Here is a 91,362-nt window from a genome sequence, read left to right as displayed (position 1 = left end):
GCGGCGGCCCGCACGGCGGCGGCCCGCACGGCGGAAGCCCGCACGGTGGCGGCCCGCACGGCGGAAGCCCGCACGGCGACGGACCTGACAGCGGCTGGGACCGCCCGCAGCTTCCGAACGCCGGCGAACTCCTCGAGGGGCTGAACCCCCAGCAGGAAGAAGCGGTCAAGCACGCCGGCAGCGCCCTGCTGATTGTCGCCGGCGCCGGGTCGGGCAAGACCCGCGTGCTCAGCAACCGGATCGCCTACCTGATCGCCACGAGGCGGGCGCACCACGGCGAGATCCTGGCCATCACCTTCACCAACAAGGCCGCGGCCGAAATGCGGGAACGGATCGAGGCGCTGGTCGGCGGCCGGGCCAAGACCATGTGGATCTCCACCTTCCACTCCTCCTGCGTCCGGATCCTGCGCCGCGAGGCCAAGAACGTCGGGCTCAACTCCAACTTCTCGATCTACGACTCCGCCGACTCGCTGCGCCTGATCACCCTGGTGGCCAAGAATCTGGATCTTGACCCCAAGCGCTTCGCGCCCAAGGCCATCCAGCACAAGATTTCCGCGCTCAAGAACGAGCTGATCGACGCCGACAGCTATTCCTCGAGCGCCAACTACAACGATCCCTTCGAGCAGGCCGTGGCCGAGGTCTTCAAGGGCTACACCCAGCGCCTGCGCCAGGCCAACGCCATGGACTTCGATGACCTGATCGCCGAGACCGTCTACATGTTCCGGGCCTTCCCGGCGCTCGCCGATTCCTACCGGCGCCGCTTCCGGCACGTCCTCGTGGACGAGTACCAGGACACCAACCACGCCCAGTACGCCCTGGTGCGCGAGATCGTCGGCGAGGGTCCTGACGCCGCCGAGCTCACCGTCGTCGGCGATTCAGACCAGTCCATCTACGCCTTCCGCGGCGCGGACATCCGCAACATCGTGGAGTTCGAGAAGGACTACCCGGACGCCCGCACCATCAAGCTCGAGCAGAACTACCGCTCCACCCAGACCATCCTCAGCGCCGCCAACTCGGTGATCTCCCGCAACCCCAACCGGCCGGAGAAACGGCTCTGGACGGCCGAGGGCGACGGCGAGAAGATCGTCGGCTACGTCGGCGAGAACGAACACGACGAGGCCCAGTTCATCGCCAAGGAAATCGACCGGCTCCAGGACGAGGGCAACCTGCGCCCCGGCGACGTCGCCATTTTCTACCGCACCAACGCCCAGTCCCGCTCGATCGAGGACGTCCTGGTCCGCGTGGGCCTGCCCTACAAGGTGGTCGGCGGCACCCGCTTCTACGAGCGCAAGGAGATCAAGGACGCCCTCGCCTACCTGCGCGTCCTGGTCAACCCGGACGACGACGTCAACCTCCGCCGCATCCTCAACGAACCCAAGCGCGGGATCGGGGACCGTGCCGAGGGTGCCGTCGCCGCCCTGGCAGAGCGTGAGCGCACCTCCTTCATGGCCGCCGCGCGGCGCGCCGATGAAGCCCCGGGCATGGCGACGCGTTCGGTCAACGCCGTGCTGGGCTTCGTGAAACTCCTCGACGACCTCGCCGAGGTCGCTTCCGGCTCCGGCGCCGCCGCGGCTCTCGAAGCCGTGCTCGAACAAACCGGCTACCTGGCCGGGCTGCGTTCCAGCACCGACCCGCAGGACGAGTCCAGGGTGGAGAACCTCGCCGAACTGGTCGCCGTCGTCCGGGAATACGAACGGGACAATCCCGAAGGCTCGCTCGGAGCCTTCCTGGAGCAGGTCTCCCTCGTGGCTGACGCCGACCAGATCCCGGACGCCCCCGGCGGTGACGCCGAAAACCTGGCGGCCGCCGTCGCCGAAGCCAAGCGGCTCGGCGTCGTGACCCTGATGACGCTGCACACCGCGAAGGGCCTGGAATTCCCGGTGGTGTTCCTGACCGGCATGGAGCACGGGCTGTTCCCGCACCAGCGCTCCGCCACCGATCCCAAGGAACTGGCCGAGGAACGCCGGCTGGCCTACGTGGGGCTGACCCGGGCCCGCAAGCGTCTCTACCTGACCAGGTCCGAGGTCCGCAGCATGTGGGGCCAGAGCCAGTACAACCCCGCGAGCCAGTTCATCGAGGAGATCCCGGCCGAGCTCGTCGAGTGGAAGCGCGAAGGCGCCAGCCGCCAGAGCGGAGGCTGGGGGAGCGGTGCCGGGATCGGGTCCAGCCGCTACGGCGGATCGTTCTGGGGTGCCGGGACCGCCCGCGGCGCCGCGGCCAGCCCGGCCGCCGGCTTCAACGCCGATGTTCCCGCCGCGGTGGCCAAGAACAGGGTCCAGCCGCAGAAGGAAGTCGTCGCCGTCAGCGTGGGGGACAAGGTCAACCACACCAGCTTCGGCAACGGCACCGTCCTGGCGGTGGAGGGCGCCGGGGACAAGACGGTCGCCAAGGTCAAGTTCGACGTCGGCGAGAAGCGGCTGCTGCTGCGCTACGCGCCGCTGACCAAGCTGGACGCCTGACTGACCGCGTAACTGGACGTTTGTTGAAGACCCGGCGGGAGTCCGGAGACCGGTCCGCCGGCACCCCGTGCAGCCGCTGGCACGGGCGTTCGCCGTACATTACGGACGCGGGTCCGGCACGGCCGCGCCGGCCTTCGGAGCGCCGTCAGACACCCCAAAAACCCCGTAATCTAGCGGTTTTTCTACGCTCCATAGAATAGTGTCCTTACTCACATAACCGGTACTCTGGAACGGGCTGGTCCGATCGAAGGACTAGAGTTCCCAAAGGAGCATTGCGCCGTGTGGCTCGTTTCCAAGCTTGTCGCAGGGTGCGTTTATTCCGCAGCCCGGTAACCGCGAGTACGTGGGGTCCGGCTGTACAGAAACTACTTCGACGTAGAAGGACACTAAACCGTGGACCTGTTTGAATATCAGGCGCGCGATATGTTCGAGGCGCACGGTGTACCCGTGCTTGCTGGCATCGTGGCGCACACCCCTGAAGAAGCAAAGGCAGCTGCCGAGAAAATCGGCGGCGTAACTGTCGTAAAGGCGCAGGTCAAGGCCGGAGGCCGCGGCAAGGCCGGCGGCGTCAAGGTCGCGAAGACCGCTGACGAAGCGTTTGAACACTCCACCAACATCCTCGGGATGGACATCAAGGGCCACACCGTGCACCGGGTGATGATCGCCCAGGGTGCAGACATCGCCGAGGAATACTACTTCTCCGTCCTTCTGGACCGGGCCAACCGCAACTACCTGGCCATGTGCTCGGTAGAAGGCGGCATGGAAATCGAGCAGCTCGCCGTTGAGCGCCCCGAGGCCCTGGCCAAGATCTCGATCGACCCGGCCGTGGGCATCGACCAGGCCAAGGCCGACGAAATCGTCGCCGCGGCAGGCTTCGCCGAGGAACTGCGTGGCAAGGTCGCCAGCGTAATCCTGAAGCTCTGGGACGTTTTCAAGAAGGAAGACGCCACTCTTGTGGAGGTCAACCCGCTGGTCCTGACCGGCGCCGGCGACATCGTTGCCCTCGACGGCAAGGTCTCCCTCGACGAGAACGCCGACTTCCGCCACCCCAAGCACGCCCACCTTGAAGACAAGGACGCTGCTGACCCGCTCGAGGCCAAGGCCAAGGCGCAGGACCTCAACTACGTCAAGCTGGACGGCGAAGTCGGCATCATCGGTAACGGTGCCGGCCTGGTCATGTCCACCCTCGACGTCGTTGCTTACGCCGGCGAGAACCACGGCAACGTCAAGCCCGCGAACTTCCTGGACATCGGCGGTGGAGCTTCCGCCGAGGTCATGGCAGCAGGCCTCGACGTCATCCTGGGCGACCCGCAGGTCAAGTCCGTCTTCGTCAACGTCTTCGGCGGCATCACCGCCTGTGACGCCGTCGCCAAGGGCATCGTCGGTGCACTGGCCGAGCTGGGCCACTCCGCGAACAAGCCGCTGGTAGTCCGCCTTGACGGCAACAACGTTGAGGAAGGCCGCCGCATCCTGGCCGAGGCCAACCACCCGCTGGTTACCCTGGCCGCCACCATGGACGAGGGCGCCGACAAGGCTGCCGAGCTCGCCAACGCAGCGAAGTAGAGGGACTCGACTATGTCTATTTATCTGAACAAGGACTCCAAGGTCATCGTCCAGGGCATCACCGGCGGCGAAGGCACCAAGCACACCGCCCTGATGCTCAAAGCCGGCACCAACGTTGTGGGCGGCGTCAACGCCCGCAAGGCCGGCACCACGGTCCTGCACGGCGACAACGAGATCACCGTCTTCGGCACCGTCAAGGAAGCCATGGCAGAGACCGGCGCTGACGTTTCCATCGTCTTCGTGCCGCCGGCCTTCACCAAGGACGCCGTCGTTGAAGCCATCGAGGCCGGCATCGGCCTCGTCGTCGTCATCACCGAAGGCGTGCCCGTCCAGGACTCCGCCGAGTTCTGGGCACTGGCCCAGTCCAAGGTGGACGCCAACGGCAAGCAGGTCACCCGCATCATCGGACCGAACTGCCCCGGCATCATCACCCCGGGCGAGGCCCTCGTCGGCATCACCCCGGCCAACATCACGGGCAAGGGCCCCATCGGCCTTGTCTCCAAGTCGGGCACCCTGACTTACCAGATGATGTACGAGCTGCGCGACCTCGGCTTCTCCACCGCCATCGGCATCGGCGGCGACCCGGTCATCGGCACCACCCACATCGATGCCCTCGAAGCCTTCGAGGCTGACCCGGAGACCAAGGCGATCGTCATGATCGGCGAAATCGGTGGCGACGCCGAAGAGCGTGCCGCCGACTACATCAAGGCCCACGTCACGAAGCCGGTTGTTGGCTACGTGGCCGGCTTCACCGCTCCGGAAGGCAAGACCATGGGCCACGCAGGCGCCATCGTCTCGGGTTCCGCGGGCACCGCCCAGGCCAAGAAGGAAGCCCTCGAGGCTGCCGGCGTCAAGGTCGGCAAGACGCCGTCCGAGACCGCCAAGCTCCTGCGCGAGGTCTTCGCGACCCTCTAGGTCCGAAGCGCCGAAGTACCAGCACTACAGCAACGCGGGGTCACTCACGGCCCATTCCACTCGGTGGGATGGGCGCGGAGTGACCCCGCGTTGTTTCTTTAAGTACGACGGCGGCAGGYCACCTGCCCCGGGAGGTGACCTGCCGCCGTCGTACTCTTTAAGTCCCTGAGGTCCTAGACCTTGGCCCCGCTGAGGACTTCCTCGAGCTGTTCGTAGGCTTCTGTCATGCCGCCCTCCATTCCGGACTGCGCCATGCCGTCGCGGGCCTCCATGCTGGGGTAGACCGCGTGGCCGCTGAGCCGCGAACGGCCGCCACCCAGGTCCTCGAAGGTCAGGGACTCAATACTCACCACGTCCGGGTAGCCATCGAATTCGAAGGTCTGGATGGCGAAATCATTCTCGCGGACAGTGTGGAAGACACCGGTGAAGCCATAGGCGCTGCCGTCCGGCGCGGTGTGGGTGTAGCGGTAGCTGCCGCCGGTCCTAAAGTCGTAGTGGTCAACAGCCATAGTCAGCCGCCGTGGGCCAAGCCACTGGGCGACGAGCTCGGGATCCTTGTGCGCCCGGAACACCTCGGACACCGGAAAGTCGAATTCACGCTCGAAATCGATGAACGGCAGACCCTCGGGGACGGTCAATTTCAGTGCGTTGCTCATGATGCATCCTTTGCCTGTGTGCCGCTCTGGGCGGCGCGGATTTCAAGCACGGCGTCAAGGCTGCGGAACTGCCCCTCGCGGACCAGCCGGTACTGGTCGATCCAGGCAGTGAGTGCTTCCAGCCGTGCAGGGTTCAGGTGCACGGGCCGGCGCTGGGCGTCACGGGTGCGCGTGACAAGTTGCGCCTGCTCGAGGACCTGGATGTGTTTCGAGACCGCCTGCTTGGTGATCGCGAAGGGCTCCGCCAGTTCATTGACGGTGGCCGGGCCCCGGCTGAGCCGGGCAATGATGCGGCGGCGGACCGGATCGGCGAGGGCCAGGAAGGCCGCGTCGAGCTCGGCGTCGTCACTCGCTTCCACTCGGTGCTCCACCTCCTCGTCCCGTGGTCAACTGATCAGTAATCAACTTGCTCATTGATCAATCTCTAGGTTGTTAACGCTACGCCGGAGGCATTGTCCGCGCAATACCCAACGCGGGGTCACTGAGGGCCCGTCCTGAGGGGCTGGGACGGGCGCTAAGTGACCCCAAGTTGCTGTGTGCTGTCACGGAATCCTTGCGTAGCTCCGAATTACTTTGTTAGTATGTCAGGACAAACTAGTGAAGGAGATGCGAGTGCCTCTCGTACGAATTGACGTCAACCAGGGCCGCGGCGCGGAGCAGCTCCGCGGACTCAGCCAGGGCATCCACAGCGCGATCGTGGCCGAATTTGGCATTCCGGAGCGGGACTACTTCCACGTGCTGACCGAGCATCCCGTGGGGCAAATTGTTGCCCAGGATGCCGGGCTCGGCTTCGAGCGGACGCCGGACGTGGTGATGATCCAGATCTTCACCCAGGCCGGGCGCAGCCAGTCCGCCAAGCAGTCCCTGTTTGCCGCCATTGCGGACAGGCTGGCCGCCGCGGGGGTCGCCGGCGAGGACGTTTTCATCGGATACGTCGAGAACACCGCGGGGGACTGGTCGTTCGGTTTCGGGCAGGCCCAGTACGTCACCGGCGAACTCGGCATTCCCGCCAGGTAGCCACCGGGGTAATACCGGCGCCTGCTCCGCCGCCGCGGCGCCGCGCGGGGCGTCACTTGAAGTCCCCGTGTCATGTTGTAAATATGTCAGTACAAACCTTTGACAGTACATGGATTCTAAGGCAAAGTAGTGGTTGTGGCCCGGCTCACGCCAGGCCCCAAAGCACCGAATAAGCACCGCAGAAACGCCGAAGCTCAGGCTGCGCAAAGGTATCGAGTCCACACCAGAAAGGTCCACGATCACCGTGACCCACGAACTGCTCACGATCGGGCGCATCAGTGTTGATATCTACCCGAACGACATCGGGGTGGATCTGGAGGATGTCACGTCCTTCGGAAAGTACCTTGGCGGATCCCCATCCAACGTGGCTGTCGCCGCCGCCCGCCATGGCCGCCGCACCGCCGTCATCACCCGCACCGGCGACGACGCCTTCGGCAAGTACCTGCACCGCGAACTGCGCAAATTCAACGTGGACGACTCCTTCGTCACGGCGGTCAAGGAATGGCCCACCGCCGTCACGTTCTGCGCCATCAAGCCGCCGGAGGACTTCCCGCTCTACTTCTATGGACGCTTCCCCGCGGCACCGGACCTGCAGATCAAGGCCGAGGAACTGGACCTGGACGCCATCAGGGACGCCGGGATCTTCTGGTCCACCGTCACCGGACTCTGCCAGGAGCCCAGCCGCACTGCCCAGCTCACGGCCCACGAGGCACGGCCCCGCACCGGGCTCAAGGAAGGCCAGTTCACCATCCTGGACCTCGACTACCGGCCGATGTTCTGGGCTTCCGAGGAGGAAGCCCGGGAACAGGTCGCCAGGATCCTGCCGCACGTCACCGTTGCGATCGGCAACGACAAGGAATGCGCCGTCGCTGTCGGGGAAGGCACCCCGGACGAACAGGCGGACCGGCTGCTCGCGGCCGGCGTCGAAATCGCCGTCGTGAAGCTGGGCCCTGAAGGGGTCATGGCCAAGACCCGCACCGAGCGTGTGGTCTCTGCCCCGGTGCCTGTGGAAACTGTCAACGGCCTCGGCGCCGGCGACTCCTTTGGCGGGGCCTTCTGTCACGGCCTGCTCTCCGGCTGGCCCCTGGCACAGGTCCTCGACTTCGCCAACGCCGCCGGCGCCCTCGTCGCCTCCCGCCTGTCCTGCGCCGACGCGATGCCGACGCCGGACGAAGTCACCGGCCTGCTCGCCGACCGCGGCCGCCTGCTGCCGGGTACCTACGCCACCGAAGGAGCAGCACTGTGAGTGCAAACCCAGCCGTCGCCACCCGTGCGGTGAACGACGATCCCCGCCGCTACGAGCACCTGAGCATTATCCGGCTCGAAGACCCGGAAGCGATTGCCCGCGCCGCCAAGGCCCGGCGCCGCCACCCCGGTGTCAGGGCCCACCGGCAGAACTTCATTGTCGCCGCCGACCACCCTGCCCGCGGCGCGCTCGCCGTCGGAAACGATCCGGTGGCCATGGCCGACCGCCGCCAGCTCCTGGACCGCCTGCAGATCGCCCTGGCCAACCCGGACGTGGACGGTGTCCTCGCCTCGCCGGACATCATGGACGATCTGCTCCTGCTCGGCGCGCTCGAGGGCAAGCTGCTCTTCGGCTCGATGAACCGTGGCGGACTCTCCGGCCTGGTGAACGAATTCGATGACCGCTTTACCGGCCACACCGCGGCCGCGCTCGAGGCCCTGGGCGCCGACGGCGGCAAGATGCTGACCCGCATCTGCCTCGGCGACCCGGACACTGTCGCCACCCTCGAAGCGACCGCGAGGGCCATCGACTCCCTCGCCGAACGCAGGCTGATCGCCATGGTGGAACCGTTCCTCTCCGTCCGCGAAAACGGGAAGGTCCGCAACGACCTCTCCACCAATGCCGTCATCAAGTCAGTCGCCATCGCCGAAGGCCTCGGCGCGAGCAGCGCCTACACCTGGATGAAGCTCCCCGTGGTGGCCGAGATGGAACGCGTCATGGCGTCCACCACGATGCCCACCGTGCTCCTCGGCGGAGACCCGGACGCTGGCCAGGACGAGGTGTTCGCCAGCTGGCAGACTGCCCTCGCCTTGCCCGGCGTTCAGGGCCTCACCGTCGGCCGGACCCTGCTCTACCCGCAGGACGGCGACGTCGCCGGCGCCGTGGCAACCGCGGCCTCGCTGCTGCACCACACCGAATCCACCCGCACCAAAGAAGTATCGGAGTAGCTTCCCATGGGAATGAGCACGGCATCAGGAACACGCAGAATGACGGTCGCGCAGGCCGTCGTTGAATACCTGTCCAAGCAGTACACCGTCGATTCGGCCGGCGGCCAGGACTTCCGGGAACGCCTGATTCCGGGCACGTTCGGCATCTTCGGCCACGGCAACGTCGCCGGCGTCGGCCAGGCCCTCAAGCAGTACCAGCAGCTCGATCCGACGATCATGCCGTACTACCAGGGCCGCAACGAACAGGCCCAGTCCCACCAGGCGGTCGGCTTCGCCCGCCACACCCGCCGCCGCCAGACCTTCGCGATCAGCACCTCGATCGGTCCGGGCTCCTCGAACCTGCTCACCGGCGCGGCGCTGGCCACCACCAACCGGCTGCCGGTCCTGCTGCTGCCGAGTGACACGTTCGCGACCCGCGCCGCCGACCCCGTGCTGCAACAGCTCGAACAGCCCTACGCCTACGACATCACCGTCAATGACGCGTTCCGGCCCCTGTCGAAGTTCTTTGACCGCGTCTCCCGGCCCGAGCAGCTGTTTTCCGCGTTCCACCACGGACTCCGTGTCCTCACCGACCCGGCCGAGACCGGTGCCGTCACCATCTCGCTGCCCCAGGACGTCCAGGCCGAGGCCTTTGACGTGCCCGAGGAATTCCTCGCCGAACGCGAATGGCGGATCCGCCGCCCGGACGCCGACGACGAGGACATCCGCCGCGCCGCCGAGGCGATCCGCGCCGCCAAGCGCCCGCTGATCATCGCCGGCGGCGGTGTGCTCTACGCCTACGCCAACGAGGAACTCGCGAAGTTCGCCGAGCTGACCGGCATCCCGGTCGGCAACACCCAGGCCGGCGTCGGCGTGCTGCCCTGGGACCACAAGTTCTCCCTCGGGGCCATCGGCTCCACCGGCACGACGGCGGCCAACGCCATCGCCGCCGAGGCCGACCTCATCATCGGGATCGGTACCCGTTACGAGGACTTCACCACCGCCTCCCGGACCGCGTTCCAGAACCCGGACGTGAAATTCCTCAACATCAACGTCGCCGCCCTCGACGCCTACAAGCACGGCACCTCACTGCCGATCGTGGCCGACGCCCGAAAGGCCCTGGTCAAACTGAACCAGGCCCTCGGCGGCTACCGCATCGGCGCGGACCTCGAGCAGCGGATCGCGGCCGAGAAGAAACGCTGGGACGCCACCGTGGACGAGGCATTCGACACGCGGTTCACGCCGCTGCCGGCGCAGAACGAGATCATTGGCGCCACGAACCGCGCCATGGACGCCCAGGACGTCGTCATCTGCGCCGCCGGCTCACTCCCCGGTGACCTGCACAAGATGTGGCGCGTCCGGGACCCGTTCGGCTACCACGTCGAATACGCCTACTCCTGCATGGGCTACGAGATCCCGGGCGGCCTCGGGGTCAAGCGCGCCGCCCTGGCCGAAGCCGCCAAGGGCGGCACGCAGCGCGACGTCGTCGTCATGGTGGGGGACGGCTCCTATCTGATGATGCACACCGAACTCGTCACCGCCGTCGCCGAGCGGATCAAGCTGATCGTGGTCCTGATCCAGAACCACGGCTACGCCTCCATCGGTTCGCTTTCCGAATCGCTCGGCTCCCAGCGCTTCGGCACCCAGTACCGGGCGCTGGATGAGGAACACCACAGCTTCGACGACGGCGACCGGCTCCCAGTGGACCTGGCCCTGAACGCCGAAAGCCTCGGCGTGAAGGTGATCCGGATCGAACCGGGGGAGAAGGTCATCGCCGAGCTCGAGCAGGCCGTCCGGGACGCCAAGGCCGCCCCAGAACGTGGCGGCCCGATCGTCATCCACGTTGAATCCGACCCGCTGCTGGATGCCCCCAGCTCCGAGTCGTGGTGGGACGTTCCGGTCTCCCAGGTCTCCGAGCTCGACTCGACGAAACAGGCTTTCCAGACCTACACCGACCACAAGAGCCGCCAGCGCAAGCTGCTCGGCTGACCCCGGCTCCCTGAGCCATCCCAGATTCCAACTCCCAAGGACATTCCCATGACTACCGTCACCGCCACCAAAACCATCCACCACTTCATCAACGGCGCCGAAACCGCCGGTGAGGGTACCCGCACCCAGCCCGTCTACAACCCGGCCACCGGCGCCGTCTCCGCAGAGCTGCGGCTGGCCAACCGGACCGACCTGGACACCACCGTCGCCGCCGCCCGCGCTGCCGCCGATTCCTGGGGCGACATCTCCCTGGCCAAGCGCACCGCGGTGCTGTTCAAGTTCCGCGAACTCGTCGCCTCCCACGTGGACGAGCTCGCCGAACTGATCACCGCCGAACACGGCAAGGTCCTCTCCGACGCCAAGGGCGAGATCGGCCGCGGACTCGAGGTCATCGAGTTCGCCTGCGGCATCCCGCAACTGCTCAAGGGCGACTACTCGGACCAGGTCTCCACCGGCATCGACGTTTTCTCCTTCCGCGAGCCGCTCGGCGTCGTCGCCGGCATCACCCCGTTCAACTTCCCGGTCATGGTCCCGCTGTGGATGGCCCCGATGGCGATTGCCACGGGCAACGCCTTCATCCTCAAGCCCTCCGAGCGCGACCCCTCCGCCTCCATGCTGCTCGCCAAGCTGTGGAAGCAGGCCGGGCTGCCCGACGGCGTCTTCCAGGTCCTGCACGGCGACAAGGAAACGGTCGACGGCCTCCTGACCCACCCGGACGTGGACGGCATCTCCTTCGTCGGTTCCACCCCGATCGCCCGGTACGTCCACGAGACCGCCACCGCCCACGGCAAGCGCGTCCAGGCCCTGGGCGGCGCGAAGAACCACGCGATCATCCTGCCCGACGCCGACCTCGACAACGCTGCCGACCACCTGGCCGCCGCCGCGTTCGGCTCCGCCGGGGAACGCTGCATGGCCATCTCAGTCGCCGTCGCCGTCGGCGACGCCGCCGACCTGCTGGTCAAGAAGGTCGAAGAGCGCGCCCTGGCCGTCAAGGTCAACAACGGCACCGTGCCCGAGGCCGAAATGGGCCCGGTCATCACGCCGGCGTCCAAGGAACGCATCGTGAAGATCGTCACCGAAGCCGAAACAGCCGGCGCCGCGATGGTGGTGGACGGCCGCGACCTCGTGGTCCCCGGCCACGAAGACGGGTTCTGGGTCGGCCCCACCGTCCTGGACCACGTCACGGCCGGGATGACCGCCTACACGGAGGAAATCTTCGGCCCCGTCCTGGTCGTGGTCCGCGTCGAGGACCTCGACGCCGGCATCGCCCTGATCAACTCCAACCCCTACGGCAACGGCACCGCCATCTTCACCTCATCCGGCGCCGCGGCCCGGAAGTTCCAGCGCTCCGTCACCGTGGGCATGATCGGCATCAACGTGCCGCTGCCCGTGCCGGTGGCGTACCACTCCTTCGGCGGCTGGAAGGCTTCGCTGTTCGGCGACAAGCACATCTACGGCCCCGAAGGCGTCGCCTTCTACACCCGCGGCAAGGTGGTCACCTCGCGCTGGCCCGAACCCACGCACGCCTCCGGCGCCTCCTACAACTTCCCGTCCAACTAGTCCCCACCGCCCCCCTCGCCTCGCAAGTCCCCACCGGCTCCCAGCCTTCGCAAGCTCAGGCAGGGGCCCTCGCCGGTGGGGCCCCACGGCCAGGGAACCCTGGCGGCGTGGGCCCATCCACCGCCACCCAACAACCGCGATCGATCGCTCCGCAACCGCCGTTTTGAGCGTCCAAAACGGCACCTGCGGAGCAACCGATGAGAAGGAATGGAAATGACAGAGAACAAGCTGATCATCGGCACCGCGCCGGACTCCTGGGGCGTCTGGTTCCCGGATGACCCCCAGCAGACTCCGTGGGAACGCTTCCTCGACGAGGTCGCCGAATCCGGCTACAAGTGGATCGAGCTCGGCCCCTACGGCTACCTCCCCACCGATCCGGCCCGTCTCGCCGAAGAGCTCAAGCAGCGCGACCTGAAGATCTCGGCCGGCACCGTGTTCACCGCATTCCACCGCGGGGCCCACCAGTACGACGAAGCCTGGGAGCCGGCCCGCAAGGTCGCCGAACTCACGGCAGCCATGGGAGGCGAACACATCGTGGTCATTCCCGCGATGTGGCGCGACGACGTCACCGGCGAGGCCGTCGAGAGCGGCACGCTGACCGGGAAGGCGTGGAGCGACCTGTTCTCCGGCCACAACCGCATGGGCAAGACCCTCTTGGAGGATTTCGGCCTGAAGCAGCAGTTCCACTCGCACGCCGACTCCCACGTCGGCGCGCAGGCGGACATCGAAACCCTGCTCGCGGCCACGGACCCGAAGTACCTCAACCTCTGCCTGGATACCGGCCACGCCGAATACTGCGGGGCCTCCAGCCTCGACCTGATCAAGAACTATCCGGACCGGATCGGCTACCTGCACCTCAAGCAGATCAACCCGGACATCCTCAAAAAGGTCAACGAGGAAAACATGACGTGGGCCGCCGCCAACCTGGCCGGCGTGATGACCGAGCCGCCGAACGGGCTGCCGGACCTGCGCGCCGTCATCGAAGCCGTGGAGGCGCTCCACCGGCCGATCTTTGGCATTGTGGAACAGGACATGTATCCCGTGGCCTTCGACGTCCCGATGCCGATCGCCAAGCGCACCCGGAACTACCTGCTTTCCTGCGGCTCCCGCACCGCCGTCAACTAGAACTGAGGACAAGATCATGACTAAGACCCTCCGCGTAGCTGTCATCGGCGCCGGCCGTATGGGCGCAGACCACATCCAGCGGCTCAACACCCGCATCCACGGCGCCGAAGTTGCCGCCGTCGTCGACGTCGACCTCGCCCGTGCCCAGGCCGCCATCGAAGGCATCCCCGGTGCCGTCGCCCTCGCCGACGCCGAGGAGGCCCTCAACAACGGCGACGTCAACGCCGTACTGATCGCCACCCCCGGTTTCCTGCACGAGGACATCCTGCTCAAGGCGATCGCCAAGGACATCCCGATCCTCTGCGAGAAGCCGCTCACCCCGGATGCCGAATCCTCCTGGAAGATTGTCGAAGCCGAGCAGGAGCTGGGCCACAAGCGCATCCAGGTCGGCTTCATGCGCCGCTTCGACGCCGAATACGCCGCCCTCGGCAAAATCATCCGCGACTCCGAACTCGGTGAGCTGCTCATGCTGCACCACCAGCACCGGAACCCCACCACCCCGGCGGGCTTCACCAACGAGATGCTGATCAACGACTCCGTGGTCCACGAATTCGACGCCATACGCTACTTCACCGGCGAGGAAATCACCTCGGTCCAGGTCCGCCTCGGCAAGGCCACACGGAACGCCCCGGCCGGTCAGCACGACCCGCAGCACGTGCTGATCGAGACCGAGTCCGGTGTCCTGGCCGACGTCGAGATCTACGTCAATGCCAAGTTCGGCTACGAGGTGGCCACCCAGGCCTCCTTCGAAGACGGCATCGTCAGCATCGGCGGTGACAAAGGCCCGTACACCCGCAGCAACGGCCATTGGGGCGGCAACGTCACCCCCGGCTTCGAGGAACGCTTCGGTGCGGCATACGACGTCGAAATCCAGTCCTGGGTGGACGCGGCCCTCCGCGATGAGATCGGCGGCCCGACCGCCTGGGACGGCTACGCCACGGCCGCCTGCTGCGAGGCCGGCGTCGAGGCGCAGAAGAACGGCGAAAAGGTCGCCGTGAAGCTCAACGCCAAGCCCGCCCTGTACCGCTAAAACCCCGCCGGCCGGCGCCTTCTACTGCAAAGAACGCGCCGGCCGGCCGCACGCCCGCCAGATCCACAATGGAGTGTTCACCGTGAAAATCGCCCTAGATCCCACGCCGTTCCACCACAGCCACGGACTCCTCGAGTTCCCGCGCGTGGTGGCCGACCTCGGCTACAAGTACATGCAGATGACCCCGCACGCCGATTTCATCCCCTTCTTCAACCACCCGAAGGCCGACGACGAGCTCGTGGGCAAGCTGAAGGCGGCCTGCAAGGACGCGGGAATCGAAATCGCGTCGGTGCTGCCCGTGCTGCGCTGGTCCGGCCCGGACGAGGACGCGCGCGAGGCGGCCGTCCGCTACTGGAAACGGGCCATCCAGATCACCGTGGACCTGGGCGTTGGCACCATGAACACCGAGTTCAGCGGCCGTCCGGAGAAGGCCGAGGAATCCGAGCGGGCCTTCTACCGCTCCATGGAGGAACTGCTCCCCATCATCGAGCGGGAGGGGATCGACCTGCTGATCGATCCGCATCCGGACGACTTCGTCGAGGAGGGCCTGGCCGCGATCCGGGTGATCCGCGGGCTGAACTCGAAGAATGTTGGCCTGGTCTACGTGGCCTCGCACAGCTTCCACATGAAGAACGCACCGCTGGAGATCATGCGGGCAGCGGGCGACAAGCTGCGCCTGGTCCACGTGGCCGACACGATGGACCACCACGCCTCACACGGCCTGCGTTACATCACCAACCCGCCCGGCAACCCCGTCCGCGTGCACCAGCACCTGAAAATCGGCGACGGCGACGTCAACTGGGACGAGTTCTTCGGCGGCCTGCAGGAGATCGGCTTCCTGGACCGTGAAGACACGGTGATGGTCTCCAGCGTCTTCGCCGAGGACGACAACGCCGCGGACGTCTCCCGGTACCAGCTGGAGACCATGAAGCAGCGGATCGCGAAGGCGAGCCTATGACGGCGCCCGTCGCCGAGGTGACAGGGCCCGCTAACCACAAACGGGCCCTCCGGACCGCGACGATCGTCTCCACTTTCGGCGGACTGCTCTTCGGCTACGACACCGGCGTGATCAACGGCGCTTTGCCGTACATGCAGGTGGACCTGGGCCTCACGCCACTGACCGAAGGGCTCGTGACCTCCTCGCTGCTGTTCGGGGCGGCCTTTGGCGCCCTCTTCGGCGGGCGCCTCGCGGACCGCCACGGCCGGCGCAAAATGATCATGGTGCTGGCCGTGGTGTTCCTCGCCGGCACCCTTGCGTGTACCTTCGCGCCGAACACGGAGGTGATGATCCTGGCACGCCTGATCCTCGGCCTGGCCGTGGGCGGGGCCTCGGTGACGGTGCCGGTGTACCTGGCTGAGGTCTCACCGAGTGCCCGGCGCGGACGGATTGTCACCCAAAACGAGCTGATGATCGTCACGGGCCAGCTGCTGGCCTTCATGTTCAACGCCTACCTCGGCAACAGCTTCGGCGAGGCCGGCGGGATCTGGCGCTGGATGCTGGTCATTGCAACTCTCCCGGCGATCGCGCTCTGGGTCGGCATGAACTTCATGCCCGAAAGCCCGCGCTGGCTGGCCTCGATGGGCAGCTTCGGCGAAACCCTCAGTGTGCTGCGGCGGATCCGCTCCCAGTCCGAGGCCCGGGCTGAATTTGAAGAAGTCAAGGCCATGGCCGTGGAGGACTACAAGGCCAAGATGGGCTCCTGGAAGGACCTCAGTGTTCCGTGGCTCCGGCACATATTCGCGGTGGGGATCGGGCTCGCGGTCATCCAGCAGATCACGGGCGTCAACTCGATCATGTACTACGGCACGCAGATCCTTGCCGAGTCCGGATTCGGCCGCGAGGCGGCCCTCACGGCCAACATCGCCAACGGGGTCATCTCCGTTCTGGCCACGTTTGTGGGCATCTGGCTGCTGGGCAAGGTGGGACGGCGGAGGATGCTCATCACTGGCCAGCTCGGCACCACGACGGCGCTGTTCCTGATCGGCGTCTTCTCTCTCATCCTCCCCGAGGGCCCCTCCCGGGGCTTCGTCATCCTGGCCCTGACCGTGACATTCCTGGCCTTCCAGCAAGGTGCAATCTCACCGGTCACCTGGCTGATGCTCTCAGAGATCTTCCCGCTGAAGATCCGCGGCCTGGGCATGGGCGCTTCGGCCTTCGTGCTGTGGATCGTGAACTTCCTGGTTGGCTTCGGCTTCCCGCAGCTCCTCGCCGCGATCGGACTGTCCAGCACCTTCTTCGTCTTCGCTGTGCTCGGCGTCGGGGCCATCGCCTTTGCCGCGAAGTACATTCCGGAGACCAAGGACAAGAGCCTGGAGGACCTGGAACACTTCTTCAAACAAGCGGCCGCCAGGGAACCGGTCACCGTCTAGCTCCAGTCAAGAAAGCCCTGCACGCACAAGCCCCGCCCGGGATTCGTCCCCGGCGGGGCTTTCCGCGTTTTTTCTGCGTACTCGCGCGAGGCGGTTGCCGCGCTAGGCCGCGGCGTGCAGCCGAGGGAGGGCGTCGACCAGCGGCGCCAGTTCGGGGACTTCCTGGGCCTCGGCCAGCGCCCGCTCCAGCGTGGCGTCGTGGACCGGCCTGCTCTGCTCGAGCAGGGCGATGCCGCTGGGGGTGAGCTCGGTGTAGATTCCGCGGCGGTCATCCGCGCACAGGATCCGGGTCAGCAGCCCGCGGTCCTCGAGCCGGTTGACCAGGCGCGTGGTGGCGCTCGCGCTCAACGCCGTGGCGCGGGCCAGCTGCTGCATCCGCATGTGCCAGCCGTCCTGCCGGCTCAGCGCATCCAGCACGGTGTACTCCACGACGGAGAGCTGCGCCTCGGCCTGCAAGGACCGCTCCAGCTCGGCCTCGATCAGCCCGTGCAGGGCCGCCAGGGTCCGCCAGCCTTGCGCCCGGACCTCGACGGCGTCGTCCTTGATGCCCATCAGGTGTTTCCCTTCAACTCTCGTGCCCGGCGGGGTAGTGACGGGCACATCAAATAATAGTTGCTTGCGCGCTGTATCTGCTTGTGCAAGAATAAATAACGCGTCTGCAACTACTAGCTTACGCGCCATACCCCATCCCGTACAGCTTTGTAAGGAGCACCTCCATGCCTGTTGGCCTGATAGCCCTCGCCCTCGGCGGGTTCGGCATCGGACTCACCGAGTTCGTCATCATGGGCCTGCTGCCGCAAGTGGCCGCAGACTTCCACGTCTCCGAGGCCACCGCGGGCTGGCTCATCTCCGGCTACGCACTCGCCGTCGTGGTCGGGGCGCTGGGTCTCACCGCCGCCGTGACGCGTTTCGAACGCAAGCCCGTGCTGGCTGTGCTGATGGTGCTGTTCATTGCCGGCAACCTCGTCTCGGCGCTCGCGCCGGATTACTCGGTAATGATGATCGGCCGCATCATTGCCGCGCTCTCGCACGGCGCGTTCTTCGGCATCGGCGCCGTGGTGGCCGCGAGCATGGTGGCGCCCACTAAGAAGGCGGGTGCGATCGCGATCATGTTCACCGGCCTGACGGCTGCGAATGTGCTCGGCGTCCCGTTCGGCACCATGCTGGGCCAGGCTGCGGGCTKGCGCTCCACGTTCTGGGCGATCAGCGTGATCGGTGTCCTCGCCCTGGCCGGCATCCTCGCGCTCGTGCCGAAAACCGGCTCCGGCGAACCAGCAGCGGGCGGATTCCGCGGCGAGCTCCGTGCCTTCCGGTCCGGGCAGGTCTGGCTCTCCATCCTCGTGACCATCCTCGGCTACGGCGGCATGTTCGGTGCCTTCACCTACATTGCGTTCACCCTCACCGAGGTCACCGGCTTCACCGCAGCCACGGTCCCGTGGCTGCTGATCCTCTTCGGCGTCGGGCTCTTCATCGGCAACACCCTCGGCGGCAAGGCGGCCGACAAGAACGTGGACCGCACCCTGCTCGTAGTCCTCGCCGCCCTGGTGCTGGTGCTCGTGGCCTTCGCCCTGACAGCCGGCAACCAGCCGGTGACCATCGCCACTATGGTGCTGCTGGGCGGCTTCGGCTTCGCCACGGTTCCGGGACTGCAGATGCGCGTCATGAAGTACGCCAGCAGCGCTCCCACCCTGGCCTCCGGCGCCAACATCGGCGCCTTCAACGTCGGCAACGCCCTGGGCGCCTGGCTGGGCGGCGTCACCATTACCGCCGGCCTCGGCTACACCTCGCCGATCTGGGCCGGCGCCGGGATCACCCTGCTGGGCCTGGCAGTGATGGTATTCGCCGCGGCTCAGGCCAAGCGACTGGCGACGGCCGGCGGTTCAACCGCTCCCGCCGCGGCAGCAGCGCAAACCAGCGCCGACATTCACACTACCGAGGCCGCAGCCGTTGTCCGCTGACCTCCCGAATGCAACCACAGGAGACACCATGACTTCAATTCCCCCCCATCGTCCTCAATAACGGGGTGCGGATGCCGCAGCTGGGCTTCGGCGTCTTTCAGATTCCCGACGCCGAGACCACCGAGGCGGTAGCGGCGGCGCTCGACGCCGGCTACCGGAGCATCGACACGGCCGCCATCTATGGAAACGAAACCGGAACCGGCCGCGCGCTCGCCGAGTCCGGGATCGCGCGGGAAGACCTGTTCATCACCTCCAAGCTGTGGATCGACGACCTCGGCTACGAACCAGCTCTGGCGGCTTTCGACGCGAGCCTGGACAAGCTGGGTCTCGACTACCTGGATCTTTACCTGATTCACTGGCCCGCGCCGGCGTCGGACCGGTACGCCGACTCCTGGCTGGCCCTTGAAAAACTCCATGCCGACGGCCGGGTCAGGGCCATCGGCGTGTCCAATTTCGAGCCGGGGCACCTGCAGCGGCTCATCGACCTGGGCGGCACGGTGCCGGCGGTCAACCAGGTGGAGCTGCACCCGGCGCTCCAGCAGCCAGCGGCCTGACGGCCTAGCGGCCGAACGGCAGTCGCGGGTCCAGGTCCTGGCCCTCCCAGGTCTGGCGGATCCAGCCGTGGTGCGGGTCATCGCTGATGAGCCACTCGCGGACCGGGCCGGGTCCGGCCATGACGTTGAGGTAATACATGTCGTAGCCGGGGGCGGCCATGGCGGGCCCGTGCCAGCCGTAGGGCACCAGGACGACGTCGCCGGTCCGGACCTCGGCCGCGACGTCGATGGGCCGCTCGTCGGAGGCGTAGACGCGCTGGTAGCCGATGGCGTCGTCGGCGCCCGGGCGTTGCGGGGCCCCGGGCGTCACCCGGGTTTCGAAGTAGTAGATCTCCTCGAGGTTGGTCTCGCCGTCTTTTTCCTCATCGTGCTTGTGCGGGGGATAGGAAGACCAGTTGCCGGCCGGCGTGAGGACCTCGCAGACGATGAAGCGGTCCGCCTCCAGCGCGGCGGGAGTCCCGAAATTGTGGACCTGACGGGAGCAGTTGCCCGCCCCGCGCAGTTCCACCGGCGTCTCGGCGGCCGTGATGAGGCGGGTCGGGTAGGCGGCCTTGGCCGGGGCAGTGGCGACTGCCACGCGTCCGCCGTCGGCCGAGGTGATGGCCACCGCCTTGCCGGCTCCCGTGTAGAGCACGTCGCTGGGGCCGCTGAAGACGCTGACCCGGCCGGCCAGGGGATAGTCCTGCCCGTCGACGGCCGCCACGAAAGAGCCGTTGAGCGGGATCACGATGCGTTCCTCCGCCGCGGCGTCGAGTTCGACGGCGGCGCCGGCTGCCAGCGTGGCAACCTTCAGCCCGGTATGCGCCCAGCCGTCCACCTCCAGTTTGGAGTCGGACGTCCCGATGGAGATGTCCCACGTGTCTTCGGCGGCGGTGCCGAGCGGATAGACCCAGTTGGCCATGGAAGCTGCCCTTTCGTTGTCGCGCCGGAGGCAGGCGCGTGTGTGTGCGGGGTTGGAGCCGGTTGCGCCCGTCGCTGGCGCCTAACTCTGGACGCTTACCTCTGGACCAGTGTCATTTCAAAGCTGTAGGAATCCGCCCGGTAGACGTGGTGGCCGGTTTCCACCATGCGTCCGGTGTCGTCCACCGCGGTCCGCTCCATGGTCACCAGGGCGGAGCCGGGGGTGGTCTCGAGCAGTGGCGCCTGGTAGTCATTGGCGATCATGGCACCGATCCGCTGTGAGGCCAGGCGGAAGTTCACGCCGCCGTTGCGCAGAATGGCGTAGAGGCCCTGCGCGCCCAGGGAAGCCTCGTCGAGGGCGGTGATGTCATCCCGCACCCAGTTCTCCATCAGGGCCAGCGGCTTGCCGCCCACCTTCCGGAGCCTGGTGAAGTGGTAGACCTTGGCGCCGGCCGGAAGCTGCAGAGCTGTCCGGATCGCGCCGTCCGCCTCCTCATGCGAGAAGCTGAGCACGTCGGTGGTGGGCTTGCTGCCGTTGTTGCTCAGGTCGTCGTAGAGGCTGGAGAGTTCCAGCGGGCGGCGGACCTGGCTGGACACCACCTGGGTGCCGACGCCGCGCTTGCGGACCAGGAGGCCCGAGCGGACCAGCTCGTCCATGGCTTTTCTCATCGTGGGCCGGGACAGGTTCAGCTGGGCGGCCAGGTCGATCTCGTTTTCCAGCCTGCTGCCGGGTTCCAGCAGCCCCGTGTGGATCGCTGCCTCGATGCCCTGCACCACTTGGTGGTACAGCGGCACCGGGGAAGAGCGGTCGATCCGCAGATTCAGTTGATTCGCCACTGGACATGCTCCCTTGTGCTCCGCGGCGGCCGTTGTGCCGGCCTGTCCGCGTATGTCAGGCTATGTTCGCTTGATAGGACATACTGCCTTTTTCTGATAGTAGCAGGGCTGCCAAGAGGTGCCAAGGGCTGCTGTGACGGGCTTTGTTTGCGGGGGTCGGGCTGTCGGCGCTGGCCCGGCAAGCTCTGCGAATGCGACATTCCGACCCCACTTCGTTACGTCCAAACATCCTAATGTCAGGACAAACTATTGACAACTGTGATTGGAGTCACCATGATCGGTTGTAGATGGCTCATGGACCGACGCGATGAAGCGGCCGGCGTGGCCCGGAATCAAAGGAGATTGATCGTGACCAAGTTCTCGTGGCGGAAGGCGACCCTCGTGGCGGCCGTTGTACCCATGCTGGCCCTGAGCGCGTGTTCCAGCACCGGCGGCAAGCCCGCAGACTCAGGCAATGCGGCTGGCGGAGGCCAGGCAGCCAGCACCTCCCGCATCAAGGTCGCCCTTATCACGCACGCCGCAGCCGGTGACACCTTCTGGGATATTGTTCGCAAAGGCGCCGAGGAGGCATCGGCAAAGGACAACGTTGAGCTCCTCTATACGTCCGATCCCGAAGCCGGGCGCCAGGCCCAGCTCATTCAGCAGGCCATCGACCAGAAGGTCGACGGCATCGCGGTCACGCTCGCCAAGCCCGAAGCCCTCAAGGACGTCCTGAAGAAGGCCTCCGACGCCGGCATACCGATTGTGAGCCTCAACGCCGGCGAATCGGTCTCCTCCCAGCTCGGAGCATTCACCCACTTCGGTTCCAACGAGCAGCTCGCCGGTCAGGCCGTGGGCACCAAGCTGGCCGCGGACGGCTACAAGCACCCGGTCTGCGTGATTCAGGAACAGGGCCACGTGGGACTTGAAGCACGGTGCGCGGGCGTCAAGGCGAAGGTTCCCGGAACGGAGATCCTTTACGTCGACGGCAAGGATATGACCTCCGTTCAGTCCACCGCGACTGCCAAGCTTCAGGCTTCCAAGGACGCCGACGTCATCATCGGCCTCGGCGCCCCCATCACCCTGACCCTCCTCAAGTCGGTCACTGACGCCGGCAGCTCTGCCAAGGTTGCCAGCTTCGACCTCAACGCGGAGCTCGCCCAGAAGATCGTGGATGGTGCAGTTCTGTTCACCGTGGACCAGCAGCCGTGGCTGCAGGGCTACGGAGCCGTTGACGCCATCTGGCAGAACAAGCGCGGCGGCTTCAAGATCGGCGGCGGCCAGCCTGTGCTGACAGGCCCGGCGGTCATCGACAAATCCAATGCGGCCGATGTCCTGACCTTCGCCCAGCAGGGCGTCCGCTAACAGCCCGCTGGCCGGGCCGGTTCGCGCCGGCCCGGCGGCAAGGAGACTTATCATGACCATCACCCAGACCAAGACAAAGTCGCCGGCGCCCGATGAGCGCGTCGCCAAGCGCAGTCCGTTCCAGAAGTTGCTCGGACGTCCCGAGGTCGGTGCCCTGGTGGGCGCGATCGTCCTCTTCATCTTCTTCGCGTTGGTGTCCCCGACCTTTACCCAGCCCGGTGCCCTGGCGACCATCCTGTACGGGTCCTCCACGATCGGGATCATGGCGGTGGGGGTGTCCTTGCTGATGATCGGCGGGGAGTTCGACCTCTCCACCGGCGTCGCCGTGATCACCTCGGCGCTGACCGCGTCGCTGTTCAGCTGGTACTTCACCACGAACGTCTGGGTCGGCGTCGGCCTGGCCCTGGTGGTCTCCTTGTCCGTCGGGTTCATCAACGGCTGGATCCTGATCAAGACCAAGCTGCCGTCCTTCATCGTCACCCTGGCCACGTTCCTGATGCTGACCGGCCTGAACCTGGGCCTGACCCGGCTGATCGGCGGCTCGGTGTCCTCGCCCTCGATCTCGACCATGGACGGTTTCGCCTCGGCCCGGGCGGTGTTCGCCTCCTCGGTGAGCGTCGGCGGCGTCGACATCAAGATCACCGTGTTCTACTGGTTCGCGCTCGTCGCGGTCGCGACCTGGGTGCTGATGCGGACCCGGGTGGGGAACTGGATCTTCGCCGTCGGCGGGGACGCGAACGCGGCCCGCGCCGTGGGCGTGCCGGTCAAGGCCACCAAGATCGGTTTGTTCATGGCCGTGGGGTTCTGCGCCTGGATCCTGGGCATGCACAACCTCTTCGCGTTCGACACCGTGCAGTCCGGTGAGGGCGTGGGCAACGAGTTCCTCTACATCATCGCCGCGGTGATCGGCGGCTGCCTGCTCACCGGCGGGTACGGCTCGGCGATCGGCGGCGCGATCGGCGCGTTCATCTTCGGCATGGCCAACAAGGGCATCGTCTACGCCCAGTGGAACCCGGACTGGTTCAAGTTCTTCCTGGGCCTGATGCTGCTGCTGGCCACCATCGTCAACCTCATCGTCAAGCGCCGCGCGGAACTGAAGTAGAAGGGGCCCCGGAACCATGAATGCCAAAGAGATCGACCAGCAGACCCTGCTGCAGAACGAAAAAGACCCGCTCACCCACACCCCGGTGCACCTGCTCTCCCTCGACGGGGTCGGGAAGCACTACGGGAACATCATCGCCCTCTCCGAGGTCACCATGGCGGTGGACAACGGCCGCGTCACCTGCGTGCTGGGCGATAACGGTGCGGGCAAATCCACGCTGATCAAGATCATCGCCGGCCTGCACCAGCACGACGCCGGAACACTGAAGATCATGGGCCAGGAGCGGAAGTTCAGCTCCCCCCGGGACGCCCTCGATGTCGGGATCGCCACGGTCTACCAGGACCTCGCCGTGGTGCCGCTGATGCCGATCTGGCGGAACTTCTTCCTCGGCTCGGAGCTCACGTCCGGCTTCGGCCCGTTCAAGAGCATGGACGTCGAGAAGATGAAGGACATCACGCTCAAGGAACTCGCCGCGATGGGCATCGACCTGCGCGACGTCGAACAGCCCATCGGCCAGCTCTCCGGCGGTGAACGCCAGTGCGTCGCGATCGCCCGGGCCGTGTACTTCGGCGCGAAGGTCCTGATCCTGGACGAGCCCACCGCGGCGCTGGGCGTGAAGCAGTCCGGCGTGGTGCTCCGCTACATCCTGCAGGCCCGCGACCGCGGCCTCGGCGTCATCTTCATCACCCACAACCCGCACCACGCCTTCCCCGTCGGGGACCGGTTCCTGCTGCTCAAACGCGGCAAATCGATCGGTTACTACGACAAGAAGGACATCACCCTCGACGAGCTCACCGCCCAGATGGCCGGCGGCGCAGAACTCGCCGAACTCGCCCACGAACTCGAACAACTCGGCGGCCACAGCGACGTCGTCAAAGAAGTCCAGGGCGAAGTCGCCGACGTGTCCCAGACCACCGGCAAGACCTACGGGTAACCGCCGCCCCAACTCCTGAAAGGACAAGCCTTTGGCTTACCTCAACCGCAACGCCTCCGACGCCGTCCTGCCCGTGCGGATCGGGCTGATCGGCTCGGGCTGGATGGGCGCCTTCCACGCCGAGAGCATTGCCCGCCGGGTCCCCGGCGCCGTCCTTGCCGCCATCGCGGATCCGAACCTGGAATCCGCCGGGGCGCTGGCCGGCGCCCTAGGCACCACGAAGGTGACCGCCGACGCCGCTGACCTCCTGGCCGACCCGGCGATTGACGCCGTCGTCATCGCCAGCCCCGCGCGTTTCCATTCCTCCCTGATCGGCCAGGCCGCAGCGGCCGGAAAGCACGTCTTCTGCGAGAAGCCCGCAGGTCAGGGGCTCGAGGAGCTCGACGCCGCCCTTGACGCCGTCGACGCCGCTGGGGTGCACTTCCAGATCGGCTTCAACCGCAGGTACGCCGCAGACTTCCAAGCGGCCAAGAAGGACCTCGCCGCCGGAATCGTGGGGCAGCCGCAACTGCTGCGTTCGCTGACCCGGGACCCGGGCACGGGGAGCATCGGCCACGCCGCAAGGGTCCCGGCATGGACCATCTTCCTCGAAACCCTGATCCACGACTTCGACACCCTGAACTGGTTCAACGAAGGCGCCGAACCCGTGGAGGTCTACGCCGTCGCCGACGCGCTTGTGGAGCCGGGACTGCGGGACCAGGGGTTCCTGGACACCGCCGTCGTGACCATCCGCTACAGCAATGGTGCGATCGCCGTCGCCGAGGCAAACTTCAGCGCACTCTACGGTTACGACATCCGCGGCGAGATTTTCGGCTCCAAGGGCATGGTCCAGGCCGGCCGCGCCACCGAAACCGCCGCCCGCCGGTTCACCGCCGAGGGGATGTCCGCCGACACCCCACGGCTGAACATCGAGCTCTTCCGGCAGGCCTACACAGACGAGCTGGCGGACTTCGCCGACGCCGTGCGCGCCCGGCGTGACGGCACCGCTCCGGAGTCGAAGCCCTTCACTCTCACTCCGGGAGCCAGCGACGCCCGGCGCGCACTGGCCGTGGCGCTGGCCTGCATTGAGTCCGTCAAGCGGGGGACCCCGGCAACGGTCAACACAGTGGCCGTCAACGAGAACGTGGTCCTCTGATGCGGCTCGCCGTGTGCGCTGAGATGGTCTTTACGGACCTGCCGTTCACGGAGCGGGTGCGGCGGCTCCACGAGGCCGGCTTCGACGTCGAACTCTGGGACTCGCGGCCCAAGGACATCGGCGCGCTCAAGGCCACCGGGGCGCTGTTCTCCTCCATGACCGGATACAGCTCCGGCAGCCTCGTGGATCCGGACACGGCGGACGAGGTGGTGCGGACCGCCGAGTCCCTGATCTCCACCGCCCTGGAACTTGGCGTCAGCCGGCTGGTGGTCCACCCGGCGGAACTCGTCGACGGCCACGCGGCCCGGCCTGTCTACCGCTCCAGCGGACACATGTGGGCCACCGGCGCCCGGACCCTGGAACGGCTCGGGAAGCTCGGTGAGAAGTACGGGGTGACGTTCTGCCTCGAGAACCTCAACACCATCCGGGACCACCCCGGCATCCCGCTGGCCCGGGCCAAGGACACCCTGGCGCTCGTGCAGGCTGCCGGGCACCCGAACGCCAGGCTCATGCTGGATCTCTATCACGCCCAAATGGGGGAGGGGAACCTGGTCGAGCTCGTCCGGACCGCCCTGCCATACCTCGGCGAAATCCAGGTGGCGGACGTTCCAGGCCGTTGCGAACCCGGAACCGGGGAAATCAACTACGCGGCCGTGGCCAGGGCGCTCGCGGACGCAGGCTACGAAGGAACCGTGGGCATGGAAGCGTGGGCCAGTGGCGACAGCTATGCGGCCCTGGAGGCCTTCCGTGCGGCGTTCACCGTGCCCGCACCAAACATGAGAGTGGAAGTATGAAAGACGTAATCCTTGGACTCGCCGGCGTTGGGCGGATCGGGGTCATGCACGCCAACAACATCGCCGCCCTCAACGAGGTCCTGAACCCACGAGGGATCCGTGTCCGTCTCCGCCTCACTGACGTCGCCGAAGAGCACGCCCGGACGGTGGCAAGCGGTCTCGGTGCCGAATTCCTGCCCTCGGTCCAGGCGCTGCTGGCCTCGGGGCTAGACGGCCTGGTCATCGCCACCGGAACCGGGACCCACCCCGAGCTCATCAAGGCCGGCGTGGACGCCGGGATCCCGGTGTTTTGCGAAAAGCCCGTGGCCCTGAACGTGGCCGACGCCCTGCCGGTGATCGACTACATCCGGGACCGGAACGGCGTGGTGCAGATCGGGCATCAGCGCCGGTTCGACGCCGGCTACCTGGAAGCCCGCCGCGCTTACCAGGCCGGCGAGCTCGGCTGGATCCATTCCCTGCGTGCCGTCACGTGCGACATGACGCCGCCCCCGGTCGAGTTCCTGGCCAGCTCCGGCGGGCTCTTCCGTGACTGCTCGGTCCACGATTTCGACATCCTGCGCTGGCTCACAGGCCGCGAAATCGTCGAGGTCTACGCCAAGGGCTCCAACAACGGGGATCCGGCCATCGGTGAGGCCGGCGATGTGGACACGGCCCTCGCGGTGGTGACGTTCGACGACGGCACCGTGGGAACGGTTTCGGCGACCCGCTACAACGGGGCGGGCCATGATGTCCGGCTGGAAATCCAGGGCTCCCGCGGCTCGCTGATGGTGGGCCTGGACGACAAGACGGCCATGGCCTCCGCCGAAGCGGGGATCGCTTTCCCCGCGGGGAAGCCGCACCTGACGTTTGCCGAGCGGTTCGAGACGGCGTACCGCTCCGAAATGGAGGCGTTCGTCGACCTGATCCTTGGCCGCCGGGAGAATCCCTGCACTCCGGAAGACGCCGTCGCGGCCTCCCGGGTTGCCGATGCCGCTCAGGAATCGCTGGCCACCGGTGCCCCGGTCAAGGTGACGGTGAGCGTCGGCAGCTGACCACGGCCCGGGGCGTCCGGCTCAGGGCCGGGCGCGGCACGCCTCGACGAAGGCCCGGAACGGCGCGAGCCGTTCCCCGGCCGGGAGCTCCAGGGCCTCGGGGTGCCACTGGACCGAGGCCACCCAGCGCTCCGGATCCTCCAGCGCCTCGACGGTCCCGTCCTCGGCCACGGCCGTCGCCCGCAATCCTCCGGCCACCCGGGCCACAGCCTGATGGTGGCCGGAGGCGATCTTCACGTTCACGGCACCGGAACCGCCGCCGTAGAGCGCGGCCACCCTGGAGCCGGCCCGCACCGCCACCTCATGCCAGGCCCACGGGCCGGCCCCGTGCACCGGCGCGGGCTCGCGGTGCGCCACCGTCCCCGGCGCCATGTCCTGGATGAGCGTCCCGCCGTAAAGCACATTGAGCAGCTGATGCCCGCGGCAGATGCCGAACACAGGCAGCCCGGCGTCGATCGCAAGACGCGCCACGGCGAGATCCAGCGCGTCCTGGGCAGGGCTGACGTCGTAGCAGACGTCACCGCGCAGCTCGCCGTAGAGGGCGGGGTCGAGGTCGCCGCCGCCGGGAAGGACGACGCCGTCAAGGCAGGCCATCGCCGCGGCGAGGCCGCCGTCGTCGGGCCCCGGAGCGTCGAGCAGCACCGGTTCGCCGCCGCCCTCGCGCAGCAGTTCCACGATGTACTCGAACAATGCGTTGGCTTCCGCCACGCGCGGGTCGGGATCGGAGGAACTGCTGAGGCGGACGGGAACGCCGATGCGCGGCCGACCGCGAAGGGGGTTGCGGGAAGTCTGCATGCCTCATTCTGCAACACGATCGCGGACTAGGATTACTAGATGAATCCCCGCTATCTCGTGTCCCGCAGCCGGTACATCGCCGCAGCCCCCGAAGCCATCTTCGAGGTGCTCGCCACGCCTGCCCTGCACAGCGTGATCGACGGCTCGGACACGGTGAAGGGCACCCAGCCGCGCGGGCCACGGCGCCTGTACCTCCGCGCCAGGTTCGGCATGCAAATGAACATGCGGGTGAACTACAAGATCCTCAATACCGTCTGCGAATTCGAGGAAGGCCACCGGATTGCATGGCGGCACTTTTACGGCCACGTGTGGCGCTACCTGCTTGAACCATCCACGGGCAAGGACGGCACCGCTGGCACCCTGGTCACCGAGCAATGGGACGCGCGGCAGGTCCGCGGCAAGAGCCTGCTCCGGATGGCCGGCTACCTGCGCCGCCATCCGGCCAACCTGGAGCAGACGCTGGCCAAGCTCGACGCCTACATGGCTGCGCACCCGGACATGGGTAATGTGGATGGCAGCACGAAACGAGACTGAAGGTGGGAACTGGGATGGGCCGCAGGACACTGGTCGACGATCTCGTCGACGGCCTGCTGACCGAAATCCTTGACGGAAAGCTCCTGCCCCACAACCCGATTCCGCCCGAGGCCGACATTGCCAAGGCCTACGGCGTCAGCCGGCTCACCGTGCGTGAGGCCCTCAAAGCCCTCCGGGCGCAAAACATCCTCTATGTGAAGGCCGGCCGGGGAACATTCGTCAATCCCACGGACAACTGGACCGGCCTGGACGCGATCTTCAAGGCAGCCTCCCATGGCAATGCGGCCGACCAGGTCTCGGTGGGACTGATTGAGATGCGACGGATGGTGGAGACCGGGGCCGCGGCGCTCGCCGCCAAACGCTATACCCCGGAGCAGGCCGAGCGCATGCGCGAGTGCATCGCGGATATGAAGCGCTTCCACGACTCCGGCGACCTGGACCGCTTCGTGGAGGCGGACATTGGTTTCCACGACGCCGTCCTGAAGGCGTCCGGCAACCCCTTTGTCCGGGCCCTGTTCGCCCAGTTGGGCCAGCTGCTGTACGTGACCCGGCGCGAAACGTCGGCCGTCGAGGTGATCCAGCAGCACGCCATCGATTACCACCAGCGGGTCCTGGACAGCATTCTGAGCGGCGACGCCGAGCGCTCGCGGCAGGCGATGGATGAGCACATGGACCAGACCAATGCGGACTACGAACGCTACGTCCGGGGCGCCAAGTCCTGACGTCCGCCTCCGGACTCTTGACGTAATCCGAATCACATCCTAAGATTTTGGCTAGTTCCTGAATCAGATGTCTGACATCTGACTCAACAAGAATCCTGCAGCACGCGCTTCCAGGCGGGCAGGATGACCACCCCAATCCACCGCTTTCCTCACCCGGCACAGCCGCAGGGCAGGAAAACACTTAAGAAGGTCGATGATGACTTCATTAGCCCCCAAGTCCTTCGGACTCGGCGAACTGGGCGACCGCACGCTCCGCAAGGTCCGCCGCCGCGTCATGCCCCTGATTGTCCTGCTCTACTTCGTTGCCTACCTGGACCGCAACAACGTCGGATTCGCCAAACTCACCATGAGCGAGGACATCGGCCTGAACTCCGCTGCCTACGGTCTGGGCGCCGGCATCTTCTTCCTTGGCTACGCCCTCCTGGAGGTTCCCAGCAACGCCGRCATGTACCGGTTCGGAGCCCGGAAATGGCTGGCCCGCATCCTGATCACGTGGGGCATCTTCGCCACCGCCATGTGCCTGGTGAACGGTGAAACCACGTATTACATCGTCCGGTTCCTGCTCGGTGCCGCCGAGGCCGGGTTCTTCCCGGCGATCCTGTTCTACCTGACACTGTGGTTCCCTGCCGCGCAGCGCGTCACCGTGCTGGGCATCTTCATCCTTGCCCAGCCCGTATCCAACGCGCTCGGCGCCCCGGTATCCGGGCTCCTGCTGCAGATGGACGGCGTCATGGGCCTCCAGGGCTGGCAGTGGCTCTACATCATCGAAGGCATCCCGGCGATCGCCCTCGGCCTGCTGACACCCATCCTCATGACTGACCGTCCGCGGGACGCCAAATGGCTCGAAGCCGACGAGCGCAACTGGCTCACCGCCACCATGGACGCCGAACTTGCCGCCAAGTCCCAGTCGGGCAAGCACAACTTCATGGCCGGGCTCAAGGACAAGCGCACCCTGGTCTACTCCGCCCTGTACTTCGGCCTGGTGTGCGGGATCTACGGCCTGGGCCTGTGGATGCCCACCATCGTCGCGGCCCTCGGCAAGTTCTCCACGGCAGAGGTCGGCTTCATCGTCTTCATCCCCTATGCCGTGGCCGCAGTATTCGTCTACTTCTGGAGCAAGCGCGCGGACCGGACCGGCAAGCGTGCCTGGCACGCCTCGGTCAGCATGGTGCTTGCGGGCGTCGGACTCGTGGCCGCCGGCTACCTGCTGCCGGTCAACCCGTTCCTCGCGATGGTCGGCCTGACGCTCTCCGCCATGGGGATCTACGGGGCGATCGCCCCCTTCCTCTCGATGCCCTCCGCGGCGCTGACCGGTGCGGCTGCCGCTTCCGGGCTGGCCCTGGTGAACTCCCTCGGAAACCTCGGCGGCTTCATCTCCCCGTACGCCGTCGGCCTCCTCAAGGACGCCACCGGAAGCAACCAGAGCGGGCTCCTGTTCCTGTCCCTGTGCCTGTGCATCACGGCAGTGGCCACCTACCTGTACGCCCGCCGGCGCCCCGAAGGCGACGCCGGCCTTGACCCAGCGGTCGCAGCGGCTGCCGCCGTCGACCCGGCCAAAGTATCCTGATCCGAACCCCCCGAAGGAATCTTCGTCATGACATCAATTACCCCGTTCCCCACTGAACGCACCGTGGTCCTGACCGGAGCGGCGTCAGCCCGCGGCATCGGCCGTGCCGCCGCCGACCGCCTGGCCAGCGAGGGCTGGTCCATCGCAATCCTGGACATCAATGCCGAGGACGCCAGCGCCGCTGCGGCCGAAATCGGTTCCAACCGTGCGGTCAAGGCCATCGGCGTCGGTGCGGACGTCTCCGACGCCGCGTCGGTTGACCGGGCCATCACCGAGATCGAGGGCTCGCTGCCCCCGATCGTCGCGCTGGCCAACCTGGCCGGCATCAGTTCCCCGACGCCGTTCATGGACACCACTGTCGAGGAATGGGACAAGGTCTTCGCCATCAACATGCGCGGATCCTTCATCGTCTCCCAGCGCGTGCTCAAGGGCATGATCGAGCGCAAGCTCGGCCGGATCGTGAGCATCTCCTCGATTTCGGCACAGCGGGGCGGCGGCACCTACTCAAAGGTCGCCTACAGCGCCTCCAAGGCCGGGATCATCGGATTCACCCGCGCCCTGGCCCGCGAGGTGGGCGCGTTCGGGGTCACGGTCAACGCCATAGCCCCCGGCCCCATCGACACCGACATCATGGGCGGCACCCTGAGCGAGGAACGCAAGGCACAGATGTCGGAGGGCATCATGATGGGGCGGGTCGGCAGCCGCGAGGAAGTGGCGGCCCTGATCGCCTTCCTGCTCGGCCCGGACGCCGGTTACATCACCGCGGCCACCTATGACATCAACGGCGGCCTCCAGGTCTCCTAACCTGCACGCACCCCCGTTGCGCTATCACTTTTGGGCCTCAAGATCCCGGAATGGCCACCAGGAGTGATGGCGCCACGGGGGAGCTTGGCCACGGTCTAGGCTGGCTCCATGAGCGCCGCCCGCAGCCTTCACCCCAGCCCCCGCACGTTGGAGGTCGAGAGCCTTGCCGGTTTCGACCGGCTGGTCGCGGCGGGGGCGCGCAGCATGCACGGCTGGCACGTCCAGTCGCTGGACCTGCGGGGCCGCCGGGCCCAGCTGGAGGCGTTTGAGGCCCAGGGCGCGGTCTTCCTGGGCTGCAGGTTCGACGACGGTGTGGAGGATTTGCTGCGCGGCCGGGGCGCCCTCATCTTTCCCCGGCTCACGGCCGTGCCGTTCAACCCCTACCGCGGGCAGCTGTACACGCCGCAGGAACTCTATTCCGGGATCGCCACCTCACCCTACGAGGACACGCTCGACGCGCGGGTGTACCAGTGGAGCATCCGGCCGGGCCAGCGCCGCCGGCTGGATGCGACATTGGCCGCCGCCCTGCATGACCACTCGATCGGAGTGGCACTCGACGAACTGGCCGGCACCTATCTCCGCGCCGGCCGCACGATGGTGGGGGTCATGGGCGGGCACATTGCCCGCCGCGGCACCGCCGTCTTTGAGGGCGCCGCGCTGCTGGGCCGGCTGCTGGCCCGCAGCGGCCGGGTGGTGGCCACGGGCGGCGGCCCCGGGGCCATGGAGGCCGCGAATCTTGGCGCCTTCCTCAGCGAGGCCCCCGAACCGGACTTCCGGCGGGCCCTGGCCGACCTCTCGGCGGTGCCGTCCTTCCGCCCGTCGGTGGCCGCCTGGGCGCGGACGGCCGCGGCGGTCGCCCAACGCCACCCGGAGGGTGTGTCGTCGCTGGGGATTCCCACGTGGTTTTACGGTCATGAACCACCGAACTTCTTCGCCACGCATGTGGCCAAATACTTCGCGAATGCCATCCGGGAAGCCATCCTGCTTGAACTGTGCAACGGCGGGATCGTCTTTTTGCCGGGTTCGGGCGGCACGGTCCAGGAGATCTTCCAGGACGCCTGCGAGAACTACTACGCCGCCCCGGAAACCGTCACTCCCATGGTCCTGGTGGGGCACGAGCACTGGCTGCGGCGATTCCCGGCCTGGCCCCTCTTGCAGAGCCTGGCGTCAGGGCGCCGGATGGAGGGAAGGATCTTCCTGGTCGATACGGTCGAAGAAGCCCTTGAGGCGCTGGAGCGCTAGGGGGTCAGAGATCCTTGCGGCACTGGGCGTGGCCGAGCTCGTAGAGTCCGTTCAGGTCGCCGGCGGCAAGCCCGTCCGGGGCTCCGATCTCGGGGTACATCAGCTGGGCCGGGTCATCGACATGCTCCAGGCCCATCACATGGCCGAGCTCGTGCAGGATCACGGCCGTGGCATAGGCCGCTCCCTCGGAGCGGTCCAGGTCTTCCGCGATTTGCGGGGCGTCCAGCTCCAGGCTGCCGGTGACGAAGCTTTTGGGGCCGTCGCCGAAACTGAAGTGTGTGCTTCCGCCCGTGCCGATCACCGGGCCTTTGAGCTGCGGTGCCTGCTCCGGGGTGGTCCAGGCGATCAGCAGCGGCGCCCACCGGTCCCCGTAGAGATCCTTTTGGTAGGGCGCACGTGTGGGCGAGGGGGCCTCGGACGTGGGGCCGTCATTGATGAAGGCGATCCCGGTGGCCTCGGAGATCGTCCGGATCGAGTCGTCCACGAGCCGCTCGGCACCCGGCGGGGCCAGGGCGGCATTGATGACGTAGTGCAGCGGGCGGCACGGCGAGTAACCCACCGGAGTGCCGTCGTCATTCGTTGCGAGGAACTTGTACGAGGTGCTGGCGGCCTCCGGTTTCCGGGCCGCGCCGAGGGGGTGGTCCTGCTCCTCGAGCCCGGGCGGGGGAGTGTCCGTCCGGTCTTCGCCGGCCGGCACGGCAGGCTGGCCGGATTTCTGGCCGGCCTGCGGCTGTGCCTGCAGGTCACTGCCTGCCTTGTTTTCTGCACTGTGCCCTGCGTTGTTCCCCGTTCCTCGGGAGACCTCGAAGAGGCCAGTGAACCTCGGATCGCCGTAGACGAGTCCGGCGGTGAGGAAGGCGCCGGCGGCGATCACCGCGGCGGCGGCGAGGTTCCTGATGATCCGCAGCGCGGTGGCTCGCCGGCTGTGCCGAGGTCCGCGGTCCCGAAATTCAGGGCCGTCCACTAGCCAACCACGGCGCCGAAGGCCATGCCCAGCAGGTACGTCACGCCCGCGGCACCCATGCCGATGGCCAGCTGGCGCAGGCCACGGGTGGCGGGTGAGGTACCGGAGAGCAGGCCCACGACGCCGCCGGTAAGCAGCAGCGCCAAGCCGACGAGGGACGCGGAAACCACCAGTGCGGCGAGTCCTGTCATGCCCAGCAGGAAGGGAATGATGGGCACGATCGCGCCGGAGGCGAAGAAGCAGAAGCTCGACGCCGCCGCGCCCCAGGCGGTGCCGACCGCCTCGTGCTGGTCCTCGCTTTCGGGCAGTTCCGGACGCAGGGACAGGCTGGGATCGCAGTCGCAGTCCAGCAGGCCCATCCGCTCCGCGACGCGGTGCTCGGCGGCCTCCCGGGACATGCCGCGGGCCAGGTAGACGAGCAGGAGTTCGTTGTGCTCGATATCGAGCAGCGGCGCCGCCGCCAAGGTGATCTGGGTGGGTCGGGTCGCGGCGAGGAGCTCCCGCTGCGACCGCACGGAAATGAACTCGCCGGCCCCCATGGACAGTGCGCCGGCCAGCAGCCCGGCGACGCCGCTGAGGAGTACCACCTGGCTGCCCACGCCCGAGGCCGCCATGCCCATGACGAGGGACAGGTTGCTGACCAGCCCGTCGTTGGCGCCGAAGACGGCGGCGCGGAACGTTCCGGCCAGCCGGTTGCGGCCCCGGGTGGCCAGCCCGCGGACCACTTCTTCGTGGATCTGCTCGTCGGCGACCATGGCCGGGGTGGCGAAGGATTCGGTGGCGTACGGGGAGCGGCTCTCCGCCCGCTGGGCCAGGGCCAGGACGAAGACCGAGCCGAAGTGTCGGGCCAGGAAGCCCAGGAACCGGCTCCGGAGTGAGGCATGCCGGTCCTTGCCGGCGTGATCGCCCAGCAACTGGAGCCAGTGCGCTTCGTGGCGTCCCTCGGCCTCGGCCAGCGCCAGCAGGATGGCGCGCTCCTCCCCGGCGCGGTTCTGCGCCAGGTCCCGGTAGACGGCCGCCTCGGCACGTTCATCGGCGAGATACTGTCGCCAGCGCTTGATGTCCGCTGCGCTGGGCGCTGCGCTCGCGTCTGTTGCGGGCGAGGGGCTCGGTGCGCTGACCGGAGCGGCAGTGGAGGGAGCCGCCCCGGGGGCAGCAGAAGCGTGCGGCGAGGCAGGGCGCGGGTCCGTATCGCGGACCGAAGAGGGCTGTGTCGGGTGGTGCTGCGAAGAATCGTTTCGGTCCGATTCGGTGTGCTGAGACACGAAAAACTCCTGGGTTTGGTCGGGCATGGTCCGGCCCCATTGCGACTCCAGACTACCCCGTATTTCCGCGCTTTTCCGGCTGGCAATCCTCAGTGGAAAGTTTAGGGAGGCCGTAACTGCCCGGCTGCGGGCGGGCCCGCCCGCAGCCGCTTTCCGGCGGCAATTGTGAGCCCTTGACCGCCCGGGTCCGCGGTGTTCGAATGAAACCCAGGGCGGGCTCCCCGGGGCCTTGCCGCCACCGAAGCCGCATGGAGGTTGCATCATGGAGAGCACCGCATCACATCCCATCCAGCCGGCCCGGGAGTCACTCGAGTCCGATCCCGCCTACGACTACGCCGAGGACGCGCCCGTCAGTGATGCCGCGGAGACCGAGGACGAGGAGCTTCTCGAAGAGGCCGACCGGCTCGTTCCCCTGGACGCGGAAGACTTCCTGGGCGACGAGAAGCCGGTGGTGCCCGTGGAAGGTGAGGAATTCCTTGCGCCGGAGGAAAATGAGTGATCCTCCCGCGGCCCGTTAGGGTGCCTAAAGGCCGACGGCGGCGCCCCCGAAAGGGGAGCGCCGCCGTCGACCTTTAACTCGCGGATATGACTTGCGGTCTAGACCCTGACGGGCCTGGGCCCTAGTGCGTGAGGGCCGGGACCTTTTCTTCCTCAGCCGCGCCGCCGGCGACACGCCGGCGCCAGTTCTGCATGACCGCAGGATCCGTCGGCTTGGTCAGCAGCGAGACCGCGATGTAGACGACTGCGGAAGCCGCCAGGCCGTAGTAGATGGGCTCGTTGGCGTAGATGCCGTCCAGCGGAACCTCGGCGTTGATTTCCAGGATGATCATGGTGCCGAGCGTGATGACCGAGCCCACCGCCATGGACGCCGCGGCGGCGACGCCGGTGCCGCGCTTCCAGACCAGGCCGCCAAGGATGGCCACGAGCAGGCCGCCAACCAGGATGTCGTACGCAATGGTCAGGGCCGCGACAACGTCCTTGGTGACGATGGCGATCACGATTGCCACGATGCCCAGGCCCAGGACCCACATGCGGTTGGCCTTGACGTCGTGTTCCGGGTTGTCGGTGTGATCGGTGTTGACCGTCTTGCCGAACCAGCCGGCAACGAACGGCAGCACATCGGCGCGGGCCACGGTGGCGGCCGCGATCAGGGCGCCGGAGGCGGTGGACATCATGGCGGCGACGGCGGCGGCCAGCACGAGGCCGCCGATGCCGATGGGCAGCAGGTGGGTGGCGACCTCGGCGTAGACGACATCCTTGCCCAGGGCCTTGACGTCGATCTGCGGCAGGGCCACCCGGGCGCCGAGGCCGATCAGGGCGCCGGCAGCGCCGTAGAGAATGCAGTAGACGCCGGCCGTGGCGCCGCCCCAGCGGGCAACTTCAGGTGTCTTGGCGGTGAACACACGCTGCCAGATGTCCTGGCCGATCAGCAGGCCGAGGGTGTAGACCACAAAGTACGTGATGATCGTCTGGGCGCCGATGCCGTCGATCTGGAAGAAGGTGGCGTCCACCCGGCTGCGGATCCCGTCGAGGCCGCCGGCGGCGTTGAGCGTGAACGGCAGCATCAGGAAGAAGATGCCGACCGTCTTGATGACGAACTGGACCTGGTCGGCCAGCGTGATGGACCACATGCCGCCGATGGTCGAGTACACCAGCACGATGGCCCCGCCGACGGCGATCGCGAGGGCGCGGTCCCAGCCGAAGAGCACCACGAAGATGGTGGCGTAGGCGCCCGTGGAGGTGGCGCAGAGCATCAGCGTGTAGGCAAGCATGACGATGCCCGAGGTCTGCGTGGCGTTGCTGCCGTAGCGCAGGGTCAGCATCTGGGAGACGGTATAGATCTTCAGCTTCTGGATGGTGCTGGCGAAGAGCAGGCTCAGCAGCAGGACGCCGGCGCCGATTGCGACGACGAGCCACATGCCGGAGATGCCGAACTTGTAGCCCAGGCCCACGCCGCCGACGGTCGAGGCACCGCCCAGGACGACGGCGGCCATGGTTCCGGTGTAGAGGAACGGGCCGAGGCGGCGGCCGGCGACGAGGAAGTCGCTATTGTTCTTAGTGCGGGACTTGCCCCACCATCCGAACGCCAGCATGGCGGCCAGGTACACCACCACGATTGCGATGTTGACGAAAGTTGCGTCCATATAAAGGCTCCTTGGAGCTGGTTGAGAGCGGATGCGGGCCTGCCGGGCCTCAACAGTATGTTCGGCAAGGCCGCTGCTGCGGGAAGTGGTTAGAGGAGGATTTCCGTCGGAACCCCCCGTATTGCCTAATAGGCAACACATGTTGCCAAAGAGTATGTTGTGACGCCGGTAACAGTCAAGACGCAGGGCGTGGTGCCGCCGCCTCCGCGTCACGAAGGCCCGCTCCCGCTAGGATTGCTCCAATGATGGGGCCAAGCGGCCGGCCGTGAAAGGTTCCTAAATGAAGGCTCTACCAGTTGAACCGAGCAATGTTCCCGTTGCCATCGGTTCGCGGATCCGCGCGGCCAGACAGTCCCAGCGGCTCACGATTGAACAGGTCGCAGACGCCACCGGGCTCACCAAGGGATTCCTGAGCCGGGTCGAGCGGGATCTCACCTCGCCCTCGGTTGCCTCCCTGGTGACGCTGTGCCAGGTTCTGTCCATCTCCATTGGCGACCTCTTCGCCGCACCCGAAACGCACCTCACGAAGCAGAATGAGGGCCCCCGAATCTCCCTCGGCGGCGAGGGGATCGTCGAGCGGCTGCTGACCGCGCGCTCCGAGCGCCGCGTCCAGATCATCCAGGCCGTGATCGAGCCGCGCGGGCGCGGCGAGTCCGAGCTCTATGCCGTGGACTGCGACGTCGACGTCCTGCATGTGGTCAAGGGCAGCATCCGCCTGATCCTCACCAATGAGGAATTCGAGCTCAGCGCCGGGGACACCGTGACGTTTCCCGGCCGGGAACCGCACACGTGGGTGAATCCCACGGACGACGCCGTCGAGGTGCTGTGGGTGCTCGTGCCCGCCGCCAGCCGCTGAGGGCATGAACGCATCCGCAACCACCGCAAAAGTATCCGCACGGCGCACGCCGGAGATACACAGGACGAGCCGAAGCCGCTCGCGTCATCAACTGGGGGATCCATGAACCGCAACAACGTCTTTCCGTCCCTGGCCGTGGCCGCCGCGCTCGCGGCCGCCCTTGGCCTAAGCTCGTGCGCCGCCCCGGGCCAGCGGGCCGGCGAAGCGGCAAGCGGTCCCGCCGGTGAAACCGCGGCCCCGGCGCAGCAGGAATCCGGCGCGGCCGCCACGACCGCCTCCTCCGCCGCTTCGGCCCTGCCCTCGGCTGCCCCGAGCGCCTCCGCTACGCCCGTCCCGGCCGCACCCACGGCCACGGCCAGCGCGGTGGCCGGCGTGAAAACCTTCACCTTCCCGGACGGGCACCTCTCCTTCTCCTATCCGAGCAGCTGGTCCGTCCGGTTGGTGGGCTCGCCCGAGAACGCGGCCAAGCTGCGGGGCCTGCAGGCGGTCATCGCCGACGCCACCGGCAACGAACTGGCTTCCATCACCAGCAGCACCAGCGCCAGCAACGCCTCCGGCCCGGTGGCCCGCACCGTGCTGGACACCGCCCCGGTGCCGGGGCTGAAAGATGTGGACGGCGAACAGCTGGCCTTCGGCTTCGCGTTCGATTCCCTTGCCGACCAGTCCGATTTCCACATGAGCGTGCGCAAGCAACGCGACTTCGCGTCCGCGGTCTCTGACTCCGGCTCCGCCTACGTCAGCTTCGCCAACGGCGGGGCGGAAGCCAAGGTGCTCTTCGGCAGCCCGGCGTTTGCCTCTGTCGACGCCGCCAAAGCCTGGATGACCACGGAGCAGTACAGCCAGCTCAAGCGCCTGCTGCTCACCCTCAAGTACAGCTGACCTCCCTTTTCTTGGTGAGATCGGCCGCGGTGAGATGTACGTCACATCCCGGCAATCTGCCGGAAACGGCAATTTAATGCCCGGAGCCGGCACGTAACGTGCCCGCAAGAATGGGAAAGCCTTCCCGAAACACGCCGTGAGTAGCGTCAACGGCGGGGGGGACGCTCGTCAGTCCCAAACGTCACATGGTCTCGCCGCATCGGCGCCCTCGGAGCGCCGGCACTCGAGGAAGGCTCCCGCTATGAAGTTCTCTGTGCTTGCAGTAGGAATGGCAACGGATCCGCAGGTCCTTGACCCCGGATCGACCGCGTGGATGCTCACGGCATCCGCTCTGGTCCTCCTGATGACCCCCGGTCTTGCGTTCTTCTACGGCGGGCTCGTCAGAATGAAGTCCGTCCTCAACATCATGATGATGAGCTTCGGCGCCATGGGCGTTGTGGGCGTCGTCTGGGCCCTGTGGGGCTATGGCCTGGCATTCGGCCCGGATGCGCTGGGAGGATTCGTCGGGGATCCCTTCACCAACTTCGGCCTGAGCGGGCTGACCACCAGCATCGGCTCCAAGGCGGCAGGCCTGCCGGACATGATCTTCGTCGGCTTCCAGGCCACGTTCGCCATCATCACCGTCGCACTGATCAGCGGCGCGGTGGCCGAGCGCGTCCGGTTCGGCCCCTGGCTCCTCTTTGCCGCCCTTTGGGTCACGCTCGTTTACGCGCCGATCGCGCACTGGGTCTGGGGCGGCGGCATCTTCGGACCTACCGGCATTATCGGCAGCAAGATCTCGGCCCTCGACTTCGCCGGCGGCACGGTGGTCCACATGAACGCCGGCATTGCCGGACTCATGCTTGCCGTGGTTCTGGGCAAGCGGCTCGGCTTCATGAAAGACCCCAACATCCGCCCGCACAACCTGCCGTTCGTGATGCTCGGCGCAGGGCTGCTCTGGTTCGGCTGGTTCGGCTTCAACGCCGGCTCGGAACTCGCCGCCGACGCCACGGCCGCCCTGGCCTGGACCAACACGCTGCTCGCCACCAGCGCCGCCCTGCTGGGCTGGCTGCTCGTGGAGCGGCTGCGCGACGGGCATGCCACCTCGCTCGGCGCCGCCTCGGGAGCCGTCGCGGGACTCGTGGCGGTCACCCCGGCCTGCGGATTCATCGACCCCATCGGCGCCATCCTGATCGGCGTGATCGCCGGGGCCGTCTGCGCGCTCGCCGTCGGGCTGAAGTTCAAGATCGGGCTCGACGACTCCCTGGACGTCGTGGCCGTGCACTTCGTCGGCGGCCTGTGGGGGACCCTGGCCCTCGGATTCTTCGCGCTGCCGTCCACCAAGACGGCAGGCGGCCTGTTCTACGGCGGCGGCCTGGCGCAGTTCTGGCCACAGATTCTCACCGCCCTGATCGTCACGGCATGGAGCGCCGCCATGACCACGCTGATTGGCTTCGCGATCCACAAGAGCATCGGCATGCGCGTTTCCGAGGCCGACGAGCTCTCCGGCATTGACGTGACGGAGCACGCCGAAACGGCGTATGAACTCCTCATGGTCGGCGGCAGCTTCCACCCCGGTGACCCGCATGCCCGGACTGATGCGGCCGAGGCCCACGCCGGGACCCCGGCCGGGACCCAGGCCGAAGTCCCAGCCGGGACCAAAGCCGAGGCCGAGGGTGAGGCCGTCCGCGGCAGGGTATCGTCATGAAGCTCGTCACGGCGATTGTGCGGCCGGAGCGGGTCGCGGCCGTTAGCGCGGCCCTGGAGCGGGCCGGGGTCAACGGCCTGACCGTGAGCCAGGCCAGCGGCTACGGCCGGCAGCGGGGCCATACCGAGGTGTACCGGGGCGCCGAATACAGCTCGGACCTGCTGCCCAAGGTGCGGCTCGAAGTCCTGGTCGACGAGGGCGCCCTCGGCGCCGTCATGGCTGCCATTGAAGAGGGCGGGCGCACGGGCCGCTACGGCGATGGCAAGATCTGGATTATCGAGGTGCGCGACGCCGTCCGCGTCCGCACGGGGGAGCGGGGCGCGTCGGCCATCGCCTGAAGTGGTTGGTAAACAAATGATGCGCAATACGAAACTTCGAGTGTATGATGGCTGTCACAACCGTCGGTCAATCCTCGAAGGAGAGGCTTCTTTTGGAAGAGCTGCGCATCGAGGCCAATGGCAACCTTGGCCCTATCGATTCATCCCGCGTCCCACGCTACGCCGGGGCTGCCACATATGCCCGCCTGCCGCGCCTGGACCAGGTGGCCAAGGCAGACGTCACGGTGGTCGGCGTGCCGTTCGACACCGGCGTCTCCTACCGCCCCGGCGCCCGCTTCGGGGCCAACCACATCCGCGAGGCCAGCCGCCTGCTCCGGCCGTACAACCCGGCCTGGGACGTCAGCCCCTTCGAGAACATCCAGGTTGCCGACGCCGGCGACATGGCGGTCAACCCCTTCAACATCAACGACGCCATCGAAACCATCCAGCAGAACGCCCTGGACCTGACGGCGTCGGGCAGCAAGCTCGTCACCCTCGGCGGCGACCACACCATCGCCCTGCCGCTGTTGCGCGCCGCCGCCGAGCGCGCCGGCGGGCCCATTGCCATGCTGCACTTCGACGCGCACCTGGACACCTGGGATACCTACTTCGGCGCCGAGTACACCCACGGCACACCCTTCCGCCGCGCCGTCGAGGAAGGCATCCTGGACACCGAGGCCATCAGCCACATCGGCACCCGCGGTCCGCTCTACGGCAAGAAGGACCTCGACGACGACCACCGCTTCGGCTTCGGCATCGTCACCTCCGCCGACGTCTACTACCAGGGCGTCCTGGAGACGGTCGCAAAGGTCCGGGACCGGATCGGCAACCGCCCGCTCTATATCTCCGTGGACATCGACGTCCTTGACCCCGCCCACGCCCCGGGCACCGGCACGCCGGAAGCCGGCGGCATCACGAGCCGCGAGCTGCTGGAAATCATCCGCGGGTTCCGCGGCATGAACCTCGTCGGTGCCGACGTCGTCGAGGTCGCCCCGGCGTACGACCACGCCGAGATCACCGGTGTGGCGGCAAGCCACGTCGCCTACGAACTCGTGACACTGATGGCGGACCGCGCCGTCGAAGGGGACCGCTTCGGCAGCCCGAACGGCTACGCTGCCCAGGCCCTCGGCCAGGAATCCCACCGCCCCGCTGGCTTCGGCTCCCCTGTGGCATCGCCGGTGGCTTCGCGATGACCGGCGTGCGCAACGGCGGGGACCTCGTCGTCGAGACCCTTGAGGCGCTCGGCGCCAAGACGGTCTTCGGCATCCCGGGCCAGCACGCCCTGGGCCTGTTCGACGCGATGGGCCGCGGGAACCTGCACTTCGTCTCCTCCCGGGTTGAAAACAACTCGGCCTTCGCCGCCGACGGCTACTCCCGCGCCACCGGCGAAGTCGGCGTGCTGTTCCTGTCCACCGGTCCGGGCGCGCTGACGTCCCTGGCCGGGCTGCAGGAGGCTTACGCCACCGGAGTTCCCATGGTGGTCGTGGCCAGCCAGATCCCGCTCGAGGGCCTTGGTGCCCGGCGCAAGGGCATGCTGCACCAGCTCGATGACCAGAAGGCCTCGGCCGCGAACGTCACCAAGTCCCAGCGGCTGATCCAGCACGCCTCCGGCATCCCCTCGGCCATCCAGGATGCCTGGACCGAGGCGATCTCCTCGCCGCAGGGCCCCGTGTGGCTCGAAATCCCGCAGAACGTCCTGCTGGACCCCATCATGGTGCCTCCCGTGGAGGACGCCCTCGCCGAAGCGGCCGACAACCCGCCCCGCGTGGAGCTGGTCCGCGAAGCCGTGAAATGGCTCTCGACGGCGGAACGTCCCGCCATCATCGCCGGCGGCGGCACCCGCCGCGGCCATGCCGAAAAGTCGCTGCTCTCGATTGCGGAGAAGCTGCGGGCGCCGGTCATCTGCACCCCGGGCGGCAACGGCGCGTTCCCGTGGAGCCATGAGCTCTCCCTGCAGTCCTGGATCGAAGACCAGTACATGACGGAGGTGCTCGAGGATGCCGACGTGCTGATCGTCATCGGCTCCTCCCTGGGCGAGGTCACCTCCAACTACTTCACCTTTGAACCTCGCGGCCGGATCATCCAGATCGACGCCGAGCCCCGCGTCCTGGAGTCCAACCGCCCGGGACTGGGCATCCGGGCGGACGCCGGCCAGGCCCTGGCCGCCCTCGACGCAGCCCTGACTGAACCGCACGGCGAACGCGCCGACTGGCACGGCACGGCTCCCGAGGTGCTCGTCAAGGACACCCTGGCCAAGGTCAAGGCCCGGCTCGAGTCCCAGGACCTCGGCAAGGAACTGAAGTTCATGGCCGACATCCGCGAGGCCGTTCCCGCGGCCATGCAGACGTTCTGGGACATGACCATCTCGGCATACTGGGGCTGGAGCTGCTGGGATGCCCGCGACGGCCAGTTCCACTCCGCGCAGGGCGCCGGCGGGCTGGGCTTCGGCTTTCCCGCGGCGATCGGCGGCGCCGTCGGGCTTGAAACCACCGGCACTTCCGCCGGCGCATCTGCCGGCGCATCTGCCGGACACGCCAGAGTGCTGGCCGTCTCCGGCGACGGCTCGGCGATGTACTCCATCTCCGAGCTCGCCACCGCCAAGCAGCACAACGTCCCGGTCACCTGGCTCATTGTGGACGACGGCGGCTACGGCATCCTGCGCGAATACATGGTCGGCGCCTTCGGCAAGGCCACGGCCACGGAGCTCGCCCGCCCCGACTTCGTCAAGCTGGCAGAGTCCTTCGGCGTCCCGGCTGTCCGGGTTTCTCCGGAGGACGTCGGGGACGCCCTGAAGGCGGGCTTCGCCGCGGACGGCCCCAACGTCGTCGTCGTCGAAACGCTGCTCCAGATGTTCGGCCCCACCCACCTGGCCACGTAGCCGGACCAACACCACAGCAGCGCCGCTGCACAGTGCGGACCGGCCGGGTCTGCCCCTCACCGCGAGGGGCAGGCCCGGCCGGTCCGCGTTTGCTATTTAAGGGTCTTTCGGGGCCGCGCGGCACCTCCCACGAGAGAGTTAGTTTCCCGAAGTAACCATTTTCGTATATAGTTGCCTAGGGCAAACAAAAGAGGGGTGTCCATCATGTCAGTTGAATCCAACGCTGCAGCCAGACTCGTCTACCAGATCTTCGATCTCCAGCGCGCGGTCCGTTGCGTTGCCGCCGCCAGTCTGCGCGGGCAGGACACCGGAGTGGCGCTTCAGGGCGTTCTGCGCTTTGTGGGGGAGGGCGAATCCCGGGCCACGCATCTTGCGGAGCGGCTCGGCGTCAGCGCCCCGGTCCTCAGCCGGCACATCGCCGACCTCGAAGAGCACGGCTATGTGGTCCGCCGGCCCGACCCGGAAGACGGCCGCGCGCAACTGATCGCGCTGTCCGCCGCCGGCACGGAGAAACTGCGTGTCATCGAGGACCAGCGGACGGCCACCATCCAGGACCTGCTGCAGGACTGGAGCCAGGATGACGTCGAACTGACGGCGCGCACCCTCGAAAAACTTGCTGAGTCCCTCAGGACCTCAGCCCGGGCAACGACGGCCGGATCCACGAATACGACCGAAATTGTTGAGGAGTAGATATATGGCTAGCCACGCCGCCGCCACAGGGCCGTCCCCGGCCCCGTCGGACGTTGCGCAGGGGGCATCCCGCGCATCCCAGACCGCCGCAGAACCTGTGGCGATGACCCACCGCCAGATCATGGAGGCCCTCACCGGCCTGCTGGCGGCGTTCTTCACCGCCATCCTGAGCAGCACGATCGTCGCCAACGCGCTGCCTACCATCATGTCCGAACTCAAGGGCACCCAGACGGACTTCGCCTGGGTGATCACCGCCGCGCTCCTGGCCAACGCGGCAACCACCCCGATCTGGGGCAAGCTCGCGGACCTCTTCAACAAGAAGGTCCTCGTCCAGCTGAGCATCGTGATCTTCGTGGCGGGCTCCGTTATGGCCGGCCTGTCCGAGACCATCCCGCTGCTGCTGACCGCCCGTGTCATCCAGGGCATCGCCATGGGCGGCCTCACCGCCCTGGCCCAGGCCATCATCGGCTCCATGATCCCGCCGCGCGACCGCGGAAAGTACTCCGGCTACATGGGCGGCGTCATGGCCGTGGGCACGGCAGGCGGCCCGCTGCTCGGCGGCTTCATTGTCGACAGCCCGCTGGGGTGGCGCTGGACCTTCTTCGTCTGCGTCCCGCTCGCGGTGGTCGCACTCATCCTGCTGCAGGTCACCCTCAAGATCCAGCACGTCAAGCGCCCCGCCAAGATCGACTGGCTCGGCTCCATCCTGTTGACGTCCGGCGTCAGCCTGCTGCTCATCTGGGTCTCCTTCGCCGGCAATCCCGACTACTACGACTGGTGGTCGTGGCAGACGGTCGCCATGGTGGGCGGCGGCATCGTGCTCCTTGGCCTGCTCGTGCTGGTGGAATCCAAGGTCGCCCAGCCGATCATCCCGCTCAAGATCATCTCTGAGCGGACCACCGCCCTCGCAATCCTCGCCTCGGTGGCCGTCGGAGTGGGCATGTTCGGCTCCTCGACCTTCCTTGGCCAGTACTTCCAGGTGGCACGCGGCGCCACCCCCACCGAGGCCGGCCTGCTCACGCTGCCCATGATCGCCGGCAACCTCATCGGGTCGGTCGCCTCCGGCATGCTGATCAGCCGCACCGGCAAGTGGAAGCGGTACCTCGTGGCCGGCGCCATCTTGCTGATCGGCGGCCTGGGCCTGGCCGGCAGCATGGACCACACCACTGACCTGTGGCTGACCGGTATCTACACCGCCATCCTCGGCGTCGGCCTGGGCCTGCTGATGCAGAACCTCGTCCTCGCCGTCCAGAACACGGTCCAGGCCAAGGACATCGGCACGGCCAGCGCCTCTGTGGCCTTCTTCCGGTCCGTCGGCGGTGCGATCGGCGTCTCGGTCCTCGGCGCCGTGCTGGGCAACCGGGTCAAGGAGCTCGTCGTGGAGGGGCTGGCTTCGGCCGGCATCCAGGTTCCCGCCGGATCCGCGGGGGCCAGCATGGACCTCAAGGACATGCCGGCACCGATCCGCGACATCATGCGTGCCGCCTATGGCGACGCGATCGCCGAGGTCTTCCTGATCTCCGCAGTTGTCGGACTCGTGGCGCTGGTGGCCATCCTGTTCATCAAGGAACGCCCGCTGCGCCGCACCGTCGACGTGCGGCCGGAACCCGCCGAACTCGCAGGGGACGCCCCGGATACCGGGATGGCCGCGATGGCCGGTGCTACGGCCCCGGCTCTGGGAAACACGGGTTACACCAGGACCACAGGGAACGACGCCGTCGGGGCAGCGCCGTCCGCCGGATCCGGCATCGTTGACCTGGACCGGGAATTCATCGAGGTGCTCAGCCGGGACCGCGCCGAATCCCGCTTCCCCGATGCCGCCCGCCAGCGGACCCGGACCTTGGTGGCCGAGGAACGGCCCGAGGCCGCCGACGTCGTACCTGTGATGCTCCAGACCCAGCGGCTCCTCGCGGAGCAACAGCTGCTGCTGGCGGACGCCCTGCGCGCCGTTCACGAGCAGGCCGCCGAGCAGCGTGCGATAGCCGCTGAACAGGCCCGGGTTGCCGAGGAGCTCACGGCCCTGCGCCGGCAGCTCGCCAAGCAGCGCAAGATGCAGCGCGCGGCTGCCGACTACATCGCCACCCACGGCCGGCACCGGACCGAGTAGCGCCGGCTCACAGTACCGGACCGCAGAGGCTCCGCGGTCGCCCCGAGGGGCGGCTGCGGGGCCTTCGTGCGGCAAGACGGTTGCGTGGCAGGCAACGGCCGCCGCCTAAGTACGCCGTTTGGATGATATTCACTTCCCGATGTTCCTCCCGGGCGAGGGATTTCGTAGAGTTGGGTGGCTAAGGCTGTCGGTCCCATGGGCTAGTCTCCAATCAGCCTTCCAATAAACTTCACTATTTAGCTCTCCCCATACATTGCTCTCCCCATAATTTGCTCTCCCCAAATTTGGTCTCCCTATAATTCAGTCTTCGTAAGGACTCGTGGGCATGCTCGTTACCCTCATGCGGCGCTATTCCAAGCCGTATCTGCCATACATCGCGGCTGTGGTCATCTTCCAGCTGGCCTCGACCATCGCGGCTCTGTACCTCCCCAGCCTCAATGCCCAGATCATCGACGAGGGCGTCTCCCGCGGCGACACGGACTACATCTGGCGCACCGGCGGCGTCATGCTCGGCGTCGCGCTGATCCAGGTGGCCACCGCGATCGCCGGCGTCTACTTCGGCTCGAAGGCGGCGATGGCGTTCGGCCGGGACCTGCGCCGCGGCGTGTTCCGCAAGGTGAGCAGCTTCTCAGCCCGGGACGTCAACCTCTTCGGCGCCCCCACCCTGATCACCCGGGGCACCAACGATGTGCAGCAGGTCCAGATGCTCATGCTCATGGCGCTGAACTTCATGGTGGCCACACCCATCATGTGCATCGGCGGGATCTTCATGGCCCTGCGCGAGGACCTCAACCTGTCCTGGCTCGTCTGGGTGTCCGTGCCCCTGCTCGTGGTCGTGGTGGGCTACCTCGTGGTCCGCCTGATGCCGCTCTTCCGTTCCATGCAGGAGAAGATCGACCGGCTCAACGGTGTCCTCCGCGAGCAGATCATCGGCATCCGCGTGGTCCGGGCCTTCGTGCGCGAACCCCACGAGGCCGAGCGCTTCGGCGCGGCCAACCAGGACCTCACCGACGTCTCGCTGAAGATCGGTTCCCTGTTTGTGCTGATGTTCCCCGCCATCGGCATGATCCTGCACATCTCCACGGCCGCTGTGCTCTGGTTCGGTGGCCAGCGCGTCGATGCCGGCGAGATGCAGGTCGGCTCGCTGACGGCCTTCCTCCAGTACCTCCTGCAGATCCTCATGGCCGTCATGATGGGCACCTTCATGGCCATGATGATTCCCCGCGCCTCGGTCTGCGCCGACCGGATCGGTGAAGTGCTCGACGTCGAACCCTCCATCCACGAATCGCTCACCCCGGTGGCGCCTGCGGCAAAGGCCGGCCGCGTCGAATTCCGCAACGTGACCTTCGCCTACCCTGGCGCCGAGGCTCCCGTACTCAGCAACATCAGCTTTACGGCCGAGCCCGGACAGACCGTGGCGATCATCGGCTCCACCGGCGCCGGCAAGTCCAGCCTGCTGGCCCTGCTCCCGCGGCTGTACGACGCCGAGTCGGGCGAGGTCCTGCTCGACGGCGTCCCCGTCACCCAGCTGGACCGCGCCGAGATCACGCAGCGCGTGGCCATGGTGCCGCAGCGGCCCTACCTGTTCTCCGGAACTATTGAGCACAACCTGCGCTTCGGCAAGTCCGAGGCCACGGACTCGGACCTGTGGGAGGCACTGACGGTCGCCCAGGCCGCGGAGTTCGTGCGCGAAAAGAAGGGCGGCCTCGCAGCGCGGATCGCCCAGGGCGGCACCAACGTCTCCGGCGGCCAGCGGCAGCGGCTGTGCATCGCCCGCGCGCTCGTCACCGAACCCAAGGTCTTCCTGTTCGACGACTCGTTCTCGGCCCTTGACGTCGCCACCGACGCCAGGCTCCGCCGGGCGCTCAAGGCCAAGACGGCCGATGCCACAGTGATCATCGTCGGCCAGCGGGTGTCCACCATCGCCGATGCGGACCAGATCCTCGTGCTGGACAACGGCCGGATCGTGGACCGCGGAACACATGAGGAACTGTTGGAAAGCTCCAGCACCTACCAGGAAATCGTCGAATCCCAGCTGAGCGCGGAGGCAGTGGCATGAGCACCAACGAGAAAGTCTCCAGCACGCCGGCCTCCGCAGCCGGCCAGGCCGCTGCCGATACGGACGCCACCGACCTGATCGAAGATGACTTCATCGAGGAGGAGTACACGCCCGGCGAGGCCGACGGCGGCATGTTCGGTGCCGTGCCGGCCAAGAAGGCCCAGCACTTCTGGCCCTCCGCCAAACGGCTCATGGGGCTGCTGAAGCCCGAGCGCGCCGGTATCACCGCCGTGCTCGCCATGGTGACGGTCGCCGTCGTCCTCAACGTCATTGCCCCGAGGATCCTGGGCCAGGCGATGGACGTGATCTTCGCCGGAGTGGTCGGCAAGCAGCTCCCGGCCGGGGCCACCAAAGAACAGTTCATCGAAGGACTGCGCTCCCAGGGCCAGGACAACTTTGCCGACATGCTCGCCAAGATGGACGTCGTGCCGGGCGCCGGCATCGATTTCCAGAAGCTCGCGTTCCTCATCAGCGTGGTGCTGGTGATGTACTTCGTCGCCAACATCTTCCTCTGGCTCCAGGGCTATGTCCTCAACGTGCTGGTCATGCGCGTGGTCCGCACGCTGCGTGATGACACCGAGAAGAAACTCAACAAGCTGCCGCTGAACTACTTCGATACCCGACAGCGCGGCGACATCCTTTCCCGCGTCACGAACGACGTCGACAACATCCAGCAGGCGCTCCAGCAGGCCTTCGCCCAGCTCGTGAACTCGGCCCTGACGGTCATCGGGATCGTGATCATGATGTTCATCGTGTCCTGGCAGCTGGCCCTGATCGCGCTCGTCGCCCTGCCGCTCTCCGGCGTGGCAGCCGGCATCATTGGCGCCCGCAGCCAGAAACTCTTCGCCGCCCAGTGGAAGAACACCGGCGAGCTCAACGGCCAGATCGAGGAATCGTTCTCCGGCCATGACCTCGTCCGCGTGTTCGGCCGCGACGCGGACATGCTGGCCCGCTTCGACGAGCGCAACGAGGAACTCTACAAGGCCAGCTTCGGAGCCCAGTTCGTCTCCGGCATGATCATGCCGGTCATGCAGTTTGTCTCCTACCTCAGCTATGTCGGGATCGCCGTCGTCGGAGGACTGCGCGTGGCCTCGGGCAGCATGAGCCTGGGGGACGCCACGGCGTTCATCCAGTACTCACGCGAATTCACCCAGCCGCTGGGCCAGATGGCCGGCATGGCCAACATGCTGCAGTCCGGTGTCGCCTCCGCCGAGCGGGTCTTTGAATTCCTCGACGCCGACGAACAGGACGCCGAGACCGCCACCGAGCACCTCCCGGCGAAGACCGACGGGCACGTCGAGTTCAAGCACGTCACCTTCAGCTACACGCCGGACAGGCCGCTGATCGAGGACCTGTCCTTCACGGCCGAACCCGGACACACGGTGGCGATCGTGGGACCGACCGGGGCGGGCAAGACCACCCTCGTCAACCTCGTGATGCGCTTCTACGAGCTCAACTCCGGCGGCATCACCCTGGACGGTGTGGACATCACCCGGCTGAGCCGTTCGGAGCTGCGCGCCAAGGTGGGCATGGTGCTGCAGGACGCCTGGCTGTTCGGCGGAACCATCTACGAGAACATCCGCTACGGCAAGCTGGACGCCACCGAAGAACAGATCATGGCGGCGGCCAAGGCCACGTTCGTGGACCGCTTCGTTCGGGCGCTGCCGGATGGCTACAACACGGTGATCGACGAAGAAGGCAACAACGTCAGTGCCGGCGAAAAGCAGCTGATCACCATCGCCCGGGCCTTTGTGGCGAACCCGTCGCTGCTGATCCTGGACGAGGCCACGAGTTCCGTGGACACCCGCACCGAAGCCCTGGTCCAGAAGGCCATGGCGGCGCTGCGGACGGAACGCACCAGCTTCGTCATCGCCCACCGCCTCTCCACCATCCGGGACGCGGACACCATCCTTGTTATGGAGGACGGGCAGATCGTCGAGCAGGGCCGGCACGCCCAACTGCTGGCCCTGCAGGGCGCGTACTACCGGCTGTACATGTCCCAGTTCGCCGGCGAGGACGCAGATTCTGCCGTGGCGGATTCCGCGGAGGACGCGACGGCGGTGCACAGCTGAGCGCCGCGGGCCTCGCCGGCAAGGGTACAGCCGTTGGGGAGAACACATCCACGGAGCCCTGGCGCCTCGAGGTGGGCGTGCCGATGCGCTGGAGCGACATGGATGCCTACGGGCACATCAACAACGTCCAGATTGTCCGGATCCTCGAAGAAGCACGGATCGCGGCGTTCGGCCCGCCCCGGGGTCCCGGGCTGCCGGGAACCGAACCGCTGGTGCCGCTCTTCAATGAAATTCCGGAAGGGACGCTGGCGCTCGTGGTCGAGCACAAGATCAGGTACGTCAGGACCCTTGAGTACCGGAACGTGCCCGCCGTCGTCCAGTTGTGGATCGGCGCGGTCAAGGGCGCCAGCTTTGACATCCACTACCTGGTGCAGGATCCCGTCACGCGCGAGGACTGCGTCCGGGCCACGAGCCATCTCGCCTTCGTGGACGAGGCAACCGGCCGGGTGCTGCGGCTGACGCCCGAACAGAAGGACCGGCTGGCCCCCTACACCCGTGCCCACCCGGTCCAATAGCCTCTACCACGGTGCCGGTAGGGCTCCTAGAATGAACAACTCCGACGCTAAAAGGAGGCGTGGTCGTTGTGAACATGGGCCAGAACATGCACAAGAAGCACACCCGCAAGAAGAAGTGGAACGAACTCTCGCCGAKTGCACGGTTCGGAACCATCGCCGCTGCCATCGTCCAACTCTCGCTGCTGGTCGCGGCCCAGACGGACATCAGCCGACGCCCGTCTGCGCAGATCCGCGGCAGCAAGGCCATGTGGCGGCTTGCCACGCTGGTGAATTTCATCGGTCCGGCCACGTATTTCACCTTCGGCGTGAAGCGCCGGCCCGGCGCGAAACCGAGTCTGCTGCCCGCCCGTCCGTAATCTACTGGCCGGTAGTTTGGGGTCGGCGTTAAATGGGCGCGTTCAGTTTAAGCCTGTAAATTGAACGTATGACCCCAACCAAGAAGCCTGCCCTGCACCGCGCCCTCGGTATCTCCAAGGAGATTGAAGACGCGGCGTGGTTTGTGCTGGGCCCGGGGTTGCTCGGCAAGGCGTCCCCCCTGGACGGCCGCACCAAAACGTGGTCCGTCCAGGCTGCCGCGGAGTTGCTGGAACGCCTCGAACGGGGCGTTCCAGATCCCAAGGCGCCGATGATGACCAACCTGCGCCAGAACCTGGAAGACGCCACCCGCGGGGCGAAGCAACTGGCCGTGGAGCTACTCTTCCTCCAGTCCCTGCCGCTGGCCCACGAGGTCAAGTCGCTGAAGGTCAAGCGGGCCCGCGTCGCCGAGGCGGCATCCTGGCTGGAGCCTGCGCTGGAGCTCCCCGACGAGCTCTACGCGGGCATGACGGACCACGGCGTGATCCGGGACCGCACCGCCGAATTCAACTGGACCATCTGGGACCACCTGAAATGGCTCTGCCGCTTCGTGCAGCACGTCGCACAGCGGCCGGCCCACGTCGTCCAGGCCGCGGTCAAGGATCCGCTGGCCTTCCACCGGCTGGTCGCCGGCACCCCGGATGACCAGCCGGCCATCCGCCGCAGCATTGAGTTCCTGGTCTGGCCCAGCTACTTCGAACCCGTGGTGGCCGATGTCGAACGGCAGGAGATCCGCGACGCCTTCGCTTCCCTCGTGGGCGGGGCCAAGGGGGACAGCGACGAGGACATTTCGGCGGACATCCACCGGATCCGCCTGCACCTGGACCAGCAGGCCGGGCAGCGGATCGACTGGTACTCACGCCAGCTGGTGAGCCAGTGGCGGAAGGTCGGCGACCCCGGCCGCCGCGCCTGGCTCCTGCGCACCCACCACGACAACGCCGAGCTGCTGGGGGAGTGGCGGGACGAGGAAGCGGTGACGCTCGACGTCGAACACCTCCGCCTGCTGGACCCCGGCGTCACCGCGGGGCTGGTCCAGAACGCCGTTGACGAGGACTACAAGCACCTCGGCTACGTGGAGCGTGAGGACACCAAGACCGCAGTCTTCGCCTTCCTGACCGTCATGAAGCCGGGTGACCTTGCGCTCTACCAGAGCTCGGGCAAGGTCCGGATCGGCGTGGTCCTCGGCGAACCCGAGCATGCCAAAGACAACCGCCAGCTCCGCCGCAAGGTCCGCTGGTTCGATGAGGAACACGACGCCACCGGCCTGCCCCGCCACGTGCAGCGCCAGCTGACCACCTCCGGCAACATCGTGGACATCACCCGCGTGATCCAGGCGCTCGAGGCGCTGCTGCCGGCTGAAGCGGAAGCCGAGGACGGCGACGGCGCCGCGCCGGATGCCGCCGTCGAACCGGCCTGTGACGGGTTCCGGCCGCTGACGCCGGAGTTCGCCGCGTCCCTGCACATGGACCTGGAGCCGCTGCAGGAAATCGCCGAACTCCTCGAGGAGAACCGGCAGCTGGTGCTCTACGGTCCGCCGGGAACCGGCAAGACGTACCTCGCCAAACACCTCGCCGCCGAGCTCGCCGGCGACACCACGGACGAGCGGGTCAAGCTGGTCCAGTTCCACCCGTCGTACGCCTATGAGGATTTCTTCGAGGGATTCCGCCCGGACAAGACGGACGAGGGACAGGTCTCCTTCAAGCTCGTGGCGGGACCGCTGCGCCGGCTCGCCGAGGAAGCGGCCAAGCCCGGGAACGAGAGCAAACCGTACTTCCTGATCATCGACGAGATGAACCGGGCCAACCTCGCCAAGGTGTTCGGCGAGCTGTACTTCCTGCTCGAATACCGCGACGACCGCATCTACCTGCAATACAGCCCCAACGAGCCGTTCACCCTGCCGGACAACCTTTACATCATCGGCACCATGAACACCGCGGACCGGTCCATCGCGATGATGGACGCGGCCATCCGGCGGCGCTTCTCCTTCATCGAGCTGCACCCGAAGACGGAACCCGTGAAGGGCTCGCTGCTGCGCTTCCTCCAGGCCCGCGACCTGGACACGACGCCGGCCCTGCTGCTTGACGCTTTGAACGACGCGATCGACGAATGGGACCGCGACCTCATGATCGGGCCCTCCTACTTCATGAAGAAGTCCGCGCAGACGCCCAAGGGCCTGAGCAGGATCTGGAAATACGAGCTCATGCCGCTGCTGGAGGAGCACTATCACGGGCAGCTCAACCGCGCCCAGCTCGAGGAACGGTTCGGACTGGAACAACTCCTGGGCCGCCTGGCGCATGCCTAGGCTGGCCGGGGACGCCGTAGCGCTGGACCGCAGTTCGTCGGACCGCAATGCCTCGGACCACCGGGGTTCATCCGGAGCCGGTCCGGCCGGGCGCGGTTCATCAGGTCGCGGTTCATCCGGGCTCGGTTCATCAGGTCGCGGTGCATCCGGACGCGGTGCGGCGGAGACCTGCCGGCACATTGTCCTCGACGAACTCTCCGCCGGCGTCGTGGAGCGGCTTGATCCGGACACTGCCGCCTACGTCAACGCCAGCGGCCTGGCGAAGGCCTCGCCGATGGGCATGGGCCTGTACCGGGTCGAACCGGTGGGGACCGTCGGCTCCGTGCGCACTCCCGCCGTGCAGCTGGAGGTGCGACCGAAGGGTCGGCTCGGTCTGAGCCGTTTGCTGTTCCTGCTCGGCTACGCGGGGGACCAAGGGTTCCGGGACGATTCTGTCGCCGCGGTGGAGCACACTGAACTTTGGAGCGCCCTGGCCGAATCCCTGGCGCAGCTCGCTGACCGGGCGCTGAGCCGCGGCGTGCTGCAGGGGTATCTCATGGTGGAAGAATCCCTCCGGACCGTCAAGGGCCGGATCCGGATGTCGGACCAGATTTCCCGCCGGCCCGGCATGCTGGTTCCGCTGGAAGTCTCCTACGACGAGTTCACCGAGGACATCGCGGAGAACCGGATTCTGCGCGCCGCACTGGAACGGATGTCCCAGGTGCCGCGGGTTCGGCCGGAAGTCCTGAGCCGCCTGCGCCAGCTCAAGGGAAAGCTCGACGCCGTGACGCGCCTTCAGTCCGGCGCGCCGCTGCCGCAGTGGCGGCCCAGCCGGATGAACACCCGTTACCACGCCGCTCTTCGGCTCGCCGAACTGATCCTGCGGAACGCGTCGGCGGAGGCCGGYGACGGCAAGCAGCAGTCGGCGTCGTTCGTGGTGGACATGGCAAAGGTGTTCGAGGACTTCGTGGGAACAGCCCTGCGCGAAGCCATGGCCGCCTACCCCGGAGAAATGCGGTTGCGCTACAACGCCCTGCTGAACGAGGCCGTCCGCGACTCGGACCGCATTGTGGTGCAGCCCGGTGCCGTCCACTTCCTCGGCGGCCGGCCCGTGATGGTGTACGACGCCAAGTACAAGGCCGCGGCCGACGTCGGCGCGTCCCTTTCGGGCGACCACTACCGGATGCTGGCCTACTGCACATCCTTGCGGGTGCCGACGGCGTGGATCGTTTACCCGGGAGCCGGGGAAATCAAGCTGCGCCGAATTCTCAATACCGACATCGACATTGTCGAGTTCCCGCTGGATCTGTCGCTACCGCCCTCGGAAATCMTGGCCGCCGTGGCAGATCTTGCCCAGCAGTCGTGGGGCGAAGTGCTCCGGCAGGCCAGTATCGACAGGTCCGCCGGCTAGGCGGATTCCTGCTGGTCGGCCACTGTCCGCAAATGTTCCAGGAGCGCCTTTTCCGGCTGGCCCGGGTTGTTGGCGACGTGCCACTGGAGTTTCTCCCGCACGTCAGCTTCTTCCGGGTTGGTGCCAGCCAGAACCTCATCAATGATCGAGGCCGCCTGCCGGCGCAGCGGCTCCAGATCCGGGTTCGCTCCGCGGAGCGGGCGGGCCCGGAAGCCGTGGAGCCTCGTGTGGCCGAGGCGACGGAACGGCAGAACTGTGGGGTCTGAATCTGTGGGGCTGGAATCTGCGGGACTGGAATCTGTTGGCGCAGCAGCCGTTTCGGGCTGGTCGTTGGACATCAGCAAGTGCGGCATCGTGCGCTCTCCCGTGTTTGCAGTACGCGTATGTACTGACCGAATAATGCCTATCGCCCCCGGAGTCGAATATTAGCTGAGGTCGTTCAGCCTGCACCGGAGGTGGGCCGCGCGACACGCGGGGAGTTGCTGCTCAGCGAAGGTCCTCAGGAGGGCTCGTCCCGGGCCGGGCCGGGCTGTGCAGGAGAGGGCTGTGGAGGGGAGGGCCCTGGAGGAAGGCATCGAGGCGGAGCTCCAACCCCGATCGGTCCTTCAGCTCGCACTCCCACACGGTGAGGACTTCCCACCCATCGAGTTCGAGCTGAAGCCGCTGGGCGGCGTCGCGGTTCCGGGTGCGCGTGCGCTTGGTTTCCCAGAACTCGGCGTTTGCTTGGGGTGCGTGCTGGCCCACCCGGCAGTCGTGGAAATGCCAGAAGCAGCCGTTGACAAAGATGACTTTGCGGCGGCCGGCGAAGACGAGATCGGGGTTGCCCGGGAGTTTGCCGCCGCTCGCGGTGCCGTGCAGGCGGTAGCGGTATCCCTTCGCGTGCAGCAGCCTGCGGACCAGCATTTCTGGCTTGGTGTTCTTGCCCCGGATCCTGGACATGTTCCAGCTGCGCCGCTCCGGAGTCAGCTTGTCCGCCATTGTTTAAGTCTAGGCGGGTGCCAAGTCTTGGCGCCGGGCAGCAGCCTCCGGGCAGCAGCTTCGGGGCGCGGGTCTGAAGCGGACGGGGGGCGGCGGACCGGGGAACTGCGGGCGGTAGTCGCCGTCGGGCGTTAGATTTCCCGCTCCGGGTGTTCGCCGAACTGGAAGTGGCGTCCGCTGAGCGACGTCGGCGTAATTTCGACGTAGAAGTCCTTCAACGTCGGAACCCACGGTTTCAGCCCGAGGGCCTCGGCGTCGGCGATGTCCGCCGATTGGTCGAGCACGCGTGCAGTGCCGCGCAGGACTACTGACCATGCTTCCTCGGACAGGATCCCGTCGGTTTCGAAGAGAACCTTCGAGTTGATGGTGAGCTCGGCCAGTTTGTTTCCCGGGGCGGTGCGGAGGAACAGTTTCCGGCCGCTGGCCGCGTAGTTCACGGGGAAAATGTCGGGTTCTCCGGCCACGGTGACCACGAGCCTGCCGTGCTTTGTAGCCTCAATCAATGTCCAGGCTTGGTCGTCGTCCAGTGTGAGGATCGGATTGCCGTCTTCGTGTTCGAACATCATGGGTTCATTGTTCTGAATCGGGCGGTCGCTGGCTAGGGGCTAAAGGACTGCCGGGGTGTTCCGTCGGTCCGACAGGCGGGCACATGCTGCCTGTGGATAATTTTGACCGGCAAAATGTGATCTCAGTTACCCTTAAGCCACAAATTGGCTTCAATCGTCTTGATTTTCTATCGGGGGAGTAGCTGACCATGACATCTCGCACTTCGCTTTCCGGTCCCTGGCGAGCCTGTGCGGTCGCTTGGGTGTCGATCTCCCTGATGTCGGCCACAGCGTGCAGCGGGGGTGGAACGCCATCCCCCCGGATCTCCACCTGCTGCTTCGCAGAGTCCCTCAGGGCCGGCCACCCCGAGCACAACTCCAACACCTACTGCCAGCTACAAGCCMGCCGACGCGACCGGCAAGGCGCAGAACGTGCCAGTACCCGAGTTGCCGGAAGCTGCGAAGGCGGAGACGAAGGAAGGCGCGATGGCCTTCGCCAGCTATTGGTTCGGCCTTCTCAGTTACGGGTATGAATCAGGCGAGTTGAAGACTCTCGAGACTGTGACCTCATCGGCATGTGAAGCATGCGAAAAGGCCAAAAGTGTTATTCGAGCATGGCATTCGGAAGGGCGCTGGCTCGTGGGAGGAAAAATATCAACTCCTTCCATAAGTACAGAGTTCACCAAGAGCGCTGAGGCCACGTACCAAGTTGTGGTTCAGGCCCATCAGACGCCACTAACGTATGTGCGGGCCGACGGCACTATCGCTCGCCGTGATCCGCAACCTGATGACACCGGAAATTTGCTGTTTGTAGCCTTCAAGAACGGCGCCTGGAGCCTTGTCGATGTCGGCAGAATCGTGGCGTGAGGAATGCGACTGTCCAGGATGTCGCGAATCGCGCAAATGCTGTTGGTCGTGTCGGCTTTGGTCGCAGCAATGGGGGTCAACGCGGCGCGTGCGGATGATCCAGACATCTTCGGAGATTGGCATCCAGACAGTGTCAAGGTCAACGGATGGGCGTGGGACAGTTCTTTGAAAACGTTTGTTCGCAATAAACCCGGATCTGTATCTGCCGACCCCTTCCAGTACAAATACGAGCTCCAGTGCCATTTGGGCGGAGGCGACTTTGACGCCGACTGTCTCGCCGCAGCGGTGGACTGTTCGAACGGCCCAGACGGAAAGGCCGGCATTCCCGTTATCTGGCTGAAAGCGCCGGCCGGCGTACCCAACCCGACATGGTCATTTCACTCCGGCCCAACGTGCCTCTTCGATCCCCGTCCAGCGGACTTGCTGCCCCGAATTGCCGCACTGATCCAGAGGGAGTTCCAGCGGCTTCCGATAACTGCGGGACTGTCTACGGCCCAACCCAGCCCCAACACGCTCCGGGGCGCCGAGACCAATTTCTTCGCCAGCGCCGCAGATCAGCAGTTCGACATCACAATCCTGGCCCAGGCCGTCCACGTCACCGCTAAGCCGGTCCAGTACTCCTGGAGCTATGGCGACGGCACCTCGGTCGGCCCGCAAGCGGTGGCCGGCGGACCGCTTCCGCAGGATCGCTGGGGCGAGAAGACCCTGACGAGTCACGTGTACACCCAGACCGGCGACTTCCCGGTGGTTTTGACGACGCATTTCCAGGGAACCTACTCCGTCAATGGCGGACCGCCGCTGCCCATCCCCGGCCAAGGGCAATTCAGCTCGCCACCGCAGACCGTCAGTGTCTGGCGGACGATCACCAGGAACTACGCAGACACGTGCCTGCAGAATCCCCAAGGCCAAGGCTGCCCCGGGGTCGCCCCGCCGCCTCCCTAGTCCGTGACTAGGCTCGCAATTCCCGGTCCATCCGTTCCATCCGGGCATTCACGAGCTGGCAACGCGGGTCGTCCGGCCCCAATAGCGCAGCCACGGCAGCCGCAGTCGCCGTATCGAAGGACCCCATGTCGCTGGTGCACCACTGCAGCATCAGCCGGGCATCACCGCTTGACCGGACGGAAGCTCCCACGGCTGTGTTGAGCTCGTCGCGCATGAACCCGATCGCCAGATTGACCGAACGGGTGAGCAGTTTTGACGGGTACGCCGCGAACGCCTCGGCAACCCGACCGTCCCGCAGATGACCGGCCACAACGGAAGCGTCGGTCACGACGTTGAGGGTTGAAGAGAATCGGTAGGGGTTCGCTTTCAGGACATCCCCCAAAATGGCGCGGATCCGGTGCATCTCGGTCCGGATCGCCGCGCCGGTGCCCGCATCGCCATGGATCTCGTACGCCAATTCTTCGGCACTCCAGCCCTGATCACGCGAGGCCAGAAGGGCCAGGATCTCGGCGCGGCGCACAGTCAGCGGACGGCTGATACCGCCGTCGACTGCCGCGGATGGCGCGTCCCCCAAGAGCCGCAGCACGAGCTGGGGTCGGGCGCCGCCGTCGCGCACTGCCCGCTCGCCACCGGGCGCCCGCTGCCCCGAGCGCCCGACGCCGCCGTCGGGAAACGGGGCCGATTTCAGCAGCTCCTCTGCGAGCCGCACTCCGCAACGGACCAGCCGCAGGCTGTCCGGCGTGACCGATTCGAAAGGGCCGGAGACGTCCAGGACGCCGGTGATGTCGCCGGTCAAAGGGTCGCGAATGGGGGATGCGGTGCAAGCCCAGTCATGGTGGGTCCGCACGAAATGCTCGGCCGAGAAAAGTTGCGCCGGCGCACCCGTCACCAAGGCCTCGCTGATGGCGTTGGTGCCCACCCCTGATTCGGACCAGTCGGCGCCCTCCACGAACTCCAGCGAGTCCGCGAGCCGCAGGGCCTGCTTGCTGCCGACGCGCCACAGAACTTCGCCCTCGTGGTCGGTGACGATCAGCAGATGGCGCCCGGTCACGGTCTCATCGGCCAGAAGCTGTGACAACGCAGGCATCACCGCAGCCAGCCGATGGCCGGCGCTGAGGGATCGCGCCTCGGAGACTTCATGCCGGTGCAGGGGCCGGTGCTGGTCCGGATTGATGCCCAGCGCCAGGGAACGCTGCCAGGACTCGATAAGCGACGGCGAGAGGTGCGGATCCGGAGTGCCCGAAATAGTGGTCTCGTGCGCCGCCCGGAGTATTCGGGCGTACTCCGCCGGTGCAGAAAACCTGAGGTCCGAGGGATGCGTGATGGGGCCGTTGCCCTGCCGCATGCTCATTCTCTCAACTCGCCCTCGAATCGTCGCACCCGGCCGGGTCCCTGCCGCCGTCGGCCAACCTGCGCGCCGGCCGACAGCTTGAGAGCTCCGTGTAACCCGATTGTAACCCCCTGCGACTTTTACTTGTGATGCGGGTCACTGCGTGGTCTACGCGCCACGCAACGGGAGCGGCCCCCTGTCAGCAATGGAAAGAGGAATCATGCCTGAGACACCAAACGGCGTCGTCGGGGCGTGGCTGGCGCAGTTCGATGAGGCACTGCGCAGCCACAACACGGACGCCGCACTGGAACTTTTCGACGACGACTCGTACTGGCGCGACTTCGTCTCCTTCACCTGGAACCTCAAGACGCTGGAGGGCAAAGAGGACATCCGGCGCATGCTCGAGGCGACCCTGGGCGACGTGCGGCCCAGCAACTGGACCCTCGCCGAGGACGCCACCGGGGACGCCGCCAATGCCGAGGCCTGGGTGAACTTCGAGACCGCCCAGGCCCGGGGCTACGCCCATCTGCGCCTCCGGAATGGCAAATGCTGGACCCTGCTCACCACCATGCAGGAACTGAAGGGCTTTGAGGAAAAGAAGGGCCCCAACCGGGACAAGGGGGTCGCCCACGAGATCACCAAAGGCCGCAAATCCTGGCTGGAACTGAAGGAGGAGCAGGAGGCGAGGCTCGGCTACGAAGACCAGCCCTACACCGTCATCATCGGCGGCGGCCAGGGCGGGATCGGGCTGGGCGCGCGGCTGCGGAGGCTCGGAGTGCCCACCATCATCATCGAAAAGAATGAGCGCGCGGGTGACTCCTGGCGTAACCGCTACAAGTCCCTCCACCTGCACGATCCGGTCTGGTACGACCACCTGCCCTACATGAAGTTCCCCGACGACTGGCCGGTTTTCGCGGCCAAGGACAAGATCGGCGACTGGCTGGAAAACTACACACGGATCATGGAACTGAACTACTGGTCTAGAACCGAGTGCACCAGCGCCCGCTTCGACGAAACGTCGCAGGAGTGGGTGGTGGAGGTGATGCGCGACGGCGAACCGGTCACCCTGCGCCCGAAGCAGCTCGTCTTCGCCCTGGGTGTATCGGGGTACCCGAGCGTCCCCACGTTCGACGGCGCCGAGTCCTTCTTGGGGGAGCAGTACCACTCGTCCAAGCACCCGGGCGGTGGCGACTGGACCGGCAAGAAAGCCGTGGTCATCGGCTCCAACAATTCGGCCCACGATATCTGCGCCGACCTTTGGGAACACGGCGCGGACGTCACCATGGTCCAGCGGTCCTCGACGCATATTGCCCGCAGCGAATCCCTCATGGAACTGGCTCTCGGCGGGCTGTACTCCGAAGAGGCGCTGGCCAACGGCGTCACCACGGAGAAAGCCGACCTGCTGTTTGCCTCCTTGCCGTACCGGATTCTGCCCGAAGCCCAGATCCCGGTCTATGCGGAGATGGCCCGCCGGGACGCGGAGTTCTACTCCCAGCTCGAGGCTGCCGGCTTTGACCTGGACTTCGGCGTTGACGGCTCCGGCTTGTTCCTGAAGTACCTGAGGCGCGGCTCCGGCTACTACATCGACGTCGGCGCCTCGCAGCTGATCATCGACGGCCGGGTCAAGCTGGCCAATGGCCAGGTCAGCAAGATCACCGGCAACTCCGTCGTGATGGCCAACGGGACGGAGCTGGATGCCGACGTCATTATTTACGCCACCGGGTATGGATCGATGAACGGCTGGCTGGCTGATCTGGTCTCGCCCGAGGTGGCGGACGCCGTCGGCAAGTGCTGGGGGTTCGGATCGGATACGCCGAAGGATCCGGGGCCGTGGGAGGGGGAACTGCGCAACATGTGGAAGCCCACCAACGTGGAGAACCTGTGGATCCACGGCGGCAACCTGCACCAGAGCCGGCACTATTCGAACTATCTTGCCCTGCAGCTCAAGGCCAGGATGGAAGGACTGCCGACGCCGGTCTTCGAGCTGCAGCCCACGCATCACGCGCGCTAACCGCACGCGCTGACTCACGGGGTCGTGACAATCTCAGGCACGGCCACCAGACTGGGGCTACGGCCCCGCTGTGAAAATCCAACTCTTATTCCGTGGATGYGCCTGATCGGGCGCATCCACGGTCCTGGACTGCGAAGGTGAAACACCATGAAAGCAGCACGATTCCACGCCCGCGAGGATCTCCGGATCGAAGACATTCAAGAGCCGGAGCTGCGACCGGGAACGGTGAAGATCGCCGTGGCCTGGTGCGGTATCTGCGGCACCGACCTCCATGAATTCCTGGAAGGACCCATTTTCACCCCGCCGCCCGGCCACCCCCACGGGCTCACCCACGAGGCCGCCCCGGTCACCCTCGGCCACGAGTTCTCCGGCACCATCGAGGAGCTGGGGGAAGGCGTCAGCGGTCTGGCCGTCGGAGACAACGTCGTCGTGGAGCCGTACTACGTCTGCAATGAATGCGGTCCCTGCCTCAGCGGCCACTACAACCTGTGCACCAAGTTGGGCTTCATCGGCCTGGCGGGCGGCGGTGGCGGCTTGAGCGAGAAGATCGTCGTCGACACCCGGTGGGTGCACCCCGTCGGCGACATCCCCCTGGACGAGGCCGCCCTGATCGAACCCCTTGCGGTGGCGTATCACGCCGTCGGCCGGAGCGGCGTCAAAGCCGGGGACGTCGCCGTCGTCGGGGGTGCCGGACCCATCGGCCTGCTGACCGCCGCGGTCCTCAAAGGCATCGGCGTCACCACGATCGTTACCGAGCTGTCTGCCGCCCGCAAAGACAAGGCGACTTCGTCCGGGGTCGCGGATCACGTGCTCGATCCGAGTGCCGAGGACGTCAAGGCGCGCGTGCTGGAACTGACCAACGGTACGGGGGCCGATGCGGCGTTTGAATGTGCCGGTGTGAATGCGGTGCTGGACACCATGCTCGACGTCGTGAGGCCCGCCGGCGTCGTCGTCAACGTCTCGATCTGGGGGCACCCGGCCACGGTCGACATGCAGAAAGTAGTGCTGAAGGAAATTGACCTGCGCGGCACCATCGCCTACTGCGGCGACCACGAAGCCGCGATCAAGCTGGTCCAGGAAGGAAAAGTGGACCTGAAACCCTTCATCACGGGGCGGATCGCCTTGGACGACTTGGTGGACCAGGGGTTCGACACGCTGATCAACCACAACGACACCGCGGTGAAGATCATCGTCCACCCGTAGTGATCCGAGTCTCACGGGGGAATAGTTGCAGACGCCTCGCAGTTGCCGCCAGTGAACCCATTTACTGCGAAAGGAATTGCGCATGCTGTTTTCCCCGATGACCCTCGGCGAGCTGGAACTGCCCAACCGGCTCGTCATGGCGCCGCTGACCCGTCTCCGTTCCGGCCAGGAAGGTATCCCGGGGCCCCTGGTTGCCGAGCACTACCGCCAGCGCGCCTCACTGGGCCTGATCGTCAGCGAGGGCACCTATCCGAGCCCGGCCGGGCGCTCGTACCCGGGCCAGCCCGGCATCGTCACCCCGGACCAGATTGCTGGCTGGAAGAAGGTCACGGACGCCGTTCACGCCGAAGGCGGCCGGATCTTCGCGCAGATCATGCACGGTGGCCGGGTTTCACATGAGGACATCACCGGCGGCCACCAGGTAGTTGCGCCGAGTGCCATCGCCGTCGAGGCAGAGACCCGTACGTCCAAGGGCAAGCAGGCGCACCCCGTGCCGCATGCCCTGACCACCGACGAACTGCCCGGCGTCCTGCAGGAAATTGTCCAGGGCTCGCGGAACGCGATCGAGGCAGGGTTCGACGGCGTGGAGCTGCACTCTGCCAACGGTTACCTGTTGCACGAATTCCTGGCGCCTTCGTCGAACCAGCGTGACGACATCTACGGCGGCACGCCCGAGAACCGGGCGCGCTTCGTGATCGAAGTTGTGAAGGCTGTGGTGGAGGCCGTGGGCGCCGAACGCGTCGGCATCAGGATCTCGCCGGAGCACAACGTCCAGGGTGTCACCGAACTGGACGCCGCAGATGTTCGTGAGACGTACCGCTTGCTGGTGGATGCTATTGCGCCGCTGAACCTGGCCTACCTGAGCATCCTGCACAAGGATCCCACCGGCGAACTGGTCCAGGACCTGCGTTCACGCTTCAACGGCGCCTTCCTCGTCAATACCGGATTCGGCGTCATCACCACCCGGGATGAGGCCATCTCGCTGGTTGCCGACGGGCACGCTGACGCCGTCGTCGTCGGACGCCCGGCCATCGCAAACCCGGACCTCGCCCGCCGCTGGCGCGAAGGCCTGCCGGTCAACGAGCCAAACGCATCCACGTTCTACGCCGACGGCGCCGAGGGCTACACCGACTACCCGGCCTACCAGAACTAGGGCCAGCTGCGGCGCGGTGACTCCCGCGGAGCCGTGCAGCGCACGCTCGGTTGGACATGCTCAGCTGCAGCCACGATTAGTGGGCAGAATGCCATTCTGCCCACTGATCGCATTTAACACTGAGCATGTCCCTCGCCGGGCAGGTCCGAGACAGGATGCGCGAGTCACAGGGCCGCGCCCGCTGCCGGACATGTGCCGCGATGATCTGCACGAGAGAGCATGTTCCTCGCGGCGCATCATGGCCATGGGAATGCCCGGCGGCCGCCGCGGCCAATGGGCAGAATGSCATTCTGCCCATTGGCCGCGCCTAACAATGAGCATGTCCCTCGTCGGTTGGGCCTAAGACTGGACATGTGCCTCGCTGGAATGTGCGGGTGGGCATGTCCCGTCCTGCACATCGGGGCCACCAGGACATGGTCCCTCGACGAATTGGCCACTGGACATGTCCCGTGGCTGGCGCCGGGACTGGGCATGTCCCCATTGGGCTTAGGACGCGGAGCGAGGGGCATGTCCAGCGGTGGGGGGCAAATGGGCATGTCCCGGAGGGGGCCTCGCCGTGCCTGGTCCTATAGGATCTGAAGATGCAATTAGCTTCCACCGGCAGCCATTCTGAGGGGCGCCCCGCCGGCCGCCCCGTCAGCCGGCAGGTCCTGGCGGACCACGTCTATGAGGAACTTCTGGCGTCGCTGATGGATGGCCGGCTGGAACCCGGAACCGCGGTCAGCATCGACGGAACTGCCCGGGAACTCGACGTCTCGCCCACCCCCGTGCGGGAGGCGCTCGCCAGGCTGGAACACACCGGGATGGTGCGCCGCGTGGCCCTTAAGGGCTACCGGGTTGCTCCGGTGTTCACCCGGGAAGACTTCGCCGAGCTTATGGAAGCCCGGCTCGCGATCGAACCTGTGAACGCCCGCCTGGCGTGTGCCCGGCTGACGCCCGGCCACCTGGCCGAACTGGAACGGGCAGTCGCCGATCTCAAGGACGCACCGCGCGGGCCCTCCTTCGCCGAGTTCCGCGGCTACCTCGAGGCCGACGAGCGGTTCCACCGGCTGATCGCGGAGCAGACAGGCAACCAGTTCATGGTGGCAGCTTATGCCGCTCTCGGCGGACAGATTCAGCGCTTCCGCCTGTTCGGGGGAGTGGGCATCACCGACGCCGATCACGCGATCGCCGAACATCAGGCCGTCCTGGATGCCTTGGCGACGGGCGACCCGGAGAAGGCCGCAGCCGCAATGGCCGAGCACGTGCAAAAGGTGCGCGGCCGCGCCATCGCGGACGCTCCCGCGGAATAAGCCTCGCTTCCCAGGCTGACGCACGCGGGTCCAACACCGCGTAACAGTGCGCCGTACCCGCTTCTGCGCCCTCTTTTTTGTGACCCCCTTCACAGCTGATCGAAGACCCTATAGGATCTTCGATTGTGACGGCTACGGTGCCGGCATGGGGAGTCACAAGGGAGTGAAGAGTGCAAACAGAAACTTTGGCCGCAGGGCCCAAGGAGTCCGCAACACGCCGCACCATCAAGAATCTGCGGTGGTGGATTCTCGGCTGGGCTCTGGCCGCCGGCATCATCAACTACATGGACCGCAGTGCGATCTCCATCGCCGCGCCGCAACTGATCAAAGACTTCGGCATGACCCGGACGGACATTGGCCTCCTGGGCACCGTGTTCTCCTGGACCTACGCTTTTGCCCAGCTGCCCGCTGGCTGGCTCGTGGACAAGCTGGGCGCCCGACGGATGTACTTCCTCGCAATCGCGGGCTGGAGCATCGCGACCGCGCTGATGGCCGTCGGCACCAAGATGTGGCAGTTCGTCACGTTCCGCTTCCTGCTCGGCATCACCGAGGCCCCTAACGGGCCGGCGTCGGCAAAGCTCACCGCCGACTGGTTCCCCCGGGCCGAGCGCGGACAGGCCACCGCCATCTGGGACAGCGGTTCCAAGTGGGGACCCGCCATCGCGCCGCCCGTCCTGACCGCCATCATGCTCGCGTTCGGCTGGCAGGCCATCTTCCTCTTCCTCGGCGCCGCAGGCATCGTGCTGGCATTGGCCTTCTTCCTTTACTACCGCGCTCCCGAAGAGCACAAGCGCATCAGCGCGAAGGAACTGGATTACATCGAAAGCCAGCGCACCACCCAGCTCCTGACTGCCAAGAAGGTTTCGTGGCTCGGACTCTTTAAGCACCGCCAAATCTGGGGCATGATGGCCGGATTCTTCTGCGTCATTTGGATCTGGAACATCTTCATCGTCTTCCTGCCGCTCTACCTGCAGGAAGAACGCGGTGCCAGCATCGCCAGCTCCGGCTGGCTTGCGGCTGTCCCGTACCTCGGCGCAGCCATCCTCGGCATCACCGGCGGCTGGGTCATGACGCGCTACTCGAAGAAGGCCGGCCGCGATCCGTTGCTGGCCAAGCGCCACGTGATGTCCATTGCAGCGGTTGCCGCCGGCATCTTGATCTGCCTCATCCCGTTCGTAGATTCCCTCCCGCTCGCCATCGCTGTCATGACCGTGGCACTGGGCTTCGTCGCCACCATGCAGGCGGCCGCGTGGGCCATGCCCGGCGACATCGTGGACAACTCACAGGTTGCCTCCGTCGGTGCCATCCAGAACTTCGGCGGCTACTTCGGCGGCGCCTTTGCCCCGCTGCTGACCGGTGTGATCGCCGATGCCACCGGCTCCTACGCGCCGTCGTTCGTGATCGGCGGCGTCATCGCCGCCCTGGCCGCAGTGGCGTACACCGTGCTGGTCCGCGAACCCATCAAGGACAAGACCGCAGCAGCGCAGACAGAAAGCCGAACCGACGCATGAGCACAGCAACAAATGCATTGACGACGACGGCGGTCGCCACCACGGCGGCCGCCCCGGCGGCGGGAACCACCACCGCGGGCACCGCCCGCTCGCCGTTCACCGTGGCCGTCACGGCCGACGCCGCGCGGCCGGACGGAAGCTCCATTCACGGGGACCTGCGGCTGCAGCGGCTCAGCGAGCATGGCATCAGCTGGAGCGTCCTGCCCAGTTACACAGACCCGGTTCCGCTGGCCGACCTCGCCGGGGTCCAGGCCGTGCTGTCCCTGGGGCACATCGCCTTCGATTCACGCACCGTGGACCACGCCCCGGACCTGAGGCTGATTGCCCGGTTCGGGGCCGGCTACGAAACCATCGACTTGGACGCCTGCACCCGCGCCGGCATCGTTGTCACCAACACCCCGGATGCCATCCGGCGGCCGTTGGCGGTGGCGGGACTGACGCTGCTCCTGGCGCTCTCGCACAAGCTCCTGGCCAAGGACAGGCTGACCCGGACCTCTGACTGGGCGCAGCGCGAGCACTACCGCGGCGTGCCGCTGGTGGGCCAGACGGTCGGCATCGTGGGCTTCGGCAGTGTGGGCGCTGAGCTCGCCCGCCTCCTGGCCCCGCTCGGGGTGAAAGTCGTGGGCAACAACCGCAGCGGCCGCCACGCGGAGGCCGCCGGACTCGGCGTCGAACTGCTGGGCCTGAATGAGCTCCTGGAGCGCTCGGATTACGTTGTGCTCTGCGCCGCGCTGACACCGGCGACCGAAAAACTGATCGGCGCGGCCGCGTTGGCGCGGATGAAGCCAAGCGCCTACCTGATCAATATCGGCCGCGGAAAGCTCGTGGACACGGATGCCCTCCGGGACGCCCTGCGGGAGGCCCGGATCGCCGGCGCCGGCCTGGACGTCTTTGAGCCGGAACCCCTGCTTCCCGACGACGAGCTCCTGACCTTGGACAACGTGGTGCTTTCCCCGCATTCCCTGTGCTGGACCGAGGACTTCACGCGGGACGTCGCGGCCAGCGCCATTGGCTCGATCCTGGCGGTCGCGGCAGGGGAGCGCCCTGCCAACGTCCTGAATCCGGAGGTCTTCGCGACAGCGGCCTTCGCCGCGAAACGCTCGTAACCCGGGGGTGTGACCTTGACAACATCCCGCTAGATAGTAAATCCTATAGGAAACAGGATTCCACGAAGGAGTGAACCCATGGCCTATACAGCCGAAAACTGGCCCATCACCGCAGCGCTCCTGCAGTTCCCGGGGACCGACGCGCAGGGCAACCACATCAACGACGCCGACGCCTCCGCCTGGGCCGAGGTCCTCACCGAGGTCAAGGACGCCGGCTTTGCCAATGCCGACCTCACGGACAGCTGGGTCCGCCCCGGTGACCTGAGCTCGGCGCGGCTCGCCGAGTTCAAGCAGACCGCGGACAACGTCGGCATCGGCATCCCCGTCATCTCGGCCATCCGCCGCAGCGTGATCGAGGAAGGCAACTGGGAAGCGAACCTGGCGTACAGCCACCGCACCATCGACGCCGCCGCCGAGCTGGGCTGCGAGGTCGTCTCGTTCGGACTGCACCAGGCCATCACCGCCGAGCAGCAGAAGCAGCTCTGGTTCTGGACCGTCGAAGGGTACAAGGATCCGGTAGGGGACAAGGAAACGTGGGGCAAAGCTGTGAGCCGCCTGCGCGACCTCGGCCAGCACGCGGCCGAGGTCGGCGTGCTGCTCTCGCTTGAAATGTACGAGGACACCTACCTCGGCACCGCTGATTCTTCCGTTCAGCTGGTCCAGGACATCGGCCTGGCCAACGTCGGCATCAACCCCGACATCGGCAACCTCATCCGGCTGCACCGCCCGATCGAGGACTGGCGCGAGATGGTCGCCAAGACCCTCCCGTACTCCAACTACTGGCACATGAAGAACTACATCCGCGACGAGGACGTCGCCCGGGACACCTACGTGGCGATGCCGGCCCCGATGGAAAGCGGCCTCATCAACTACCGCGAGGCGTTCAAGACCGCGCTCTCCGTCGGCTTCCAGGGCATCCTGTGCACCGAGCACTACGGCGGCGACGGCCTCAGCGTCACGGCCAGCAACCAGGACTACCTCCGCCGCCAGGTCCTGCCGAAGACCGACGGCTACGCCCTCGGCGCGAGCCAGGTGGCCCAGGGCCGGCAGTTGCCGGCAGCCACGGCACTCGCCAGCGCCTGAACGGGCGCCTGAAGCCAGCTTCTGAAGTCAGCGCCTGACCGGGCGCCGACACCGGCGCGTGGTGCGGCCGTCAAGCCACTTGGGGGGCGGCCGCACCACCCACCTCTCTACCCACAGCATTAGTTCTCCAACACGGATTCAATGAGGAACCATGACCCAGATCTTCGACAATCCCGCTGATTTCGCGGATGAGGCACTGGACGGCTTCGTTGCGGCCAACCGCGGCTACGTGGCCCGAGTCGACGGCGGCGTCGTCCGCTCCACCGAAGTCCCCTCCGGGCAGGTGGCCCTGGTGGTCGGCGGCGGCTCCGGGCACTACCCGGCTTTCGCCGGCCTCGTCGGGCCGGGACTGGCCACCGCCTCGGCCTGCGGCAACATGTTCGCCTCGCCCGCGGCCGGCCAGGTCTACCGCGTGGCCAAGGCCGCCAACGCCGGCGGCGGCGTGCTGCTGAGCTACGGCAACTATGCCGGCGACGTCCTGCACTTCGGCCAGGCCCAGCTGCGCCTCAACGCCGAAGGCATCGAAACCCGCACCGTCCTGGTCACCGACGACATCGCCAGCGCCCCGCTGGAGCAGATCGAGAAGCGCCGCGGCATCGCCGGGGACCTGACGGTCTTCAAGATCGCCGGCGCTGCCGCAGAGGCGGGACTGAGCCTGGACGACGTCGAACGGCTGGCCATCCGGACCAACTACCGCACCCGGTCCCTCGGCGTGGCCTTCGACGGCTGCACGCTGCCCGGCGCGGAGGCCCCGCTGTTCTCTGTCCCCGCGGGGCACATGTCCCTGGGCCTGGGCATCCACGGCGAACCGGGCATCTCCGACCACCCCATGCCCACCGCCTCCGAACTGGCCGAACTCCTGGTCAGCCGGCTCCTGGCCGACAAACCGGACGACGCCGGCACCCGCGTGGTCGCAATCGTCAACGGCCTCGGCACGGTCAAGTACGACGAACTCTTCCTGCTGTTCGGCAAGATCGAGAAGCTCCTCACCGCCGCCGGGCTCACCGTCGTCGAACCCGAATGCGGCGAGCTCGTCACGAGCCTGGACATGTCCGGGCTGTCCCTGACCCTGCTGTGGCTGGACGAGGAACTCGAGCAGTACTGGGCCGCCCCGGCCGACACCCCGGCGTTCCGCAAGGGAAACCTGGCACCCCGTGCCCGCCGCGAACTCGCGGGTCCGGACGCCGAAGAGACCGCCGACGTCGAACGGCCCACCGCCGCGGCGGCAGCCCTCGGCCGGCTGGCCGCCGACTTCCTCGGCCAGGCGCGGGACGTGGTGGTCGAGCATGAGGAAGAACTGGGCCACCTGGACGCCGTCGCCGGCGACGGCGACCACGGGATCGGCATGCGCCGCGGCGTGGACGCGGCAGTCACCGCGGCCGAACAGGCTGCCGCGAACGACGGCGGCGCCTCGCCGTCGCGGGTCCTGACCGCTGCGGGGGAGGCCTGGAGCGAACGCGCCGGCGGGACCTCGGGTGCGCTCTGGGGCTCGGCGATCATCGCCGCCGGACAGGCCCTGGGCAACCAGTACAGCTACAGCGGCGAGGACGCGGCCGCCGCGGTCACGGCCTTCGTGGATGCCATCACCGCGCTCGGCAAGGCCGAGCCGGGGGACAAGACCATGGTGGACGCCCTCTTGCCGTTCCAGGACGCTTTCCTCACCGCGTTCGACGCCGGCACACCAGTGGCCGGTTCCCTCGCCGCGGCGGCGGCCGCCGCCACAGCCGCCGCAGAGCGGACCGCCGGGCTGCGTCCGCTCAAAGGCAGGGCCCGCCCGCTCGCCGAGAAGAGCCTCGGCCACCCCGACCCCGGAGCGGTGTCCTTCGCCCTCATCGCGACCCGGATATCCACCCACACCGACACCGCAGACACAGGATCCCGGCCCGGCACCCCCGAGCCGGCGGAACAAGGAGCACAAGCATGAGCACAGCAACAGGCTGGCGCGTGGTCATCGGCAACGATGAGGCCGGCGTCGAATACAAGAACGCGCTGAAGGCGCTCCTCGAAGCCGACCCCCGTGTGGCGTCCGTGCAGGACGTGGGAGTCGGCGCCAACGACTCCACCGCTTATCCGCACGTCGCCGTCGACGCGGCCCGCAAGATCGCCGACGGCGACGCCGACCGGGCGCTGCTGATCTGCGGCACCGGCCTGGGCGTGGCGATCGCGGCCAACAAGGTCCCCGGCATCCGCGCCGTCACGGCCCACGACAGCTACTCGGTGGAGCGGTCCGTCCTGAGCAACAACGCCCAGGTGCTCACGCTGGGGCAGCGCGTCATCGGGCTGGAACTGGCCAAGAAGCTCGTGGGTGAATGGCTGAGCCACCGCTTCGACGAAAACTCCTCCTCCGCCGCGAAGGTGGACGCCATCTGCTCGTACGAACCCGAATACACGAAGGCAGTCTGAATATGACCGAATCAACAGCAACCGCAGCCGCCATCAACGCCGCCCGCAAGATCGCCGTCGTCGGCTCCGGCTACATGGGCGGCGGGATCGCGCAGGTCCTGGCACTCGGTGGCGCCCGGGTGGCGCTCGCGGATGTGTCCGCGGAAGTGGCCCAGAAGAATTACGAGCGGCTCCTGGCCGAATCCGACGAATTCGTTGCCGCCGGGCTGTTCCCGGAAGGCGCCACCGCAATCCTGAAGGAAAACCTCTGGCCCGCCAAGGACATCGAGGAGGCCGTGGCGGACGCCGACTTCATCGAAGAAGCCGTCCCCGAGGTCATCGAGATCAAGCACCAGACCCTCGCCCGCATCAGCGCGGCCGCCCGCCCGGACGCCATCATCGGGTCCAACACGTCCACGATCTCCATCGCGGACCTGTCCGAGCCGGTCACCAACCCGGAGCGCTTCCTGGGCGTGCACTTCTCCAACCCGTCCCCGTTCATCCCGGGCGTTGAAATCATCCCCCATGCCGGCACCTCGGCCGCCACGGTCGGCGCCGTCCGCGACCTCGTGCACGCGGCCAACAAGCAGACCGCCGTCGTCAAGGACGTCACCGGCTTCGTGCTCAACCGGCTCCAGTACGCGCTGTTCCACGAGGCCGCCCAGCTGGTGGAGCAGGAGATCGCGACCGCGGAGGACGTCGACACCCTGGTCCGCACCACCTTCGGCTTCCGGCTGCCGTTCTTCGGGCCCTTCGCCATTGCCGACATGGCCGGGCTGGACGTCTACAACTTCTGCTACAAGTCCCTCCAGACCGATTTCCCGGAACGGTTCGCGACGCCGAAGATCCTCACCGACCTGGTGGAGGCCGGAAAGCTGGGCACCAAGACCGGAACTGGCTTCCTCAACGTCCCGGCGGAGCGCACGCCGGAACTGATCGCCTACCGGAACAAGGCGTACGTGGCCATGCAGAAGCTCATCGACGAGCTCGGCCCCGCCCCCATCAGCTGATTCCGCATCTTCCTCTTTCACTTCAGGAGCCTTCCCATGAGCACTTTCCCCACAGAACGCACCGCCATCATCACCGGCGCCGTGTCCGAGCGCGGCATCGGCCGCGCCACCGCCAGCTACCTGGCCGCACAGGGCTGGAGCATAGGCATCATCGACCTCGATGACGCCCTCTGCAAGGCGGCGGCCAAGGAACTGGCAGCCGAGCACGGCGTCAAGGCCTTCGGCGCCGGCGCCAACGTTTCCGACGAAGGCTCGGTCCGCGCGGCAATCGACGCCATCGAGGCGGAACTGCCGCAGATCGTTGCGCTCGCCAACGTGGCCGGGGTCAGCTCTCCGGTGCCCTACCTGGAACTCGACGCCGCCGAATGGGACCGGGTGCTGAACATCAACCTCAACGGCGTCCACTACGCCACCCGCCGCGTCGCAGAATCAATGGTGAAGAACAGGATCGGGCGCATCGTGAACATCTCCTCGGTCTCCGCGCAGCGTGGCGGCGGCACCTTCTCCAAGACGCCGTACTCCGTGGCGAAAGCCGGCGTGATCGGCCTGACCCGGGCCACGGCCCGTGAACTGGGCGAATACGACATCACGGTCAACGCCATCTCACCCGGGCCCATCGACACCGACATCATGGGCGGCACCCTCAGCGAGGAACGCAAGGACGAACTCACCAAAGACCTCGTGGTCAACCGGGTCGGTTCCACCCGGGACATCGCAGCAGCCATCGCCTTCCTCATCAGCGAGGACGCCGGCTATATCTCCGGCCAGACGCTGAATGTGGATGGCGGACTCTACATGCACTAAGGAAGAAGCCTCGTGGCCCAACACAGCCAAACCCCCGCGTCCGGATTCGCAGCCTGGAGCAAGGGACGGAAGATCTACCTCGCCGTCGGGATCCTGGCCTGCGCGGCCGGCGTTCTGATGATGGTTTTTTCGCGCTAGTTTTCTCCGGCCGGATCCGGCCTGGCCTGCCTTGGCCGGGCCGGATCCGGCGTGGCTGGGCCCGATCCGGCGCTCTCCACGCAACTGATTCACCCCACTGAGTTACACCACTGATTGCTCGACGAGGAGTTTTTTTGATGACCGTAACAACAACGTCCACTCGGGACCTACTGGAGACACCGGTCCTTAAATCGGCCATCTCCAAGGCCTCCCGGCGGCTCATGCCCATGCTGGTCATCCTGTACGTGGTGGCCTTCCTGGACCGCACCAACGTGGGCTTTTCCGAGGCGGCGCTGGGCGTGGACAAGGGCATTAGTGCCGGCGCATTCGCCCTGGGTGCCGGGATTTTCTTCATCGGTTACGCACTGTTCGAAATCCCGAGCAATCTGCTCCTGACCAAATTCGGCGCCAAGGTGTGGCTGGCCCGGATCGCCATCACTTGGGGCATCGTCTCGGCCTGCTTCGCGTTCGTCCAGGGCGAGACGTCCTTCATCATCCTGCGCTTCCTGCTGGGCGTCACCGAGGCCGGGCTGTTCCCCGGCGTCATCATGTTCCTGGCCGCATGGTTCCCCAACAAGGTCCGCGTCAAGATGTTCGCCATCTTCTACCTGGCCCAGCCGTTCTCCCAGATGCTGGGCGCGCCGCTCTCCGGCTGGCTGATCAACATCGGCGATCAGGTCCCCGGCGTCCAGGGCTGGCAGGTCATGTTCTTCGTCGAAGGCATGTTGGCCGTCGTTGCCGGCATCGCCGCCTACTTCTTCCTGATCAACAGCCCGCAGGACGCCAAGTTCCTGGACAAGGACGAGAAGAACGCGCTCCTGGAGGTCATGGCGCTCGAGGACACCGTCAAGGAAGAGTCCGGGCCGCACGGCGTCCTGGCCGCCATGAAGAACGGCAAGGTCTGGTACTTCACCGTCATCTACTTCTGCCTGCAGATCGCCGTCTACGGCGTCACCTTCTACCTGCCGCAGCAGGTCGCCCAGCTGACCGGCCAGAAGGTGGGCATCGCCGTCGGCCTGATGGCAGCCATCCCGTGGTTCTTCGGCATCTTCGCCTGCTACTTCATCGGCAAGGCAGCGAACACGGTGATCCGCCGCCGGGTCTGGGGCACCGGCCTATTCATCTCCACCGGACTCTGCATCTTCGGCTCTGCGTGGGCCGGCGCCAACCACATTCCGGCGCTCGGCATCATCTTCATCACCCTCGCCGTGTGCTCGTTCCTCTCCATCGGCCCCATCGCGTGGTCCTACCCGACGGCGTTCCTCACCGGAACCGCCGCGGCCGCGGGGATCGGCCTGATCAACTCGCTCGGTAACCTCGGCGGCTTCGTCGCGCCGATCCTGCGCACCTCGGTCAACCAGATCACCGCCTCGGACACCGGGACAATGGGCGTCTACGCCCTCGGCGTGCTCCCGTTCCTGGCAGCGGCCATGATGTTCGCGACCCGCCGCTTCAAGAACAAGGCCGACGAGCTGCTGGAGCAGTAAAGGCCCCCGGCCTCACTTCCAGCGCGACGTCCAGCCCCCATCCACTGGATCCAGCAGAAAGCACCAACACATGCAGCAGAGCCCCGGCAGCCAGACCTCCAACACCCGCATCCTGGTGGGGGTCAGCACCAAGATGTACCTCGGCTACCGGGACAGCCTGGACTGGCTCGAGCGGCTGCAGCACGAAGTGGACACCCGCCCGGCCCTCGCGGCCGGGCGGGTTGTCCCGTTTGTCATCCCGTCCTTCCCCGTCCTGCCCGCGGCGGCCCGGCTCCTGGCGGGTTCGCCGCTGCTCCTTGGTGCGCAGAACTGCGGCTGGGCGGATGGGCCCTGGACCGGGGAAGTGGCCCCGTCCATGCTCGCGGAACTCGGCGTCCGGCTCGTGGAGGTCGGCCATGCCGAACGCCGGCGGCACTTCAACGAGGACGACGCCATGATCACCCGCAAGGTCCGGGCCGCGGACGACGCCGGGCTCGCCGCGCTGCTGTGCGTGGGGGAGCGCGACGGCGGGCAGCCGGCGGCTGCGGCGGACTTTGTGTTCCGCCAGATCGAGTCGGCCGTCGACGGCGACTGGGACCTCGCCGGCCGCCTGGTGGTGGCGTACGAACCGGTCTGGGCCATCGGCGCGACCGAGCCGGCCGCCGCCGCCTACGTGTCCGACGTCGTCAGCCGGCTCCGGGACCAGCTCACCGCCGCCGGCGTGCCAGGGTTGCCGGTCATTTACGGCGGATCGGCCAAACCGGGTCTGCTGCCCACGCTTGAGGGTCTCTCGGGCCTGTTCCTGGGCCGGTTTGCACACGACTCGGTGAATTTCGGCACGGTGCTCGATGAGGCGCTCGTGCTGGCCGAAGGCCTCCTCGCGACCGACCCCGCCACCGTGGGACATGTCCAGCCCTGACCGCGGGCGACGGGCATGATGCCTAGATCTCCCTTGGTCGAGGCCAAGAATGAGCATGTCCCCTAGGGGTGGCCGCCGGGGAATGGGCATGTTCCGTGGGGTGGGTGGCGAAGAGTGGACATGTCCGGGCCTGACCGCGGGCGACGGGTATGATGCCTAGATGTCCCTTGGTGGAGGGGAAGAATGAGCATGTCCCCTGGGATGGCTGGCGAAGAATGGGCATGTCCCCTGGGGTGGCTGGCGAAGAATGGGCATGTCCCGTGGGGTGGATGGCGAAGAGTGGACATGTCCGGCTCTGACCGCGTGCGACGGGCATGATGCCTAGATGTCCGTTGGTCGAGGGGAAGAATGGGCATGTCCCTCGTCGGAGGGTGCGGGCAAGCGAAGAATGAGCATGTCCCGCTACTGGGCTAGGACAGCTACGCGCTGACCGACCTCTGGCACAGGCCGATGAAGCCGCCCAGCTGTTCCATGCCCTCCGGATGCGTGGGGAGGTAGTTGGTCAGTTCGGGCGCGCGGACGATCACGGCACGCCATTGGCCGCGGGACACCGCCACATTGATCCGGTTCCGCGAGAGCAGGAATTCCATGCCCCGCGGAGCCTCGGCCACCGCAGAACATGCCATGGACACAATCACGACCGCGGCCTCCTGGCCCTGGAACTTATCCACGGTCCCCACCCGCACGCCGGCGAGATTCGCGGCGTCCAAGGAATCGCGGATGACATTGACCTGGGCGTTGTAGGCGGCCACCACCAGAATGTCGGACGCTTCCAATGGCCGGGCTCCGTCTGCGGTGTGCCAGGAAAGGCCCAGATGGCGGCGCACCTGCCCGACGACCTCGGTAGCCTCCTCGGCCGACGACGTCGTGTTCCCGCTGTGTGGCACCATCACCGTCTCAATCCCCGCGGGCACACCCTCGAGACGGCGCAGATCCGCGGATGGGGCGGAACGCAACCGGCCCTCGTAGGACAACTCCGAGACGGCCAGGCACAGCTCGGAGGTCATCCGCCACGAGTCGGCCAGGAAGTAGCCAAGCTCGGGCGGCAGCGTGGCGTGGCCTGCGGAAATCCAGCCCAGGGCCGACTCGTCGACCGGCTCCGGGTGCCTGCCCTGGCTGACCTGCGGCAGCTGCTGCGGGTCGCCGAGCAAGAGCAGTCGGCTGCTGGCCTGCGCCACGGCAAGGGTGTTGGCCAGCGAGAACTGGCCGGCCTCGTCGATCACCAGGAGGTCCAGGGAGCCGGCCGGGACGGTGGCGCCGGTCATGGTCCACGCCGTGCCACCGACGAGGGCGCCTCCAGGCGCACCCAGCAGTTCCGCAACGTCCTTGCCGGTGCGCCGGGCCCACGGCAGGGCGTCGTTGTGCTTCACGTCTTTGGCCACCAGCGCCGGGTCGACCCCAGCCTTCGTGACAGCGGTCTTCAGCAGGTTCTCCACCACCGCGTGCGACTGGCCGACGACGCCGACTTTCCAGCCGCGGGCCACGAGCCGGGCGATGACGTGGGACCCCACATGGGTCTTGCCCGTTCCGGGCGGACCCTGCACTGCCAGGTAGGATTGGTCAAGGGCCAGCACGGCCGCCGTGATGGCTTCAATGAAGCGGTCCGGTCCGGCGCCAGGCTGCGGCAGTGAAGCTCCGGCGGCCAGCCTCGGTGGCTGACGCCGGACGAGGTCAAGCGCAGGATGGCGGGGGAGGGAGCCGGACCCCAGGCCGGCGACCACCGTGTCAGCGAGGGCTGCCAGTGCTTGCTCGAGGCTCTTGGTGGCGAGGGGTTGGTCTTCCGTCAGCGCGATGGGGAGGTCATTGTAGGGCTGTATCTTCCGGTGCAGCCGGTCCCGGATGATGACGGTGTCCTTGCCGTCCTCATGGCCCAACTCCAGGACCTCCGTGCCGAACCATCCGCTCCGTCCGGTTCCGTTCTTGCCGGTACCTTCCAGCCCGGCGGGAAGAGGCAGTTCGTACATGCGAAACCACTTGCTGCCCTCGCGGAGGTCCGACCCTGGACTCACGGAGCCGGATAACTTGACCCGCCGTTCCGGAAGTTTGGTCCCCGTCTGTTGCCAGTCGTCGAGGATTTCCGCGGATTCGACGAGGAAAACGTTCCGGTCCCGTTCGTGCGTGTCCGGACCGTGCTCACACCGATCGAAGTGCGCCCACCAGAACGACTTGCGCTCCCGGCGGTGATAGCTCACGGCCGCGGCCAGCATGGCCACGGCCTTACGGTCGTCCTCGGACAAGCCGCTGCCCGGCTCAGCAAATTCCATCAGTGCCAGCTCAGCCGGGGCAAGCGCCGCATCGGCCCGTGCCGAGCCGTCGTCGGGGCCGTCCTCCGCGCCGGACGCCGTGCCCGCTTCAGCGCCGGACGCCGCGCCCGGCTCCGCGCCGTGTGGCTCCAGCCGGCGTTCCTTGGCCAGCCCGAGCAGCCAGTTCCGGAGCTCCAGCGTGGAGAGGCAGTCGTATTCGTTGTAGTCGGAGATCCCGGCGAGGATTGTGGCCGCTTCGTCGGGCCGCTCATTGTCCCTCGCGTCGCAGAACCGTGCATAGGCAATCACGGAGGCGCCGGCGTCCTTCACTTCGCCAGTTCGAAGGTTCGCCCCCATGTAGAGCGGTTCGAGCTTCTTGATGCTGTAAGAGTTTTCGGAGATCCTGATGCTGTTCCGGACCGTTTGGTACAGGTCCACCAGCAGGCCTTCGCGGAGCCACTCGTCCACGATGTCCTCCCCGGCAACGTGCATCACCGAGAGTTTTCGAAGCGCCGTTTTTTCATACGGTGCGTAGTGGTAGACGTGCATGTCCGGGTGGTCCCGCCGGCGTTTCTCAACATAGTCAAGGAAGTCCAGGAACGCCTGCTTCTCCGCCTCCCGGCTGTGGGCCCAGAATGGCCGGAAAATCCCCGGACTGCCGGGCTCGGTGGGCGCCTCGATCACGCCGAACAGGTACTCGAGCCCCCACACTCCCGTGGCGCGGTCCTGCCACAGCGGATCGCCCTCGAAGTCGAAGAAAATATCGCCCCGGCTCGGTGGGGGCAGCTCGGCCAGGGTGTTCCCGGGCAGGACGCCGTAGCGGATGGTGTGCTCTTCGCCGTCCTTGCGGTAGCAGACTTCTCCGTCGGCAGGGCCAACGCCGCTCTGCATCCGCGCCTGTTCCTGCAGGCGCAGGAGCGTAGGTGTGGGCTTGGTGAGGGTCGCTTGCGCCAGGTCAGTGACTGAACTAATCCCACGTTCGTGGAGGTTCTTGCGCTGCACGGAGTTCATCCGGGCCACGAGGAGGAGATCGTCGGTGGCTTTGACTTGCTCCTGGCAGTAATCGCAGCGGCCACAGGCGGTCAGCCCGGGCGCGCCCCACTCCACTGGTCCCGGCTGTGCGATGTGCGCGGCGGTCAGCGCGAGGAAACGCTCGCGGCGCTCTCGGAAAACCGGCAGGATTTCGGAGAGTTTGTGGTGGCTTCGCACGTAGTCGAATCCGCCGCCGGGCAGCTGCACCGTCGAGCCGAGGACGAGTGTCACTGCCGGGTCCACCGGGATCCCGGCCTTCAGCAGCTGGTCGCCGTAGGCGGCCAGCTGGAGCAGGGCCGTCACCTTTGCGTGGCGGGCGAGCTTGGTGTCGAACACGGCGTAGCTGCCGTCGGACTGCCGTACGAGGAAGTCGGAGCGGCCGTGGAACTGGCCGTCGAAGAAGGCGGCCTGGAAGACGACGTCGGCTCCCGCGCGCAGCGCCCCAATGGACTCGGCGTGCTTGACCGCCAGCGTGGTGCGGTCCATGGCCTCGGCCGGGACGACGTCGTACACGCCGTGCCCGGTGGCCGGATCCCAGTCGCCAAACTCCGCAACGAAACCGCCGAGGACCTTGCGCTCGTGGAGGTCACCCAACACCGCTGCATGCTTGAGCATCTCGTCGTCTTCGAACGTAGCTCGGGGGGACCGGCCCAGCTTCTCGTCGAGTTTCCGCAGCAGCTGATACTCGCAACTCGCTGCCACCACGAGGTCGCTCGCGGAGTAGATCAGGTCCGGTAATGAGCCCGGTACCTCAGGTTCAAGAAAAAACACTGTGCCCCCGTTGTTGGTGCCCCGTTGTTGGTGCCCTCCGCTATTCAAGCTATCAAAGCCCTCTGACAGTTAAACATGGGACAGGAACCAGGCAAGGGCCTCTGGTTCCTGTCGTAGGACCGGCGTAGGGTCTGAGGATTATGACGGAACAACAACCGTATGAGCTGGTCCAGCGCTACGCGCACTTCGAGCTGCGCCGCTATCCGGCGTACGCTGTGGCGGAAATAGAGGTCAATGCGACCTTCGACCGCGCCGGGAATGCCGCCTTCCGGCACCTGTTCAACTACATCAGCGGCAGCAACACAGCGCAACGGAAGCTGGCGATGACGGCCCCGGTGATCCAGGAACCTGGGTCGTCGCAAAAGCTGGCGATGACCGCTCCGGTACTGCAAAGCGGACCGCTGCCGGGAAGCGCAGAGCCCGCTGATTTCATCGTCGCCTTCGTGCTCCCCGCCGGGGTGACGGCGGAGACGGCGCCGGTCCCGGCCAACCCCGACGTCAGAGTCCGGACCCTGCCGGGTTCTTTGGCAGCCGCTCTTCGGTTCTCGGGCAGCGGGTCGGAGGCGGCCTTTCTACGGCGAAACGAAGGCCTTCAAGAGGCACTCAGGCTGGCCGGGCTGAAGGGTGTTGGGCCGCCACGATTCGCCCGTTTTGATCCGCCGTTCAAGCCGTGGTTCCTGCGCCGCAACGAGGTTGTTCAGGACGTGCAGGAGCCCCTTCCGTCTTCAGGCGAGCCCGGCCGCTGACCGGGGTAGGGCAAAATGGTTTGGTGACCCAACACCCGCAGCTACCCGTCAACCCCGCCTCGCCCGCCTCCGGCCCGTCCGCGAAGGCCGGCTCAGCACAGACCGGCATGCCGCATTCCCAGGAGTCCGGCATCGCCGCCCAGATCGCCGGCGAGCTCGGCGTCCTGCCGTGGCAGGTCAAGGCCGCCGTGGATCTGCTCGATGCCGGCTCCACCGTGCCCTTCATCGCCCGCTACCGGAAGGAAGCGACCGGCACCCTGGACGATACCCAGCTCCGCGAGCTGGAGGAACGGCTGCGCTACCTGCGCGAGCTCGAAGACCGGCGCCGGAGTGTCCTCGAGGCGATTGCCGCCCAGGGTGCGCTGACACCCGAACTGCAGGCCGCCGTCGTCGGCGCGGACACGAAGTCGCGGCTGGAGGACATCTACCTCCCGTTCAAAACCAAGCGGCGCACCAAGGCGCAGATCGCCCGCGAAGCCGGACTGGAGCCGCTCGCCGACGCCCTGCTCAAGCGCCCCGAACTGGACCCGGAGCGCGAGGCGGCCAAGTACCTCAACGCCGAATACTCGATCGGGGACCCCGCCGCGGCGCTCGCCGGTGCCCGCTCCATCCTGGTGGAACGCGTTGCGCAGGACGCCGACCTGGCCGCCACGCTCCGGGAACGGCTGTGGACCCAGGGCCGGATGGTGTCCCGGGTGAAGAAAGGCAAGGAAGCCGAGGGCCAGAAATTCAAGGACTACTTCGAGTTCTCCCAGCAGCCGGCCGGGATGCCCTCGCACCGTGTCCTGGCGCTGCTGCGCGGAGAAAAGGACGGGGCGCTGGAGCTGGATCTCGCCGAGGCTGATCCGAACGACGACGCCGCCCTCACCGCCGCGCGCGGCCGGTACGAGGCGGCCGTGGCCAGGTTCCTCGGGGTCGCCGACCGCGGCCGGGCCGCCGATGCCTGGCTGTTGCAGACCGCGCAGCTGGCCTGGCGCTCGCGCGTCCTGGCGCGGCTGACGGCGGACCTGCGCAGCCGGATGTTCGCCGCCGCCGAGGACGAGGCCGTGCGTGTGTTCGCCGCGAACCTGCGCGATGTGCTGCTCGCCGCGCCGGCCGGGAACCGTGCCACCCTGGGCCTGGACCCGGGACTGCGCACCGGCGTCAAGGTCGCCGTGGTGGATGGAACCGGCAAGGTGGTCGCAACGGACACCGTCTACCCGCACGCCCCGGCCCGGAAATGGGACGAGGCGCTGCGGACCCTCGTGGGCCTCGCCACGAAGCACGGGGTCGAACTCGTCGCGATCGGCAACGGCACGGCGTCGAGGGAGACGGACAAGCTCGCCGCTGAACTGCTCAAGCAGCTCTCCTCCGGGTCAGAAAACAAGCCGCAGAAAATTGTGGTGTCCGAGGCCGGGGCGTCGGTGTATTCGGCGTCGGCGCTCGCCGCGGCGGAGCTGCCCGGCATGGACGTGTCCCTGCGCGGGGCAGTCTCGATCGCCCGGCGGCTGCAGGACCCGCTCGCGGAGCTGGTGAAGATTGAGCCGAAGTCGATCGGCGTCGGGCAGTACCAGCACGACGTCACGGCCGCGAAGCTGGACCGCAGCCTGGACGCGGTGGTCGAGGACTGCGTGAACGCGGTGGGCGTGGACGTCAACACCGCCTCGCCCGCACTGCTGAGCCGGGTGGCAGGGGTCGGGCCGTTGCTGAGCGAGAACATTGTGGCGTACCGGAACGAGCACGGGCCCTTCGCCAAGCGCAGCGAGCTGAAGAAGGTCCCGCGGCTGGGCGCCAAGGCGTTTGAGCAGTGCGCCGGCTTCCTGCGGATCACCGGGGGAGCGGAGCCGCTGGACGCCTCCAGCGTGCACCCGGAGGCCTACCCCGTGGCCCGGAAAATCAAGGCGGCCGCCGGTAAAGCGCCCGCTGCGGGAAGCTTTGCGGCGCTGAATCCGCAGGACTTCGTGGACGGCTCCTTCGGCCTGCCCACCGTGCAGGACATCATCGCCGAGCTTGAGAAGCCCGGCCGTGACCCGCGTCCGGCCTTCGCGGCGGCAGCGTTTTCTGAAGGCATCGAAAAGATCTCGGACCTCAGGCCCGGCATGGTACTGGAGGGAACGGTGACCAACGTGGCCGCGTTCGGCGCGTTCGTCGACGTCGGGGTGCACCAGGACGGGCTCGTGCACGTGTCGGCTCTGGCAAACCGCTTTGTCTCCGATCCCCGTGAGGTGGTGAAGTCCGGGCAGGTGGTCCGGGTCAAGGTGCTGGAGGCGGATCCGGAGCGGAAGCGAATCTCGCTCACCCTCAGGCTCGACGACGAACCGGCCTCCGGCGGCCGTGCGGCGGGCGGCCGCACTGCCGGAGACCGCCCGGCTGGCGGTCGTGCGGACTCGCGGCCGGAACGTCCGCGAGAGGCGACGTCGCAGCCGGCGTCGCAAGCGCCGTCGACCCAGCCGTCGACCCAGCCGTCGAATCAACCGTCCGGAAGGCAGCCGTCCGGGAAACCGGCAACCGACCGGCGGACGCCGGGCAGGCAACCGCAGAAGCCGGCCCCCACGCCGTCGCCGGTCAACACCGCGATGGCCGAGGCGCTCCGGAAGGCCGGCCTGGGCAAGTAGCGCCCGGTGCGGCTGCCGCACCACCGTTCGTCGCGGATTCCCTACCGCTTGGCGCATAACTAGTACGTTTGCTGACGATCTGCACCATGATTGCCGGAGGCAACGGCCCTCTACCGGAAGCTCGGTCAGAGGCCCTGGCAGAGGGCCGTTTCCGCAATGTGCTGGACACCGATGTCGTTGACGAGCAGGGGGAGTACTTATGGGTTGGCTGGACCGCGAACGAACCATCGCCCCGCCGGGATTTAACCGGTGGCTCGTCCCCCCGGCAGCCCTCGCGGTGCACCTGTGCATCGGCCAGGCCTACGCGACGAGCGTTTACAAGACCGCGCTGGTGAAGCACTTCGGCGCGAGCCTGACCGAGATCGGCGTGATCTTCTCCGTTGCGATCGTGATGCTGGGCTTCTCGGCCGCCATCATGGGCACCTGGGTGGACAGGAACGGGCCCCGCAAGGCGATGTTCACCTCCGCCGCGTTCTGGGCGAGCGGCTTCCTGATCGGCTCCCTGGGCATCTTCAGCCACCAGCTCTGGCTCGTCTACCTCGGCTACGGCGTCGTCGGCGGCATCGGACTGGGGATCGGTTACATCTCCCCGGTCTCCACCCTGATCAAATGGTTCCCGGACCGGCCCGGACTGGCCACGGGCATGGCGATCATGGGGTTCGGCGGCGGCGCCCTGATCGCCAGCCCGGTCTCCACGGCCCTGCTGAAAATGTACGATCCCAACTCCGGGGCCAAGGGCTGGGTGGCCAGTGGTGAGTCGGTGGGCAAGCTCTTCCTGACCCTCGCCGTCGTCTATCTGGCCTACATGATGTTCGGCGCGTTCACCATTAAGGTCCCGGCCGAGGGCTGGAAACCGGCAGGTTTCGACCCCGCAAAGGTCAAGGCCGCCTCGCTGGTCACCACGGACAATGTCTCCGCCCGGAACGCGGTCAAGACCAGGCAGTTCTGGCTCGTCTGGATCGCCCTGTTCTGCAATGTCACGGCAGGGATCGGCATCCTTGAGCAGGCCGCTCCGATGATCCAGGACTTCTTCCGCCAGCCCGACGGCACGTCCCTGGCCAGCGCCGCAGTGGCCGCCGGCTTCGTGGGGCTGCTCTCGATCGGCAACATGTCCGGCCGCTTTGCCTGGTCCGCCACCTCCGATGTCACCGGCCGCAAGCGCATCTACATGGTCTACCTCGGCGTCGGCGCCGTGCTCTACACCGTGCTGGCGCTGGCCGGCTCTACGTCCACCGTCCTCTACGTGGCCCTCGCGTTCGTCATCATCTCCTTCTACGGCGGTGGGTTCGCGACGGCCCCCGCCTACCTGCGCGACCTCTTCGGCACGTTCCAGGTCGGAGCCATCCACGGCCGGCTCCTGACGGCCTGGTCCGCGGCGGGCATCGCCGGGCCGCTGATCGTCAACGCTTTCCTGGACGCGCAGGGCAAGCCCGGCGCGCTCAACGCCGCGTCCTACCAGCCCGCCTTGCTGACCATGGTGGGGCTATTAGTGATCGGTTTCGTGGCGAACCTCTTGGTCACGCCGGTGGACGCACGATTCCACGAACCACGTCCTGGCCGCGTCCGGTCCGAAGAACCTGCCTTGGAGGGCTGAAATGAGCAGTGCACAGAGTTCCGTCACACCGTCCACCGGGAGGTTGGTCATCGCCTGGGCGCTTGTCGGCGTGCCGCTCGCGTATGGCGTCTACGAGACCCTCACCCGCGTGGCGGCCCTGTTTGGCTGACACCGTGGTGACAGAAGTCCTCGGTGATAGTCCGTGCGCGGTCAGTGTGCCGTTCACACGCCCGGAGGCGTTCACCACACGCCCCACGCTGCAGGGCACGTTTGGGATGAGCGCGTCCACGCATTGGCTTGCGACGGCGGCGGCCCAGTCCGTGTTGGAGCGCGGCGGGAACGCCTTCGACGCCGCGGCGGCGGGAGCGTTCGTGCTCCATGTGGTGGAGCCGCACCTCAACGGGCCCGGCGGAGACATGACCGGGATCTTCGTCACCGCGGACCGGCCGGAGCAGCCCATAGTCCTGATGGGGCAGGGTCCGGCGCCGGCCGGGGCCACGGTGGAGCACTACGTGGCTGAAGGCCTGGACCTCGTTCCTGGATCGGGTGCCCTGGCCGCCGCGGTGCCTGCCGCCGTCGACGCCTGGCTCCTGCTGCTGCGTGACCACGGGACGTGGGAGCTGGACTCGGTCCTGGACTTCGCGATCGGCTACGCGCGGGACGGCCACCCGATGCTCGGCCGGGTCGGAACCACCATCGCGGCCGTGTCCGCGCTGTTCGAGGCGCACTGGCCCACGTCGGCTGAGCTGTGGATGCCGGGCGGCCGAGTCCCGGTTGAGGGCGAGCTGGTGTGGAACCCGGCCTATGCCCGCACCCTGGAACGGCTCGTGCAGGCCGGAGTCAGGGAATCCACCCGCGAGGCGGGAATTGATGCGGCTCGCCGCGAGTGGCGGGAGGGGTTCGTGGCCCGCGCCATGGTGGAGTCGGTTCAGTCCCCGCACCGGCATTCCTCGGGCACGGATCACCGCGGAGTGCTCGCCTTGGACGATCTCGCGGGATTCGAAGCCGGGTATGAGGCGGCCGCCACTGTGGAGTTCCGGGGCCACACGATTGCCAAGACCGGGCCGTGGGGCCAGGGGCCGGCGCTGCTGCAGACCCTGGCCATCTTGTCCGGTTTCGAGGACCGGTTCCTTGATCCGTCCACCGAGCTGGGGGCGCACACCGTCCTGGAGGCGCAGAAGCTCGCGCTCGCGGACCGGGAGGCATACTACGGCGACACGGACGTGCCGCTCGATTACCTGCTCTCGGAGGACTACTGCGCCGGCCGCCGTGCCTTGATCACGGAGCGGGCGTCCCACGACTTCCGGCCTGGCACCGTGCCCGGGCGGGAGCCGTACAGGCCACCACTGCGCACCAGTTACACGCCGCGGGCGCTCGCGGGCCATGCCGCCGCGGCCGGACTCGGCGTCGGCGAGCCCACCGTGACATCCGCGGGGGAGACCCGCGGCGATACCTGCCATATCGACGTCGTGGACCGCTGGGGCAATATGGTCTCCGCCACTCCGTCCGGCGGCTGGCTGCAGTCGTCCCCGGCGATCCCGGAGTTGGGCTTCTGCCTGGGCACCCGGCTGCAGATGACCTGGCTGGAGCCCGGGACGCCGTCCACGCTGACGCCCGGCAAACGCCCGCGTACCACCTTGACGCCCACGCTCGTGCTGCGGGACGGCCACGCAGTGACCGCGCTGGGGTCGCCCGGCGGCGACCAGCAGGACCAGTGGCAGCTGCCGTACCTGCTGCGGACCATCGTGGGCGGGTATTCGCCGCAGCAGGCCATCGACGCACCGACGTTCCATACGACGTCGATGCCCGGGTCCTTCTGGCCGCGCACCTGGGAGCCCGGCGGCGCCGTCGTCGAGAACCGGCTCGGTGAGGACGTCATCGCGGGGCTGGAACGCCGCGGGCATGTGGTCAGCCGGGCTGGTGACTGGGCGCTGGGGCGGTTGTCCGCCGTCGTGCGGGATCCTGAGACCGGGGTCCTGCAGGCTGCCGCAAATCCGCGCGGTGCGCAGGGGTACGCCGCGGGCCGGTAGCGGTTGGCGGTGCGTAGCGGTGGAGCTGGGGATGCTCGCTTCCTAGCCGGAAGCCTTGAGCCGGTCCATGAAGCGGAGCGACTCGGCAACTATCTGCTGCTGCGCCTCGTTGCGGCTGATGCCCGGCTCGCCGTCCCCGGGCTGCCCACCGTAGTCACCGAAGAACGCGTGCACGCCGCCCACAACCGTTGCGTAGGTGGTGGTTGGCGGGAGCAGGGGCCTCGACGCCGCGATCTTGTCCGGGGTGCTCAGGCCATCGTTTGTGCCGGAGATGGAGAGCACCGAGAGGCCCTGCGCGTCCGCCATGTTCTCTGCGGGGTACGAAGCAAAGAGCAGCAGCCCGGAGACGTCGTGATTCGCCGCCGCGAACGATGATGCGCTCACGCCGCCCAACGAATGACCACCGACGGCCCAGGAAGCGATTTCGGTATGCCGGTCCATGGCTGCGCGGGCCTGGTTGGTGTCCAGCAGGGAGACGCCAAGGGGTGGCTTCAGGATGACGACTAGATGACCCGCGTCCGCGAGCGGCTGCAGCAGGTCCTGATAGGCGTGCGCGTCGACCCTGGCACCGGGGTAGAAGACGAGACCCGTGGTGGCTTGGCCCGCCGGGGCAAGGGTGATCGAAGTGGCGTCTTCTGCAGCCTTTGACCCGGCTGGCGCGGTCGCGGTGGGCCCATTGGCCGGGGCCGTCTTCTCCCGGTCGGGTTGGTGGGGGAACGGGCTGAGCCACATCAGCGCCGCCACGAAACCGAGGACCGTGAGCCGGCCTGCGATCCCGCGGACCAACTGCCAGGTGGAAATGTCACCGCTACGCTGCTGTTTGCCGCCGAAGAACCAGCGTCTGACCAGAATCAGCGCCCACAGAATCCCCAGTGCGACGGCGGCCACCAGGAGAGCGGGCAGGGCGGGGTGGCCGCCGAGGACGGCCGGGTTGCTGAGCAGCATCCAGAGCGGGACCACTATCAGGGCGGCCGCCGCGAGAGCGCCGCTCCAGTTCAGGATCGAGGACTTCCAGGAAGTGGAGTTGGGCCCTTTGGGGACGGGGCCGCGGGTTTCGGTGGGGTTCGCAGGACGAAAAGGCTGGCCTTCCTTCACGGCTTGATGATATCGCCCCGGCAGCGGAACCCGATGGTGTCCGGGTGCGGCAAAACCCCGTCACCGGCTCGATCAGCGGCCGCTGCGCCCCACCCACAGCCCATGCAGCAGCGGAAGCACTGACGCGATCATCAGGACATTGCCGAGCACCATGTCATCCGCGCGGACCACGGAGCCGGAAACCAGCAGGGCGCCGAAGATCAGCGCCGATGCTGATCGCTGCGCCGTGCGGTCAAGCCGTCCCAGCTGCCGCTCGAGGCGCGGATTTGCCACCGACAGTGAACCGTCCTCGAATCGGGTTAGCAGCCCATCCATACGTTTCGGCAGACCCAGCGCCATCCCGGCGGCATCGAGCGCCTGCTGGGCAACGTCCTGCACGATGTTGCCGCGCTCGTCGCGCAGCAGCTGCGCCGCATAGGGTTCGACCGAATCCCACAGATTGAACCGGGCGTCCAGCGAGCTGCACACACCCGACGTCAGTGACATGGCCCGGATGATGAGCAGGAAGTTCTCCGGGAATTGGAAAGGCAAGGACCGGACAGTGTCACCGAACTCCACCGCGAACTCCCGGAACTCCCTGGGGTCGACCTCGCGAAGCTCGGCGAAGCCCATCCCGCCAAATCGGGCGAAGAGGTGCGTCATTGCCCGCTCAAGCTCCACAGTGTCCGCCGAAGGCACCAGCACACCGACGTTCCGGATGGCGGCCACCAGACCCTTGCCGTCACGCGAAGCGGCCGCGATGAGCAGCTTCCGCAGACCGCTGCGTGTGCTCGGCGGGATCTCGCCCATCATGCCGAAGTCGATGAAGGTCAGCTTCCAGGGGTGCGCTGCGGATGGATCCGTAGCCGGCGTGACAAAAATGTTGCCCGGGTGCGGATCGGCGTGGAAAAACCCGGTGGTGAACATCTGGTCGAACATGACGGAGGCAAAAACCGGGGCGACCTGCGCCGGATCGATACCGGCAGCCAGCAGCGCCACCGAGTCCGTGATTTTGATCGCTGTCACGTCTTCGAGGGTGAGCACGCGGCGGGTGCTTCGCTCCCAGACGACGCCGGGCACCTCCACCCGGGCGTCATCGGCAAAATCGACCCCGAACCGCTCCGCGTTCGCCCCCTCATTCAGGTAGTCGATTTCCTCAAGGCTGGTCTGCGCAAACTCCTCGACCAGGGCGGGCATGTCAGCACGATCTGACACCAGGCGTACGTGGCTGAGCCAGCCGCCCACTTTGCGCAGTGCCGCCAGGTCGACGTCGACAATGTCGTTGATGCCCGGCCGCTGTACTTTCAGAACCACACGGTCGAGACCGGTGTCGGCGGCGTCGTCCGGGCGAAGCCTGGCCCGGTGCGCCTGCCCGAGGGACGCTGCCGCGATCGGTGTCTCCTCGATCGAGGCGAACAACCGCTCCAGCGGCGCGCCCAGCTCAGCTTCGGCGAGGGCTCGGATCGCGGAGAACGAAACCGGAGGCACCTCGTCCTGCAGCCCCTCGAGTTCCTTGGTGATCTCGGGCGGCAGCACGTCGAGCCGGGAGGACAGGAACTGTCCGACTTTGATCATGAGGCCGCCGAGGTCCACCGCCAGCGCATGGAAGCGCTGCGCGAAGCGCCGCATCCTCTTCGCCCTGGTGCGCTCGGCAATCCTCACCAGCCCGATGCGGGGGAGGAGCAGCTCAAACCACCAGGTCACCGCGAGATGCCACGCGGCGAAACGTAGGATGCGGCGGTAACGGGCCCGGTGGTTCCCGGCGCCGGGGACCGTGACTGCCCGGTCCCGGCGAACCGACGTCACCCCCGTCAGCCCTGGGCGAGGATCGCGTACAACCGGCGGCGCGCGTCATCGAGCACCGCCACGGCTTCCTGCACCTGCTCCGGCGTCCCGGTGCGTCCCACCTGGGAGGCGGCTTGTGCGAGCTCGATGCCCGCCTTGGGCAGCGCCGCGAACCCCGCGCCCGATGCTGGACCCGACGCCCAGGGCGCTGACATGCCGGCACCCGCTACCTCCTCGCGGCCCGCCTCCGTCAGGGAATAGATCTTGCGGCCGTTGGATTCCTCAGCACGGATAATGCCCTCGTCGGCCAGCAGTTGGAGGGTTGGATAGACGGAGCCAGCGCTGGGCTTCCAGGTCCCGCCGCTGCGCTCCTCAATTTCACGAATGATCTGATAGCCGTGCATCGGCCGCTCGGCGAGCAGTGCCAGCACAGCCGAGCGCACCTCGCCGCGCCCCGCCCGGGATCCCGAGCGCTTCTCGAACCTCGAACGCAACTCCTCTACGGCCTGCCACATGCCGTCGACATTGTTGCCGCGAAATCCGCCTGCCGGGTAAGAACTGCGCATCATGCTCTCCTCTGGACAACCGTGAGCGATATACAACGATAGCCAACGATACACGCGCAGATTTGCGAAACCAAGAGCGATAGCCATCCACATCTTGCATCGTGATGCCACAGCAAGGAGACCCGTCGAATGCCAAAAAATACGGGTCAAGGAACCACGGCCCATTAGCCAATGTGCAGTCAGGCGTGTTGCCTCAGCCTCGCTTCCAGTCAGCCTTCCGGACCGAACGACGATGCCTTTGGGCTTCTGAAGAAATTAGCCAATGCCGACCGCACCAACACCGCCCATGAACCCTCGTTGGTGGCGTCAGCGTTCCTTATTTGCGGTTTCCCGGGCCCGCTTAGCGGGCGTACGGCGCTTACTTGCATGCTGCCAGGCCAGTCCTGCCTGAGTGCCCGAAATAAACCCACCGAACCACGCGATTCCGGCAGGGCCCAACACCAAACAGAGGACGAGGACCAGCACCAAAACCAGCATGGCAAGCCATCGCCAGAGCGGCGAAAAACGCAGCAACCACACGCCCACGGCCAGACCTGCGAGTAATGCAACGACCTCCTGCATCACATGGTCCTGAGGCCCGAGCACGATCACCGCGGCCGTGGCGCTCAAGAGCACGCCACTAAGGATCAGAGCATTCC

The 91,362-nt window shown here is 66.9% G+C and carries 78 protein-coding genes and 1 pseudogene; 61 read left to right on the top strand and 18 right to left on the bottom strand.

All coding sequences use genetic code 11. From position 1 onward, the window contains the following. From pcrA to sucD, 3 genes are all read left to right on the top strand, one after another. Positions 1-2,459, top strand: a 2,459-nt coding sequence (gene pcrA, locus AC1D1W_RS07015; protein ID WP_476943311.1) for a DNA helicase PcrA, incomplete at its 5' end; no start/stop codon positions are given. Positions 2,460-2,852: 393 nt separating this feature from the next. Then, positions 2,853-4,022, top strand: a complete 1,170-nt coding sequence (gene sucC, locus AC1D1W_RS07010; protein ID WP_018776032.1) for an ADP-forming succinate--CoA ligase subunit beta — start codon at positions 2,853-2,855, stop codon at positions 4,020-4,022. Positions 4,023-4,034: 12 nt separating this feature from the next. Then, positions 4,035-4,937 (top strand): succinate--CoA ligase subunit alpha, encoded by a 903-nt coding sequence (sucD, locus tag AC1D1W_RS07005; protein WP_090582639.1) that lies wholly within the window; start codon positions 4,035-4,037, stop codon positions 4,935-4,937. A gap of 173 nt (positions 4,938-5,110) precedes the next feature. On the opposite strand, the gene AC1D1W_RS07000 is transcribed toward sucD, so the two are convergent. Then, a complete protein-coding gene (locus AC1D1W_RS07000) occupies positions 5,111-5,593 on the bottom strand; it encodes an SRPBCC family protein (RefSeq protein WP_223914266.1) in 483 nt (160 codons plus the stop codon). Beyond that, positions 5,590-5,952 carry an ArsR/SmtB family transcription factor gene (locus tag AC1D1W_RS06995; protein ID WP_476943310.1) on the bottom strand — a complete coding sequence of 121 codons (363 nt, stop codon included), beginning with the start codon at positions 5,950-5,952 and terminating at the stop codon, positions 5,590-5,592. Before AC1D1W_RS06995 ends, AC1D1W_RS07000 begins: the two co-directional genes overlap by 4 nt. 253 nt (positions 5,953-6,205) lie before the next feature. Here AC1D1W_RS06995 and AC1D1W_RS06990 point away from each other — a divergent pair, with 253 nt between their 5' ends. From AC1D1W_RS06990 to AC1D1W_RS06950, 9 genes are all read left to right on the top strand, one after another. After that, a complete protein-coding gene (locus tag AC1D1W_RS06990; protein WP_476943309.1) occupies positions 6,206-6,610 on the top strand; it encodes a tautomerase family protein in 405 nt (134 codons plus the stop codon). Between the two features lie 244 nt (positions 6,611-6,854). Further along, positions 6,855-7,856 (top strand): 5-dehydro-2-deoxygluconokinase, encoded by a 1,002-nt coding sequence (gene iolC / locus AC1D1W_RS06985; RefSeq protein WP_476943308.1) that lies wholly within the window; start codon positions 6,855-6,857, stop codon positions 7,854-7,856. After that, positions 7,853-8,803, top strand: a complete 951-nt coding sequence (locus tag AC1D1W_RS06980; protein ID WP_028275600.1) for a Cgl0159 family (beta/alpha)8-fold protein — start codon at positions 7,853-7,855, stop codon at positions 8,801-8,803. The genes iolC and AC1D1W_RS06980 overlap by 4 nt, the downstream gene beginning before the upstream one ends. A 39-nt stretch (positions 8,804-8,842) precedes the next feature. Beyond that, complete coding sequence (gene iolD / locus AC1D1W_RS06975) at positions 8,843-10,771, top strand: 3D-(3,5/4)-trihydroxycyclohexane-1,2-dione acylhydrolase (decyclizing) (RefSeq protein WP_476943307.1); 1,929 nt, start codon at positions 8,843-8,845, stop codon at positions 10,769-10,771. A 48-nt stretch (positions 10,772-10,819) separates the two neighbouring features. Continuing rightward, a complete protein-coding gene (locus AC1D1W_RS06970; RefSeq protein WP_476943306.1) occupies positions 10,820-12,331 on the top strand; it encodes a CoA-acylating methylmalonate-semialdehyde dehydrogenase in 1,512 nt (503 codons plus the stop codon). A 213-nt stretch (positions 12,332-12,544) separates the two neighbouring features. After that, a complete protein-coding gene (locus tag AC1D1W_RS06965; protein ID WP_476943305.1) occupies positions 12,545-13,456 on the top strand; it encodes a sugar phosphate isomerase/epimerase family protein in 912 nt (303 codons plus the stop codon). A 16-nt stretch (positions 13,457-13,472) separates the two neighbouring features. Continuing rightward, a complete protein-coding gene (locus AC1D1W_RS06960; RefSeq protein WP_476943304.1) occupies positions 13,473-14,486 on the top strand; it encodes a Gfo/Idh/MocA family protein in 1,014 nt (337 codons plus the stop codon). 82 nt (positions 14,487-14,568) lie between these two features. After that, positions 14,569-15,444 carry a sugar phosphate isomerase/epimerase family protein gene (locus tag AC1D1W_RS06955; protein ID WP_243181590.1) on the top strand — a complete coding sequence of 292 codons (876 nt, stop codon included), beginning with the start codon at positions 14,569-14,571 and terminating at the stop codon, positions 15,442-15,444. Next, complete coding sequence (locus AC1D1W_RS06950) at positions 15,441-16,856, top strand: sugar porter family MFS transporter (RefSeq protein WP_243181589.1); 1,416 nt, start codon at positions 15,441-15,443, stop codon at positions 16,854-16,856. The genes AC1D1W_RS06955 and AC1D1W_RS06950 overlap by 4 nt, the downstream gene beginning before the upstream one ends. A 102-nt stretch (positions 16,857-16,958) precedes the next feature. Here the strand turns inward: AC1D1W_RS06950 and AC1D1W_RS06945 are convergent, their stop codons facing one another. Then, positions 16,959-17,408 carry a MarR family winged helix-turn-helix transcriptional regulator gene (locus tag AC1D1W_RS06945; RefSeq protein ID WP_223915289.1) on the bottom strand — a complete coding sequence of 150 codons (450 nt, stop codon included), beginning with the start codon at positions 17,406-17,408 and terminating at the stop codon, positions 16,959-16,961. A gap of 164 nt (positions 17,409-17,572) precedes the next feature. Here AC1D1W_RS06945 and AC1D1W_RS06940 point away from each other — a divergent pair, with 164 nt between their 5' ends. Both AC1D1W_RS06940 and AC1D1W_RS06935 read left to right on the top strand, forming a co-directional pair. Beyond that, the gene (locus AC1D1W_RS06940; protein ID WP_476943303.1) at positions 17,573-18,814 is read left to right on the top strand and encodes an MFS transporter; all 1,242 of its coding nucleotides are present in this window, start codon (positions 17,573-17,575) and stop codon (positions 18,812-18,814) included. Between the two features lie 71 nt (positions 18,815-18,885). Further along, on the top strand, positions 18,886-19,368 hold the full coding sequence (locus AC1D1W_RS06935; protein ID WP_476943302.1) for an aldo/keto reductase: 483 nt from the start codon (positions 18,886-18,888) through the stop codon (positions 19,366-19,368). A gap of 4 nt (positions 19,369-19,372) precedes the next feature. Here the strand turns inward: AC1D1W_RS06935 and iolB are convergent, their stop codons facing one another. Both iolB and AC1D1W_RS06925 read right to left on the bottom strand, forming a co-directional pair. After that, positions 19,373-20,269 (bottom strand): 5-deoxy-glucuronate isomerase, encoded by an 897-nt coding sequence (gene iolB / locus AC1D1W_RS06930; protein ID WP_476943301.1) that lies wholly within the window; start codon positions 20,267-20,269, stop codon positions 19,373-19,375. Positions 20,270-20,364: 95 nt separating this feature from the next. Then, on the bottom strand, positions 20,365-21,105 hold the full coding sequence (locus tag AC1D1W_RS06925; RefSeq protein ID WP_243181584.1) for a GntR family transcriptional regulator: 741 nt from the start codon (positions 21,103-21,105) through the stop codon (positions 20,365-20,367). A 348-nt stretch (positions 21,106-21,453) separates the two neighbouring features. Between AC1D1W_RS06925 and AC1D1W_RS06920 the strand changes: the two genes are divergently transcribed. Genes AC1D1W_RS06920 through AC1D1W_RS06895 form a run of 6 tightly spaced genes read left to right on the top strand, consistent with a single transcriptional unit; the run spans position 21,454 to position 27,445 of the window. Further along, complete coding sequence (locus tag AC1D1W_RS06920; protein ID WP_028275612.1) at positions 21,454-22,449, top strand: substrate-binding domain-containing protein; 996 nt, start codon at positions 21,454-21,456, stop codon at positions 22,447-22,449. Between the two features lie 52 nt (positions 22,450-22,501). Next, complete coding sequence (locus tag AC1D1W_RS06915; protein WP_028275613.1) at positions 22,502-23,551, top strand: ABC transporter permease; 1,050 nt, start codon at positions 22,502-22,504, stop codon at positions 23,549-23,551. Between the two features lie 16 nt (positions 23,552-23,567). Next, complete coding sequence (locus tag AC1D1W_RS06910) at positions 23,568-24,485, top strand: ATP-binding cassette domain-containing protein (protein WP_028275614.1); 918 nt, start codon at positions 23,568-23,570, stop codon at positions 24,483-24,485. Between the two features lie 31 nt (positions 24,486-24,516). Then, complete coding sequence (locus AC1D1W_RS06905; RefSeq protein WP_476943300.1) at positions 24,517-25,620, top strand: Gfo/Idh/MocA family oxidoreductase; 1,104 nt, start codon at positions 24,517-24,519, stop codon at positions 25,618-25,620. Next, complete coding sequence (locus AC1D1W_RS06900; RefSeq protein WP_476943299.1) at positions 25,620-26,414, top strand: TIM barrel protein; 795 nt, start codon at positions 25,620-25,622, stop codon at positions 26,412-26,414. The genes AC1D1W_RS06905 and AC1D1W_RS06900 overlap by 1 nt, the downstream gene beginning before the upstream one ends. Next, positions 26,411-27,445: a Gfo/Idh/MocA family oxidoreductase gene (locus tag AC1D1W_RS06895; protein ID WP_476943298.1), complete on the top strand. Its 1,035-nt coding sequence runs from the start codon at positions 26,411-26,413 to the stop codon at positions 27,443-27,445. The genes AC1D1W_RS06900 and AC1D1W_RS06895 overlap by 4 nt, the downstream gene beginning before the upstream one ends. Before the next feature lie 21 nt (positions 27,446-27,466). Here the strand turns inward: AC1D1W_RS06895 and AC1D1W_RS06890 are convergent, their stop codons facing one another. Further along, positions 27,467-28,240, bottom strand: coding sequence for a gamma-glutamyl-gamma-aminobutyrate hydrolase family protein (locus AC1D1W_RS06890; RefSeq protein ID WP_476943297.1), 774 nt, complete (start codon positions 28,238-28,240; stop codon positions 27,467-27,469). 39 nt (positions 28,241-28,279) lie between these two features. Here AC1D1W_RS06890 and AC1D1W_RS06885 point away from each other — a divergent pair, with 39 nt between their 5' ends. From AC1D1W_RS06885 to AC1D1W_RS06865, 5 genes are all read left to right on the top strand, one after another. Further along, positions 28,280-28,774: an SRPBCC family protein gene (locus tag AC1D1W_RS06885; protein WP_028275618.1), complete on the top strand. Its 495-nt coding sequence runs from the start codon at positions 28,280-28,282 to the stop codon at positions 28,772-28,774. A gap of 14 nt (positions 28,775-28,788) precedes the next feature. After that, positions 28,789-29,496: a FadR/GntR family transcriptional regulator gene (locus tag AC1D1W_RS06880; RefSeq protein ID WP_079550394.1), complete on the top strand. Its 708-nt coding sequence runs from the start codon at positions 28,789-28,791 to the stop codon at positions 29,494-29,496. Between the two features lie 193 nt (positions 29,497-29,689). Further along, positions 29,690-31,063, top strand: coding sequence for an MFS transporter (locus AC1D1W_RS06875; protein WP_476943296.1), 1,374 nt, complete (start codon positions 29,690-29,692; stop codon positions 31,061-31,063). 27 nt (positions 31,064-31,090) lie between these two features. After that, entirely contained in the window at positions 31,091-31,867 is a 777-nt protein-coding gene (locus tag AC1D1W_RS06870; protein ID WP_476943295.1) for an SDR family NAD(P)-dependent oxidoreductase, read from the top strand. A gap of 108 nt (positions 31,868-31,975) precedes the next feature. Beyond that, positions 31,976-33,109 (top strand): LOG family protein, encoded by a 1,134-nt coding sequence (locus tag AC1D1W_RS06865; RefSeq protein WP_476943294.1) that lies wholly within the window; start codon positions 31,976-31,978, stop codon positions 33,107-33,109. 4 nt (positions 33,110-33,113) lie between these two features. Here the strand turns inward: AC1D1W_RS06865 and AC1D1W_RS06860 are convergent, their stop codons facing one another. Both AC1D1W_RS06860 and AC1D1W_RS06855 read right to left on the bottom strand, forming a co-directional pair. Beyond that, entirely contained in the window at positions 33,114-34,073 is a 960-nt protein-coding gene (locus AC1D1W_RS06860) for a matrixin family metalloprotease (protein WP_476943293.1), read from the bottom strand. After that, the gene (locus AC1D1W_RS06855) at positions 34,073-35,365 is read right to left on the bottom strand and encodes a VIT1/CCC1 transporter family protein (RefSeq protein ID WP_028275623.1); all 1,293 of its coding nucleotides are present in this window, start codon (positions 35,363-35,365) and stop codon (positions 34,073-34,075) included. The genes AC1D1W_RS06860 and AC1D1W_RS06855 overlap by 1 nt, the downstream gene beginning before the upstream one ends. 235 nt (positions 35,366-35,600) lie before the next feature. Here AC1D1W_RS06855 and AC1D1W_RS06850 point away from each other — a divergent pair, with 235 nt between their 5' ends. Beyond that, positions 35,601-35,837, top strand: a complete 237-nt coding sequence (locus AC1D1W_RS06850; RefSeq protein WP_028275624.1) for a hypothetical protein — start codon at positions 35,601-35,603, stop codon at positions 35,835-35,837. A 121-nt stretch (positions 35,838-35,958) separates the two neighbouring features. Here the strand turns inward: AC1D1W_RS06850 and AC1D1W_RS06845 are convergent, their stop codons facing one another. Further along, positions 35,959-37,482: a sodium:solute symporter family protein gene (locus tag AC1D1W_RS06845; protein ID WP_476943292.1), complete on the bottom strand. Its 1,524-nt coding sequence runs from the start codon at positions 37,480-37,482 to the stop codon at positions 35,959-35,961. Between the two features lie 280 nt (positions 37,483-37,762). Between AC1D1W_RS06845 and AC1D1W_RS06840 the strand changes: the two genes are divergently transcribed. From AC1D1W_RS06840 to AC1D1W_RS06775, 14 genes are all read left to right on the top strand, one after another. Beyond that, positions 37,763-38,338 carry a helix-turn-helix domain-containing protein gene (locus AC1D1W_RS06840; RefSeq protein ID WP_028275626.1) on the top strand — a complete coding sequence of 192 codons (576 nt, stop codon included), beginning with the start codon at positions 37,763-37,765 and terminating at the stop codon, positions 38,336-38,338. Positions 38,339-38,440: 102 nt separating this feature from the next. Further along, complete coding sequence (locus tag AC1D1W_RS06835) at positions 38,441-39,217, top strand: hypothetical protein (protein ID WP_476943291.1); 777 nt, start codon at positions 38,441-38,443, stop codon at positions 39,215-39,217. 241 nt (positions 39,218-39,458) lie between these two features. Continuing rightward, a complete protein-coding gene (locus AC1D1W_RS06830) occupies positions 39,459-40,904 on the top strand; it encodes an ammonium transporter (RefSeq protein ID WP_476943290.1) in 1,446 nt (481 codons plus the stop codon). After that, the gene (locus tag AC1D1W_RS06825) at positions 40,901-41,242 is read left to right on the top strand and encodes a P-II family nitrogen regulator (RefSeq protein WP_476943289.1); all 342 of its coding nucleotides are present in this window, start codon (positions 40,901-40,903) and stop codon (positions 41,240-41,242) included. Before AC1D1W_RS06830 ends, AC1D1W_RS06825 begins: the two co-directional genes overlap by 4 nt. 92 nt (positions 41,243-41,334) lie before the next feature. Then, positions 41,335-42,414 carry an agmatinase gene (gene speB / locus AC1D1W_RS06820; protein ID WP_476943288.1) on the top strand — a complete coding sequence of 360 codons (1,080 nt, stop codon included), beginning with the start codon at positions 41,335-41,337 and terminating at the stop codon, positions 42,412-42,414. Further along, positions 42,411-44,099, top strand: coding sequence for a thiamine pyrophosphate-binding protein (locus AC1D1W_RS06815; RefSeq protein WP_476943287.1), 1,689 nt, complete (start codon positions 42,411-42,413; stop codon positions 44,097-44,099). The genes speB and AC1D1W_RS06815 overlap by 4 nt, the downstream gene beginning before the upstream one ends. Positions 44,100-44,303: 204 nt before the next feature. Next, on the top strand, positions 44,304-44,789 hold the full coding sequence (locus AC1D1W_RS06810; RefSeq protein WP_028275631.1) for a MarR family winged helix-turn-helix transcriptional regulator: 486 nt from the start codon (positions 44,304-44,306) through the stop codon (positions 44,787-44,789). A gap of 103 nt (positions 44,790-44,892) precedes the next feature. After that, a complete protein-coding gene (locus tag AC1D1W_RS06805) occupies positions 44,893-46,896 on the top strand; it encodes an MDR family MFS transporter (protein ID WP_476943316.1) in 2,004 nt (667 codons plus the stop codon). 325 nt (positions 46,897-47,221) lie between these two features. After that, the gene (locus AC1D1W_RS06800; RefSeq protein WP_476943286.1) at positions 47,222-48,955 is read left to right on the top strand and encodes an ABC transporter ATP-binding protein; all 1,734 of its coding nucleotides are present in this window, start codon (positions 47,222-47,224) and stop codon (positions 48,953-48,955) included. Then, positions 48,952-51,027, top strand: coding sequence for an ABC transporter ATP-binding protein (locus AC1D1W_RS06795; protein ID WP_476943285.1), 2,076 nt, complete (start codon positions 48,952-48,954; stop codon positions 51,025-51,027). Before AC1D1W_RS06800 ends, AC1D1W_RS06795 begins: the two co-directional genes overlap by 4 nt. A gap of 83 nt (positions 51,028-51,110) precedes the next feature. After that, positions 51,111-51,542, top strand: a complete 432-nt coding sequence (locus AC1D1W_RS06790; RefSeq protein WP_028275635.1) for an acyl-CoA thioesterase — start codon at positions 51,111-51,113, stop codon at positions 51,540-51,542. 59 nt (positions 51,543-51,601) lie between these two features. After that, positions 51,602-51,898 carry a hypothetical protein gene (locus AC1D1W_RS06785; protein WP_476943284.1) on the top strand — a complete coding sequence of 99 codons (297 nt, stop codon included), beginning with the start codon at positions 51,602-51,604 and terminating at the stop codon, positions 51,896-51,898. 68 nt (positions 51,899-51,966) lie between these two features. After that, on the top strand, positions 51,967-54,198 hold the full coding sequence (locus AC1D1W_RS06780; protein ID WP_459383982.1) for an McrB family protein: 2,232 nt from the start codon (positions 51,967-51,969) through the stop codon (positions 54,196-54,198). Then, positions 54,191-55,588, top strand: coding sequence for a 5-methylcytosine restriction system specificity protein McrC (locus AC1D1W_RS06775; RefSeq protein WP_476943283.1), 1,398 nt, complete (start codon positions 54,191-54,193; stop codon positions 55,586-55,588). Before AC1D1W_RS06780 ends, AC1D1W_RS06775 begins: the two co-directional genes overlap by 8 nt. Here AC1D1W_RS06775 and AC1D1W_RS06770 read toward each other — a convergent pair. From AC1D1W_RS06770 to AC1D1W_RS06760, 3 genes are all read right to left on the bottom strand, one after another. Continuing rightward, positions 55,585-55,941 carry a hypothetical protein gene (locus AC1D1W_RS06770; RefSeq protein WP_476943282.1) on the bottom strand — a complete coding sequence of 119 codons (357 nt, stop codon included), beginning with the start codon at positions 55,939-55,941 and terminating at the stop codon, positions 55,585-55,587. The genes AC1D1W_RS06775 and AC1D1W_RS06770 overlap by 4 nt on opposite strands. 133 nt (positions 55,942-56,074) lie before the next feature. After that, a complete protein-coding gene (locus AC1D1W_RS06765; protein ID WP_476943281.1) occupies positions 56,075-56,566 on the bottom strand; it encodes a very short patch repair endonuclease in 492 nt (163 codons plus the stop codon). Positions 56,567-56,697: 131 nt separating this feature from the next. Then, positions 56,698-57,132 carry a pyridoxamine 5'-phosphate oxidase family protein gene (locus AC1D1W_RS06760; RefSeq protein ID WP_028275641.1) on the bottom strand — a complete coding sequence of 145 codons (435 nt, stop codon included), beginning with the start codon at positions 57,130-57,132 and terminating at the stop codon, positions 56,698-56,700. A 282-nt stretch (positions 57,133-57,414) separates the two neighbouring features. Here AC1D1W_RS06760 and AC1D1W_RS06755 point away from each other — a divergent pair, with 282 nt between their 5' ends. Next, complete coding sequence (locus AC1D1W_RS06755; protein WP_476943280.1) at positions 57,415-57,978, top strand: DUF6318 family protein; 564 nt, start codon at positions 57,415-57,417, stop codon at positions 57,976-57,978. A gap of 36 nt (positions 57,979-58,014) precedes the next feature. Further along, positions 58,015-58,920, top strand: a complete 906-nt coding sequence (locus AC1D1W_RS06750; RefSeq protein WP_476943279.1) for a PKD domain-containing protein — start codon at positions 58,015-58,017, stop codon at positions 58,918-58,920. A 7-nt stretch (positions 58,921-58,927) separates the two neighbouring features. On the opposite strand, the gene AC1D1W_RS06745 is transcribed toward AC1D1W_RS06750, so the two are convergent. Then, positions 58,928-60,265: a helix-turn-helix domain-containing protein gene (locus AC1D1W_RS06745; protein ID WP_476943315.1), complete on the bottom strand. Its 1,338-nt coding sequence runs from the start codon at positions 60,263-60,265 to the stop codon at positions 58,928-58,930. Positions 60,266-60,470: 205 nt separating this feature from the next. On the opposite strand from AC1D1W_RS06745, the gene AC1D1W_RS06740 reads away from it, so the two are divergent. From AC1D1W_RS06740 to AC1D1W_RS06675, 14 genes are all read left to right on the top strand, one after another. Further along, complete coding sequence (locus AC1D1W_RS06740; RefSeq protein ID WP_476943278.1) at positions 60,471-62,261, top strand: NAD(P)-binding domain-containing protein; 1,791 nt, start codon at positions 60,471-60,473, stop codon at positions 62,259-62,261. Between the two features lie 147 nt (positions 62,262-62,408). Beyond that, a complete protein-coding gene (locus AC1D1W_RS06735; RefSeq protein WP_476943277.1) occupies positions 62,409-63,464 on the top strand; it encodes a 2,3-butanediol dehydrogenase in 1,056 nt (351 codons plus the stop codon). An 82-nt stretch (positions 63,465-63,546) separates the two neighbouring features. After that, positions 63,547-64,617, top strand: coding sequence for an alkene reductase (locus AC1D1W_RS06730; RefSeq protein WP_028275646.1), 1,071 nt, complete (start codon positions 63,547-63,549; stop codon positions 64,615-64,617). Between the two features lie 581 nt (positions 64,618-65,198). Next, positions 65,199-65,909 carry a GntR family transcriptional regulator gene (locus tag AC1D1W_RS06725; protein ID WP_028275647.1) on the top strand — a complete coding sequence of 237 codons (711 nt, stop codon included), beginning with the start codon at positions 65,199-65,201 and terminating at the stop codon, positions 65,907-65,909. 170 nt (positions 65,910-66,079) lie between these two features. Then, positions 66,080-67,420 (top strand): MFS transporter, encoded by a 1,341-nt coding sequence (locus AC1D1W_RS06720; RefSeq protein WP_243181556.1) that lies wholly within the window; start codon positions 66,080-66,082, stop codon positions 67,418-67,420. After that, positions 67,417-68,526: a 2-hydroxyacid dehydrogenase gene (locus tag AC1D1W_RS06715; RefSeq protein ID WP_476943276.1), complete on the top strand. Its 1,110-nt coding sequence runs from the start codon at positions 67,417-67,419 to the stop codon at positions 68,524-68,526. The genes AC1D1W_RS06720 and AC1D1W_RS06715 overlap by 4 nt, the downstream gene beginning before the upstream one ends. 78 nt (positions 68,527-68,604) lie before the next feature. Then, positions 68,605-69,609 (top strand): sugar phosphate isomerase/epimerase family protein, encoded by a 1,005-nt coding sequence (locus tag AC1D1W_RS06710; RefSeq protein ID WP_028275649.1) that lies wholly within the window; start codon positions 68,605-68,607, stop codon positions 69,607-69,609. Between the two features lie 151 nt (positions 69,610-69,760). After that, positions 69,761-71,533, top strand: coding sequence for a dihydroxyacetone kinase subunit DhaL (dhaL, locus tag AC1D1W_RS06705; protein ID WP_476943275.1), 1,773 nt, complete (start codon positions 69,761-69,763; stop codon positions 71,531-71,533). Next, positions 71,530-72,012 (top strand): ribose-5-phosphate isomerase, encoded by a 483-nt coding sequence (locus AC1D1W_RS06700; RefSeq protein WP_018775886.1) that lies wholly within the window; start codon positions 71,530-71,532, stop codon positions 72,010-72,012. Before dhaL ends, AC1D1W_RS06700 begins: the two co-directional genes overlap by 4 nt. A 2-nt stretch (positions 72,013-72,014) precedes the next feature. Beyond that, positions 72,015-73,001: a 3-hydroxyacyl-CoA dehydrogenase family protein gene (locus AC1D1W_RS06695; RefSeq protein WP_476943274.1), complete on the top strand. Its 987-nt coding sequence runs from the start codon at positions 72,015-72,017 to the stop codon at positions 72,999-73,001. Positions 73,002-73,037: 36 nt separating this feature from the next. Further along, positions 73,038-73,805 (top strand): SDR family NAD(P)-dependent oxidoreductase, encoded by a 768-nt coding sequence (locus AC1D1W_RS06690; RefSeq protein WP_476943273.1) that lies wholly within the window; start codon positions 73,038-73,040, stop codon positions 73,803-73,805. A 12-nt stretch (positions 73,806-73,817) separates the two neighbouring features. Beyond that, positions 73,818-73,943 (top strand): hypothetical protein, encoded by a 126-nt coding sequence (locus AC1D1W_RS06685; RefSeq protein ID WP_476851398.1) that lies wholly within the window; start codon positions 73,818-73,820, stop codon positions 73,941-73,943. A gap of 137 nt (positions 73,944-74,080) precedes the next feature. Next, positions 74,081-75,430 (top strand): MFS transporter, encoded by a 1,350-nt coding sequence (locus tag AC1D1W_RS06680; protein WP_028275652.1) that lies wholly within the window; start codon positions 74,081-74,083, stop codon positions 75,428-75,430. Between the two features lie 70 nt (positions 75,431-75,500). Beyond that, entirely contained in the window at positions 75,501-76,328 is an 828-nt protein-coding gene (locus AC1D1W_RS06675) for a triose-phosphate isomerase family protein (protein ID WP_476943272.1), read from the top strand. A 419-nt stretch (positions 76,329-76,747) separates the two neighbouring features. On the opposite strand, the gene AC1D1W_RS06670 is transcribed toward AC1D1W_RS06675, so the two are convergent. Continuing rightward, a complete protein-coding gene (locus tag AC1D1W_RS06670; protein WP_476943271.1) occupies positions 76,748-80,374 on the bottom strand; it encodes a TM0106 family RecB-like putative nuclease in 3,627 nt (1,208 codons plus the stop codon). Positions 80,375-80,514: 140 nt separating this feature from the next. On the opposite strand from AC1D1W_RS06670, the gene AC1D1W_RS06665 reads away from it, so the two are divergent. From AC1D1W_RS06665 to AC1D1W_RS06645, 5 genes are all read left to right on the top strand, one after another. Next, complete coding sequence (locus AC1D1W_RS06665; protein ID WP_476943270.1) at positions 80,515-81,120, top strand: SOUL family heme-binding protein; 606 nt, start codon at positions 80,515-80,517, stop codon at positions 81,118-81,120. Between the two features lie 107 nt (positions 81,121-81,227). Then, positions 81,228-83,714: a Tex family protein gene (locus AC1D1W_RS06660; RefSeq protein WP_476943314.1), complete on the top strand. Its 2,487-nt coding sequence runs from the start codon at positions 81,228-81,230 to the stop codon at positions 83,712-83,714. 199 nt (positions 83,715-83,913) lie between these two features. After that, positions 83,914-85,308, top strand: coding sequence for an OFA family MFS transporter (locus AC1D1W_RS06655; protein ID WP_476943269.1), 1,395 nt, complete (start codon positions 83,914-83,916; stop codon positions 85,306-85,308). 1 nt (position 85,309) lies between these two features. Continuing rightward, positions 85,310-85,438: an MFS transporter small subunit gene (locus tag AC1D1W_RS06650; RefSeq protein WP_275450873.1), complete on the top strand. Its 129-nt coding sequence runs from the start codon at positions 85,310-85,312 to the stop codon at positions 85,436-85,438. A gap of 106 nt (positions 85,439-85,544) precedes the next feature. Further along, positions 85,545-87,299 (top strand): gamma-glutamyltransferase family protein, encoded by a 1,755-nt coding sequence (locus AC1D1W_RS06645; RefSeq protein WP_476943313.1) that lies wholly within the window; start codon positions 85,545-85,547, stop codon positions 87,297-87,299. A gap of 42 nt (positions 87,300-87,341) precedes the next feature. Here AC1D1W_RS06645 and AC1D1W_RS06640 read toward each other — a convergent pair whose 3' ends face one another. The 4 genes and pseudogenes from AC1D1W_RS06640 to AC1D1W_RS06625 form a co-directional block, all read right to left on the bottom strand. Continuing rightward, complete coding sequence (locus tag AC1D1W_RS06640; protein WP_476943268.1) at positions 87,342-88,394, bottom strand: alpha/beta hydrolase; 1,053 nt, start codon at positions 88,392-88,394, stop codon at positions 87,342-87,344. A gap of 72 nt (positions 88,395-88,466) precedes the next feature. Continuing rightward, positions 88,467-90,179 (bottom strand): ABC1 kinase family protein, encoded by a 1,713-nt coding sequence (locus AC1D1W_RS06635; protein ID WP_476943267.1) that lies wholly within the window; start codon positions 90,177-90,179, stop codon positions 88,467-88,469. A 5-nt stretch (positions 90,180-90,184) separates the two neighbouring features. Continuing rightward, the gene (locus AC1D1W_RS06630) at positions 90,185-90,724 is read right to left on the bottom strand and encodes a PadR family transcriptional regulator (RefSeq protein WP_476943312.1); all 540 of its coding nucleotides are present in this window, start codon (positions 90,722-90,724) and stop codon (positions 90,185-90,187) included. A 306-nt stretch (positions 90,725-91,030) separates the two neighbouring features. Then, positions 91,031-91,362 (bottom strand): annotated as a pseudogene (locus AC1D1W_RS06625) (hypothetical protein); the annotation flags it as partial.

The sequence above is a fragment of the Arthrobacter sp. P1_B4 genome, from assembly GCF_056406555.1.
The sequence above is the reverse complement of the archived record's forward strand: the minus strand, read 5'-3'. Positions and strand labels throughout refer to the sequence as shown.

Excerpts from the sequence above, each read along its gene's own strand:
- AC1D1W_RS06660 (WP_476943314.1), top strand. The coding sequence starts at position 81,228 with ATGCCGCATTCCCAGGAGTCCGGCATCGCCGCCCAGATCGCCGGCGAG.
- sucD (WP_090582639.1), top strand. The coding sequence starts at position 4,035 with ATGTCTATTTATCTGAACAAGGACTCCAAGGTCATCGTCCAGGGCATC.
- AC1D1W_RS06700 (WP_018775886.1), top strand. The coding sequence starts at position 71,530 with ATGAGCACAGCAACAGGCTGGCGCGTGGTCATCGGCAACGATGAGGCC.
- AC1D1W_RS06800 (WP_476943286.1), top strand. The coding sequence starts at position 47,222 with ATGCTCGTTACCCTCATGCGGCGCTATTCCAAGCCGTATCTGCCATAC.
- AC1D1W_RS06915 (WP_028275613.1), top strand. The coding sequence starts at position 22,502 with ATGACCATCACCCAGACCAAGACAAAGTCGCCGGCGCCCGATGAGCGC.
- AC1D1W_RS06900 (WP_476943299.1), top strand. The coding sequence starts at position 25,620 with ATGCGGCTCGCCGTGTGCGCTGAGATGGTCTTTACGGACCTGCCGTTC.
- AC1D1W_RS06935 (WP_476943302.1), top strand. The coding sequence starts at position 18,886 with ATGCCGCAGCTGGGCTTCGGCGTCTTTCAGATTCCCGACGCCGAGACC.
- AC1D1W_RS06845 (WP_476943292.1), bottom strand. The coding sequence starts at position 37,482 with ATGGACGCAACTTTCGTCAACATCGCAATCGTGGTGGTGTACCTGGCC.
- AC1D1W_RS06725 (WP_028275647.1), top strand. The coding sequence starts at position 65,199 with ATGCAATTAGCTTCCACCGGCAGCCATTCTGAGGGGCGCCCCGCCGGC.
- AC1D1W_RS06805 (WP_476943316.1), top strand. The coding sequence starts at position 44,893 with ATGACCCACCGCCAGATCATGGAGGCCCTCACCGGCCTGCTGGCGGCG.
- AC1D1W_RS06690 (WP_476943273.1), top strand. The coding sequence starts at position 73,038 with ATGAGCACTTTCCCCACAGAACGCACCGCCATCATCACCGGCGCCGTG.
- AC1D1W_RS06715 (WP_476943276.1), top strand. The coding sequence starts at position 67,417 with ATGAGCACAGCAACAAATGCATTGACGACGACGGCGGTCGCCACCACG.
- AC1D1W_RS06960 (WP_476943304.1), top strand. The coding sequence starts at position 13,473 with ATGACTAAGACCCTCCGCGTAGCTGTCATCGGCGCCGGCCGTATGGGC.
- AC1D1W_RS06645 (WP_476943313.1), top strand. The coding sequence starts at position 85,545 with ATGAGCGCGTCCACGCATTGGCTTGCGACGGCGGCGGCCCAGTCCGTG.
- AC1D1W_RS06885 (WP_028275618.1), top strand. The coding sequence starts at position 28,280 with ATGAATCCCCGCTATCTCGTGTCCCGCAGCCGGTACATCGCCGCAGCC.
- AC1D1W_RS06750 (WP_476943279.1), top strand. The coding sequence starts at position 58,015 with ATGCTGTTGGTCGTGTCGGCTTTGGTCGCAGCAATGGGGGTCAACGCG.
- AC1D1W_RS06655 (WP_476943269.1), top strand. The coding sequence starts at position 83,914 with ATGGGTTGGCTGGACCGCGAACGAACCATCGCCCCGCCGGGATTTAAC.
- AC1D1W_RS06855 (WP_028275623.1), bottom strand. The coding sequence starts at position 35,365 with ATGCCCGACCAAACCCAGGAGTTTTTCGTGTCTCAGCACACCGAATCG.
- AC1D1W_RS06945 (WP_223915289.1), bottom strand. The coding sequence starts at position 17,408 with ATGGGCATCAAGGACGACGCCGTCGAGGTCCGGGCGCAAGGCTGGCGG.
- AC1D1W_RS06780 (WP_459383982.1), top strand. The coding sequence starts at position 51,967 with ATGACCCCAACCAAGAAGCCTGCCCTGCACCGCGCCCTCGGTATCTCC.
- AC1D1W_RS06895 (WP_476943298.1), top strand. The coding sequence starts at position 26,411 with ATGAAAGACGTAATCCTTGGACTCGCCGGCGTTGGGCGGATCGGGGTC.
- AC1D1W_RS06650 (WP_275450873.1), top strand. The coding sequence starts at position 85,310 with ATGAGCAGTGCACAGAGTTCCGTCACACCGTCCACCGGGAGGTTGGTC.
- AC1D1W_RS06865 (WP_476943294.1), top strand. The coding sequence starts at position 31,976 with ATGAGCGCCGCCCGCAGCCTTCACCCCAGCCCCCGCACGTTGGAGGTC.
- AC1D1W_RS06870 (WP_476943295.1), top strand. The coding sequence starts at position 31,091 with ATGACATCAATTACCCCGTTCCCCACTGAACGCACCGTGGTCCTGACC.
- AC1D1W_RS06965 (WP_476943305.1), top strand. The coding sequence starts at position 12,545 with ATGACAGAGAACAAGCTGATCATCGGCACCGCGCCGGACTCCTGGGGC.
- AC1D1W_RS06835 (WP_476943291.1), top strand. The coding sequence starts at position 38,441 with ATGAACCGCAACAACGTCTTTCCGTCCCTGGCCGTGGCCGCCGCGCTC.
- AC1D1W_RS06910 (WP_028275614.1), top strand. The coding sequence starts at position 23,568 with ATGAATGCCAAAGAGATCGACCAGCAGACCCTGCTGCAGAACGAAAAA.
- AC1D1W_RS06735 (WP_476943277.1), top strand. The coding sequence starts at position 62,409 with ATGAAAGCAGCACGATTCCACGCCCGCGAGGATCTCCGGATCGAAGAC.
- AC1D1W_RS06745 (WP_476943315.1), bottom strand. The coding sequence starts at position 60,265 with ATGCGGCAGGGCAACGGCCCCATCACGCATCCCTCGGACCTCAGGTTT.
- AC1D1W_RS06765 (WP_476943281.1), bottom strand. The coding sequence starts at position 56,566 with ATGGCGGACAAGCTGACTCCGGAGCGGCGCAGCTGGAACATGTCCAGG.
- AC1D1W_RS06680 (WP_028275652.1), top strand. The coding sequence starts at position 74,081 with ATGACCGTAACAACAACGTCCACTCGGGACCTACTGGAGACACCGGTC.
- AC1D1W_RS06840 (WP_028275626.1), top strand. The coding sequence starts at position 37,763 with ATGAAGGCTCTACCAGTTGAACCGAGCAATGTTCCCGTTGCCATCGGT.
- iolB (WP_476943301.1), bottom strand. The coding sequence starts at position 20,269 with ATGGCCAACTGGGTCTATCCGCTCGGCACCGCCGCCGAAGACACGTGG.
- dhaL (WP_476943275.1), top strand. The coding sequence starts at position 69,761 with ATGACCCAGATCTTCGACAATCCCGCTGATTTCGCGGATGAGGCACTG.
- AC1D1W_RS06790 (WP_028275635.1), top strand. The coding sequence starts at position 51,111 with ATGCGCTGGAGCGACATGGATGCCTACGGGCACATCAACAACGTCCAG.
- AC1D1W_RS06695 (WP_476943274.1), top strand. The coding sequence starts at position 72,015 with ATGACCGAATCAACAGCAACCGCAGCCGCCATCAACGCCGCCCGCAAG.
- iolD (WP_476943307.1), top strand. The coding sequence starts at position 8,843 with ATGACGGTCGCGCAGGCCGTCGTTGAATACCTGTCCAAGCAGTACACC.
- AC1D1W_RS06730 (WP_028275646.1), top strand. The coding sequence starts at position 63,547 with ATGCTGTTTTCCCCGATGACCCTCGGCGAGCTGGAACTGCCCAACCGG.
- AC1D1W_RS06830 (WP_476943290.1), top strand. The coding sequence starts at position 39,459 with ATGAAGTTCTCTGTGCTTGCAGTAGGAATGGCAACGGATCCGCAGGTC.
- AC1D1W_RS06970 (WP_476943306.1), top strand. The coding sequence starts at position 10,820 with ATGACTACCGTCACCGCCACCAAAACCATCCACCACTTCATCAACGGC.
- AC1D1W_RS06795 (WP_476943285.1), top strand. The coding sequence starts at position 48,952 with ATGAGCACCAACGAGAAAGTCTCCAGCACGCCGGCCTCCGCAGCCGGC.
- AC1D1W_RS06950 (WP_243181589.1), top strand. The coding sequence starts at position 15,441 with ATGACGGCGCCCGTCGCCGAGGTGACAGGGCCCGCTAACCACAAACGG.
- AC1D1W_RS06890 (WP_476943297.1), bottom strand. The coding sequence starts at position 28,240 with ATGCAGACTTCCCGCAACCCCCTTCGCGGTCGGCCGCGCATCGGCGTT.
- AC1D1W_RS06810 (WP_028275631.1), top strand. The coding sequence starts at position 44,304 with ATGTCAGTTGAATCCAACGCTGCAGCCAGACTCGTCTACCAGATCTTC.
- AC1D1W_RS06815 (WP_476943287.1), top strand. The coding sequence starts at position 42,411 with ATGACCGGCGTGCGCAACGGCGGGGACCTCGTCGTCGAGACCCTTGAG.
- AC1D1W_RS06710 (WP_028275649.1), top strand. The coding sequence starts at position 68,605 with ATGGCCTATACAGCCGAAAACTGGCCCATCACCGCAGCGCTCCTGCAG.
- AC1D1W_RS07000 (WP_223914266.1), bottom strand. The coding sequence starts at position 5,593 with ATGAGCAACGCACTGAAATTGACCGTCCCCGAGGGTCTGCCGTTCATC.
- AC1D1W_RS06760 (WP_028275641.1), bottom strand. The coding sequence starts at position 57,132 with ATGATGTTCGAACACGAAGACGGCAATCCGATCCTCACACTGGACGAC.
- AC1D1W_RS06825 (WP_476943289.1), top strand. The coding sequence starts at position 40,901 with ATGAAGCTCGTCACGGCGATTGTGCGGCCGGAGCGGGTCGCGGCCGTT.
- AC1D1W_RS06850 (WP_028275624.1), top strand. The coding sequence starts at position 35,601 with ATGGAGAGCACCGCATCACATCCCATCCAGCCGGCCCGGGAGTCACTC.
- AC1D1W_RS06665 (WP_476943270.1), top strand. The coding sequence starts at position 80,515 with ATGACGGAACAACAACCGTATGAGCTGGTCCAGCGCTACGCGCACTTC.
- AC1D1W_RS06740 (WP_476943278.1), top strand. The coding sequence starts at position 60,471 with ATGCCTGAGACACCAAACGGCGTCGTCGGGGCGTGGCTGGCGCAGTTC.
- AC1D1W_RS06675 (WP_476943272.1), top strand. The coding sequence starts at position 75,501 with ATGCAGCAGAGCCCCGGCAGCCAGACCTCCAACACCCGCATCCTGGTG.
- AC1D1W_RS06630 (WP_476943312.1), bottom strand. The coding sequence starts at position 90,724 with ATGCGCAGTTCTTACCCGGCAGGCGGATTTCGCGGCAACAATGTCGAC.
- AC1D1W_RS06770 (WP_476943282.1), bottom strand. The coding sequence starts at position 55,941 with ATGCCGCACTTGCTGATGTCCAACGACCAGCCCGAAACGGCTGCTGCG.
- AC1D1W_RS06880 (WP_079550394.1), top strand. The coding sequence starts at position 28,789 with ATGGGCCGCAGGACACTGGTCGACGATCTCGTCGACGGCCTGCTGACC.